The organism is Microbacterium sp. LMI1x-1-1.1, assembly GCF_040676205.1.
In the GTDB taxonomy this organism is placed as follows: Bacteria; Actinomycetota; Actinomycetes; order Actinomycetales; family Microbacteriaceae; genus Microbacterium; species Microbacterium aquilitoris.
Genome location: NZ_JBEGHM010000003.1, coordinates 1 through 112933, shown reverse-complemented (window position 1 = coordinate 112933; position 112933 = coordinate 1). Strand labels below are relative to the sequence as shown.

The window sequence follows — 112933 nt, the reverse complement described above, 5'->3', positions numbered from 1 at the left end:
CGCATTCGCGAATGTCGTCTTCGGACGCTCGCTGAGCTTCGTCGTCACCCGCAAGGACGGTCGCGCCGCCGGTGGCCCGCCGTGGCGGCAGATCTGGCCCCAACTCACGGCGATGGCGCTGCTCGCGGTATCCGTCGTTGTCGGGATCGTGCGCGTGATCGCCGGGACCGCCGACGGTACGGGCACCCTCGTGAACACCGTATGGGTCGGCTACGACCTGGTCGTCCTCAGCGTCCTGATCCAGGCTGCGCGGTACCGGGGGTACCGGCCCGCCGAGCCCGCTGCATCCTCCCCAGCCCTCGAACAGAAGGAGCCCCCGTGGACATCTCCGTGACGCCCGCAGACGGCTACGCCGTCGTCGCCGTCGTCGGACGGCTCACCGCACCAGGGGTGAGCCGCTTCCGCTCCGCCGTCGACGATGCCATCTCCCGTGTCGGCGCGCGCGTCGTCGTCGATCTCGCACGCACCGAGTTCATCGACTCGTCGGGGATCGGGGCTCTGATCGGCGGGCTGAAGTCGGCCCGTCTCGCCGACGGCGACCTTCGCATCGCCGCGGTGCCGGAACCTGTCGCCCGCGTCCTGAAGCTCACCAATCTCGACCGCGTGCTGCGCGCGTACCCGGACGCGGAAGCCGCGTTCGATGGGCGTTGACGCGGAGCGCCGCATCCACGCCCCTGCAGACCTGGCGCTCGTCGATGCCGTCCACGACGCACTCGAGGAACTCTGGCGCGAGGTCCCCGACGTCTCCGACGATGACCGGTTGCTGTTCGGCCTCGCCGTGAGCGAGGTCGTGACCAACGTCGTCGAGCACGCCCCCGGGGACGAGCCTGCGACCGTCGTCGTGGAACTGTCGGTCGACCATGACAGGCTGCTCGCCGTTCTATCCGATGACGCCGAGCCCGCCCTCATCCGTCTCGACGAGGTGCACATGCCCGCAGAAGACGCCGAATCGGGGCGCGGGCTCGCGTTGGCGCTCGCCGCCCTCGACGAACTCCGCCACGAGACGGGCGAGGGGAACACGTGGGTGCTGCGCCGCGATCGCCGCGGCCCGGCGTGAGTCCGGGAGTCGATGTCGGCAGTCGAACGTAGACTCGTGGGGACATGAGCGACTCCATCAAGCCCGTCATCGTCGGCGCCGGAGCGCCCCGTCCCGCGGGCGATTCCCGCCCCGACGAGGACCTCCTCGCCGGCCTCAACCCGCCGCAGCGCGAAGCGGTCACGCATCGCGGTCCGGCCCTGCTGATCGTCGCGGGTGCGGGGTCGGGCAAGACGAGCGTGCTCACCCGGCGCATCGCGTCGCTGATGCGCACGCGCGAGGCCTACCCGAGCCAGATCCTCGCGATCACCTTCACCAACAAGGCCGCGGGCGAGATGCGCGAACGCGTGCGTCAGCTCGTCGGCGACAACGCCCAGGGCATGTGGATCTCGACGTTCCACTCCGCGTGCGTGCGCATCCTTCGCCGCGAGGCCGACCAGTTCGGGTTCACGAAGAGCTTCACGATCTACGACTCCGGCGACTCGCGCGCGCTCATCAAGCGTCTCGTCAAGGAGCACGAGGGCGACTCGTTCGGGTTCACCCCCGCCGCCGTGCAGGGGCGTATCTCCAAACTCAAGAACGAGTTGGCGGATGCCGAGTCATACGCCCGGCAGGCGAACATGAGCGATCCCGCCGAGCGGGTCTTCGTCGACATCTTCGCGGACTACCAGCGCTCGCTCCAGAAGGCGAACGCCTTCGACTTCGACGACCTCATCGCGCAGACCGTCTACCTCTTCCGCGCCTTCCCGCACGTCGCCGACGTGTACCGCAAGCGGTTCCGCCACGTCCTCGTCGACGAGTACCAGGACACCAACCACGCCCAGTACGCGCTCATCCACGAGCTGACCCGACCCGTCGTCGGCAAGGCGGGCGACGCGTTCTCCAGCGGCGGGATGATGATCTTCGAGCCCGACGAGGCCCCCGAGATCGAGGGCGCGTCGCTCACCGTGGTCGGCGACTCCGACCAGTCGATCTACGCGTTCCGCGGCGCCGACATCCGCAACATCAGCGAGTTCGAGCGGGACTTCCCGGGCGCGAAGGTCGTGCTCCTCGAGCAGAACTACCGCTCGACCCAGAACATCCTGTCGGCGGCCAACGCCGTCATCGGCCACAACTTCGACCGCAAGGACAAGAAGCTCTGGACCGACGTCGGCGACGGCGACCCGATCATCGGGTTCACCGGGTACTCGCAGCACGACGAGGCGCAGTTCGTGGCCGACGAGATCGAGGCTCTGCACCGCAAGGGCGTCGACTACTCGCAAGTGGCGGTGTTCTATCGGACGAACTCTCAGTCCCGCGCGTTGGAGGAGATCTTCATCCGCTCGGCCGTGCCCTACAAGATCATGGGCGGCACGAAGTTCTACGACCGTGCCGAGATCAAGGACGCCATGGCGTACCTCATCGCGGTGGCGAACCCCGCCGACGAGATGGCGGTGCGCCGCATCCTGAACCGGCCCCGTCGCGGCATCGGCGACGTCACCGAGACCGCGATCGCCCGGTACGCGGCATCCGAGGGCATCACCTTCCGCGACGCCCTCGCGAACGCATCGGCGCTCGGTGTCGGAGCGAAGGTGCAGAAGGCCATCGCCGAACTGGATGCCGTCCTCGTCGAGGCATCCGAGATCATGCTGCCGAGCTCGGGTGAGATCGCGCCGTCGACGTCCGTGACCGACGGGCTCCGCGTCCTGCTCAACAAGTCCGGTTACTACGACGCGCTGCGGATCTCGAAGGACCCGCAGGACGAGGCGCGCGTCGAGAACCTCGACGAGCTGGTCGCCGTGACGCGCGAGTTCGCCCGCAACAACCCCGACGGCACGCTGCTGGACTTCCTCACCGAAGTGACGCTGGTGTCGGATGCCGACGACCTCGACGACGCCAGCGGTTCGGTCTCGCTCATGACGATGCACACGGCCAAGGGCCTCGAGTTCGACGCCGTCTTCGTGACCGGCGTCGAAGAGGACCTCATCCCGCACCGCATCTCGGCGGGGGAGCCGGGCGGACCACAAGAGGAGCGGCGTCTGTTCTACGTGGCGCTCACCCGGGCGCGCAAGCGTCTGCACCTCTCGCTCGCGATGACCCGTGCGCAGTTCGGCGAGGTCTCGGCCGCGATGCCGAGCCGCTTCCTGCAGGAGATCCCGCACGAGCTGATCGACTGGCGCCAGTCGCCCGGCGACGTGAACTCGCGCGGCGGGATGCCGTCGCGCGCGCTGAACGGCCGGCCCGGAGGCGGCTCCCGGTTCGGCGGATCCGGATCGAATCGGTACGGCGACGACCTCGTCCCGCTGCCGAAGCGCGAGAAGTCCGATGCCCTCGCGAAGTTCGCCAACCGCATCCCGGCGAAGATCCGCGACAACGGTGACATGGAGCTCGTGGCGGGCGACCGCATCCGTCACGACGACTTCGGCGAGGGCAAGGTCGACATGGTGACCGGTGAGGGCGCGAAGCGCGTCGCCCACGTCCGCTTCGACACCGCAGGCCCGAAAAAGCTGCTCATCAAGGTCGCCCCGATCACGAAGCTCTGACCGGACCAGCCGTCTGGTATGAAGGTGGCAGCTGCGATGTTCGTGGCGCGGGGGGACAGATCGGGGCTCCGTTGTACGGTGCAGACAATGATGTCGTTCGACGTGGGCGGAAACGTGGTCGCGGCCAGGTAGCGCTCGTGGCGATCGTTGCCGGAGTACTTCTCGCCGGCGGGCTGCCGGCCGCCGCAGATGAGCCCTCTACGGGGTCGTTGACGGGTTCCGTGTCGAGCCCGTCTGGTGACGTGCATCGGACCGGCACCGTCACGGCCTATGAGGTCAACGCTGCGGGTGAGTCGTTCGATGGCGGTCGGACGACCGAGATCGGGTCCGATGGTCGCTTCTCCTTCCCGACGCTGCCGGCTGGCGAATACAAGCTGTGGATACGCGCGGACGCGCGTGGCGTGTTGGACGAGTATTGGGGCGATGCCAGCAGCGAAGCTGAGGCAGCGACCCTCACGGTTCCGGCAGGAGGCGCCGCCCAGTCCCCGTCCATTCAGCTGGACTCTGCAGGAATCGTCTCGGGGACCGTGACGCACTACGACCGAACGCCGTACCCCGGCGGTCGGGCGTTCCTCACCTTGCTGCCCGGCGGCTATTCCTCCCCGGGCTGGCCGTTCAGCCGTGAGGCGGTGGCGGACGATGAGGGCCGCTTCTCGTTCGATTCCCTCGTCGAAGGCAGCTACCGGATTCGGTACGCGCCTCCCCTCGACACCTCGCGCCGGCCGGAGCCCAGCGAGACCGACGTCGTCTTCCGCGTCGGACGGAGTCAGATCGTTTCCGGTGTGACCGCCCGGGTCTGGAACGCGACCGATGTGCGGGGTACGGTGACCGACGCGCGAGGAGAGCTCGCCGGCGATGCTGATGTCGTCCTTCACTACCGTGACGGCCAGTCGCTGTCGACAACGACCGACATCAGGGGGCGCTACGCGTTCAGTTACGTGCACCCGGGGGAGGCGACGCTGGCTTTCCGGGACGATGACAAGTCGTCGTGGACATGGCTCGGCGGCGGTTCCTCGAAGGCATCGACGCGGTGGCTCGCGCTCGTCGATGACGTGGTCGAGTCGTCCCAACAGTTACGCCCGCGGGCCTTCTCGGGATTGCAGGTCGGCGTGAGTGGCGACGCGTACGTCGGGAACACCTTGTTCGGAGCTGGCCACGGCGGAAACTACGAGACGACGCGAGCCATCCAGTGGCTCGCGAATGGATTGCCTATAGCGGGGGCCACTCGAGACGAGCTGCTGCTCACCGCGGCGCAGCGCGGTGCCCGCATCGCGGTGCGCGTCACGTGGTCGCAGCCCGGTTACGCCACCGTCGTGAAGACGAGCGCAGCGACCTCGCCGGTGGTGGCAGGAACCCTCACGGCCCCGCGCCCGACGGTAAGAGGCACTCCGGCTGCCGGCGCGACCATCGCGGCGCAGCCTGGCAACTGGACCAGGGGTACCCAGCTCTCATACCAGTGGTACGCCTCGGGGAAGAAGATCAACGGCGCTACGAAGTCGACGTACAAGGTCGCTTCCGCGCTCGTCGGCAAGAACATCACGGTGACGGTGACCGGGAAGAAGGCCGGCTACACCACGAATTCGAAGGGCTCGAAGGCGACGGCCAAGGTCGCCCTGTCGGCGACGCCCACGATCTCGGGGAGCGCGAAGGTCGGTCAGAAGCTGACGGCGAAGCCCGGTCGATGGACCTCGGGTACGCGGCTGTCATACCAGTGGTACGCGAACGGCAGGGCGATCTCGAAGGCGACGAAGTCGACGTTCACCGTGCCCTCGAACCTCAAGGGCAAGAAGATCACCGTCAAGGTCACCGGCACGAAGTCCGGCTACGCGACGGTGACCACCACGTCGCGGGCCACGGCCGCAGTGGCTGCCAGGCGATGACGGGACGCGGGTCGCGCAGGGCGTGAACTCTGCGCGACCCGTGTCGTATCGCGCGTACGCTGAGGGCATGGCTCTGTTCTCCCGCCGTCCGAAGAAGAACTCCGACGGGTCCGATGAGGTTCCCGTCGACGCGCAGGCGGATCTCGCCGAAGTCCAGCAGGACGTGAGCGCGGCGGTCGCCGCCGAGCAGGCGGATGCCGAGGACGTGCCGTTCGTGCCGATCTCGATGTCGACCTACGGGCAGCCCGCCCCGCGGCCCGAGCAGCCCCGCCTGCCGCAGGTCGAGGAGACCGCCCCCGAGCGGACCGAGGGTCGACCCGGGATGCCGGACAACACGCTTCTGCTCGCGGCGCTCGTGGAGGCGCCCGAAGAGCCCGATAATGCCGCGATCCTGGGCGTGACGCGCCAGGCGCTGCAGGGCACGCTGTACCTGCGCATCATGGGCGACGCGCAGGCGCAGGTCGCTGCGGGCGAGCCGCTGCGCCTGGCGATCTCGATCATGAACGACAAGAAGTTCCTGCTCGCGTACACGGGTGCTGCGGCGATCCAAGCGGGTCTCAGCGATGACCCCGAGGCGGCGAACACGTCGGTCCTCGGCCAGCCCGCTCAGAACGTGCTCCGCAACGTCGTCGACGCGGGCTACGACGGCATCGTCTTCGACCACGCCGGCCCCGGCCGGCGCATCGTCCTGCCGACGGGTCTCATCTCGCGCGCGATGGATCAGGCCGACCCCGAGTTCACCATCAAGAACCTCCTCGCCGGCCCGCGGACCGATGAGACCGCTCGCGCCGTCGTCGATGCGCTCGTCACCCGCGGCGCGTGGATCGCAGCCGGCACCCGACCGGACGGCAGCATGGGCGTCGCCGAGGCACGGTCCGCCGAGGGGACCCGCTACCTCCAGGTCTTCTCGCACCCGCTCGAGATCCTCACGCTCCGCCGGGAGGATCAGCCGATGCCGCTGACGGCGGCGCAGCTGGGGGAGGCGCTCAGGAGCGAGCCCGAGCTCAGCGGCTTCCTCGTCGACGCCGCAGGCCCGTGGATCCGGCTCGAACGCGAACAGCTCGAGCCGCTCGTCACGATCGCCGATGCCGCGGAGACCGTCGACGCCGCGGCGGCCGCCGACGAGGACTGAGCCCGCGCGGGGCAAGCCCCTGGCCGTGCCGGTGGCCCGCCCCTAGGGTGGGCGCATGGCGTCGGAGCGGATCACCCTGCAACTTCCGGGAGGCAGAGAGCTGTCGCTCTCGAGCCCCAACCGCGTCGTGTTCCCCGAGCCCGGGATCACCAAGCACGAGCTCGCCGAGTACGTCCTCGCCGTCGCCGACCCGTTCCTGCGCGCCAACGGTCACCGGCCCGTCTCGCTCGAGCGGTTCCCCGCGACAGTCGACGGCGAGAGCTTCTTCTCGAAGAACCCGCCCAAGGGCACGCCCGACTACGTCGACGAGGTCGTCTGCACGTACAACAGCGGCCGGCGGCATCCCCAGGTCGTCCTGAACGAGGCCGCCGCGATCGTGTGGGCAGTGCAGATGAACACGGTCGTCTTCCATCCGTGGGCGTCTCTCGCCGCCGACACCGACAACCCCGTCGAGCTGCGCATCGACCTCGACCCTCAGCCCGGCACGGACTTCACGGATGCCGCCGCGGTCGCGCCCGCGCTGCGAGAGGTCCTCCGCGAGGCGGGGCTGGAGTCGTGGCTCAAAACGAGCGGCAATCGCGGCATCCATGTCTTCTGCCCGATCGAGCCGTCGCACGAGTTCCTCGACGTGCGGCACGCGGTGATCGCCGCGGGACGCGAGCTCGAGCGACGGATGCCGGACAAGGTCACCACGAACTGGTGGAAGGAAGAGCGCGGTGAGCGCATCTTCATCGATTTCAACCAGGCGAACCGGGACCGCACGATGGCCGGCGCCTACAGTCCGCGGGCACTTCCGGGTGCAACGGTCGCCACCCCGATCACGTGGGACGAACTCGCCGACGGCGTCGACCCCGCCGCGTTCACGGTGCGGACGGTGCCGGATCGACTCGCGACGATCGGCGACCCCTGGGAGCAGCTGCAAGCCGTCCCGGGACGCATCGACACCCTGCTGGAGTGGTGGCAGCGCGACCTCGACGCAGGCCTCGGCGAACTGCCGTTCCCGCCGGAGTTCCCCAAGATGCCGGGGGAGCCACCGCGTGTGCAGCCGTCGAGGGCGAAGAAGGACTGAGCGCCGTCAGCCGGCCGTGACGGTGTCGACCTTCTCCTCAACGGGGGGACGACGTCGAGCCCAGCGGGCGGGCGTCTTCGGTCCGTCCCACACCTGGATGATGCCCCAGGCCGCCGCCGTGAGGGGAACCGCGAGGATCGCGCCGACGATGCCGCCGAGGACGGTGCCGATCGTCAGGGCGATCAGCACCGCGAACGCGTGCAGCTTCATCGACCGACCCATGAGGAACGGCTGCAGGAAGTTGCCTTCGAGCTGATTGACCGCCACGACGATCACGACCACCCAGATCGCCGCGACCAGACCGTTCGTCACGAGGGCGACCAACGCAGCCAGGATGCCCGCGACGGTCGCGCCCACGATGGGGATGAACGCCAGCACGAATACGAGGGCGCCGAGCGGGAGGGCGAGCGGGATCTGCAGGATGAGCAGACCGATCGTGATGCCGATCGCGTCCACGGCCGCCACGGCCGCGGTGCCACGGAGGTAGGCCCCGAAGGTCTGGACGGCTTTGTGGCCGACGCGCACGGCGCGGTCGTAGTTCGATCCGCGGAACGGGCGGATGAGGAACTCCCACAGATTCGGGCCGTCCTTCAGGAAGAAGAACAGCGTCACGATCATGAGGACGAGCCCCGTCAGGAAGTTTGCGACCGCGCTCACGCCGGCCAGGGCGCCGGAACCGAACTGTGCGCTGGTGAGGAAGTCGGTCGCTGTGCCGACCCACTCGTCGATCTGCTTCTGGTCGATGTCGAACGGCAGGGATTCCGCCCACGTGAGCACGCTCTGGAACCCGTCCTGCGCCTTCGTGGAGAGGTCGTCGAACTGATCGCGGACGGCGTTGACCACGAGCCAGCCGATTCCGCCCAGCACGACGACGAACGCCAGCAGCGTCAGGATGGTCGCGAACACCGACGGGATGCCATGGCGTCGCTGCCATGCCATGAGAGGAGCGGCGGCCGAGGCGATGATGAGCGCGAGCAGGACCGGGATCACGACGACGGTGAGTTGCAGCATCCCGAGGATGAGGGCCGTCACGATGACGGCGACGATGATCACCTGCAACGACCGGGTCGCGAGGGTGCCGAAGCCGTCGGACCACATGCTCGCGGGCTTGCCCGTCGCGGCCATGCGGACGGGCCGTCCGTCGTCGAGACGCACCGAGCGGGGAGATGACGAGAAGAGGCCCATGGTGCGACCCTACCGATCCGTCTTTCCGGGCGAGGCCCCTTGACTCAATCGAGCACGTCGGCCAGGTCGTAGGCCGACACGGTCTCGAGCTGGTCGAAGGTGCAGGACGCGGCATCCCGGTCCGGACGCCATCGCTGGAACTGCACCGTGTGCCGGAACCGGTCGCCCTCGAGCTGGTCGTAGGCGACCTCGAGGACCCGCTCGGGGCGGAGGCGCACGAACGAGGTGTCCTTTGAGGCGGTGAACCGGGAGCGGTCCGACTGCCCCGTGACCGCGTCGCCGTCGTCGCCCCGGACGACCAGCGGCGCGAGCTCGTCGATCAGTTCGAGTCGCCGCGCGTTGCTCCACGCGGCGACCCCGCCGACCTGGCGGAGGTTCCCGTCGTCGTCGTGGAGGCCGACCAGGAGCGACCCGACGCCCTGGCCGCTCTTGTGGACGCGGTAGCCCACCGCCACGACGTCGGCGGTCCGCGCGTGCTTGATCTTGAACATCGTGCGCTTCCCCGGGGCGTAGGGGAGGGCGAGCGGTTTGGCGACGACGCCGTCGAGCCCGGCCCCCTCGAACTCGGCGAGCCACTGCTCGGCGAGGGCGGCATCGGTCGTCGTCCGGGTCAGATGGATCGGATGCGGCACATCGCGCAGCAGGTCCTCGAGCTGTGCGCGCCGCTTCGAGAAGGGCTCCTCGCGCAGGTCGCGGTCGCCGCGGGCGAGCAGGTCGAACGCCACGAACATGGCCGGGGTGGTCTCGCTCAGGAGGGCGACGCGAGATGCCGCGGGGTGGATGCGCTGCGACAGCTGCTCCCACTGCAGTCGCTGCGACCCGGGCTCGCCGTCGGCGACGACGATCTCACCGTCGAGCAGGCACGGTTCGGGCACGAGACGCGAGATCGCGTCGACCAGCTCGGGGAAGTACCGGGTGAGGGGCTTCGACCCGCGGGACCCGATCTCGACCTCGGAGCCGTCCCACCCGATCAGCGCACGGAACCCGTCCCACTTCGGTTCGTACAGCAGCCCGCCGGCCGTCTTGGCCGGATCGGGGACGGCGGGGACGGATTTCGCGAGCATCGGCGCGGGGATCTCGTACATGCGCCCATCCTGCCCGGCGGTCAGACGCTGCGGAACGGGCTTGCGGGTCAGGCGAAGGCGCTCACGCCGGTGATGTCCCGCCCGAGCAGGAGGGCCTGCACCGACTCGGTCCCCTCGTACGTGTGGATCGCCTCGATGTCGGACATATGCTGCATGACGCCGTTCTCGAGCAGGATGCCGTTGCCGCCCAGCATGTCGCGCGCGGTCGCCGCGACGCGGCGCGCGGCGCGGGTGTTGTGGAACTTCGCCAGCGACGCCTGCGTCGGGCGCAATCCGCCGGATGCCTCGAGGTCGGCCAGGCGACGGCAGTACAGCTGCATCGCGGTCAGGTCCTCGAGCATGTGCGCGAGGCGCTCCTGCACCATCTGGAAGCGGGCGAGCGGTTTGCCGAACTGCACGCGCTGCTGCGCGTACTGCAGCGCCGCCTCGTAGCAGGCGGTCGCGTGGCCGAGCGCCGACCACGCGACACCGGAACGGGTCGCGTAGAGGACGGTCGAGGCATCCTTGAAGGTCCGCGTCCCCGGCAGGACCGCGTCGGTGGGAACCCGCACGTCGTCGAGGGCGATGTGGGCCTGGTGGATGCCGCGCAACGACGCCTTGCCGCCGATGACGGTGCCGGTGTAGCCGGGGCGGTCCTGCTCGACGAGGAAGCAGCGGACGTTGCCGTGGTGCTCGTCGCCCTCGTCGTCGACGCGGGCCCAGACGAAGGTGATGCCGCCGGAGGCGCCGTTGCCGATCCACTTCTTGGCCCCGCGCAGCACCCACTCGTCGCCGTCGCGGCGCGCGACGGTCTCGAGCGAGACCGAGTCCGAGCCGTGGTCCGGCTCGGTGAGGGCGAACGCGGCCGGGACCTCGAAACGGGCGACCGGGGTCAGCCAGCGCTCCTGCTGGGCGTCGCCGCCGAAGAGGGCGAGGGTGCGCAGTGCCAGCCCGCCCTGGACGGCGAGGACTGTGCCCAGCGACCCGTCGCCGCGCGAGATCTCCATGTTCACGAGGCCTGCGGCCAGGGGGGAGAAGCGCGTGAGTCGCGGGTGGTCGATGCCGTCGTTCAGCAGGTCGAGCTCTCCGAAGCGTCGGGCGATGTCGAGCGGGTACTCCGCGGCGTCCCACGCCTCCCGCATCCGGTCGCCGACCTCGTCGACGAAGCCCTGCGTCCGCTGCCACACGTCGCGGTCGGCGTCGGGGATGTCGGAGAAGACGGCGTAGTAGTCGGTGTCGAGCCGGCCGAGCACGTCGTAGCGGCCGGACGCGCCGCCGGGCAGGTCAGAGGTCATCGCGCCAGGATACGCCCGGTTGGAATTCGGTTCCACTCGAGGTGAAACGCCGTTCCAGGCTAGTCGCGCAGGGCGCCGAGCCGACGGGCGACCTCGGCGGGCGGCATCCGCCGGGGGAAGGTCGCCACGACGATGTCGTCGTCGGCGGCGGGTTCCGGGTCGGGGTGCACGCCGAAACGGCGCAGCAGTTCGTCGTAGGCGGTCTCGAGGACGGCGGCGGGGACCCGCGTGGAACCGCGCAGCAGGCGGCGCAGCACGTGGTTGTGCACCGCGGTCACGGCGGCGGCGAACGCCACCGCGTCGACGGGGTCGAGCCCCGGGACCGAGCGGCGCAGGTACTCGTCGAAGGCGCGCTCGTAGCGGAAGACCGTCACGATCTCGCGGTCGCGCAGCGACGGCACCTGGCGTACGACGGCGTATCGACGGCGAGCGACCTCGGGATCGGATGCGAAGTGGCGGTAGATCTGCACCGATGCCTCGCACACCGCCGACCACGGGTTCTCGTGCGCCTCGGAGAGGTAGGCCCGCAGGCGATCGAGGAGCAGCTCATGGTCGGCGAAGACGACGTCGTCCTTCCCGCCGAACTGCCGGAAGAACGTCGACCTGGACACCCCCGCGGACTGGGCGATCTGCTCGACCGAGGTCTGCTCGTAGCCGTGCTCCGCGAACAGCGCGAGCGCGGCGGCCACCACTGTGCTGCCCGTGGGACGGAGGTCGTCGGCCATGGAGGGAAGCCTAATGCGAAGGCCGTCCTGTCAAGGCCTGTGCCTGATCTCGTCGGCGCGCCTTGACTCACCCCATGTCCTCCCTGTGGAAGCAGCACCCGACCGAGTCCGCCGACACCCCGTTCGAGCCCGGGGCACGTCACGACGTCGTCGTGATCGGCGCGGGGCTCACCGGCCTCGCCACGGCCTACGAACTGGCGCGGACCGGGGTCGACGTCGCCCTCCTCGAACGCGGCGGCATCGGCGAGCTCGCCTCGGGATCGAACACCGGCAAGGTGTCGCTCCTGCAGGGGACGACGCTTTCGACGCTGCGGTCGGGGCACCCGGCATCCCTCGTCCGCGCCTACGTCGACGCCAACCGCGACGGTTTCGCGTGGATGACGGACACCGCAGAGCACCTCGGCGTGCCGCTCACCTCGCGCACCGCTTACACCTATGCCCAGGCCGGCGAGGGGCGGCGTTCCGTCGCGCAGGAGTACGAGGCGGCCCGCGAAGCCGGGCTCGCCGTACGCCTCGTCGGCGAGGACGAGCTGCGCGCCGCAGCCGTGCCCATGGCGGCAGCCGTCGCGCTCGACGACCAGCGCGCGGTCGACCCGATGCGGATGCTCGCAGCGCTCGCCGACGCGTTCGTCGCCGCCGGCGGCACGCTGCATCTGGGCGTCGAAGTCAGCGGCGTCAAGGTCTTCCCCGAGCCGCGCGTCGAGACCGCTCGGGGGCCGATCTTCGCGTCGCGGGTCGTGGTGGCCACCGGCATCCCGATCCTCGACCGCGGCCTCTACTGGGCGAAGGTGAGCGGGATGCGGTCGGCCTGCGTCTCGTTCACCCTCACCGCGCCGCTGCCTGATGGCATGTACCTCTCAGCCGACGAGCCCACGCGCTCGGTGCGCACGGTCCTGCCCGAGGACGGTCCGGCCGATGTCGCCCAGATCGTCGTCGGAGGCGCGGGGCACCCCGTCGGGCGGGCCGAGTCGGAGCGCGCGATGCTCGACGAGCTGTCGCGCTGGGCGCAGCAGACGCTAACGGTGGGAGAGGAGACCCACCGCTGGTCGGCACAGGACTACACGTCGCACAACCGCATCCCCTTCATCGGCACGATGCCCCGGACGCTCGGGCGCGTGCGTTTCGCGACGGGCTATGCGAAGTGGGGACTCACGAACGCGCCGGCGGCGGCGCTGCGCATCGTCAGCGAGCTGCGCGGCGAGAAGATGAGCGAACGTCCGCGGTGGATGACGCAGATCGGCACACGTCTCACGATGCCCGCCGACATCGCGCAGGGAGCGGCGGAGAACGCGAAGGTCGGCCTCGCCGCCGCAACGGGTTGGGCGGGCGCCGAGGCGCAGGCCGTGCCCGTGCCGCAGCCCGCCGAGGGGGAGGGCGTCGTCGCGCAGCGCGCGGGCCGGCCCGTCGCCATCTCGACCACCAACGGCGAGACGCGCGCCGTGAGCGCCGTCTGCCCGCACCTCGGCGGGATCCTCGAGTGGAACGACCTCGAGTGCACGTGGGACTGTCCGCTGCACGCGTCGCGCTTCACGGCATCCGGAGAACGCATCGAAGGCCCCGCGACCAGAGGCCTCCGGCCGGTCGACTGAGTCAGGATGCCGCGGCGATGACGCCCGTGATGATGAGCGTCACGACGGTCGTCCACAGCACGATCGCCGTGCCCTGCCAGAACAGCACGGTCCGGGTCGGCACGCCCGTCCCCTTGAGCGCCGCCGCCGTGAACTGCGTCGGCAGGATGAGGGGACCGAGGAGGCTGACGCCGGGCGTTCCGTAGCGGTGGTACGCCTTCTGGAACTTCTCGGAGCGCGCCGACGGCGCCTTCTCGGATGCCCCCGCGCGGGAGGTCACAGCCGTGCGGACGCGGGCGGTCGCGAGGACGACGATCGCGACGCAGAGGAAGTTGCCCGCGGCGCCGGCGACGGCGGCGACGACGGGATGGATGCCGCCGACGATCCCGATCGCCGCGGCGCCCTCGCCCTCGATGAAGGGGACCGCACCGGCGAGGGCCACGACGAGCGGCTGCACGAGGTCGGGCATCTGCGCCACCAGGTCCTGGAAGCCGGCGACGAGGTCGGAGACGGGGTTCGACATGGTGTCCTCTCGGAGTCGGCGACCGGATCTCGTATCGCCGTGACCCCAGTCCACCGTCCCGGGCCGGGGTGCGGCAGTGCCGCCCCGTCACCTTCCTGCGGGAGGTTCGACGGGCCGAGGGGTGACATTCGTCATGGTCGTACTGTGGCCGTGTGACCACGCCCGACCCGACCCCGACGCGGACCGCCGCATCGCTCGCGCGAGGCGTGACGGCGACCGGGTGGTACATCGCCACGTCGATGGTCTTCTTCCTCCTCGGCACCGTCGTCGTGTGGGGGCTCGTCGTCCTCGTCGCCCGCGAGGGATGGCGGAGCCCCGTCGCCCTCGTCGCCTACGTCGGTGCGGCGACGATCGTCGTGACCTGCACGGTCCGGCTCCTCACCCGCTATCGCAGGGACGGCGACCTCGACGACGGCGACCGCCCGTCCTGGCGGCGCCGGTTCCTCTCGCTCCCGGTCGTCGCGGCGGTCCTCGCCTCGGTCGTCCTCGGCGTCGTGGCCGGCTCGCCGCTCCTCGGCGCCGCGCTGGTCGGCGCCACTCTCTGCCTCGTCCGCTGGGGCCCCGGCATCCGGTGGCGCGGTGTCGTGCTGCTCGAGGTCGCCCTTGTCGTGCTCTGGCTGCTCGAGCAGGCCGCGCCGATGCCCCGGAGCGACGCGTTCGTGCTCGTGTTCTTCGCCGTCGCGCTCCCGATGACGCAGGCGCTGTCGCTCTGGTCGTGGGACGTCGTCCTCGAGCTCGACAGCGCACGCCGCACCGAAGCCCGCCTCGCCGCCGTGCAGGAGCGTCTGCGGCTCGCCGGCGAACTCCACGATCTGCAGGGGCACCACCTGCAGGTCATCGCACTGCAGCTCGAACTCGCCGAGCGGATGATCCACCGCGATCCGGATGCCGCCGCCCGCCAGATCGCGCTGGCGCGGACATCCGTCGACGAGGCCCGCGACGGCACGCGCGCGCTCGCCGGACGCTTTCGTGGCGTGCCACTGCCCGACGAGCTCGCGAACGCGGCCGACCTGTTGCGCGCCGCCGGGCTGACGGTCACGCTCGACGTCGCGGCAGACGCGGCATCCGCTCCCGCCGATCTGTTGGGACCCGTGATCCGAGAGTGCACGACGAACGTGCTCAAGCACGGCGGTGGGACCTGGGCGTGGCTCGGGCTCGAGCGGGTCGGCGACGTTTGGCGTCTGACGATGGCGAACGACCCCGGGGCGGGGTCGACGATCGGGTCGGGCGCGGGGCTCGACGGCATCGCGCACCGGGTGGGCGTGGCCGGCGGTGACGTCGCATCGCGTCGGGGCGACGATCGGTTCGACGTCGTCGTCACGGTTCCGGCCGAGGTGGCATCGATGAGGGAGGGGACAGGATGATCCGGGTGCTCATCGCCGACGACGAGGACATGATCCGGACGGCTCTGGCGACGCTCCTCGCGCTCGAGGAGGACCTCGAGGTCGTCGCCGAGTGCGCCGACGGCGAGACGGCCGTCTCCCGTGCGCTCGAACTGCGCCCGGACGTCTGCCTGCTCGACCTCGAGATGCCCGGGATCGACGGGGTCGAGGCGGCCGCCCGCATCCGCCAGCGGATCCCTGCCCGTTGCGTCGTCGTCACCCGGCACGCACGCCCCGGAGTCCTGCGGCGCGCCCTCAGCGCCGGCGTCGACGGCTTCGTGCCGAAGTCCCGTCCCGCCGGCGACGTCGCCGCCGTGATCCGCGAGGTCGCCGCCGGGCGCCGCTACGTCGACCCCGAGATCGCCGCGGATGCGCTCAGCGACGAGCGGTCGCCGCTGACCGACCGCGAGCTCGACGTCCTGCGCGCCGGAGCCCGCGGCGAGACGATCGCCGACATCGCGGCATCCCTCCATCTGTCCTCTGGGACGGTCCGCAACCACGTGTCGTCGATCCTCGGCAAGCTCGGGCTCGCGACACGGCAGCAGGCGGCGATCACGGCGCGCGAACGCGGCTGGATCTGACGGATGCCGCACGAGGACGCACCGCACGAGGAAGCACCGCACGAAGAAGCACTGTCCGGCGGCAACGCGAGCGGTGCCGTCGTCCGGATCGGCGACACCGTCCGCAAGCCCTGGACGGCGTCGACGGCGAGCGTCACGGCATACGTCCGCGCACTCCGCGACGCCGGGATCGATGCGCCCGAGCCGCGGGGACGCGACGAGGGGGGACGCCAGGTGATCGAGTTCGTCCCCGGCGAGCTCGCGATCGAGCGGGGGCCGATGCCGCCGGACGACCTCCACCGCGTGGGGATGATGGTGCGCGCGATCCACGATGCGAGCGCCGCCTACGTCCTCCCCGCGGGGAGCGTGTGGCAGAGCGCGATCGCTGCCCCGGGGGCCGAGCTCGTCTGCCACAACGACCTCGCACCGTGGAATCTCGTGCAGGGGGAGCGGTGGGTGTTCATCGACTGGGATGCCGCAGCCCCCAGCACCCGGCTGTGGGACCTCGCGTACGCCGCGCAGTCCTTCGCGCTCAACGACACCTCGGTGCCGCCGGACGACGCCGCCCGGGGATTGGCTGCCCTCGTGGACGGGTACGGCGCCGGTACCGCGCTGCGTCACGGGCTGCCGGAGGCGATGGTCGAGCGCACGGCGGCCATGCACGAGCTCCTCCGCCGTTCCCACGGGACCGGAACGGAGCCGTGGTCGTCGATGTTCGTGCAGGGGCACGGGGACCACTGGCGGAGGGTCACCGCGTACGTCGAGCGCCATCGCGAGATCTGGGCGAGGGTGCTGCGGGAGTGAGCCCGACCCTGCCGAACGAGGGGATCGGAGCGCGGGGCACTCAGGCGCGGGTAGTAGGCTTTTCGACCGGGCGATCTCTCGACATCGAGATAATTCCGCGCCCGTAACCCCGCCGTCGCCCAGCGAAGGATTGCAGTGGACCTTTACGAGTACCAGGCACGAGACCTGTTCGAGAAGTACGAGGTGCCGGTGCTCGCCGGCATCATCGCCGACACCCCTGAGGAGGCGAAGGCGGCTGCCGAGAAGATCGGCGGCGTGGTCGTCGTCAAGGCTCAGGTCAAGACCGGAGGTCGCGGCAAGGCCGGCGGCGTCAAGGTCGCCAAGACCCCCGACGAGGCCTACGCGGCAGCCGAGGCCATCCTCGGCCTCGACATCAAGGGCCACGTCGTCCAGCGCGTCATGGTCGCCCAGGGCGCCGACATCGCCGAGGAGTTCTACTTCTCGGTGCTGCTCGACCGCTCGAACCGCTCCTACCTGAGCCTCTGCTCAGTCGAGGGCGGCATGGAGATCGAGGAGCTCGCCGTCGAGCGCCCCGAGGCGCTCGCGCGCGTCGAGGTCGACCCGCTGCAGGGCATCGACAAGGCCAAGGCCGTCGAGATCGCGAAGGCGGCGAACTTCCCCGAGGACCTCGTCGAAAAGGTCTCGGACGTCTTCGTCAAGCTCTACGACGTCTACAAGGGCGAGGGTGCGACCCTCGTCGAGGTCAACCCGCTCGTCCGCACGGGCGCCGGCGACATCGTCGCCCTCGACGGCAAGGTCTCGCTCGACGAGAACGCCAGCGAGGTGCGCCACCCCGAGCACGAAGAGCTCGAGGACAAGAGCGCCGCGGACCCGCTCGAGGCCAAGGCCAAGGCATCCGGCCTCAACTACGTCAAGCTCGACGGCCAGGTCGGCATCATCGGAAACGGCGCCGGCCTCGTCATGTCGACCCTCGACGTCGTCGCCTACGCCGGTGAGAACCACGGCGGCGTCACTCCCGCCAACTTCCTCGACATCGGTGGCGGCGCGAACGCGCAGGTCATGGCGTCGGGTCTCGACGTCATCCTCGGCGACGAGCAGGTCAAGAGCGTCTTCGTCAACGTCTTCGGCGGCATCACGTCGTGCGTCGCGGTCGCCGAGGGCATCGTGAAGGCCCTCGAGATCCTCGGCGACGCGGCGACCAAGCCGCTCGTCGTCCGCCTCGACGGCAACCAGGTCGAGGAGGGTCGCGCGATCCTCGCCGAGGCCAACCACCCGCTCGTCACGCTCGCCGCCGGTATGGACGAGGGCGCCGACAAGGCCGCCGAGCTGGCGAACGCCTGAGCCGCGCCGAGACTACCGAGACACAGGGACAACAGACATGTCTATCTACCTCAACAAGGACTCCAAGGTCATCGTCCAGGGCATCACCGGCGGTGAGGGCACCAAGCACACCGCCCTCATGCTGAAGGCCGGGACGAACGTCGTCGGCGGCGTGAACGCCCGCAAGGCCGGCACGACCGTCACGCACGAGAAGCCGCACGAGGGCGAGGTTGCTCTCCCCGTCTTCGGATCGGTCGCCGAGGCGATCGAGAAGACCGGGGCGGACGTCTCCATCGCGTTCGTGCCGCCCGCCTTCACGAAGGACGCGATGATCGAGGCGATCGACGCCGAGATCCCGCTGCTCGTCGTCATCACCGAGGGCGTCCCCGTCGGCGACACCGCCGAGGCGTGGGCCTACGCCAAGAGCAAGGGCAACAAGACCCGCATCATCGGTCCGAACTGCCCCGGCATCATCACCCCCGGTGAGGCGCTCGTCGGCATCACGCCCGCGAACATCACCGGCAAGGGACCGATCGGCCTCGTGTCGAAGTCGGGTACCCTGACGTACCAGATGATGTTCGAGCTCCGTGACCTCGGCTTCTCGACCGCCATCGGCATCGGCGGCGACCCGGTCATCGGCACGACGCACATCGACGCCCTCGAGGCGTTCGAGGCCGACCCCGAGACCAAGGCCATCGTCATGATCGGCGAGATCGGCGGCGACGCCGAAGAGCGCGCGGCCGACTACATCAAGGCGCACGTGACGAAGCCGGTCGTCGGCTACGTCGCCGGCTTCACCGCTCCCGAGGGCAAGACCATGGGCCACGCCGGCGCCATCGTCTCGGGCTCGGCGGGCACCGCGCAGGCCAAGAAGGAGGCCCTCGAGGCCGCCGGCGTCAAGGTCGGGAAGACCCCGTCCGAGACCGCCGACCTGATGCGCGCCATCATCGAGGCGCTCTAAGCCAGACAGAGCGAAGGGGCGGATGCTGCGGCATCCGCCCCTTCGTCGTCCCCGGAACTCCATCGCAACGACCGAGGTCCCGATCCGGCCGGGAATGCGCGAGGCATAACCGGCCCGATCGGGACCTCGGGGCAGCGAACGCGGTCAGGCGCCGATGAGCGCTTCGATCGGGCCGCGCGCGAAGTAGATCACGAAGCCGGCTGCGACGATCCACAGCAGCCAGTGGACCTGCTTGGCCTTGCGGGCGAAGACGTTCACGACGACCCAGCTGATGAAGCCCGCCCCGATGCCGTTGGCGATCGAGTAGGTCAGCGGCATGACGGTCGCGGTGAGGAACACCGGCAGCAGGACGCTGAAGTCCGACAGGTCGATGTTCTTGATCTGCGCGAGCATGAGCGCACCGACGAGCACGAGCGCCGCCGCGGCGACGTAGCCGGGGACGATCGAGGTGAGCGGCGTGAAGAACATCGCCAGCAGGAACAGCACACCCGTCACGACGTTCGCGAGTCCGGTGCGCGCTCCCTCGCCGATGCCCGAGCCGGATTCGACGAACACGGTCGCCGACGACGACGAGGTCGCACCACCGGCGATCGCGCCGACGCCCTCGACGATCAGCGCCGACTTGATGCGCGGGAAGTCGCCCTTGTCGTTCGCGAGGCCGGACTCCTTCGCGAGGCCCGTCATGGTCCCCATCGCGTCGAAGAAGTTCGAGAACACGAGCGTGAAGACGATCATGACGACCGACACGATCCCGATCTTCGCCCAGTCGAAGCCGAAGTCGATCTTGCCGACGAGCTCGAAGTTGGGCAGGGCGACGATCTTCAGCCCGTCGAGCTTGAGGCCCAGCGCCGTCGGCCAGATCGCGTTGACGATGTAGCTGATGACCGTGCCGCCGACGAGGCCGATCAGCAGCGCACCCTTGACGCGGAGGGCCATCAGGATGCCGGAGAGGAAGAGCGTGACGACGAACATGACGGTGCTGATCGTCGTGATCGAGCCGCCCACGCCGAGGTCGAGAGGGGGAGAGGCGTTGCCCGTGGCGGTGACGAACCCGGCGTTGACGAAGCCGATGAAGGCGATGAACAGGCCGATGCCGACCGTGATCGCGAGCTTCAGCTGGACGGGGACGGCGTCGAAGATCATCTTCCGCAGGCCCGTCGCGGCCAGCAGCACGATGATCAGACCGTTGATGACGACGAGCGCCATGGCCTCGCCCCACGTGACCTGGCCGACGACCGAGAAGGCGAGGAAGGCGTTGATGCCCAGCCCCGCCGCGAACGCGAACGGCAGGCGCGTGACGAGACCGAAGAGGATCGTCATGACACCGGCGGTCAGGGCGGTCGAGGTCGCGACGGCGGTGCCGTCGAGGACCGTGCCGGCGACGTCGGGAGTCGACAGGATGATCGGGTTGAGGATGACGATGTAGGCCATCGTCACGAAGGTGACGATGCCGCCGCGGACCTCCGTGCCGACGGTCGAGCCGCGGCCGGTGATGTCGAAGTAGCGGTCGAGGAACGAGGGGGATGCCGGGGCTGCGGCACCGCGGGACGCGCGGGATGTCGTGCTGTTCACCCTCCGAGGGTAGTGGGTCGCCGGGGCACCCGCTGAGGGTGGCCGATCGCTCGTGCCTCCGGTGCGGGAGCCGGGCGCCCGGGCGGACCGCGGGTAAGGTCGGTTCGTTGTGAATCGCCTCCTCGTCTCCCTCCTCGCCGCCGTCGACGCCCTCGTGACCGTCGCGGTCGGTGTCGGCGTCGTCCTCGCGCCGGTGACCCTCGTCTGGGTGTTCGGAGTGAGTGGGGATGCCGACTGGGCGGCGCTCTGGCCGGCGGCCGCCACGATCTGGCAGCTCGGCCACTTCGCGCCCGTCGCGGTATCGCTTCCGGCGGAGCTCGTCGCCCTCGGCGGCCTGCCCTCGGGCGCTGCCGCCTTCACCGTGTCGCTCGCCCCGACGCTGCTCGCCGTCTTCACAGCGATCTCGGCGTGGCGCTCCGGCAGTCGTGCCGCGCGGTCCGGGGCATGGCTGACGGGCGTCGCCGCAGGAACGGTCGCCGTCGCGGTGCTCTCGACGGTCATCGCGCTCACCGGGCGGACCGGTGTCGCCGCGGTCGATCTCGGCGCAGCGGTCGCCGGGCCCACGCTCGTCTTCGCCGTCCCCGCTCTGCTCGGCGCGCTGGTCCGGGCATGGAGCGAGGGCGACGACGGCATCGTCGACGCCGTCAGCGAGCGCCTTCCCGACGACGTCCAGAACGCGGTGGATGCCGGTGCCCGCGGCATCGTGATGGCGGCGGCCGGCATCGTGGGGCTCGGCGCCCTCGTGCTCGCCGTCCTCTTCTTCGTCCGCGGCGGCGAGGTGATCTCGCTCACCCAGGCGGCCCAGGTCGATCTGCCCGGTGTGATCGTCCTCGCCCTCGGGAGCCTCTTCTACCTGCCCACCCTCGTCGTGTGGTTCGCCGGGTTCGCCGTCGGTCCCGGATTCGCGATCGGCAGCGGCACGGCGGTGTCACCGGCCGCCACCAGCCTGGGAGTCGTGCCGGGCATCCCCGTGCTCGGCGTCATCCCCGACTCGACCTCGCCCTGGCTCCTGCTCCTGGCGCTGGCGGTCGTCGGACTGGGCGTCGTCGCCGGGTCCGTCGCACGCGCCTCGCTGCTGGTCGGATCGACGGCGGATGCCGAGCCCCTCCGCCCGCGCCTGGTCGCCCTCGGTGTCACGGTCGTCGGGACCGGGCTCGTCGTCGGGGTGTTCGCCGGAGCCGCGCGCGGCTCGATCGGCCCCGGCCGGCTCGCCGAGGTCGGACCCGAACCGTGGCTCGTCGCCCTCGTCGCCGCGGTCGAGGTCGGAGTGGGTGCTGCCGTCATGCTGCTCTCGCCGCGCGGTGCGGATTCCGATCGGCCGGCTGCGGCATCGGTCCCGCGCGACGCGCCCGCGGTGTCCACGCCCGCGACGCCGACGTCGACGGCGCAGACGCGTCGTGAGCCCGCCGGGGCGGTCTCGCCCGACGAGTTCCCCACCGCCCCGCTAGACTGACCCGGTGCTCACGGTCGCCGTTCTCATCTCGGGCACGGGATCCAATCTGCGTGCTCTCCTGGACGCCGCGAGCGAGCCCGACTTCCCCGCCCGCGTGATCGTCGTCGGAGCCGACCGGCAGGCCGATGGCTTCGCCCACGCCGAGGCCTACGGCATACCGACGTTCATGGTCCCGTTCCAGGAGTTCGACAGTCGCGAGGCGTGGGGCGACGAACTGCTCGCACACCTCGGCGTGTGGAAGCCCGACCTCGTCGTGCTGAGCGGCCTCATGCGACTGTTGCCGGCCGCCGTCGTCGCCGCGTGGGCTCCTCGGCTCATCAACACCCACCCCGCGTACCTGCCGGAGTTCCCCGGCGCCCACGGCGTCCGCGATGCGCTCGCCGCGGGAGCATCGCAGACCGGTGCAAGCGTCATCGTCGTGGACGACGGCGTCGACACAGGTCCGATCCTCGCGCAGGAGCGGGTCCCGGTGCTCCCGGACGACACCGAGCACACTCTGCACGAGCGCATCAAGCCGGTGGAGCGGCGCCTGCTCATCGACGTCGTCCGTCGCATCGCGACCGGCGAACTCGCCCTTACCTCCTGACCCGCACCACCCCCTGAACCGACACCCGAACGCCCCCGACTCGAGGAGTTCCCGCATGGCCGGCCCGCAGATCGACCCGTCCCTCTACCGCGCACGCGACGTCGTACCCGTCCGTCGCGCGCTCGTCTCGGTGAGCGACAAGACCGGGCTGCTCGAGCTCGGTCAGGCTCTCGCAGCCGCCGATGTCGAGATCGTCTCGACGGGCGGATCGGCAGCGCTCCTGCGCGACGCCGGCATCGCCGTCAAGGACGTGTCCGAGGTCACCGGCTTCCCCGAGTCGCTCGATGGACGCGTCAAGACGCTGCACCCCAGCGTGCACGCGGGGCTCTTGGCCGACCTCCGCCTGGAGGACCACGAGAGCCAGCTGGGCGAGCTCGGCATCCTGCCCTTCGAGCTCGTCGTCGTGAACCTGTACCCCTTCGTCGAGACGGTCGCCTCGGGCGCCCAGGGCGATGCCGTCGTCGAGCAGATCGACATCGGCGGCCCCGCGATGGTGCGCGCCTCGGCGAAGAACTACGCCAACGTCGCGATCGCCGTCTCGCCCGAGTCGTACCCCGCGATCGTCGATGCCCTCGGGCAGGGCGGCACGACCCTCGCGCAGCGCCGCGAGCTCGCCGCCCGCGCGTTCGCGCACACGGCAGCGTACGATCGCGCGGTCGCGACCTGGTTCGCCGAGGAGACGCTCGACGCCGAGGGCGACCTGCCGCAGCACCTGACGATCAAGGCCGAGCGCCTGGCGACCCTCCGTTACGGCGAGAACTCGCACCAGCGCGCCGCGATCTACTCGCGCGTCGGCGGTCACGGCATCGCGCAGGCGACGCAGCTGCAGGGCAAGGAGATGTCCTACAACAACTACGTCGACGCGGATGCCGCGCTCCGTGCCGCGTTCGACCTCGTCAAGCCGGCGGTCGCCATCATCAAGCACGCGAACCCGTGCGGCATCGCGATCGGCGCGCCCCAGGCGCTCGACCCGATCGCCTCCGCGCACCTGCGCGCGCACGAGTGCGACCCCGTGTCGGCTTTCGGTGGCGTCATCGCCGCCAACCGCACCGTCACGCTCAAGATGGCCGAGAACCTCCGCGACATCTTCACCGAGGTCATCGTCGCGCCCGACTTCGAGCCCGAGGCGCTCGAGGTGTTCCGGCTGAAGAAGAACCTCCGGGTCCTGCAGCTCCCCGCCGACTGGCGTCAGGAGCCCATGGACGTCCGCCTCGTCTCGGGCGGCCTCCTGCTGCAGGATGCCGACCGCTTCCCGAACGAGATCGAATCGCTCGTGGACTCGTGGCAGCTCGTCTCGGGGGAGCGCCCCGCGGACAGCGAGCTGGAGAACCTCTCGTTCGCGTGGAAGAGCTGCCGCGCCGTGAAATCCAACGCGATCGTGCTCGCCAAGAACTCGGCGACGGTCGGGATCGGCATGGGGCAGGTCAACCGCGTCGACTCGTGCCGCCTGGCCGTGGAGCGTGCGGGCGAGCGTGCCGCCGGGTCGGTCGCGGCATCCGATGCGTTCTTCCCGTTCGCCGACGGACCGCAGGTTCTGCTGGATGCCGGCATCACGACGATCATCCAGCCGGGCGGATCCGTGCGCGACCAGGAGGTCATCGACGCCGCGCAGGCCGCCGGCGTGACGATGTACTTCACGGGCGAGCGGCACTTCTTCCACTGAGCGGGTCGGTTGGCCACGAATCATAGCGGGTGAGGGGGAGGGCAGTTCTCCCCATCGAAATCGATCGCTCTGATCACCTACTCTCTTGGCGGGAGGTTCCGCTATGGGAATGATGTTGCCGAACGAGCTGATCTGGGTGATGGAGAAGCTCGGGTTCGATTGGCCCGACATCGACGAGGACGAACTGCGCCGCGGCGGCCAGATCATCTCGACGTTCCGGGACGAGCTCGAGAACAAGATCCAGGTGATGGACCGCAAGGTCAACACCGACATCGCCGGCGCTATGCGCGGTCAGGCGGGCCCGGCCTACGTCAGCGCCTGGAACACGAACCGTTCCCAGAACCTCCAGAAGCTCATGGACATCCTCGGGCCCGTCCCGCCGGGTGTCGAGATCGCGGCCGGCGGCGTCACCGCGCTCAAGATCAAGGTCATAGCCGACGTGACCTCCACGATGATCACCCTCGTCGCCATGCTGACGAACCCCGTGACCGCCGTCGGCGCCGGCCCCATGCTCCTCATCAAGAAGAAGCTGCTGAACGCGGCCGTCGACATCGCGGTGGAGCAGGTGCTCAACCAGGTCCTGCCGATGGTCATCGAGCCGCTGGCGAACGAACTCCCGGGCGTCATCATGGCGGCGCTCGACTCGCCGATCGTCGAAGCGGTCGCCGGCGACCCCGACGAGTTCTACGCCGACCTTCAGGCGCTCGAATCCGCTCAGGGCGAGATGGAGCAGCACGCGGCCGACGTCGAGGGTCTCACCGACCGGCTCATGTCCGACCTCGCGAGCCTGAACATCGGAGGCGATTGACAGTGCCGGATCCGGTGACCTCGCATTCCGAGCCGGATGCCGCCGTACACAGACGACTGGCGATGAACGATTCGACGGGATTGAACAGATCATGAAGATGGGCGAAGTCATCCGTCCGCTGAAGGACTCGCTGGACGGTGTGCCGGTGCACGTCCGGCAGCTGTCGGATATGTTCCGCAAGCACGGGCAGAAGCAGAACCGCAACACCAGTCGGGTCGACGACCTCGACGCGACGAACGTTCCCGAACCGCTGCGCGACGGCTGGAAGAAGGATTCCTGGCACACCCCGGACCGCGTGGTCGGTTCGGGTAAGCCGAACCGCCCCTATCCGGCGGAGTACCTCGACGCGGACTACATCCAGCAGCACCTGCAGCGCTTCGAGGGCGGTGCGACCCGGTTCTACCGGACCGAGAGCCTGAACAATTACGGCCCCGGCAACCAGGGCACGACGTTCGTCTTCCCGACCTCCGAGATCGACAACATCATCACGCAGGCGGACGGCGACCCGAAGAAGCTCGGCGTCATGCTCGGCCTCGGCGAGAACTTCTTCGTCGACGCCGACGGTAAAGCGGTCGACATCACCCGCGCGGACTTCAACTACGAGGAGATCGTCAACGGCAACCTCCGGATGCCGCGCGGAAACGAGGCGGGCGCGAACGAGGCGTGGATCCCGGGTGGTTATCTGCCTGAAGGCATCCCCGAGGCGGTGCTGAGCACCCACCCCGACGCCGTCAAGGGCGACCCGTCCGCCGGCGGGACGTGGGGTACGTACACGCCGTTCGGGCTGTGAGCGTTACGGCCGCCTCCGGCGACGTCCGCTACCCCCGTCGGTTCGAGATCTTCCGGTTGGAAGCGCTGGGCGACGCCCCGTTCTTCACCGATGAGGACGCACGGGAGGAGTACGACCAGGGCCGTCGGCTCGCCGTGACGGATGCCGGCTCCCCGCCGACCTGGTACCTCGACATCCTGCCGGGGCAGCAGCGGTTCACGGTCACCTTCTACTCGTCCTACAAGACCCCCATCCGCGAGGTCGTGTGGGAGGCCACGGCCGGCCGCCTTCTCCGGCGACGCGCGCTCGACCTCTTCTACCCCGAAGGGGACCCGAAGCGTCGAGTCCCGTACTCGCAGCTCCTGACGGTCGATCAGCACGGGTACGCCGACGGGGTCGCGCGCATCGAGCGGTCATCGCCGATCGACGCGGATGTGTTCGCGGAGATCACCGTGAGTGAGCAGGAGCGTATCGACGTCCCCGAGTTCGGTGCGTGGTCGGCGCTGATCGCGGCATCCGCTCCGTCCGATGTGAGCCGCTTCGATCTGGACGCGATCGATGCCGCGGAGGAGTACGTGCGGGCCGCGATCGCCGCCGGTGAACCTCTCGCCGTTCCCGGCCGGTGGAGTCTCCCCGCGTCCGCGTCGACGGTCCTGGGCACCGTGACCGCTCTCACCGCCTTCGAGCCGACGCCGTCGCTCGTGCCGGTCATCGAGCGCGACGCGGCGAAGGTCCTCCCGGTGTTCGTGCAGGGGGCATCCCCTCGGCAGTCGGGCCTTGACGCCCGCGAGGAGCAGCGGCGCGTCGACGACCTGGCGTCCGACCTTGCCGGCGCGCTCGAGTATGCGGCGGGACGGCCGATCGCCTTCCCGCTCGACCAGCGGGGCGACGGCCCGGTCGCGGAGTACGCGGCATCCCTTCGTGACGCGAATGCGCGAACCGCCCAGTGGTGGACGCTGAACGAGACAGGTGTCGTGGTCGTGCGTTCGGGCGACGAGGATGCCGGTGACCTGGCGCTCGCCGTCCACCTGGTCCCGGCGAGGTGGGTCTCGGGGCGGAGCGGGACGCCGACAGGGCGCGCGCCGGCCGATCTTCGCTGGTCGCGGGCGGAGATCGCCGGGTGACCGCCGCCCCGTCGGGAGGAAGCGGGTGGATCACCGGACACCCGCGCGTGGCCGCCGGCGTGGCGGTTGACGGTGACGGCGTCCTGATGACGGGCGAGCGCATCGTCGGCGCCGCCGAGGAGCTTCTCGTTCGTCCTGGAGCGGAGCTCGAGGAGGGGGAACTGCTCCCGGGAGTGCCCGTGATCCGTCGAGGGGAAGCATGGATCATCCCGCTGTCGTGGCAGCCGCCCGCGGCCAGTGCCCCTGGCAGCGCCCTGCGACGCCGCTCCGAGGACCTGCGTTCGAGCATCCGATCGGCATGCGAGTTCCGCTACGGTTTCGGGATCGTCGCGGACCTCGAGAAAGCTCCTCCCGCCAACCCCTACCTCCGAGAGCTCCGACGTCAGGGAGCGCGGTTCGCCGGGTGGTGGGCGACGGAGGGCAAGGCTCTCGTCCTCGTCGTGCACGGTGCCCCCGTTCCCGAGCCCGTGTCGGCTGCCGCCCTGCACGTCGTTCCGCTGGGCTGGGTCTCCGACGCGCGGCCCGCACGGCGGGTGCCGGAGGTCGATGTCGGATGGAGCGGGCCCTTCTAGACGGGCAGCCGGTTGATACGCAAGACCTATGTGCTCTCCAACGGGCGTGGTTAGCATCTTCAGCAGGGGGGATACATGGGAATCGGAGAAGTCATCCGGCCGCTCAAGAACTCGCTGGACGGGGTTCCCGTTCACGTTCGGCAGCTCGCCGAGATGTTCCGCAAGCACGGTCAGAGGCAGGGGGACAACACCGCTCGCGTGACCGATCTCGATGCCACCGATGTCCCGGAGGCCCTCCGGAACGGGTGGAAGGGCGACTGGACGCCGAGCGACGTCGTCAAAGTGCCTCAGGGGCAGCGACCGCATCCGTCCGAGTACCTCGACGCGGAGTACATCCGTCAGCATCTCGATCAGTTCTCCGACGGTGCGACCCGCATCTACAAGAAGCCCAGCCTCGACGGCTATGGGCCGGGTAACAACTCCGGGCCGGACGGCAGGAACACGACCTACGTGTTCCCGACCGACAAGCTGGGCGACGTCATCCGCGCGGCCGATGGCGACCCCGTCAAGCTGAGCGACGCGCTGGGATTGCCGAAGGACTTCTTCGTCGGTGCGGAAGTGGAGCTTCGCGACTTCGCGCCGCACGAACTCGACGGACTAACGGTCCCCACGGGCAACGAGGGTGGAACGGATCTCGAAAAGTGGATTCCTGGGGGCTACCTGCCCAGCGGTATCCCCGAAGCCGTGATCGATATCCCGGAGACGGCCACCGGCCTCAACAACGGCGGGTTCGACCCGTCCTATTGGCCGGGTACCCCGCGTCATTTCGAGCTGTAGGCGGACACCCTCATGCGTGATGACACCGACCTCTGGCGGGGCCGGTCCGAAGCTTTCGGGCCGGCGTCCGCCGTCGGCGGCGCGGTTCTCCCTTACGAGGGGAGAACCGCACTGCAGGCGCCCGACGGGCTTCCGGCCGCGGTCTTCCGCGCGGATGTCGACGGGTGGGCGACCCCGTCCACGCCGGTCCTCGTCCGCGGACGAGCGAAGATCCTGCCGCTCGCGTGGTCCGGCGACCCGACGGCATCCGTCCGTACCGTCGACACGGCCGAGATCGATGCCCTCGCCGAGCAGATGCTCGCCGCCGGCATGCACTGGGCCGGCAACTGGCGCCTGCTCGAGCTCGTGGAGCGGCGAAGCGACAGCATCGGCTCATACGCCGACGCCCTCCGCACGGCGGGGGCGACCCGGGTGGATTGCTGGACGTACTCGCATGAGGTGGGGCTCTCGCTCGTCTGGGCGGGGAGAGCGGATGCCGGCACGGCATCGCTCGCGCTCCACGTCGTCCCGGCGTCGTGGGTGTCCGAGCCGCGTGCAGGCAAACCGGTGAAGAACATCGACGTGCGATGGTCGTGGCACGACGTCGTCGGACTTTTCGAGCACGACCGAGGATTTAGTCTGTGAGCAAGCTGATGAGAGGGCTGGACCAATGAGTGCTGTCGACGGAATCGCCACCGATGTGACCCTTCGGATCTACGGTGCGAGCGAGCTCGGCGTGCTGTCGCAGACCGCTCCCGGCGCCGCCCACCCCCGCGTGGAGTACGTCGGCGGCGAGGTGTTCGTCGGGCTCGATCACCGCGACGGCAACGCCCCCGTCACCCAGGGTGAGACCGACGGGGCGGATGCGGACTTCCGCGATGCCGTGCGTTCGGCGATCTCCGCTGCGGGCGACAGCCCCGTCGAGGGAGCGAGCTCACTCGTCATCACCGAGGAGGCGCTCGCCGCCGCCATGCTTCTCGACCCCTCGCGACTCGCGGGTGCGGGTCTGTCCGGGGCGCCGGTGGCGTTCCCCTATGCGCGGGATCGCGTCATCATCGTGGGCGCGGACGACGACACCGCGATCGGGCGCGTTCTCGACGTCGCCGAGCAGCTGTACGAAGCGGAGCAGCCGCTCGTCAGCGCGCACCCCATCGTCCTGACCGACGACGGTTGGGCGCCGTTCCCGTGGCGCGAGCGTCTGCCCGAGCTGGAGATGCGTTTCGAGCGGGTGCTGCGCCTGTTCTCGGTGCGCGCATACGACGTGCAGACGGCCGCGTTGCAGCGACCCGACGTTCACATCGCTCCCGCGAAGATCCAGGTCCTCGAGTCCGGCGTGACGACGACCTTCGCGGCATGGCCGCAGGGCACCGCGACACTGCTCCCCGTGGTCGACAACGTCATCATCGCCGACCCCGCCGGCACCCTCAGCGTCGCGACGATGACCGAGTTCCTCGACGCCGCCGGCGATGCGGTGATCCGGACCGGACTGTCACCCGCTCGCTACTTCGTGCCGGGTGACGAACCGGACTCCTCGCAGGCATGATCTGGGAGATCGATCAGCCCGAGGACCGACCCGACGGCGTTGACGCCCTCGGACGGCCCGATCCGGCGTACGCCGCGGCCCTGGGGCTCATCCGTGCCCCGTTCGGCCGTCGGTCGATGGCGTACGTCATCGACATGCTCGTCTGGGTCGTGCTGCAGCTTCCCCTGTGGCTGGGGGCGCTGCCCCTGCTGATGAAGCTCGCGACCGGCTCGATCTCGCCCTATGGCCTCGTCAACCATCCCGACTTCGTGCTGGCCGCTGTCATGGCGGCCGTCTCGGTCGCTCTCTCGCTCGCGCTCACGATCGTCCAGTGGATCCTGCAGGCGCGCCGCGGACTGACGATCGGCAAGGGGTTCATGGGACTTCGCAGCGTCAACGTCCGCACCCTGGAGCGACCCGGCGCGGGTCCTGTCCTCCTCCGTGCTCTCATCGTCGGGGCGGCCGGCATCATCCCGGTCATCGGCACGGCCGTCATCCTCGCCTCGTCGACCTTCGATTCGACGGAGCGCGGGCGGGGCTTCCACGACCGCGCTGCACGGATGTGGCTCGTCGACGTCAAGCTCGGGCTGAACCCGTACGACGAGAAGCGGATGCGGATCGCCCGGAAGGCGGTGAAGGCGGAACCCGTGCGCGAGCGCGCCGAGCGCCCCTCGTTGGCCACCTCGACGCGTCCCGGCACCACTCCCGAGTACCGGCCGGGCAACCGCATCAGCGCCGGTGTCCTCGGCGTCGTTCGGTCGAAGGACGGCACCCCCGATGCGGGGAAGGATGCCGCGCCTGCGCCTGCGGCAGGATCGGCCCCGGTCATCGACGCCGCCCCCGGTGTCGACGAATCGCGACGCACCCCGTTGCCGGATCGCGGGACCTTCGTACCCGCGGAACCGGTCGGTGGTCCCGAGGCGGCTGTCGCCGTGCCGACGTCCGCCCCCGCCGAAGCCCCGGCTCCGGCTGTCGCGCCTGCGTCCGTATCGCCGTCGCAGCCGGAACCTGCGCCTGCGCCCGCGTCCCGGATCGGCCTTCGCTTCGACACGGGGGAGACCGTCGTCCTGTCGGCGGCGCTCCTCGTCGGACGCGATCCCGACCCCGCGTCCACCCCCGGGGCCGAACCGACCCGGCTGACCGACGAGAGCCGGTCGCTGTCGAAGACCCACGCACTGCTCGTCCCGACGCGAGGCGGCCTCGAGCTCATCGACCGCGGGTCGACCAACGGCAGCGCCGTCATCCATGCGGGTGCGGAGACGCCGGCGGTCCCCGGTGTCGCCCTGCCTGCCGCTGTCGGAGACACCGTCCGTCTCGGCGACCGCCTCGCTGAGATCGTCGTGTTGTGATCGTCTTGCCCGCCCCCGTCGAACGAACGCGACCCCATCCCTTCGGAGAAGACTCATGCGGCTGAAGCTCACCCTGCACCGGCAGGGCAACGACCCCGTCGACATCGTCGTGACGGCGGACTCGACCGCGACGGTCGGCGACGTCGCCCGCTACATCGCGGCGTCCGATCCGATGCGGACCACGACCTTCGCAGAGGACGACGTCCTCACTCTGTCGGTCGCGCCGCCCACGGCCTCGCGCGCCGTGGAGCTGCCGCACGACCTGCCGATCGGTGAAGCGCCCATCGGGTCGGGATTCGCGGCATCCATCGTCAACTACGGGGCCGGGTACATCAAGGCCGGTCGCGGCGAGACGGTCGGCATCCTCAGAGCTCTCGCGGGGCCGCTCGCCGGGCAGGAGTTCGCGCTGTCAGCGGGTCACGTGTCCATCGGCCGCGACCCGAGCAATGACGTCGTACTGGCCGACCCGCTGGTCTCCAAGCGGCATGCCCGCCTCGAGGTCGGGACGTACGCCGAGGTCGTCGACCTGAACTCCGCCAACGGCGTGCTCGTCGAAGGCGTCGAGGTGCAGCGCGTCCGCGTCGAGGACGGTCGTCCGTTCGTCATCGGCAACACGACCCTCGCGGTGTACCTGACCCGTTCGTGGGACGGGGCGGCGACCGAGGATCCGGTCATCGAGCGCGGCGGAGGCCTGCTCTTCAACCGCAGCCCTCGCGTCGAGGTGCGGTACCCGGGGACCCGTTTCAAGCCCCCGCGCCTGCCCACCGAGAAGATCGGCAAGATCTTCCCGTGGCCGATCATGGTCGCGCCGATCCTCATGGGTGCTGCCCTCTTCGCGCTCAACGGCAACCCCCGCTCCCTGCTGTTGATCGTCATGACCCCGCTCATGGCGTTCGGCAACCTGATCAACCAGTCGGTGCAGAGCCGCAAGAGCGAGGACCACGAGCGGCTGCTGTTCGAGCGTCAATTCGAGCAGCTCGAAGAGGATCTCTTCCGCGGCAAGCCTGAGGAGGAAGCAGCGCGCGACGCGGAGGTGCCGGCCGTGGCCGACGTCTTCGAAGAGGCCATGCGCCTCGGTCCGCTCCTGTGGACCAGGCGTCCCGAGCACTGGAACTTCCTCGCGCTGCGTCTCGGCACCTGCTCGCTTCCGGCTCGCAACGGGATCGACGACGCCGAGACCCCCGACGGACTCCCCGAGTACATCGACCGTGTCGATCGGCTGCGGCTGCGCTACGCGACGGTCGACAACGTCCCCGTCTTCGAGACCTTCCCCACTGCCGGATCCATCGGCATCGCCGGCCCGCGCGCCCTCGTCGCCGACGTCATGCGCGGCGTCGCCGTGCAGGTCTTCGGGCTGCACGCCCCGAACGACGTCGTCACGGTGGCGTTCTCGGATTCCTCCTGGACCCCCGAGCTCGAATGGCTCAAGTGGCTGCCGCACACATCCGCCGAGCGGAGCCCGTTCCGCGGTGCGGCGCTCGCCGATTCCGCCCCGAGCGGCGCGGCCCTTCTCAACTCGCTCGAGGAGTACGTGCGGCGCGCCGCAGGCGGTGGCACCGGTGCGCCCCGCGGACCTTTCAAGGACGACTGGAACCCGCTCCTCTACGGCACCGATGTGGCTCGCGCCGCTGAGGATCGAACCAAGACACCTCCCGTGTCCGTCATCGTGTTCGTCACCGGGGATGCACCGGTCGACCGCGGTCGGTTGACGGATGTGCTCGAGAGGGGCGCCGACCACGGGGTCCACGCCATCTTCATCTCGGAGACCGTGGAATCCCTTCCCGCCGTCTGCCGCAGTTTCATCGAACTGACGTCGGATCTCGGTGACGCTCGGGTCGGTCTCGTGCGCAACGGCGAGAGCTTCGAGCACGTCGCCGTCGAAGGCGTCTCCAACGCGTACATGGAGATGTTCGCGCGGCGGCTGGCTCCGGTCGTCGATGCGAGCACCGTGGTGCACGACGCATCCGACATCCCGAACGCGGTCATGTTCCTCCAGCTCATCGACCCGGCCATCGCCGAGAACCCGAACGCGGCCATCGAGCGCTGGCGGCAGAACAACACGATCCTCGACCGCACGCCCACGCCGCGGCCACGGCTCAAGAAGGCGGGCACGCTCCGCGCCATCATCGGCCAGGGCCCGAGCGACGCGATGGCGCTCGACCTCCGGACGCAGGGCCCGCACGCCCTCGTCGGTGGGACGACCGGTTCGGGCAAGTCCGAGTTCCTGCAGGCGTGGGTGCTCGGTATGGCGGCGGCGCACAGCCCCGACCGCGTCACGTTCCTCTTCGTCGACTACAAGGGCGGGTCCGCATTCGCGGACTGCGTCGACCTGCCGCACTGCGTCGGCCTCGTGACCGACCTCAACCCTCACCTCGTGCGACGCGCGCTCACCAGCCTCCGGGCCGAACTGCAGCACCGCGAGCACCTGCTGAACCGCAAGAAGGCCAAGGACCTCCTCGAACTCGAGAAGCGCCAGGACCCCGAATGCCCGCCCTCGCTCGTCCTGGTGATCGACGAGTTCGCCGCGCTCGCATCGGAGATGCCGGAGTTCGTGGACGGCGTGGTCGACATCGCCCAGCGCGGCCGCTCCCTCGGCATCCACCTCATCATGGCGACCCAGCGTCCCGCCGGAGTCATCAAGGACAACCTCCGCGCCAACACGAACCTGCGCATCGCGCTCCGAATGGCGGATGAGGCCGACTCGCGCGACGTGGTCGACGACGACGTCGCGGCGAGCTTCCCGGCATCCGTCCCCGGTCGTGCGATCGCGAAGACCGGTCCCGGCCGGCTCGTCCCCTTCCAGTCCGCGTACACCGGCGGGTGGACCAGCCAGGAGGAGACGACGGTCGCCGAGGTGCGCGTGGCCGAGCTGCGTTTCGGTGCTGCCCCCGAGTGGGAGCCGGATCGCCCCGCCGAGTCGGACTCCCACGAGGAGGACCTCGGCCCCAACGACCAGAAGCGCATCGTCTCGACGCTCGTCGCCGCGCGGGAGCTCGCCGAGCTGCCGCTCCCGCGACGTCCGTGGCTCGACGACCTCTCTCCGCTCGTCGACCTGGCCGATCTCGAGAACGACGGCGACACCCGCATCCCGATCGCCCTCATGGACGTCCCCGAGAAGCAGATGCAGGAGTCGGCGGCCTTCGTCCCCGATCGCGACGGCTCCCTCGTCGTCTACGGCACGTCGGGGTCCGGCAAGTCGACCGTCCTCAAGACGATCGGCACCGCCGCGGGCATGCGTCCCGACCGCGGCCGCGTGAACGTGTACTGCCTCGACTTCGCCACCGGTGCCCTCGGCGCGCTGTCGGCGCTGCCGCACGTCGGATCGGTCGTCGACGGGTCCGACGTGGAGCGTATCCAGCGTCTGTTCCGCACCCTCGACAGCGAGATGGACCGGCGGGCGACGGCGTTCTCGGCCGCGAGCGCGGCGACGCTGCAGGAATACCGCGAGATCGCGGATCCGAACCTCCCGCGCATCATCCTCCTCATCGACAACTTCCCCGAGTTCAAGAAGGACTGGGAGGTCGCCCCCGGGCGCGGGCCGTTCTACCGCACCTTCATGCGGATCCTCGGCGAAGGCCGCACGCTCGGCGTCCACACGGTGCTGACGGCGGACCGCGGCAACGCGGTACCGAGCGCGGTCGCCTCGAACATCCCGCGCAAGGTCGTGCTGCGCATGGGCGACCCCTCGCAGTACATGCTGCTGGGCACGCCGCGTGACGTGCTGGACGAGCAGTCCGCCCCCGGTCGCGCGGTGATCGACGGCCACGAAGCGCAGATCGCCGTCCTCGGCGGCACCTCGAACGCGGTGGAGCAGACGAAGGCGCTCGGTTTGCTGGGCGAGAAGCTCCGCGCCGAGGGCGTGCGGGATCTGCCCGAGATCGGCGCGCTGCCGACGGCGGTGCCGGCGTCCGACATGCCGGCACGGGTCGACGGGATGCCGGTGTTCGGCGTCGCGGACGACACGCTGTCGGCGCACGGTTTCGAGCCGATCGGTTCGTTCGTGATCTCCGGGCCCCCGGCATCCGGTCGCACCAACGGCCTCAAGTCGCTCGTCATGGCGATGGAGCGCTTCGACCCGGGCGTGCAGATGTACCACTTCGGCAGCCGCAGGTCCGAGCTCAAGGACTTCCGTCCATGGGTGAAGAGCGCCACGCGCCCCGACGACGAGAAGGAGCTCGCGACCGAGCTGACGGAACTCGTCACGCGGGAGCTGTCGGAGGGTCGCATCCTGATCGTCATCGAGGACATGCCTCACCTGTCGGACGGACCGGCGGACCGCCCCATGCGAGCGCTCCTGCAGGCCATGAACGACAGCGAGAACATGCTGATCGGCGAGGCCGAGATCTCCCGCGCGAGCGGCAGCATCGGCGTCCTCGGCGAGTGGAAGGCCGGCAGGCAAGGCATCGTGCTCAAGCCCGACACGTACGACGGCGAGGCGATCTTCAAGACGCCGTTCGGTCGTGTCAAGCGGTCGGACTTCCCCGTCGGCCGCGGCATCTTCGTGCAGGCGGGTCGCGCCGTCACCGTGCAGATGCCGCTCGTCGCCGACGTCGCGCCTGCCGCGGAACCGGTCGTCAGCGTGCCGACGACGCGTGCCGCGGCTCGCGAAGCGGTGACAGCGGATGCCGCGGGCGCGACGCTGGGGGCATAACCCTCGATCGAAACGGGGACTTCTCCCCATGTACGTGGCGACGAGTCTTTTCTACTCTCGAGAGGGAGGTGATGCGCTGTGGGCATGATGCTGCCGAACGAACTGATCTGGGTGATGGAGAAGCTCGGATTCGAATGGCCCGACGTCGACGAGGACGAACTGCGACGCGGTGCGCAGATCGTCTCCCACTTCCGGGACGACCTCGAGGACTCCCTGCAGGCCATCGACCGGAAGGTGAACGGCGATCTGGCAGCGGCGATGCGGGGCCAGGCAGGGCCTGCGTTCGTGTCGGCGTGGAACACCAACCGGTCGCAGAATCTGCAGAAACTCGTCGACCTGCTGGGGCCTGTCCCGCCCGGGATGGACATCGCCGCCGGCGTCGTGCTGGGACTCAAGATCAAGGTCATCGCCGACGTCACGACGACGATGATCGCGTTGGTCGGCATGCTCACGAACCCGGTCACCGCGGTCGGTGCCGGCCCCATGCTCATCATCAAGAAGAAGCTCTTGAACGCCGCGGTCGACATCGCGATCGAGCAGGCGCTGAACCAGATCCTGCCGACCGTCATCGAGCCGCTCGCCGATGAATTGCCCGCCGTCGTCATGGCCGCGCTGAACGCTCCGGTCGTCGAGGCCGTGGCCGGCAACCCGGACGAGTTCTACGCCGACCTGCAGGCGCTCGAGCAATCCGAGGAGGAGCTCGATCTGCGCGCGGCCGACATCGAATCGCTGATGGACCGGCTCATGGCCGACCTCGCCGGACTGAACATCACGGGGGACTGACACATGGCTCGAGTCGGAGACGAACTCATCAAGCCGATGCTGCGGGCGCTGGACGACATCCCGGTCCACGGCCGGCAGCTCGGCGACATGGTGCGAGGCTTGCGTGGCAAGCAGCGACGCAACCGCGACGGGATCGAGGACATCGACACGTTCGATGTCACGCTGCGGCCCTTCAAGCGGAACAAGAAGCACGACCCGGTCGAGTACGACCGCCAGTACAACGAGCAGATGGACGCCCTTCAGCAGATGCCGCTGTCCGACTGGCTGCGCAATCGTACGGAATACGTGCAGAACGGCCGCACGCCCGATTCGCTCCGGGCGCAGGAGTATGCGCGGGGGATCGCTGAGAAGAAGAAGTTCGCTGAGCTGATCCGCTCCGGGCAAAGCCCCGACGCGGCGCGCACGAACGCCGCGGAATGGATGCGCACGCAGGCTGCCACCCATCGCCTCGACGGGATCGCGGGCGGGGACGTCACCGATATCTCCGGTGTTGGCGACTCGAGGATCAACTCGTCGCTCGGCTCACAGTGGCGCACGCGGGTGGGCGACATCGACGCCGCTGTCGTCCGCTACATACAGGCGAATCCGGGCGCCGACCTATCGAGCGTCTACATGAACGTTGTCTTCCGTTAGGTTGAAGCACATGGTCGAGATTGCTGATTTTGTTCCGCACGCGTCGGTCGAACCCGAGGTCATCGCGGCCTACCGGGAGCGGGTGCCCGCAGAGATCGTCGAGATCTGGGACACGTACGGGTACGGCACTTTCGCTCACGGTTTTCTTCGAGTGATCAATCCCGCGGTCTACGAGGCCGAAGTCGGCGACCGAATCGGCAAGACCCAGGGTGACGGTGTGGCGATCCCCGTCATGGTCACTGGGCTGGGAGATCTCATCACCTGGGAGCCCAGTCTCGGCGGACTGGTGGGGCTCATCTTCCGTGAGAACAGAGGCGTCGGCCTGGGGGACGTGGATTCATTCCTTCTTCTCACCGAGGCGGTGGGTGTCGACCATTTGGCCTCGGAATTCAACTGGGGCGTCTTCCCCGAAGCGGTCGCGGCGCAGGGAGCGCCGGACTTCGATGAGTCGTTCATCTTCGTTCCGCTGCCATCCTTGGGCGGTCCGGGCACGGCCGGCACTCTTCAGAAGCGCCAGACGCTCTCGGCTATCCAGGTGATGGTCGACCTGCAGGGCCCCATCGGCCACTGAAGCCGACGGCGGGAACCCGGTGTCGAGACTGTCCGATGGCTTCAATCGGAGACGTAATCACCATCGTCGCCGTCGATAGGTTGTGGGAATGATCGAGATTGCTGACTTCGTCGAGCACGCGCCTGTCGACCCGACGTCATCGCCGCGTATCGCGATCGGGTACCCCCGGAACTGGTCGAGATCTGGGAACAGTACGGATACGGCACGTTCGGTGAGGGTTTCATCCGCGTCATCAATCCCGCCGTCTACGAGGCGGAGCTGGGGGACCGGCTCGGCAAGACCCAGGGCGACGGTATCGCAATCCCCGTCATGGTCACCGGTCTTGGCGATGTGATCACCTGGGAACCCAGTATGGGCGGCCTGATCGCGCTGATGTTCCGTAGCAATCGAGGCGCGGGTTTGGGCAAGGTGTCCAGCTTCCTGACCTTGACGCGTGCAGGCGGCGCGCGTCACCTTGCCCGTGTTCTGGACTGGGGTGTATTCCCACAAGCGGTTGCGACGCAGGGCGTACCGGACTTCGACGAATCGTTCATCTTCGTGCCGCTGCCTTCCATGGGTGGTCCGGGCACAGTCGACACTTTGCAGAAGCGGCCGACGATCTCCGCCATCCAGGTCATGGTCGATCTCCAAGGGCCCATCGGTCACTGATCGACCACACCTGGGTTCTTCCCTAGGTTGGAAACCATGGTAGAGATCGCAGATTACGTCCCGCATGCTCTGGTGGAGCCGGAAGTGATCGCTGCGTACCGTGACCGGGTTCCCGCAGAGATCGTCGAGATCTGGGAGCAGTACGGTTACGGCACGTTCGGGGAAGGCTTCATCCGCGTCATCAACCCTGGCGTGTACGAGGCGGAGCTCGGCGACCGCATCGGTAAGACACAGGGTGACGGGATAGCGATCCCCGTCATGGTGACCGGGCTAGGGGACCTCGTCACCTGGGAACCTAGCCTCGGGGGCCTGGTGGCGCTTCTCTTGCGGAGCAACGCGGTACTGGTCTGGGGAAGCCGGGATCGTTCCTGACGCTTCTGGGATTCGACGGTGCGGATCACCTCGAGGCCGACGAGTCGTTCATCTTCACCCCGCTGCCGTCGTTGGGCGGACCGGGCACGGTCGACACTTTGCGGAAACGCCCCACGCTCTCGGCGATCGAGATGATGGTCGACCTGCAAGGCCCCATCGGGCACTGAGCGCACGCTCGGAATTGCGCGGTCGATCAGCCCTTCGCGTCGGCGAGCAACTGGTCCGACGAAGGATTGTCAAGAGGGGACTTCTCCCCATGGGGTCGGAGAGACCTCTTCGCTAGCATCGTTCACGCGGGGGAGGAAACGGGTTCTCCGCACCACGACGAAACGCTGGGAGGCGGGTTCATGGCTCACGATTTTGGTGCAACATACAGCGAGATGGAGAGCGCGGCGCAGCGCCTGCGCGACGGTCGTCAGACCGTCACCGACACGCTGAAGGAACTCCAGGGCATCATCGATGACCTGGTGCAGGACGGCTTCAAGACCGAGAACGCGTCCGAGGCCTACTCGACCGCATACTCGGAGCTCACGACGTCGCTCGACGATGCCGCTGAGGCCGTCAACGACATGGCTCAGGCGCTCGACCGCATGGCGGACCGCATCCGCGACACGGACGCCGAGCTCGCCGGCGGTTGATCCCTCGACACGCTCACGGGCCGCGATGCGATCTCATGATCCGCATCGCGGCCCGTCGCCTGTGTTCACGATGATTAGGATCAGGATGACGAACGGAGTGTCGCGACGATGACCACCTCGCAGACCTACTGGTACAACCTCTCAACCCAGTCCGTGGTGCGCGATGATCAGCGCCCCTCCGAGGACTGCCTGGGCCCGTTCGCCACCGCGGCAGAGGCAGAGGATTCGCCCGCCGTGCTCATCGAGTATGCGAAGAGCTGGCTCGAGAGCGAAGAGAGCGAGCCGTATCGTCAGATGGCGGCGGAACTCGACGACGACATCGATCGCGCCTGACGCGCGCATGCGTGCCTCCCGCCGCGGAGCGGTCGCTGTTCTCGCTGCTGCCGCCCTCGCCCTGAGCGCCTGCGCGCCTGCATTGCCGCCGTCGGTGGTCGCCGACAGCAGCGTCACCGTCGGATGGGGCGGTCGGCTCACCTCGTTCAACGCCGCGACCGATCCCACGGCAGCCAACCGAGACATCGCCGCGGCGACGCGCTCAGCCTTCGGTCACATGGTCGACGGGGAAGTCGTCCCCGACGAGTCGTTCGGCACGGCGAAGATCGTGGGCAAGGACTCCTTCACTGTCCGGTACGACCTGAAGGAGCCGCTCTGGTCCGACGGCATCCCGCTGGACGCCGCCGACCTCGTGCTGGGATGGGCGGCATCCGTCGGTCTTCTCACGAAGGACGGCCCCACGGATGCGGCGCTGAAAGCCGCGCGGCCGAAGGTCGACGAGTTCGCTCGCGCAATCGACGTCACCTACCCCGCCCCCACCATCTCGTGGCAGACCGCGATCGCCGCTGACGTGCCGGCGCACACCGTGGGGATGCGCGCCTTCGATCTCGACGACCCGATGGAGGCGAAGCAGGCCGTCATCCGGGCGGTGCTCGACCGGGACACAACGGCTCTCGCCGCCATCTCGGACGTATGGAACACGGATTTCGCTCTCACGGACGGCGAGCTCTCGCCGACGATGGCGCTCTCGAGCGGCCCGTACGTCGTCTCGAAGGTCTCCGACGAAGGGGCGAGTGTCACGCTGACGCCGAACCCCCAGTACCGCGGAGCGGCGGTGCCGCAGGTCGCCGACGTCGCGCTCGTCCCTCGCGGGGACGACCCTCTCGCTGCCGTCGGGAAATCCCTCGACATCCTCTCGTTCACGCCGACTCCCGCTGACCGCACGCCGGTGAAGCAACTCGAGCGGCGAGACTTCGGGGCGCAGACGACGAACGACGGCACGATCTGGACCGTCCTCCTCAGCACCGACGCGGTCTTCTCCTCGCGCAACGCCCGCGCGGCCTTCTTGCGCGCCATCCCCGCGGACGACATGGTCGCCGCCGGCGCGGGTGAGTGGTCGCAGTCGTATCCGAAGACGACGTCGATGGTCACGGCCCCGGGTTCGCGGGCGTTCGAGATCGTCACTGAGGATTCCGGTTTCGCGAAGACGATCGGCACTCCCGCGGACGACGCCGCCGTCGATCGTGCCGCCGCCGGTGTCCGCGGCGGTGCCCGGGTGTGCGTGCTCTACGACCGAAAGAGCGGATTCGCGAAGGGCGCCTTCACAGCCCTGAAAGCCGGCATCGCCGAGGCCGGCTGGAACGCCGTCGACTGCGCGACGGATGACCTGGATGCCGCGCAGAAGGCGTCGGGATGGGATGCCGTCATCCGGCGCGTCCGCGTTCCCCAGACACCCCAGCAGATCGCGAGCCAGTGGAGCACCACGGGCTCCTCGAGCCTCGTCGGTCGGGTCGATCCGAAGCGCGACGAGCTGATCGCCACACTCCAGCAGACGGTGGACGTCTACGACGCGCGCGACCTGCTGGCGAAGATCGAGTCGACGATCGTGTCCGACGCCGTCGCCCGACCGCTGGCCGCGGTCCCGCGTCTGACGATCTCCGCGCCCCGCGTGACCGGCGTCACGGTGCGCGACGGCGACGACGCTCCGGTCCTCTCCGGGATCTCGGGGTGGACGCCCTCGGGGTGAGCCGCCGCATCCCGCCGTCGTGTCCGATTTCCGCGAGTCGATGTCGGGCGGTCGTGTCAGGCTGAGGTCATGACGATCGCAGCGATGACCTTCGACGAGCGGTATCGCGCGATCGACGCGCGCGACGCCCGCTTCGACGGGCAATTCGTCACCGCGGTGCACACGACCGGGATCTACTGTCGTCCCAGCTGTCCGGCGCGGACCCCGAAGGCGGCGAACGTCAGCTTCTTCGCCACGAGCGCCGCCGCGCACGAGGCCGGGTTCCGGGCGTGCAAGCGCTGCCTGCCCGAGGCGACCCCCGGCTCACCGCAGTGGAATCTGCGGGGCGATGTCGCCGGGCGGGCGATGCGTCTCATCGCCGACGGGGTCGTCGACCGGGACGGGGTCTCCGGGCTCGCCGCGCGGCTCGGGTACTCCGATCGTCACCTGACGCGGCTCCTCACGACCGAGCTCGGCGCCGGCCCCCTCGCCCTGGCGCGTGCGCATCGCGCTCATACGGCGCGCACCCTGCTCGTCGACACCGATCTGTCGATGGCCGACGTCGCGTTCGCCGCCGGATTCGGCAGCATCCGTCAGTTCAACGAAACGATGACCGAGGTGTTCTCCCTGTCGCCGTCCGACCTCCGGGCCCGTCGGCGCGGGACGACCGCGGCTCCCGGGCGGATCGACCTCGTCCTCCCGGTGCGCGGGCCGTTCGACGCGGTCGGGCTGTTCGGATGGATGCGGGCGCACGCCATCCCCGGGGTCGAGACCGGTGACGCCGCGACGTTCGCGCGCACGATCCGTCTCAGCGGCGGCCCGGCCTGGTTCGAGGTGCGAGAGGATGCCGCGGGTCGCCTACGGCTGCGCGCCGAGCTCGCCTCGCTGCGAGACCTCGCACCGCTGATCGCGCGGGTGCGTCGGCTGTTCGACCTCGACGCCGACCCGACCGCCATCGATGCCGCCCTGTCGCGGCATCCCGAACTGCGTCCTCTCGTCGAGCGCATTCCCGGAGTTCGGCTGCCGGCAGCCATGGATGCCGACGAGATGCTCATCCGCGCCATGATCGGGCAGCAGATCAGCGTCGCGTCCGCGCGCACCGTGATGGGGCGGCTCGCCGCCGCACTCGGCGAACCGATCGACTCGCCCGCAGGGCCGTCCTTCCTCTTCCCCACACCCGCCGTCATCGCCGAGCGCGGGGGAGAGGTGCTGCGCGGGCCCGGCGCCCGGATCCGCGCCATCGTGGGCGCAGCGACCGCGCTCGCCGACGGGTCGCTCCGCCTGAGCCCCGGCGACGACACCCTCGAGCAGCGCGAGCGGCTGCTGGCTCTTCCGGGGATCGGTCCCTGGACGGCCGACTACGTCCGCATGCGCGTCCTCGGCGACCCGGACGTCCTGCTCCCCGGCGACGTCGCCGCCCGGGCGGGAGCCGCAGCGGCCGGCATCCCCGCGGATGCCACCGGCCTCACGACCTGGTCGACCAGGGTCGCGCCGTGGCGCAGCTACCTGATGGCGCACCTCTGGTACGCCGCCCCCGTCACGCAGGCGTGGCGCGCGGAAACCCCCGACACCCCATCCCGAAAGGACGACCGATGAGCACGGTCCTGCAGACCCTCGACACTCCCGACGGCGCATTCACGATCCTCGAAGAGGACGGTCGCGTGCTGGCGTCGGGATGGACCTCGGATGCCGACGCGATCCTCGGCAGGCTACGGGCCGACCGCGTGCCCGCCGACGTGACGACGGGTCGAGTCCGGTCCGCGGACGCCGTCGCCGCCTATTACGAGGGCGACCTCGCGGCGATCGACGACGTGCCGGTCAGCCAGCACGGCACAGCGATGCAGCTCACGGGGTGGAGCGCGCTGCGAGACATCCCGGCGGGGAAGCCCCTCACCTACGCCGAGTTCGCCGCCCACCTCGGCTCACCGACCGCGGTCCGGGCCGCGGCATCCATCTGCGCGCGGAACGCGCCGGCCCTGTTCGTCCCCTGCCACCGGGTGCTGCGGACCGGGGGAGCCCTCGGCGGATTCGCCTGGGGTCTCGACGTCAAGATGCGGCTGCTGGAGCGCGAAGCGGCGATCTGACTCGATTTTTTCGAGTAAGCGCTTGCTTGCGGCGAAATCACAGGGATATCCTGGAGGGCTCCCGCGCGATGCGGGCGCCTCGTCCGGCCCCATCAAGGAGGAAGCCATGTCCACGGAGATCGTCTACACGAAGTCCGCCGCCTTCCTCGTCGCCGGACGCCCCGTCCGTCAGGGATGACACCGAGGATCTGATCCCGCGCGGAAGCTTCCCGCGCACCTCTTCGTTCTCCCTCGACGGGTCACCGCGACCCTGATCGTCCGCGCCACGCCGCGCTCCTCGCCGCCTCGGCATCCGCTCCTCACCTGTGCAGGATCATGACCTCCTCGACGCATCCCCGTCTGTCCACCGCCCGCTCCCTCGCCCGCCTGATCCCGTTCGCGAAGCCCGTGCTCCCGCGTCTCGGGCTCGGTGCCCTCAGCGCGCTCATCGCGAGCCTGCTGGGCCTGTCCATCCCGCTCGTCCTCGAGCAGATCGTCGGCACGAACGGTCCCATCGCCTCGGGCAACCCGTGGCTGATCGCCCTCGGCGGCGGCGCCGTGCTGCTGCTCGGCCTGCTCGAAGCGCTCATGGTCTGGGCGCGCCGCTGGTTCGTGCTCTCTCCCGCCACCGCCGTCGAGTACGAGCTGCGCACCGACTTCTACGGCCGGCTGCAGCGCCTGCCCGTCGCCTTCCACGACCGGTGGCAGTCCGGTCAGCTGCTCAGCCGCATGATGCAGGACATCGGCCTCATCCGCCGGTGGATGGCGTTCGGCGTCGTCCTGCTGGTCGTGAACATGATCACGATCGTCGTCGGCTCGGCAATCCTGTTCAGCTGGCACTGGCTGCTCGGCACGATCTTCGTCATCGTCTCCGCACCGCTGTGGATCGCGGGCTTCGTGTTCGAGAACCGTTACGGCATGCTGTCACGGCAGAGCCAGGACCAGGCCGGCGACCTGGCGACCGCCGTCGAGGAGTCGGTGCACGGCATCCGCGTCCTCAAGGCCTTCGGGCGCGGCAGCCATGCCCTGCGCAAGTTCACCCGCCAGGCCGAGACGCTGCGCGAGACCGAGATCAGCAAGGCCAAGGCCGTCGGCTGGATCTGGTTCTGGCTCGTGCTGCTGCCCGACATCGCCTTCGCGCTGTGCCTCGGCGCGGGAATCTACCTCGTCTCGGTCGGCGAGATCGACACCGCCGCGCTCATCGCCTTCTTCGCGATGGCGACGATCCTGCGCTGGCCGGTCGAGTCGATCGGGTTCCTGTTCTCGTTCCTCGTCGACGCACGCACTGCGACGGACCGCATCTTCGAGGTGTTCGACGAGCAGAACACGATCGTCGACCCCGAGAACCCGGTCTCGATCGCGGAGCCCCGCGGCGAGCTGGTCTTCGAGGGGGCGCGGTTCCGGTATCAGGATGCCGCGGCCACCGAGCGCGACCTGCTCGACGGCATCGACCTGTCGCTGCGACCCGGCGAGACCATGGCTCTCGTCGGTCTGACGGGGTCGGGAAAGACGACGCTCACGACCCTGCCCGGGCGCCTTTACGACGTCACCGGCGGTCGCGTGCTGATCGACGGCGTCGACGTCCGCGACCTGCCGTTGACCGAGCTGCGCCGTCACGTCGGCATGGCTTTCGAGGACGCGACGCTGTTCTCGCAGACCGTGCGTGAGAACGTCCTGCTCGGGCGCGAGGACCTCGACCCGCAGAGCGCCGAGGGGGAGCGCGTCATGCGCGAGGCCCTTCAGGTCGCGCAGGCCGCGTTCGTCGACGACCTGCCCGACGGCGTCGACACCGTCATCGGCGAAGAGGGGCTCAGCCTCTCGGGCGGTCAGCGTCAGCGCCTCGCGCTCGCGCGCGCCGTCGCGGCGCGTCCGGCCGTCCTCGTCCTCGACGACCCGCTGTCGGCGCTCGACGTCGACACCGAGGCGCTCGTCGAGGACGCCCTCCGTGTGGTCCTGGCCGAGACGACGGCGCTCGTCGTCGCGCACCGGCCCTCCACCGTCACGCTCGCCGACCGCGTCGCGCTCCTCGAAGAGGGACGCATCACCGCCGTCGGCACGCACTCCGAGCTCCTGCGCACCAGCGAGCACTACCGGCACGTCATCTCGAGTCTCGAGGACGAGCAGGAACGTCAGCACAAGAGGGAGGTGTCCCTGTGAGCACCGTCACGGGCACCAGCGGCGAAGACCGCTCCGATTACACCCGCGAAGAGAGCCGGCAGATCCGGCGTCGCTCGCTGCGACTCCTCGGGTCGCTCGTCACGCCGCTGAAGATGCAGCTCGTCCTCGCGGGGATCGTGCTGGTCATCTCGACCGTCCTCCGCGTCGCCGGTCCCGCCCTCGTCGGCTGGGGCATCGCGAACGCGCTCCCGGCCGTCCAGAAGGAAGCCGACTGGATGCCGACGATCGTCGTCGTCATCATCTTCCTGATCTCCGCGATCGGCGGCGCCGCGCTCATCGGCTGGTACGCCGTCGTCGTGGCGCGCCTGACCCAGGCGGTCATGCTGGACCTCCGCAAGCGGATCTTCCTGCACACGCAGAAGCTCAGCCTCGAGTTCCACGAGTCGTACACGTCGGGCCGCATCATCTCGCGTCAGACGAGCGACCTCGACACGATCCGCGAGCTGCTCGACGGCGGTCTGAACGAGCTCGTCTCGGGCCTGCTGTACGGCGGGTTCACTCTCGTCGCGCTGATTCTGCTCGACTGGCAGTCCGGTCTCGTCCTCGCAGCCATGGGCGTCCCGCTGTTCTTCCTCATGCGCTGGTTCTACCTGCGCTCGCAGGTCGTCTACCGCGAGTCCCGCGTCGTGAGCGCCAAGGTGATCGTCAAGTTCGTCGAGACGATGACCGGTGTCCGCGCCGTCAAGGCGTTCCGCAAGGAGCCGGCGAACGACCGCGAGTTCGGCGGTCTGGCGAGCGACTACCGCGACATCAACATGCGCTCGATCCGCCTGTTCGGCACGTTCGAGCCCGCGATGATGGCCCTGGCATCCTTCGCCCTCGCGGCAGTGCTGCTCTGGGGTGGTCTGCGCGTGGTGAGCGGGGCTCTCGAGCTCGGTTTCCTGCTGTCGGCCGTCCTGTACGTCCGGAACTTCTTCGCGCCGATGCAGGAGGTGGCGTTCTTCCTGAACTCCTACCAGTCCGCCACGGCGGCGCTCGAGAAGGTGTCGGGCGTCCTCGAGGAGTCGCCGACCGTCCCGGATCCGGCGAAGCCGGTCGACCTCCGCGAGGCCAGCGGCCACCTGAGCTTCGACGACGTGACCTTCGGGTACTCCGAGACGAAGATCATCCTGCCGGACTTCCGCCTCGACATACCCGCCGGGCAGACGATCGCCCTCGTCGGGACGACGGGTGCCGGCAAATCGACGCTCGCCAAGCTCGTCGCACGGTTCTACGACCCGACGAAGGGTGCGGTGACGCTCGACGGCGTCGACCTGCGGGAGCTGCACCCGAAGGATCTGCGCCGCGCGATCGTCATGGTCACGCAGGAGGCCTACCTGTTCAGCGGGACCGTCGCCGACAACATCGCCCTCGGCAAGCCCGACGCGACGATGGACGAGATCCGTGCGGCGGCGCGCGCCGTGGGGGCGGACGGCTTCATCCAGAAGCTGCCCGACGGCTACGACACCGACGTGAACAAGCGCGGCGGCCGCGTATCGGCGGGGCAGCGTCAGCTGATCTCGTTCGCGCGCGCCTTCCTCGCCGACCCGGCCGTGCTGATCCTCGACGAGGCGACGGCGTCGCTCGACATCCCGAGCGAACGGCAGATCCAGGAGGCTCTCGGCACCCTGCTCGCCGACCGCACGGCGATCATCATCGCGCACCGCCTGTCGACGGTCGCGATCGCCGACCGCGTGCTCGTCATGGAGCACGGCCGCATCATCGAGGACGACACCCCCGACGCCCTCATCGCGGGCACGGGCAAGTTCGCCCAGCTGCACCGGGCCTGGCGCGAGTCGCTCGTCTGAGTCGATCCTGATCCGCTGACGGATGCCGGGGCCCGATGTCGGGGCCCCGGCATCCGTCGTTCGCGGCGGCCGAGTGTGCCGGATGCAGGTTCAGGGGGTGTTCACCGCGCTCAGGGCACCATCGGAGCCGTCTGAACCTGCACTCGGCACGGTCACCGCGCGTCGCGTGCGGGTCAGATCGCGCCGGCGCGGTGGACGGCGGCGCCGAGCGGATGCGCGGGGGTGATCTCCGCCAGGGCGAGGGCGCCGTCGATCCCGACGCCGCGGGGCGAGACGAGGCGGAGGTCCTCGCCGAGTTCGGACTCGAAGGCGTCGTGCAGCGTTCGCGAGGCGAAGACCCCGCCGATGGCGCAGACGTCGAACGCCGGCTCGTCGGTGCGCACGCGTCGGACCGCGGTCCGGGCGGATGAGGCGAGCTCGTGCGCCGCGCGACGCGAGATGTCCTGCGCCACCGCGTCGCCGGCATCCGCGGCTGCAGCGACCTCGCGAGCGAGCGAGGCGACGACGCGCACGCGGTCGTGGTCGGCCTGCAGCGCCATGTAGGCCTGCGTCAGGTCCGGCCAGCGCGACAGCGCGGCCTCGGTCAGAACCGTCGCGGGGCCGCGTCCGTCGTAGGCGCGCATCACGGCATCGAGGGCCGCGCGCCCGATCCAGTAGCCGCTGCCGGCGTCGCCCATGATCCAGCCCCAGCCGTCGACCCGCGCCGTCTCGGTCTCGCCGACGGCCAGAGTGACGACTCCGGTGCCGGCTGCGACGACGGCGCCGTGCCGATCGCCCAGCGCACCGAGGAACGACGTCGTCGAATCATGCGCGAGCATCGTCGCCTGCACGCCGTCGGCGTGGACCAGCGCGAGGAGCGCATCCGCATCGGCGTCGCGGTCGGTGAGTCCCGAGATCCCCGCCGTCACGACGTCGAGGTTGGTGCCGGTCCGCGCGAGGGTCTCGCGCACGACGTCGGCGAGCTGCGGCAGGAGGGGGATGCCGGTGTGGATGCCGCGGAACGTCAGGTCCTCGCGGCGGGTGCCGTCGTCGACTCGCACCTTGATGTCGCTCTGTCCCGCATCGATGGCGAGCACTCGGCGCGCGTTCATCGTCCTCCTCCGGTGGTGGCGCCTGCCAGCGCCCGGTACCGCTCGCGCAGGAACTCTCCCGCCGGCTTGCCATATGGACAGTAGTCGTCGTTGCGGGCGGCGACGTCCGGGTCGTAGAGCTCGGCCGGCCAGTCCCAGAGGAAGAACCCCGACATCCACTCGCGTTCCGCGCACGCGTCGAACATGACGCGGTAGTAGTCGAGCTGCGCCTGTCCCGACGGCGCGCCCTCGAGAGCCCAGTCGTTCGGTCGCATCGGGGAGTTCTCGCGCGAGGGGCATCCCGCTTCGAGGAAGACGAACGGTTTGCCGGATGCCGCGACGACCGCCTCGATCCGGTCGAGGTTCTCCTGCCACGCGTCGATCGGGTAGTAGCCGCTCGAGGAGATCACGTCGACCGCGTCCCACCAGCCGACCCGGTCCTCCTGGTACTTGTCGCAGTTGTACGTCACGAGTCCGGAGTACACCTCTCGCACCGCCCGCACCAGGTCACGCCAGTGCGCCTCCTGCCCGTCGGCGCGCACCATCTCGCACCCGATGCAGAGCATCGCGCAGCCCTCGGCCTGGGCGATGCGTGCGGCGTCGAGGATGAATTCCCGGTACGAGGCGAACCACTCCGTCCAGCTCGGCTCGCCGGGCACGTCCCAGTCGAAGAAGCCGATGAACGCGCGCCAGGTCCCGTCGGCGACGTTGACGACCGGCTTCAGACAGACCTTCAGGCCGCGGTCGTGTGCCGCGCGGATGGCGTGGACGATCTCGTCCTCGGTGACCGTCGGCTCGTCGCGGAACGGGATCTCGGTCGAGAACGCGGTCGTCTGCAGCGCGGCGTACGAGAGCGCCGTCCACGTGACGCCGTGGTCGACCATCGCGTCGAGGGATGCCGCGGCCGCAGGTGTCGTCCACGTTCCGCGGACGCCCGTCCACCCCCACGTCATCCCGCAGACGAATCCATCCGGCAGGCTCATCCGGTCACCAGCTGGTTGGCGGAGCGGAGCACGCGGGGGTCCGCGAGCGCGTCCGCGTCGAGCGCGACGCCGGCGTCGTGGCGCACGACGATGCGTCCGGTCTCGCCGGGGAGCAGCGTGAGCAGGCCGTCGGCGGGCTGCGCGGAGGCATGCACCTTGTCGGCGAGCAGCGAGACCTCGCGGGCGAAGCGCGCAGCCGTGATGCTGACCTCGGTGCCTCCCTCGACGGCGCGCGTCGAGACCGTCAGACCGGGATCGCCGAGCGTCGAGTCGCGCGGCTCGGCGAAGTACCAGATTCCGCGCGCGCCGTCGGCATCGACCACGAGCGCCTCGGACGCGGCATCCGCCGCCGTGGCGAGCTCGGCATCGATCGACATGACGAGTGTTCCCCGGGCCTCGACGGTGACGTCCACCGCCGTGTCGGCGAGCACGTCACCGCCGAACGAGACGCGTCGCGTGCGCACCGGAACGCTCCACGCCTCATCGGTGTCGTTTCCGAGGACCGCGACGAGCCGGCCGTCGCGCGGCTGCACCGTCGCGACGCGGGGCGCGAAAGCGTTCTTCAGTGCGTGGAACAGCGGCTTGACCCGCTCGGCCCCGTCGATCGCGGCCCACGAGGTGACCGGCCAGCAGTCGTTGAGCTGCCAGACGACGGCGCCCATCGTGTGCGGCGCCCACGAGCGGAAGTGGTCGAGCGCAGCGCCGACGGCGAGGGCCTGGTTCAGCTGCATCGCCCAGTGCCAGGTCTCCATATCGGCCGGCACCCGGAAGTGGGGGAGCAGACCGTTCGTGAGCTTGACGTTGCCGTCGATGGCCTTCTGGTGGACGATCATGCCCGGCGACTCGGGCGTCAGCGGCGCATCGTCGACGGACTCGACGAGAGTCGTCCACGCCGACGGCGCCTGCCAGCCGAACTCGGCGACGAAGCGCGGCGTGTGGTCGCGATACGTGGTCCAGTCGCGCCGGTTCCACTGCTCCCACAGGTGCATGCTGCCGTGCTGCTCGTCGTTCGGGTGCGGCCCTGTCTGACGACCGGATGCCGCGTCCCAGCCCGTCTCCGGACTGAAGGGGCTCCCGGGGGCGTACGGGACGTGCGGGGCGAGTTCGGCGACGAGGGCGGGGAAGAGTTCGTAGTAGTACGTCGCACCCCAGCTCTTGCCGTCGAGGCTCAGCTTCCAGCCCCAGTCCTCGAAGCCCCAGAGGTTCTCGTTGTTGCCGACGAGCTGCGCGAGCGAGGCGTGCGAGGCGAGTCGGACGATGTTCTCGCGCGCCTCGGCCTCGATCTCGGAGCGCAGGGGCTCCTCCTCGGGGTAGGCGGCGCACGCGAAGAGGAAGTCCTGCCAGACGAGCAGGCCGAGTTCGTCCGCGAGGTCGTAGAAGTCGTCGGACTCGTAGAGGCCGCCGCCCCAGACGCGGATGAGGTTCACGTTCGCGTCGATCGCCTGGCGGAAGCGGCGCTCGTAACGGTCGCGGTCGACGCGCACGGGGAGCGCGTCGTCGGGGATCCAGTTGACCCCCTTCACGAAGATCGGCCGGTCGTTGACGATGAGCGTGTACGGCGTGCCCGCGGCATCCGGCTCGGTGTCCCAGTGGAGGGTCCGGAACCCGACCCGTCGAGTGGTCGCGTCGACCGTCCCGCCCTCGGCGTGGAGGGAGACCTCGACGGTGTAGAGCGACTGGTCGCCGTGACCGACGGGCCACCAGCGGTGGGCCACGGGGAGGTCGACCTCGACGTGCCCGTTCTCCCCGACGGCGGTGGCGACCGCGGTCGCGTCGCCATCCAGGCCCGGACCCCGCACCACCGCACGCAGCTCGAGCGGGGTGCCGGCGGCATCCGTCCGGTCGATGCGGACGTCCACCGACACGCGTCCGCCGTCGCCGTCCGGCGTCGCGACGACGCGGGTCTCGGCCAGTCGCGCGGCCGACCACGACTCGAGGCGCGCCGGCTTCCAGATGCCGCTCGTGTACGTCGCGATGCCCCAGTCCCAGCCGAAGCTGCAGGCGGACTTGCGGATCGCCTCGTAGGGCAGCGGGTACGGACGCGGCCGGGCGCCGAGCTCGATGCTCGCCTGGTTCGCGTACGGCACCGGCGCGCGGAAGGCGACCTCGAGGTCGTTGTCGCCGTCGCGCAGGAGCGCGGCCACGTCGTAGCGGTAGGAGCGGTGCTGATTGGCGACCTCGCCGATCACCGTGCCGTTGAGGCGGATCGCGGCGACCGTGTCGAGACCGTCGAACACGAGGTCGTGGCGCTCGCTGCCGTCGGGCGTCCAGGCGAACGTCGTCCGATACGTCCAGTCGACGAGGCCGATCCACGCCAGCAGCGACTCGTTGTCGCCGTGGAACGGGTCGGGGATCAGGCCCTCGGCGAGCAGATCGACATGGATGCTGCCGGGCACCGTCGCCGGCACGGTGAGACCACCGACGACGTCGGGTACGGGACCCGCGGTGGCGCGGACGGTCCATCCGTCGTGGAGGGGACGGCGGGAGAGGTGGGTCACTTGACGGCTCCTGAGGTGAGGCCCTGGTAGATCCATCGTTGCAGGACGAGGAAGGCGACCAGCGTCGGGATGATCACGACGAGCGTGCCGGCCGCGATCACCTCCCACTGCGCGCCGAAGGGCCCCTTGAATCGGAAGAGGGACGTGGAGATCATGCCCTCGGAGGGCAGGTAGAGGAAGGGGGCGTAGAACTCGTTGTAGACCGCGATGCCCTTGATGATGACGACGGTGGCGATCGCGGGGCGCAGCAGCGGGAGGATCACACGCCAGTAGATCGTCCACCGGTTGGCGCCGTCGATCATCGCGGCTTCGTCGAGCGAGATCGGGATCGACTGCATGAACTGGATGAAGAGGTAGATCGCGATGATGTCGGTGCCCATGAAGAGCAGGATCAGCGCGGCCTTGGTGTCGTAGAGGCCGAGACCGTTGACGAGCTGGAACGTCGCGACCTGACTCGTCACGCCCGGGATGAGGGTGGCCAGCAGGAACAGGCCCATGACGAGCTTCTTGCCCCGGAAGGCGAACCGGTCGAGGGCGTACGCGGCCATCGTGCCGAGTGCGATCGTGCCGACGAGCGAGACGGCCAGCACGATCGTCGTGTTGACGAAGCCCTCGAGCATCTTGCCGCTCGTGAACGCCGTCACGAAGTTGTCGAAGTTCAGCCAGTTCGACGGCGGATCGAACGGCCCCGTCGCCGCGTATTCGCTCGAGCTCTTCATCGAGGCGAACAGCAGCACCGACAGCGGCAGCAGGGTGACGATCGCGGCGATCACGAGGCTCGTGTACTTCGCCGCGGTGGCGCTCATGCTGCCGAGACGCTGGAGCGGCGTCCGCCCCGACCGGCGCCGGGGGAGGGGCGTGGGCTTCGTGGGAGGCATCAGGGTGGCGGTCATGTCAGGTCCACCTTCTCGTCGGGGAACACGCGGCGCTGGATCCACGTCACGACCAGCACGATGGCCAGCAGGACGACGGCCATGGCCGAGGCCAGTCCGACCTGGCGGAAGGAGAACGCGGTCTGCAGGGTCTGGATGACGAAGGTCGCCGACCCGTTGGCGCCGCCGGTCATGATGAACGGCACCTCGAACACCGACAGGCTGCCGGCGATGGCGAGGATGAACGACAGTCCGATGATGCGACGGATGCCGGGGGCGATGATCGACCAGAACTGCTGCCACTTGTTGGCGCCGTCCAGCTCCGCGGCTTCGTAGAGCTCGCGGGGGATCGACTGGATCGCGCCGAGGAAGAGCACGAAGTTCAGCCCCGTGTAGCGCCAGACGGATGTGCCGGCGAGCGACCAGTTGACGACGTCGGGGTCGCCCAGCCACTTCGGCGGGTCGGCGAGGCCGACCCATCCGAGCACGGTGTCGAGGGTGCCTCCGGGCTGGAACAGGTAGAGGAAGACGAACCCGATCGCGACGCCGTTGATCAGGTACGGGAAGAAGAGGATGCCGCGGAACAGGTTCGAGAACCGGGTCGAGAAGCTGAGGATCACCGCGAAGTAGAGCGCGATGGCCATCTGCAGGAAGGAGGCGGCGAAGTAGTAGAGGCTCACCCAGAAGACGCTGAAGATGCGCGGATCGGTGAAGACCTGCACGTAGTTGTCGATGCCGACGAGGTTCTTCTCGAGGTCGATGCCGTCCCAGTCGGTGACCGAGTAGTAGAAGAGGTTCAGCGCCGGCCAGTAGGTGAACAGGAGGAGGAGGCCGACCGCCCCGGAGAGGAAAAGCCAGGGGGTCAGCCGTTGCACGATCCCGCGTCCCGCCCGGCGCGACCCGCTGCCGGGGGCGCCGGATGCGCGGCGTGTGCCGCGCATCCGACGTCCTCGGGCGGGTGCGGACAGGACCGCAGGGGCATCCGCGGGTGCGGAGCCGGAAGCTGCGATCGCCATCGTGGATGCCTCTCTCAGCCGAGCTTCTTCGCCGATGCGCCCCAGCGCTCGTTGAGTTCGGCGAAGTAGCTGTCCTTGTCGCCGTCGGCGGCGCCGCGGGCGATGTCGACGAGCTTCTGGCGGTAGAGCGGGCCGTAGAGGTCGATCTGCGAGTCGTCGGCGATGGCGTTGATCAGACCCTCCTTGCCGGCGGGGGCGGGGTTGATCTCCATGAGCTCGACTCCCGAGTCCTCGAACCCGGCGAGGTTGGCGGGGAGCGGCTTGTCGATGACGGGGGACAGCATGCCCTGCGCCTCCGTGTAGCCGGAGTCGGCGGCGACCCACTGGATCCACGCCCACGCGGCGGCCTTCGCCTTCGAGTGCTTGCTCACGGCGAGGTTGTAGTCGCCGCCGATGACGGCGTACTGGGTGCCGTCGACGTTGGCCGGGAAGGCCATGTAACCGATGTCGTCGGCCGAGCCGCCGTTCGCCTCGGCGGCCGCCTGCATCTGCGAGATGGCCCACGAGCCGAGCGGCATCGTGGCGATCTTGCCGGTGCCGAGGTCGACCTTGGACTGCTCCCAGTTGGTGGTGAGCGGGTCCTCCTCCGTGAGTCCGGCGGCGACCGTGTCGTAGAGGAAGGAGTCGACCGCGTAGGTGTCGGTGCCCTCGGTCCACGGCGCGGGGTTCTCCGCCATCGTGATGGGGGCGTCGGGGTCGTGCGTGATCGAGCCGAGGTTCCCGAAGGCCTGCGTGAGCGGCCAGCCGTCCTTGTAGTTGGTGTACATCGGGATCGCGTCGGTGTTGTCCTTCACCTTCTGCAGCGTCTCGAGCCAGCCGGCCTCGTCGGTGGGCAGGTCGGTGATCCCCGCCGCGTCGAAGACCTTCTTGTTGTAGACGATGCCGTTGGCGTTGCCGCCGAAGGCGAGGCCGTACTGCGTGCCGTCGAAGCTCGCGGCGGGCAGGAAGCGGTACGTGTCCTCGAACGACGAGGTCTTGCCGAGCGGCTCGAGGAACTGCTCGTACTGGTCGGGCTTGATCGCCGGGATGCCGATGACGTCGCCGTAGTTCGTGGTCGACATGCGGGTGAGCATCTCGCCGGCGTAGTCGGTGATGCCCTCGAAGGTGACGTTCACGTCGGGGTACTTCTTGGTGAACTCCTTCGCGTACTTCTCAAAGGTGCCGTCCTCGACCAGGTCGGTGCGCCAGGTGACGACCTTGATGTCGCCGGCCACCTTTCCGTCGATCGTGTTGTCGCCGGCGGGCTGTGTGCCACCGCCGGCGCAACCGGCGAGGGCGATGCCGGCGAGCGTGAGCGTCGCGGCAGCAACGCCGATCCGTGTGCGTGCCATGTGTGCGTCTCCTGTCAGGTTCGTCTTCGAAACCACTCGGGTGCGGGTCGGCAACGGCGCCGACGCGGCTCACGTTAGACCCCCGACCGACCTCTCACAAGGCTTCGATGACAGCGCTGTCTGGACTTGTCCGGATGACGATGCACATCCGCGAAATAGCCCTGGACTGGGGTTTATCATCTCGGATGCGTCTTTGTGAGGCATCCGATGTCAGAAAAATGTCCATCGTCGTCATTTCCGCTCGGACTGCTATCGTGGGCGGCGGGAGGCACGATGACGGTGCAGCAACGGGCCACGCTCGACGACGTCGCGCGGCTGGCCGGAGTCAGCTCCAAGACGGTCTCGCGGGTCTTCGCGCAGCGGGAGCTCGTCGCACCGCAGACGGTCGAGCGGGTCCTCGCCTCGGCGAAGCGGCTGCGCTTCCGGCCCAACAGCCTCGCGCAGGGGCTGCGCCGTGGGGGCAGCCGCACGGTCGGCTTCATCATCGGCGAGCTGAGCAACCCGTTCTACTACAAGGTCGCCGCCGGTATCGAGAAGGAGCTCTCGGCGCACGGGTTCAGCCTCGTCGTCGCCACCACCGACGACACCGAAGAGGGCGAGGGGCGCGTCGCCGATGCGCTCCTGGCGCAGCGCGTCGGAGCGCTGCTGCTGATCCCCGTCGGCGAAGACCAGTCCTACCTCGAGGGGGAGCGTCAGCTCGGGACCCCCGTCATCGCCATCGACCGCCCGGCCCGCAACCTCGCGGCCGACTCGATCGTCCTCGACAACCGCGCGGCCGTCCTCGAGGCGACCCGTCGGCTGACGGCGCTCGGTCACCGGCGCATCGCCTACGTCTGCAACCCGGCATCCGTCTGGACGCAGTCCGAGCGTCTCGCCGGCTACCGCCAGGCGATGGCCGAGGCGGGCATCGAGGCAGGGCGGTGGGAGATGCTGGGCGACGATCTGTCGATTCCGCCGCGGGACCTCGTGCAGCGCCTCTGGCAGCAGGATGCCGCGCCGACGGCCATCATCGCCGGCAACAACCGGGTGACGGTCGGCGCACTGCGCGCGCTGAAGGCGCGCGACGATCAACGGACGGCGCTCATCGGCTTCGACGACTTCGACACCGCGGACGTGCTCGGTGTCTCGGTCATCTCATACGACCCGCTCGAACTGGGGCGACGCGCGGCCACCCTCGCGATGGAGCGCATCGGCGACCCCTCCGGCTTCGTGCGTCAGATCACCCTGCCGACGTGGATCATCGAGCGGGGCACCGGCGAGCGTCCGCCGGTCGACTGAGCGGACTCAGACCCGCGCCGCGAGGAACTCGGTCTGCCGCATCCACTGGTACGCCTGGCCGCCCTCGTGCTCGTTGAAGGGGAAGACCTCGATCTCCTTGTCCGCCCCGGCCCATGCGTTGAAGGCCGCGAACACGGTCGACGGCGGGCAGATCGGGTCGAGCAGGGCGACCGAGAAGAGGGATGCCGCCTGTGCCCGCGCGGCGAAGCTCACCCCGTCGAAGTACGAGAGGGTCTCGAAGACGCGCTCCTCCGCTCCGCGGTGGACGGCCAGGTACCGCGCGACCTCCTCGTACGGGTCGCGGCCCGTCATCCCGACGGCGCGCTCGAAGTGGCAGAGGAAGGGCACGTCGGGCATCGCCGCGACGAGATCGTCGCTGAGGGCTGCCGCCGCGATGGCGATGCCGCCGCCCTGGCTGCCGCCGCACACGGCCACACGGGCGGCATCCACCTCGGGGAGGGAACGCACCGCGTCGATCGCCCGCACCGCGTCGGTGAACACGCGGCGGTAGTAGTAGGTCTCGGGGTCGTCGATGCCCTGAGTCATGTATCCCGGGAAGGCGGGGCCGGAGCCGTGCGGGTCGGGGGTCGCCCCGCCCGATCCCCAGGCGCTGCCTTGGCCGCGGGTGTCCATGAAGAAGTGCGCGTAGCCGGATGCCGCCCACCCGAGCCGCTCCACCGGCAGACCCCGGCCCCCGCCGTACCCGTTGAACTCGACGACGGCCGGCAGCGCGCCGTCGCGCGCGGTCGGCAGGAGCAGCCAGCCCTTCACGGGGTCGCCCGCGAAGCCGGGGAACGTCACGTCGAACGCCTCGATGCCCCGCAGGGGCGTCTCGACCGGGGTGACCACCGGCGACCCGCCGGCCTCCCGCGCGCCGGCGATCGTGCTCGACCAGAAGTCGTCGAAGTCGGCGGGGATGCGGATCTGGGGACGGTAGTCGCGGAGGTCGGGCAGAGGCAGATCGAAGCGCGGCACGGCCTCACCCTAGCGCCCGGGCGAGCCCCGGCGGAGATATCTCGACATCGAGAGAAACCGGGGTCGTGCGATACGCTGAGGAGCATCCGCGACGCCCTTTTCTTGGAGACGACACGTGCCTGATTCCACCATCATCTACACCTACACCGACGAGGCTCCCGCGCTGGCGACGGCGTCCTTCCTGCCGATCGTCGAAGCGTTCGCCGGAAAGGCCGGAGTCCACATCGACACCCGCGACATCTCGCTCGCGGGCCGCATCCTCGCGGCGTTCCCCCAGAACCTCACCCCCGAGCAGCAGGTGGGCGACGCGCTCGCCGAACTCGGCGGTCTCGCCACCCTCCCCGAGGCCAACATCATCAAGCTGCCGAACATCTCGGCATCCATTCCGCAGCTCAAGGCGGCCGTCGCCGAGCTGAAGGCCGCCGGCTACGACATCCCGGACTACCCGGACGAGCCGAAGGACGTGGCAGAGAAGGACATCCGCGCCCGGTACGACCGCATCAAGGGTTCCGCCGTGAACCCCGTCCTGCGCGAAGGCAACAGCGACCGTCGTGCCCCGCTCTCGGTCAAGAACTACGCGCGCAAGCACCCGCACCGCAACAAGCCCTTCGCCGACGGCAGCAAGACCCGCGTCGCGACGCTCGGCCACGACGACTTCAAGTCCAACGAGACCTCGACGGTCATCGAAGGTGACGACGTCCTGACGATCCGCTTCACGGCCGAGGACGGCGCCGTCACCGAGCTGAAGTCGGGACTCAAGGTCCTCCCCGGCGAGGTGGTCGACGCGACCTTCCTCTCCGCGGCGGCTCTCGACGCCTTCCTGACCGACACGATCGCTCAGGCTGCGGCCGAGGACGTGCTCTACTCCGTGCACCTCAAGGCCACCATGATGAAGGTCAGCGACCCGATCATCTTCGGTCACGTCGTCCGCGCCTTCTTCGCCGACGTCTTCTCGCGCTTCGGTGACAAGCTCGCCGCGGCCGGCCTCACCCCGAACGACGGTCTCGGCGCGATCCTCGCCGGTCTCGGCCACGTCGAGGGCGGCGACGAGATCCGCTCGGCGTTCGATGCGGCCATCGCGAACGGTCCCCGACTCTCGTACGTCAACTCCGACAAGGGCATCACCAACCTGCACGTCCCCTCCGACGTGATCGTGGATGCCTCGATGCCGGCCCTCATCCGCAACGGCGGCAAGCTGTGGGGTGCCGACGGCGGTGAGGACGACACGATCGCCGTCATCCCCGACTCCTCCTACGCGGGCGTCTACCAGGCGACCATCGACGACGTGATCGCGAACGGTCCGCTGAACCCGGCGACCATCGGCTCCGTGCCGAACGTCGGACTCATGGCGCAGGCGGCCGAGGAGTACGGCTCGCACGACAAGACGTTCGAGATCCCCGCGGCCGGCACGGTCGAGGTCGTGAACGCGGCGGGCGAGGTCCTCCTCTCGCACGCGGTGCAGTCGGGTGACATCTGGCGTGCGACGCAAACCAAGGACGTCGCCATCCGCGACTGGGTGAAGCTCGCCGTCACGCGTGCCCGTGCGACCGGGGTCCCCGCCGTGTTCTGGCTCGACGAGAGCCGCGCGCACGACGCGAACCTCATCGCGAAGGTGAAGACCTACCTCGCCGACCACGACACCGAGGGGCTCACGATCGAGATCCTCGCGCCGGCCGACGCGACCCGGTACTCGCTCGAGCGAATCCGCCGCGGTGAGGACACCATCTCGGTCACCGGCAACGTCCTCCGCGACTACCTCACCGACCTGTTCCCGATCCTCGAGGTCGGCACGAGCGCCAAGATGCTCTCGATCGTCCCGCTGCTCGCCGGCGGCGGACTGTTCGAGACCGGTGCGGGCGGCTCGGCCCCCAAGCACGTGCAGCAGCTCGTCGGTGAGAACTACCTGCGCTGGGACTCGCTGGGCGAGTTCTTCGCACTGGCTGCCTCGTTCGAGCACCTCGCCGACTACACCGGCAACGCGCACGCGAAGGTCCTCGCCGACACCCTCGACGCGGCCACCGGCACCTTCCTCGAAGAGGACAAGTCGCCCGGACGCGCCCTCGGCACGATCGACAACCGCGGCAGCCACTTCTACCTCGCGACCTACTGGGCGCAGGAGCTGGCTCGTCAGACCGTCGACGCCGAGCTCGCGGCGGCCTTCGCCCCCGTCGCCGAGGCGCTGAGCTCGAACGAGGAGACGATCGTCGCCGAGCTCGTCGCCGTGCAGGGTGCGCCCGCCGAGATCGGCGGCTATTACCGTCCCGACCCTGCGCTGGTCGAGAAGGTCATGCGCCCCTCGTCGACGCTGAACGGCATCATCGACGGGCTCTGATCCGAACGAACGGATGCCCCGGCCGCGTCAGCGGGCCGGGGCATCCGTTCGTTCGGGGGAGTGTCAGAGCTTGATCTGCGCGACGACCTCGCCGTACTCGGTCTCGTCGACGGGAGTGAAACCGACGCGCTGGAAGAACGCGTCCGGCCCGCCCTCGCCCGCTTCGTAGATGACGTTGACGTGGTCGAAACCGCGCGCACGGGCTTCGTCGATGAGCTGGTCGACGGCGTAACGGCCGACGCCGCGGCCCTGGTCGTCGGCATCCACATTGATGCGCCAGAGCACCGAACGGAAGTGCTCGTGGGGGGCGTCCGCATCGAACCCGGCACTCACGAAGCCCACGACCTCGTCGCCGTCGAGGATGACGCGCTGCCACGAGGTGGCGGGATCGACCACGGTCGCCGCGATCGCGTAGCTCTCGGGCGTGACGAACCGTTCCTGGCCCGGCTTGAGGGAGAGCGTGTTCACACCGACGATCGTCGACGCCGACAGTTCTTCTACGCGGAGGTCAGCCATGAGCACAGGCTAACCGGGATCGCCACGGACTGCATCCGAACGATCGATGCGCTTCGCGTCAGGAATGGATCCAGACGTCGCCGCCGTCGGGCATCCAGTCGTAGAGCTTCTTGGCCAGGGCCGGAGGCATGTTGACGCAGCCGGCGCTCATCTGGTTGCCGAAGTTGTTGTGCCAGTACGCGCCGTGGAAGGCCTGGTTGCCGTTGAAGTACATGACCCACGGGACGTCGGGCTGCGTGTACTTGTTGCCGGTGTCGCGCGACGTGCCCTTCATGTCCTGCAGGGGGGTGCGCCAGCCGATCGAGTAGTGACCGGTGTACGTCACCGCGCCGTCGCGGCCGCTGGAGATCAGCCAGGTGTCGACGACCTTGCCGTTCTCCTTCAGGTAGAGCCGCTGCTCGCCGAGGTCGACCTCGGCGAGTCGGACGGTGCTCACCGTGTCGCGCGGCGTCACATCGACGGGCAGGTCGTAGGACGCATCGCCGGTGGCGAGCTGGTCGGCGAAGTCGCGGGCGATGCCCGAGGTCTCACCGAGGACGCGGCCGTCCTGGCCCGCGACGACGGTCGACAGCACGGTGCCCGCCTCGCTCGTGAGGACGTTGGCGCTCTCGGGGTCCTGGTTGACCTTCGTCGGCAGCGCGTCGACGGCCGCCTGGATCGCCGCGGCGTCGGCCGTGTAGCCGAACGTGCCGGACTCGTCGGCCGAGACCTGCAGCCAGGACGCGAGGGTCTCGGGTGCGACAGGCACGGCACGGTCGTCGCCGACGTAGAAGCCGGCCTCGGCGATCATGTCGTTGAGGGTGGTCGCGGTCGCCTCGGCCTCCGCCGTCGTGACGGCCGACGCGACCGGCTCGGGCGTCGGGTCGACGCTGGCGGTGCTGGCGCCGTCGGCGAGGGCGGTCTCGAGGGCGGCGCGGACGGCGTCGATCGACACCCCGGTGCCGTCGACCGCCGGTGTCACCGTGTACGCGCCGTCCTGGAACGAGACGGCCGCAGGCGTCGGATCGGTGTACGCGTCGGGCAGTGCCGCGCGCAGAGCGGATGCTGCCCGGTCGGCGTCGAGGGTGACCTCAGGCGTCCCGTACTCGGCGAACCACGCGGTCACGTTCCACATGGGGCTGCCCGCGAAAGCGGCGTCGGCGACGGCGGAGGCATCGACCGAGGCGCCGAGATCGGCAGCCGACACGGTCGGGCCGCCGTCACCCAGCGAAACCTCGATGGACGCGAGGCGCGACGAGATCGAGTCGGCAGCGGCTCCCGCGGTCTGTCCGCCCACCGGCACTCCGGCGGCGGTCGTCCCCGGGGCGATCAGCACGAGCGAGCACACCGTGGCGGCGGCGACGACAGCGGCGACGGGCAGCCCGATCTTCAGCCACAGACGGCGAGGCTTGGGCGCCGGCTCGGCCGGTGCCCAGCGGACGTCGACGTGCCCACCCGATGCGGGCGTGCCGTCGGCGTCCTGGCGTGTGATGGTCTCGGACATCGATCTCCCCCGAGCTGCGGCCCGGCGTTCCCGACTCCACGGGGATCCGGGGTCTCGTCGCCAGGGCGAATGTCGCTTCCGAAAAGGGTACGCGACGTGGGCTGAATCCGGTTCACCGACCGCACAGATCGTGATAATCGGACACCGCCGTGCGGATGCGGTCGGTGGCGTCGGCGAGGCCCGTGGCGCCGTCGAGGTCGCCCGCCGCGGCATCCGCGGAGGCGTCCGCCAGAACGTCGAATCCGGCGCGGAGGTCGGCGACGATCGCCTCGACGCGTGCATTGTCGATCGATCCGGAGACCTGGCGCAGCGTCGTGCGGACGGCGGCGGTGGCCGTCGCGGCGGCGGCCGGGTCGGCGGCATCCGCCTCGGCGAAGTCGGTCATCGCACCGTCGACGGCGCCCGAGAGGGTCGCGCACGCGGCGGCGACGGTCTGCGTGTCGTGCCGCGGGGCCGCCGGCGTGCACGCGACGGCGATCGCGGCGATCGCGGCGGCGACGAGGAGGGTGCCCGCGGCGCGGGCGGGGCGGGATGCGGACACGTCGGGCCTCCTCGGGTCGGGACCGTTCGAGCCTGTCACGTCTCCGCTGGAGGAACGGTGGAACCCGGGCTCCGGCCGGGCGGGTGACAGCCCCGCACCGCGGGCCGTAGGGTGTGGCCATGCAGCGCACAACGGTGTGGTCGTGGCTCATCGGCGGTCTCCTGCTCGTCGGGCAGAGCGTGCTCGGCGTGCTCCCCGCCCTCGCCGCCCGCGCGGGAGACGCCGCCTCGGTACCGCTCGAACTCGGCGCCGCCGTGCTGGTCGCCGCCGCCTGCGTCGTCTATGCGTTCGGGTTGCGGCCCGAGGAGAGCGTCGTCGCCCGTCGGCCGGCGGGTGTGGTCATGCTGCTCTCGCTGGGCGGGTTCGTCCTGGTGCGCGCCGCGTGGTGGGCCGGCCCCACCGGGTACGCCGTCGGTGCGGAGCCGACCGCGGCGCTGAGTGTCATCGTCGCTTTCCTCCTGGCCATCGGGGGCGCGATCGCGATCCTCCGCATCGGGGTGATCCCGCGGCCGTGGAGTTGGATCCCGATTGCCGCCATCGGTCTGGGGCTCGGCCTCGCCACCATGTTCGCCGTGGCGACACTCGTGGCGCCGGGTGCCGGCGGTCCCGTCGGGGTGCTCCCCGCGTCGATCCCGGGTGTCGTCGGGATCATCTCGATCGTCCTGGCGGTCACGACGCAGCCGTCGCCGGCGCGGCCGTCGGCTTCACCGGCCGGCGCCGCCGTCCGTCACGGCTGAGGAGAGAAGACCTTGCCCGGGTTGAGGATCCCGGCCGGGTCGAAGACGGACTTGATCCCGCGCTGCAGCGACCACTGATCCTCGCCGAGCTCGTCCGCGAGCCAGCGGCTCTTCAGGACGCCGATGCCGTGTTCGCCGGTCAGGGTGCCGCCGAGGGCGATCGCCGCGCGGAACAGGTCGTCGGCCGCGCGCCAGACCTCGGCGGGCACCTCGTCGCCCTCGAAGATGAAGTTGGGGTGCAGGTTGCCGTCGCCGGCGTGACAGACCGTGGGGATCGTCAGCCCGTAGGCGGCTTCGATGCGGGCGATCTCGTCGAACATCGCCGGCAGCGCGCTCCGCGGCACGGACACGTCCTCGATCAACGCCGTTCCCAGCGTCTCCATCGCGGGGTGCATCGCCCGCCGCACCGCCCACAGCTGCGCGGCTTCCGCGTCGTCCGCGGCGAGCCGCACGGCTCCGCCGCTCGCGGCGAGGATGTCCGCGATCTCGGTCTGCTCGTGTGCCGCGGCGGCTCCGTCGGTCTGCACGGTCAGCTGCGTCGCGCCGGGCGTCGGCGGGGCGAGACCGAGGAGCGCATGCGCGGCCGTCAGGCTCACGGCATCCATCAGCTCCATGATCGACGGCTGGATGCCGGCCGCGGTCACGGCGGCGGCTCCGGCGGCGGCGGTGCGGACATCGGGGAAGAGGGCGGTGAGGGTCCGCGTCTCGCCGGGCACGAGCCGACGGAGCTTCAGGGTCGCGCCGACCACGACGCCCAGGGTGCCCTCCGAGCCGATCATGAGTGCCGTCAGGTCGTAGCCCGTGACGCCTTTGACGCTGCGATGACCCGTCGAGATAAGCCGCCCGTCGGCGAGGACGACATCGAGTGCGAGGACGGCGTCGCGGACGACTCCGTACTTCGCGCACAGCAACCCGCCCGCGCCCGTCGCGATGTTGCCGCCGACGGTCGAGATCTCGCGGCTGGCGGGGTCAGGTGCCCACCAGAGACCATAGGGGGCGAGGGTGCGCCCGAGGTCGGCGTTGACGATGCCGGGTTCCACGACGGCGAGGAGGTCGTCCGGGCGGACCTCGAGGACACGGTCCATGCCGCGCACCGACAGGGCGATCTCGCCGGCGCCGGTGTTCGCTCCTCCGGCGAGGCCCGTACCGGCGCCGCGGGTCACGACCGGCGTGCCCGTCGCGGTGGCGATCCGCATCGTGGTCTGGACGTCTGCGACGGATGCCGCGTGCACGACGGCGAGCGGTCGCCCGGCGGCGCGGTGCCCCGACTTGTCGGCGCGGGCCGCGTCGACGGCCGGATCGGAGGTGTCGACGCGCTCCCCGAGCGCCTCGCGCAGCAGAGCGACGACGTCGGTCACGACAGGCGGCGGCGCCCCGCGAGGACGCCGACCACGACGGCGACGACGGCGAAGCCGAGACCGATCCAGGCCTGTCCCGCGCTCCACCAGGCGATCGTCGCGGACAGGTAGATGAGCAGCTCGACGAGTCCGCGCACGAACGGGTGGACGCGGATCACGGCGCGCGGCGAGGCGAACAGGCCCCACACGATGAGCGTCGCGAGGGGCGCGGCGATTCCGAAGACGATGTTCCAGGGGAGGTCCCACGCCGTGAAGCCCCAGATCGCGAGTGATGCCACCGCGAAGAGGGTGCACAGGAAGCTGAGGAGGTCGAGGGCCGAGAGCCGCTCTGCGGTCGCGGTGGTCCCGGTGGCGGCGGGTGCCGTGGCGGCGGGTGCGGGCTCCGCGGGTCGTTCGGGGCGGACGTGGGGGAGCTCGGACATGCCTCGATTCTACGGGGGCCGTCGTGACGGCCGGAGTGTAACGAGTTTGTTAAGACTGCTTGCAAAAGCGGGTCGCTCTCTTGCGGCATCCGTATTCGTAAGGCTTACTAACAAACATGCCGAGCCCGACCCGATCCGCAGCCGTGACCCGCTCCCGACGTGCCGCGGGCAAGATCCTCCCCGAGCACGCCCGTGCCCACAATCGCGCACTCGTGCTGCAGTCGCTCTTCTCCGCAGGGGCGATGAGCCGCGCCGATCTCGCGCGCGAGACCGGACTCACCCGGGTCACCATCTCGGATCTCGTGGGGTCGCTCATGGAGGACGGGTACGTCGTCGAGCAGGGTGTGCGGGAGGCATCCGGTCCCGGCAAGCCCGCCATGCTCGTCGACATCGCGCGCGACGGTCACCGCATCGTCGGACTCGACCTGTCGGGCAGCGAGAGCCTCGTCGGCGCGGTGCTCACCCTCGACGGCGAGATCGTCGCACGCCACAGCGTCCCGGTCCCCGCCCGGCAGAGCGAGGTCCTCGACGCGATCGTCGCCCTCGCCCGCACGGTCGTCGCCGACGCCCATGCCCCGGTCCTGGGTCTCGGCGTCGGGACACCGGGCGTCGTCGACGACCGCGGCGTCGTCCTCGCGGCGCCCGGCTTCGGGTGGGCGGATCTCGACCTCGCCGGGGCCCTCGAGCGCGACCTCGGACTCCCCGTGCTCGTCGCCAACGACGCGAACGCCGCGGTCCTCGCCGAGCACACGTTCGGCGGCGCCGGCGACGACGTGATCCTCGTCCGCGTCGGCCGCGGTGTCGGCGCGGGCCTCCTCACCGGGGGAGAGCCGCTCGCCGGTGCCCGCTTCGCCGCCGGCGAGATCGGCCACGTCACCGTCGGCACCGACGGCGGACCCGCCTGCGCCTGCGGCAAGATCGGATGCCTCGAAGCCTGGCTCGCCGTCCCCGCACTCACCGAGCGCATCGCCGCCACCGGCGACCCCGACAGCGTCCTGCGCGACGCCGGCGAGCGGCTCGGCATCGCCCTCGCGCCCATCGTCGGAGCGCTCGACCTGTCGGAGATCGCGCTCTCCGGCCCCGCCGACCTGCTCGGCGGGGCGCTCGCCGAGGCCGCGGCCGAGACGGTCCGCACCCGCACCCTCGCCACGTTCCACGACGGGCTCCAGGTGCGGATGTCGACCCACAGCGAGGACATCGTCCTGCGCGGTGCGGCCGTCATGGTCCTCTCCGGTCGCCTCGGAGTGTCCTGACCCGCACCACCCGCATCCGCGACGACCCGTCCGGGCCGCCGCATCCCCACACAGTGAAGGAATAGCTATGAAGAAGACCCTCGGAGCACTGTCGCTCCTCGGCGCGTCAGCCCTCCTCCTCTCCGGCTGCGCCGGTGGCGGGACGCCCACCGGCGGGAGCGCCGAGACCGGCGACCTGACCGTCTGGCTGGTCGGCACCGACACGCCCCAGGACGCGCGCGACTATCTGAAGAAGACGTTCGAAGACCAGAACGACGGCTGGACCCTCACGATCGAGGAGAAGACGTGGGCCGACACCGGTGAGGCGTACGTCGCCGCGCTCTCGTCCAACGACGCGCCCGACATCGTCGAGGTCGGCAACACGCAGGCGCCGGGATTCATCTCGCAGGGCCTGTTCGCCGACCTCTCCGGCATCCAGGACGACCTCGGGGGCGACGACATGCTGACGAGCTTCGTCGACCTCGGGTCGGAGGACGGCACGCTCTACGCAGCGCCGTACTACGCCGGATCGCGCGTCGTGTTCTACTCGCCCGCCAGCTACTCCGGAGAGGTCCCGACGACGCTCGCCGACTACGTGAAGGCCGGCATCGACGGGACCACTGCAACGAAATCGGGCATCTACGCCCCCGGCAAGGACTGGTACAACGCCCTGCCCTACATCTGGGCCAACGGCGGCGAGATCGCCACCCTCGACGGCGAGAAGTGGGTCGGCGGATTCTCGAGCGAAGGCGGGATCGCGGGCCTCACGATGCTGCAGGACGTCTACACGAACGCGACCATCGCCCCCGCCGACTCCGACGAGACCGACCCGCAGGTGCCGTTCTGCGCCGGCGAGGTCGGGTTCCTCTCGGCGCCGGCGTGGGTGAAGTGGTCGATCCTCGCGGCCGCCGACGCCGAAGCGCCCGGATGCCCCGACGAGGCCGGTAAGGACCTGGCGGCGTTCGCCCTGCCCGGCATGAGCGCCGGCGAGGTCGCCCCGGTCTTCGCAGGCGGCTCGAACATCGCGGTCGCCGCGAAGTCGGACGCGCAGGACAAGGCGCAGGCGGCGCTGGAGATCATCCTGTCGGAGGGGTACCAGAAGATCCTCGCCGAGAACGGGCTGATCCCCGCGCGAACCTCGTTCGCGCAGTACCTGCCCGACGACGCCATCACCGCCGAGGCGGCCAAGGCCGCGGCATCCTCCAAGGCGGTCCCGGCGAGCCCCAAGTGGGCCGAGGTCGAGTCGGCCGGCGTCATCAAGGACGCGCTCGTGAAGATCGCGCAGGGAGGCGACGTCACCGAGATCGCCACCGCCCTCGACGGTCAGATCGAAGCGATCCTCAACTCCTGACCGACCTGTGCAGGGGGCGGTCGTCCCCCGGCTGCCCCCTCACCCTGCACGGAGACGATGATGTCCGGAACCCTCACACGCCCCGCCCCGCCGGCGCCGCCACGCGATCGCCTCGCCACCGCGGCCCGCGAGCGCGGCCGCCGTCGCAAGGACGGCGCGGCGGCGCTCACCCTGCTCGGCCCCTCCCTCGTCATCCTCGGGGTGATGGTCGGATACCCCGCGGTCCTCATGGTCGTCCAGTCGTTCACCGACTACTCGATCCGCGACAAGGTGCAGGGGACTCTTCCCGACGTGGTCGGCCTGGACAACTACCTCGAGGTGTTCACCGCGTCCGACTTCCCGGCGGTGCTCGTGCGCAGCCTCGGGCTCATGCTCGTCATGACCGTGCTGATCGTCGGGCTCGGCGCACTCGTCGCGGTGCTCATGACACGACTCACCCGCGGCTGGCGCCTGCTGGTGTCGATCGGGCTGCTCCTCGCGTGGGCGATGCCGCCGCTGGCGGCGACCACCGTCTGGGGGTGGATCTTCGACGCGCAGTACGGCCTCGTGAACTGGCTGCTCAACTCCGTCACCGGGTCCGCGGACTTCACGAACCACTCCTGGCTCCTCGACCCCTGGTCGTTCTTCGCCGTCCTCACGATCATCGTCGTGTGGCAGGGGGTCCCCTTCGCCGCCTTCACCCTCTATGCCGCGCTCGGGCAGGTTCCGGGCGAGGTCCTCGAGGCGGCGTCGCTCGACGGCGCGACCGGGCTGCAGCGGTTCCGCCTCGTGGTCTACCCGTACCTGCGGAACGTGGTGACCGTCGTCGTCGTCCTGCAGGTGATCTGGAACCTCCGGATCTTCACGCAGGTGTACACGCTGCAGCAGCGCGGTGGGCTCGTCTCGGAGACGAACGTCCTCGGCACCTACATCTTCCGTCAGGGGGTGGGCGAGTTCGGGGTGACCAGCGCGATCGGCGTGCTCACCGTCATCCTCCTGCTCGCCCTGTCCTGGGGCTACGTCCGGACGACCCTCAAGGAGGAGGAGCTGTGAGCACGCAGATCACGCCTGCCGCGCAGCTGGCGACCGTCGGCGTCGACGAGGTCGCCGGCCGGGTCGGCGACGCGCGGACGCCCGTCGCGGGATCGCTCGCCGCACGGCGGCGTCACCGCTCACCGCTCGGCCGCGTGGTGCTCAACGTCGCAGCGCTCGTCGTCTTCGCGTGCTCGGTGTTCCCCGTCTACTGGATGCTGAACATGTCGTTCACGAGCGGCGAATCGATCATCAGCCGTACGCCGAGCTTCCTGCCGCTGGACTTCACGCTCCGCAACTACGAGACGGCGTGGACGCGACCCGCAGCGCCCGGGCAGACCGATTTCGTGCACGGACTGATCAGCTCGGGTCTCGTCACGGTCGGCGTCCTCGTCATCACCCTCCTCGTCGCGTTCCTCGCCTCGATCGCGGTCGCCCGCATCCGCTTCCGGGGACGCCGCTCGTTCATCGTCTCGGTCCTCATCGTGCAGATGATCCCGGGTGAGGCGATGATGTTCACGATCTACGGGATGATCGACGACTGGCGGCTCATGAACACGCTCGTGGGGCTCGGCATCGTCTACATCGCCGCGGTCGTCCCGTTCACGATCTGGACGCTGCGCGGGTTCGTCGCGGGGGTCCCGGTCGACCTCGAGGAGGCGGCCATGATCGACGGGTGCACGCGGTCGCAGGCGTTCTGGAAGGTCACCTTCCCGCTCCTCGCTCCGGGTCTCGTCGCCACCGGCGTCTTCGCGTTCATCCAGTCGTGGAACGAGTTCACGATGGCGCTCCTGCTGCTGCGGGGCCAGAACCTGACGCTGCCGCCGTGGCTCCTGTCGTTCCAGTCCGCGACCGAAGCGACCAACTGGGGCGCGGTGATGGCGGCATCCACCCTCATCTCCATCCCCGTCGTCGTCTTCTTCCTCATCGTGCAGGGGCGGATGTCGGGCGGGCTCGTCTCGGGCGCCGTGAAGGGCTGACATGCGCGTCGGAATCGACGTCGGCGGCACGAAAACGTTCGCCGTCGCGGTGGATGACGGCGGTCGCGTCGTCGCGACCGACCGCCGCGCGACCGGGCGGGGAGCCGAGGCCGTCGTCGACGGGATCTGCGCGGCCGTGCACGCCGTGCTCGGCGACGCGCCGCCGGGCCCCGTCGGAGTCGGCATGCCGGGGCAGGTCTCGCCCGGCGGCGTCGTCCGGCACGCGCTGAACCTCGGGATCGGGAGCGTCGACCTGGCCGAGGCCGTCGCCGCCCGGATCGGTGTGCGGCCCGTCGTCGAGAACGACGTGCGCGCCGCCGCCGTGGGCGCGGCCGCCCTCCTGCCGGCAACGGACTCGCTCGCCTACCTGAACCTCGGGACGGGCGTCGCCGCGGGGATTGTCCGGGCCGGGATGCCATGGCGCGGCGCGCGTGGCGCCGCCGGCGAGATCGGGCACCTCAGCGTCGACCCCGCGGGGCCGGTCTGCCCCTGCGGGCAACGCGGATGCATCGAGGCGCTCGCCGGCGGCGCCGGGGTCGCCGCGCGGTGGGGGGAGCCGTCGCCGCTCCCCGTCGCCGAGGTGTTCGACTGCGCGGATGCGGGCGACCCGCTCGCCCGGTCGCTGCGGGCGGATCTGGTTCGTGGCGTGGCCGCCGCGGTGCAGGTGCTCGTGCTCACGGCCGACGTCGAGCTCGTCGTCCTCGGCGGCGGGGTGTCGCGCCTGGGTGAGCGGGTGTTCGCGCCGGTGCGCACGGCGCTTCGGGCCGCGGCATCCGGGTCGGCCTTCCTCGCCTCGCTCGATCTGGCGGAGCGGCTCGCCCCGGTGCCCGCGGGCGAGCCCGTCGGCGCGGTCGGTGCCGCATTGCTGGCGGGCTCGCCCGTCGGGGTCGCGCCGGGACTCTGATCGATGTGCTGGTCGGTATTCAGTCTCGACGCGAGTCCGCTGGGCGTGCGGGGGCGGATCCCCGGGCGTCAGCTCAGCGGCCGCACCGATCGGGACTGAATACCGAATGCGGCGTCTGACCGGCGATCGGAGGGAGCCGCGGCTCAGACCGTCCCGGAGAAGACCCGCCGCACGTGCAGATCGCTGCTCAGGAGCACCGCGTCGGCGACGGCGCCGACGGCGAGGGAGCCGAGCTCCGGCCGACCGATGGTGCGCGCCGGTGTCGCGGTGAGCGCGGCGACGGCGTCAGGCAGTGCCACACCCGCCGCGACGGCGGTGCGGAGCGCGGCATCCTGCGTCAGGGTGGAACCTGCGATTGTCCCGTCGGCCAAGCGCGCGACACCCGCGTCGACCGTGACCGACAGCGACCCGAGAAGGTAGGTCCCGTCCGCGGCGCCGGCGGCGGCCATCGCGTCGGTCACGAGCGCGATCCGGCCCGGGGCAGCGGCGAACAGCATCCGGATCACGTCGGGGTGCAGGTGAACACCGTCGGCGATGACCTCGAGGGTCACGCGGGGGTCGCCGGTCGCGGCGCCCACCGGTCCCGGGGCGCGGTGGTGGAGTCCCGGCATCGCGTTGAAGGCGTGGGTGAGGAGGGTGGCGCCTGCGTCGAACGCGCGGCGCGTGGCCTCGACGTCGGCATCGGTGTGACCGACCGCGACGACGACGCCGGCCGCGGCGAACTGGGCGATCGCGTCGTGCCCGCCGGGCAGTTCGGGCGCGAGCGTCACCTGCACGAGCGAGCCGTGCGCCGCCTCGATCAGCGCGGCGACGGCCTCGGGCGTGGGGGTGAGGAGAAGGGCAGGATCGTGGGCACCGTGGTGCGCCGGGTCGAGGAACGGGCCCTCCAGGTGCGCGCCGAGGACCGAGGCATCCGCTTCCGCGAGCTCGGCGATCGCACCGAGACGGGTCGCGAGGTCGGCGGGGGAACCGGCGACCAGCGAGATGACGGCGCGCGTCGTGCCGTGCGCGAGGTGCGTCGCCCGGGCGACGCGGATCGCCTCGATGCCGTCCTCGTGCGCGCGACCGCCTCCGCCGTGCCCGTGCAGGTCGACGAAACCGGGCGTGAGCACCGCGCCCGACGCATCGACGACCTCGTCGGCGCCGAGCGAGCGCCACGACTCCCCGGTGCCGGATGCCGCGACCCGACCGGCCTCGACGCGGATCCACGCGTCCGGGGTCTCCGCGCCGGCGTCGATCAGCCGGGCGGAGTGGATGATGCGGGTCACGTCGTCCACGGGACCTCCGCGAGGGCGGGGAAGCGGATGCCGAGCGAAGTCCAGAGCGGCCCGAGCCCGCCGACCCGCGCGCGGAACGAGTCCCACGTGCGCTCGGGGCCGGTGGCGGCGGACCACGCGATCTCGGCCGCGGCCGCGATGCGGGGGAAGGCGAGTGCGTCGATGTCGGCGAGGCTCGCGACGGTCTCGGTCCACAGCGGAGCCTCGACGCCGAGGATGGCGTCCTCGACGAGACCGTCGACGACCGCGGTCGGCTCCCACGAGTACGAGCGCTCGAGGCTCGTCGCGCCGTTCGCCCAGGTGAGACCCAGGGGTGCGTCGTCGGTCGGCTTCATGTCGAGGTAGATCGCGTCGGCAGGCGAGAGGATGACGCGGCCGCCGCGCTCGGCGAAGGCGCGGGCGTGCTGGGGCGCGGCATCCGTCGGCGTCGCGAAGCCCCAGTACTGGCCGATCGTGCCGGGAGCCAGGCCCGCGACGGCGCCGGCCTCATGCCAGGCGATCGGCGTCTTGCCGAGGTCGGCGATGACGGCGCTCGCACGCGTGACGAAGTTCGCGAAGTCCTCGGGCGTCGTCCCGTGGGACTCGTCGCCGCCGAAGTGCAGCCAGGGTCCCGGGGTGAGCCCGGCGAGTTCGGCGAAGACGTCGCGCACGAAGGCATACGTCGCCTCGTCGTGGACGCGGAGCGACGAGAAGCCGACCGCGGTGCCGGTGTACGGCTCGCCCTCGACGGGGATCGCGCCCTCGGTGATCACGTCCGTGACCGGCGCCTCGGCGATCTCCGGGTAGGCGAGGGCGACGGCGTGCGTGTGTCCCGGCATGTCGAACTCGGGGACGACGGTCATGTGACGGGATGCCGCGTACGCGACGATCTCGCGGTACTCGTCCTGCGTGTAGAAGCCTCCGGGAGCCCCGTCGACCGCGGTCGTCGAAGCCCTCTCGGTGAGCTCGGGACGCGAGCGCAGCTCGAGCCGCCAGCCCTGGTCGTCCGAGAGGTGCAGGTGCAGGACGTTGAGCTTCAGCGATGCGGCGCGGTCGATGTACGCCCGCACCGTGTCGACTCCGTGGAAGTGGCGCGCGACGTCGAGCATGACCCCGCGGTACGCGAACCGCGGGGCGTCCGCGATGCGGACGGCCGGCACCACCCAGCGCTCGCCGTCACGACGGACGAGCTGACCGAGCGTCTGCACGCCGGAGAAGAGGCCGGCGGCATCCGCTCCCGTGATCCGGATGCCGGTGGCCGCCGCCTCGAGGACGTACGACTCCGCGGGGCCGCCGTCCCGCACGTCGAGCACGATGCCGTCGCCGTCCGGCAGATCGAGGCCCGTGCGCGCGGCGACGAGGGAGCGGAGGGCGGTCGCGGCATCCGTCTCGCCCATCAGGCCGGCCCCGGCGAGGTCGAAGGCGGGCCCCTTCTGGACGGCGACGTCCGCGGGGAAGGGCACGAGGGGGAGGGGCACCGGAGCCACCGCCGTTCTGTAAGGTGTCCTAACAAAACCGATCGGGCCAGCCTATCAGCGGCCCCATCCGTTATGCTCGCAGTGTCGCGACTGGCGTTGAGGTGGGCTACCACCGGGGAGCGATTGACACGGCATTCGACCGCGCGCCTGGGCCGATGCGAGATTCCTCATCCCGAAAGCCGTCGTCAGGAGATCGTCATGACCGATTCGCTGTTCAACGCCCCCCTCTCCGAGGTCGATCCCGAGATCGCCGATGTGCTCGAGCGGGAGCTCGACCGTCAGCGCGGGTTCCTCGAGATGATCGCCTCCGAGAACTTCGTTCCCGTCTCGGTGCTGCAGTCGCAGGGCTCCGTCCTTACCAACAAGTACGCCGAGGGATACCCCGGCCGCCGCTACTACGGCGGCTGCGAGGTCGTCGACGTCGCCGAGGAGCTCGCGATCGAGCGCGCCAAGGCCCTCTTCGGCGCCGGGTTCGCCAACGTGCAGCCCCACTCGGGTGCGTCGGCCAACGCCGCGGTCCTGCACGCGATCGCCCGCCCCGGCGACACGCTGCTCGGCCTCTCGCTCGACCACGGCGGCCACCTCACGCACGGCATGAAGATCAACTTCTCGGGCCGCCTGTACGACATCGTCGCGTACGGCGTCGACGCCGAGACCTCGCTCGTCGACATGGATGAGGTCCGCCGTCTCGCGATCGAGCACAAGCCGAAGGTCATCATCGCCGGCTGGTCGGCCTACCCCCGTCAGCTCGACTTCGCCGCCTTCCGCGCGATCGCCGACGAGGTGGGCGCCCTCCTCTGGGTCGACATGGCGCATTTCGCCGGCCTCGTCGCCGCGGGCCTGCACCCGTCGCCCATCCCGCACGCGCACGTCGTCTCGACCACCGTGCACAAGACGATCGGCGGCCCCCGCTCGGGCCTCATCCTCTCGAACGACGCCGACATCGCCAAGAAGATCAACACCGCCGTCTTCCCCGGTCAGCAGGGCGGGCCCCTCATGCACGTGATCGCCGCGAAGGCGACCGCGTTCAAGCTCGCGATGACGCCGGAGTTCAAGGAGCGCCAGGAGCGCACGCTCCGGGGAGCGGCGATCCTCGCCGATCGCCTCACCCAGGACGACGTGAAGAACGCCGGCATCGCCGTGCGCTCGGGCGGCACCGACGTGCACCTCGTGCTCGTCGACCTGCGCGACGCCGCGATCGACGGCAAGCAGGCCGAAGACCTGCTGCACGACATCCGGATCACGGTGAACCGCAACGCGGTCCCGAACGACCCGCGTCCGCCGATGGTCACCTCGGGTCTGCGGATCGGCACGCCGGCGCTCGCGACCCGCGGCTTCGGCGACGCCGAGTTCACCGAGGTCGCCGACGTCATCGCGCTCGCGCTGCTGCCGGGTGCTGACCACGAGGCGCTCCGCGCGCGCGTCGCGAAGCTCGCCGACGCGTTCCCGCTCTACCCCGGCCTGCACCAGTGACCGCCGGCATCCGGCCCCTCCTCCGACCGCGAGACTGCACGCACGCCTCGAGACAGCGGTTCTTGACCGCAGTCTCGAGCTCCCCGCGCAGTCTCGCGGGCGAGGGGCGACGACAGGAGGCATCATGACCGCGGCGGTCCTCGACGGCAAGGCCGCCTCGGCGGCGATCAAGACGGAGCTCGCAGAGCGCGTCGCGGTGCTGAAGGAGCACGGCGTGACGCCCGGCATCGCCACCGTCCTCGTGGGCGCGGACCCGGCATCCCAGCTCTACGTCGGGATGAAGCACCGGCAGTCCGAGGCGATCGGGATGAACTCGATCCAGCGCGAGCTTCCCGCCGACGCGACGCAGGAGCAGGTCGAAGTGCTGATCGACGAGCTCAACGCCGACCCCACCTGCCACGGGTACATCGTGCAGCTGCCGCTGCCGAAGCACCTCGACACCGACCGCATCCTCGAGCGGATCGATCCCGAGAAGGATGCCGACGGCCTCCACCCGACGAACCTCGGTCGCCTGGTGCTGAACGTCAACACCCCGATCACGTCGCCGCTGCCGTGCACGCCGCGCGGGGTCATCGAGCTGCTGGTGCGGAACGGCTACGACCTGGCCGGAAAGCACGTCGTCGTCGTCGGTCGCGGAGTGACGATCGGCCGATCGATCGGCCTGCTGCTCACGCGCCGCGAGTACAACGCGACCGTCACGCTCACCCACACCGGCACGACCGACCTCGGCGCGCACCTGCGCGAAGCCGATGTCATCGTCGCCGCGGCGGGCGTGAAGCACATGGTCACGGCCGAGCACGTGAAGCCCGGCGCGGCGGTGCTCGACGTCGGCGTCACCCGCGAGGACGACCCCGAGACCGGCAAGAGCCGCGTCTACGGCGACGTCCACCCGGACGTCGCGGAGGTCGCCGGCTGGGTATCGCCGAACCCCGGCGGCGTCGGCCCGATGACGGTCGCGCTGCTCATGACGAACGTCGTCGAGGTCGCCGAGCGCGCTGCGGGCCTGCGCGTCTGACGTGTGCTTGTGAACGAGGGATGCCGGGTGCCGCCCGGCATCCCTCGCCGTCGTTGACGGGCACCGCTCGCCTGTCGCGATGTGCGGTGGCGTGCGGCGTGTTGTGACGGGGGAAGCCCGCGGGGGCGCTGCCGTGATGCTCGCCTGTCGCGATGTGCGGTGGCGTGCGGCGTGTTGTGACAGGGGAAGCCCGCGGGGGCCCTGCGCCGGGGAAGCCCGCGGGGGCGCTGCGCCGCCGCTCGCCTGTCGCGATGTGCGGTGGCGCGCGGCGAGTTGTGACAGGGGAAGCCGGCCCGGCGCCTCAGGCGGTGAAGCGGGCGAGGAAGGCGCGGGTGCGGGCTTCCTGCGGATGCCGCAGCACGGACGACGGCGGGCCCTGCTCGACGATCGTGCCGGCGTCGAGGAACACGACGCGATCGGCGACGTCGCGCGCGAACGCCATCTCGTGCGTCGCCATCAGGATCGTCGCGCCCTCCGACGCCAGGTCGCGGACGAGCTCGAGGACCTCGCCGACGAGCTCCGGGTCGAGCGCCGAGGTGATCTCGTCGAGGAGCAGCACCTCGGGGTCGGTCGCGATCGCGCGGGCGATGGCGACGCGCTGCTGCTGACCGCCCGACAGCCGGTCGGGGTGATCCTTCGCCTTGTCGGCGAGCCCGACGCGGGCCAGCAGGTCGGCTGCCCGGGCTTCGGCGTCGCGGCGCGGCATCCGGTGCACCACGCGCGAGGCGAGCGTGACGTTGTCGAGCACGGACAGATGCGGGAAGAGGTTGAAGCTCTGGAACACGGCGCCCAGGCGCGCTCGCACGCGGTTGCCGTCGACCCGCGGGTCGGAGATGTCCTCGTCGCCGAGGAAGATCTGCCCGTCGTCGATGGGCTCCAGCAATCCCAGGCACCGCAGCAGCGTCGACTTGCCCGATCCGCTCGCGCCGATGAGCGCGACGACCTCGTGCGCACCGAGCGTCACATCGACGCCCTTCAGCACGTCCCGGTCACCGAAGGATTTGCGGATGCCGGTCGCCGTCAAGATCCCGCTCACAGCACCGATCCTGACTGCTCGCGCTCGCGGAGCCTCGCCGTGTACCAGTCCGTCAGGCGGATCGTGGGGATCGCCAGGAGGATGAAGAGGATGCCTGCCACGACGTACGGCGTGAAGTTGTAGGTCGTCGCGACGACGCCCTTCGCCCGCGCGATCGCGTCGAGGCCCGCGATGATCGAGATGAGCCCGACGTCCTTCTGCATCGAGATGAAGTCGTTCATGAGCGCGGGTGTCATCTTGCGGAGGGCCTGCGGCAGGACGACGCGGCGGAGCGTCTGCACATGGTTCAGGCCGAGCGCACGGGCGGCGAGGCGCTGAGAGGGGTGCACCGAGTCGATGCCGGCGCGGATCACCTCGGCGACGTAGGCCGAGTAGGTGAGCGTGACGGCGAGGATGCCGAGGAGCAGCTCGTCGATGCGCTCCCCGACGATCGTCGGCAGCCCGAACCCGACGAGGTAGAGCACGATGATGAACGGCAGCCCGCGGAACAGATCGGTGTAGCCCGCCGCCAGGGTCCGCACGGGAAAGAAGACCGGGCCCCGGAGAGTGCGCAGGAGAGCGATCACGAGCGCGACGCCACCGACCGTGAAGATCGAGATGCCGAGCACCGTCAGGTTGAGGAGGAAGCCCTCCCACACCTTCGGCAGCGCCTCGATGGCGACAGCGGGGTCGAAGAAGGCCCGCTGGACCTTCGCCCAGCCCTCCGTGTTGATGACGAACGCCCACACGATCACCGCGAACGCGGCCGTCGAGAGGATCGCGATGAGCACGGACCGTCGCTCCCGCCCGCGCCGATAGGCGCGACGGTCGAGCTCGAGTGCGCTCGGGATGCTGGTACTCACGGATCGACGCTAGCGCGTCCTCACGGGCGCTTCGTCACTGGAGCTTCGTCACGCCTTCGGTGAGACCCGACAGCCATTCCTTCTCGAGCTCCGCGAGAGTGCCGTCCTCGCGGAGGGCGTCGACGGCCGCGCTCACCGCGGGGGTCAACGGCGAGTCCTTGGCGAGCAGCAGGCCCCACTGGTCCTCGACGCCGACCTTCGGGAGCTCGCCGACGATGAAGGAGTCGGTGATGTACGCGGTGACCGCGACGTAGGCGGTCGGGGTGTCGAGGACGACGGCATCCACCTGTCCGGCGCTGAGGGCCGCGGTGGCGTCCTCGTTCGAGTTGTAGAGCTTCGGGGTCAGCCCGAGGTCGAGCGCGTCGAGCGTAAGAGCGCTCGTCGAGTTCGCCATGGCGCCGATCGTGATGTCCTTGAGCCCGGCGAGGTCGGTCACGCCGTCGGCCTTGCCGCCCTTGAGGGCGATGATCGACTGGCTCGCGGAGTAGTACGGCGACGAGAAGTCGACGCCCTTCTTGCGGTCGTCGGTGATCGTGTACTGCTGCAGGTTCACGTCGAAGCTCTTGGGGCCGGGCGCGATCGCCGCCTCGAAGCTCGTGCGGACCCACTCGACGTCGTCCTTCGCGAAGCCGAGCTTGTCGGCGACGGCGTAGGCGACGGCGGCCTCGAAGCCCTTGCCCGATTCGGGCTTGTCGTCGTAGACGTAGGGCTCGTAGGCGGTCTCGCCGGTGGCGACGGTGAACTTGCCGGGGGTGACGTAATCGTCGGCCGACGGCGTGGCGCCCGGAGACGATCCGGTGCCCGGGGCCGCGTTCGACGCGCAGCCTCCGAGGAGGAGGGCGAGGGCCGCGGCGGACGCGACGAGTGCGGTGCGCAGAGCGGGACGACGGGACATGAGGGCCTCCGGGGGCGCCGAGGGTGCTCGGACGAGGGGGTCGGGTGGGCGTCGCCGCGTGATCGCGGAGAGCCGCTGATCATTCTCGCGCGCAGACGGATGCCGCGGGTCCTGCGGCGACGCTTTGTTACACGCCCGTCACCCCCGGCTGATTGAGAGGATGGGGGGATGATCCCTGCGCGCACGCTCCTCGTCGGTTCCGGTCGCATCGGGACGCGGGTGGCGGAGGAGCTCCGGCGCGCGGGCGGCGAGGTCGTCACGGTGCGGCGGTCAGCGGCATCCGATTCGGACGGCTGGCGACACATCGCCGCGGACCTGTCCCGGCCGCTCACCGAGTCGTTGCCGGCGGTCGACGCGGTCGTCGTGACGCTGCCGCCGGGCGAGGAGCAGGGTTTCCTCGCCGGCGCGATCGGCCGCGTCGCAGAAGCGTTGCCCGAGCCGCCGGCACGCACGATCTGGGTGTCGTCGACGCGGGTGTTCGAGGGGTACGGCGACGAGCGGCCGCTGGACGAGGACGACGAGCCGCGGCCGCGCAGCGATCGAGCCCAGCAGCTCGTCGATGGGGAGGAGCGCGCGGTCGAGCTGTTCGGCGCGACCATCCTGCGACCCGCGGGCATCTACGGACCGGGACGTGACCGGCTCATCCGCCAGGTGCTCGCCGGCACCCCGGTCGATCACGACCGTCGGACCAACCGCATCCACGAGACCGACGTCGTCCGCACGATCCTCACGCTGCTGCAGGCAGACGAGGTGCCCGCCGTCCTCCACGCCGTCGACCGTCGACCGGCGACGCTCGGCGAGGTGGTCGCCTTCCTCGCCGAGCGCCTCGGCGTGCCGGTGCCGCCTCGCGGCGAACCCGCCGAGCGGCGCGGGACGATCCTCGACGGGACCCGCCTCACCGAGGTCGTCGACGGCCTCGCCTACCCGACGTTCGAGGACGGCTACGGCGAGATGCTCGCGCAGCGCGGCTGAGCCCTGGCGGATGTCGGCGGCCCGCGCGAAGATGCCGACATGACGCGCACGCAGGAGATCCTCGACTGGCTGCGGGACTCGGACCCGTCACTGCGGTGGCAGGTCGAGCGGGATCTCCTCGGCGCGCCGCCCGAGCAGTGGAAGGCCACGCGGGCACGCGTGACGACCGAGGGGAACGGAGCCACGCTCCTCGCGCAGCAGGGGGAGGACGGGCAGTGGGAGGGCGGCGCGTACTTCCCGGCCGGGTTCTTCGGCAGCCCCGAGTCCGAGATGCCCGGCCAGCCGTGGACGGCCACGACCTGGACGCTCAAGGATCTGCGCGAGTGGGGAGTGCCGGCATCCGCTCTCGGGGACACCGCGGCGAAGCTCGACCGCAACAGCCGCTGGGAGTACGACGACCTGCCGTACTGGGGTGGGGAGGTGGACGTCTGCATCAACGCGTTCACGCTCGGGACGGGAGCGTGGCTCGGCGCCGACGTCTCGGCGCTCGCCGCATGGTTCCCCGAGCATCAGCTCGCCGACGGCGGCTGGAACTGCGAGGCCGTGGAGGGTGACTCGGTGCGCGGGTCGTTCCACTCGACGCTCAATGCCGTCCGCGGCATGCTCGCCTACGAGCATTTCACCGGCGACACGGCGCTGCGCGACAGCCGGCACCGCGGCGAGGAGTACCTCCTCGAACGGCGCCTGGCGTACCGGCTGTCGACGGGAGAGGTCGTCGGCAGCTTCGTCACCGACTTCGTCTACCCCAACCGGCACCGCTACAGCGCGCTCGCGGCGCTCGATCATTTCCGGGATGCCGCTCTCCAGGCCGGCACCCCACCGGACCCGCGGCTCGCCGAGGCGATCGAGATGGTCCGCGCGGCGCGGCACGCCGACGGCACGTGGCACCAGGGACGCACGCTCGAGGGCAGGCGCTGGTTCGACATCGACGCACCCGAGGGTCAGCCGTCGCGGTGGCTCACCTTCCTCGCGCTCCGGGTCCTCCAGTGGTGGGATGCCGCCCGCTGACGACCGCGCGGTGGCTCAGCCGCCGGCGCGACCCCATCGGGCCGCGAGCGCCTCGGACCCGCGGGCGAGGAGGGTGACGTCGGCGCCGACCAGCACGAAGGACGCGCCCTCGTCGAGGTAGCGTTGCGCGGCATCCGGATCGAAGGCGTTGACGCCCACGGGCTTTCCCGACGCACGGACGGCGGCGAACGCGTCGAGGACGGCTGCGACCACATCGGGATGCGTCTGCGCACCCAACAGGCCCATCGAGGCGGCGAGGTCGCTCGGGCCGACGAAGACCCCGTCGATCCCGTCGACCGCGGCGATCTCGGCGGCGTTCCGGACACCCTCGACCGTCTCGACCTGCACGAACAGGGAGACGTGGCGGTCGGCGTCGGCGAGGTAGTCCTCGACGCGATTCCACCGGGCGGAGCGGGCGAGCGCCGAACCGACGCCGCGGCGTCCGCGCGGGGGGTATCGCACCGCCGCGACGAGCTCGGCCGCCTGTGCCGCCGTGTCGACCATCGGCACGAGGATGTTCTGCGCGCCGAGGTCGAGCACCTGCTTGATCGTCACGACGTCGCCGATCGGAACGCGCACCACCGCCGTCACGGGGGCGGCGGCGACGGCCCGCAGCTGCGCGAGCACCGACTCGAGCCCGTTGGGGGAGTGCTCCATGTCGATCAGCAGCCAGTCGAGGCCCGCGCCTGCGCAGATCTCGGCGACGAGCGGCGACCCGGAGCACACCCATATGCCGGCGAGGGGACGGTCGGCATCCGTCAGCACTTCGCGGAACGTCGGGTTCAGATGAAACGGCATTCGATCACTCCCATCGGCCCATAGTCGCAGCGCACCTCGTCGCCCCGCGACACCCACACCGGCCGCGTGAACGAGCCGGCGAGGATGATCTCGCCCGCCTCGAGACGTGCGCCGTGCTGGTGGATCTTGTTCGCGAGCCACGCGACGCCCGTCGCGGGGTGGCCGAGGACCCCCTGCGCGACACCGGTCTCCTCGATCTCGCCGTTGCGTGAGAGCACCCCCGGCACCCAGCGCAGGTCGATCTCGTCGGGGCGGCGGTGTTCGATGCCGAGAACCATTGCACCGTAGGCGGCGTTGTCGCTGATCGTGTCGACGATCGTGCGGCCCTCGAGTTCGATGTGCGAGTTCAGCACCTCGAGCGCGGGTACGGCGTAGTCGATCGCCGCGAGGGCGTCCTCGAGCGTGCAGTCGGGGCCTTCGAGCGGGCTCGCGAGGACGAAGGCGAGTTCGACCTCGATCCGGACGTTCGAGAAGTGGTCGACCGGGATGCTGTCGCCCGAGCGGTAGACGGTGTCGTCGAACATGACCCCGTAGTCGGGCTCGGTGATCCCCGTCGCCTGCTGCATCGCCTTGGAGGTCAGCCCGATCTTGCGACCGACGAGGCGCCGGCCCGACGCGACCATCCGGTCGCGCCAGACGCCTTGGATCGCGTAGGAGTCCTCGACCGTGGCCTCGGGGTGGCGTGCGGTGATCCGTGGGATGACGCCGTGCGTACGATCGGCCTCGGCGAGCTCGTCCGCGATGCGCGAGACGTCCTCGGTGGACAGCATCAGAGCTGGTTCCCGAGCTTGTACTCGCCCTGCTTCCACGAGGGCATCGCCTCGTCGTCGCCCTCGCGGGTGTACGAGAAGCCGTCGGCGCCGATCGTGACCGCCATCTCGCTGCGGTCCTCCCGGGTGCGGACGGGCTGCGGGTTGCCGTCGAGGTCGAGCACGAGGGATGCCTCGGTGTACCAGGACGGGACGACGGGGTTGCCCCAGAAGTCGCGTCGCTGGTTGTCGTGCACGTCCCACGTGATGACCGGGTTGTCGGGGTCACCGGTGTAGTAGTCCTGCGTGTAGATCTCCACGCGGTGCCCGTCGGGGTCGCGGAGGTAGAGGTAGAAGGCGTTCGAGACGCCGTGTCGGCCGGGTCCGCGCTCGATCGCGTCGGAGCGGCGGAGGGCGCCGAGCTTGTCGCAGATCGCGAGGATGTTGTGCTTCTCGTGCGTCGCGAAGGCGACATGGTGCATGCGCGGACCGTCGCCGCCGGTCGCGGCGGTGTCGTGCACGGTGGGCTTGCGCCGCATCCACGCCGCGTACACGGTGCCGTCCTCGTCCTGGATGTCCTCCGTCACCCGGAATCCGAGGTCCTGGTAGTGGCGCACCGCGCGCGGGACGTCGGGCGTCACCTGGTTGAAGTGGTCGAGGCGCACGAGCTCGCCGGGGATCTGCAGGTCGTATCGCCACGACAGCCGCTCGACGTGCTCGCTCTGGTGGAAGAACTCGTACGGGAAGCCGAGGGGGTCCTCGACGCGCACCGAGTCGCCGATGCCCTTCGTGAACCCCTCGGGACGGCGCTCGACGCGGCATCCGATCTCGCCGTAGAAGGCGACGGCCCGATCGAGGTCCTCGGGCGTGCGGACGCGGTACGAGAACGCGGCGACGGCGGCGACGGGCCCCTTCCGCAGCACGAGGTTGTGGTGGATGAACTCCTCCGTCGAACGGAGGTAGATCACGTCGTCGTCCTCCTCGGTGACGTGGAGCCCCAGGATGTCGACGTAGAACTGGCGGGATGCCGCGAGGTCGGTGACCACGAGGTCCATGTACGCGCAGCGCAGGATGTCGGGGGCGGGGGAGGTGGGCGTCTGCACCGGGTCGTCGGTGCGGATGGGGGCTTCTTGCGAGACGAAGAACCCGGAGGAGGTCTTGGTCATGCCGTCGCGGTGGCTCATGTCAGCGTCCTTGCTGGTCGTGGGCGGAGTCAGTTCTTGCCAAAGGTGGGGTTGTGGACCGCGCCGAGCGTGATGTGCACGGCCTGCTGGTCGGTGTAGAAGTCAATCGAGCGGTAACCGCCCTCGTGGCCGAGTCCGGAGGCTTTCACGCCGCCGAAGGGCGTACGCAGGTCGCGGACGTTGTTCGAGTTCAGCCACACCATGCCGGCCTCGACGGCCTGCGAGAAGTTGTGGGCTCGCTTCAGGTCGTTCGTCCACACGTAGGCGGCGAGACCGTATCTGGTGTCGTTGGCGAGGGCGAGGGCGTCGTCGTCGGTGTCGAACGGGGTGATCGCGACGACGGGACCGAAGATCTCCTCCTGGAAGATCCGCGCGGTCGGGGGCACATCGGCGAACACCGTCGGGGCGACGAAGTTGCCGTCGGCGAACCCCTCGGGGCGACCGCCGCCGGCGACGAGGCGACCCTCCCCCTTGCCGATCTCGACGTACGACATGACCTTGTCGTAGTGCTCGGGGTGCACGAGGGCACCGACCTCGGTGGCGGGATCGTGCGGAAAACCGACCTTCACGCGCTGCGCCTGGGCGGCGTAGCGCGCGACGAACTCGTCGTACACGTCGCGCTGTACGAGGATGCGGCTGCCTGCTGTGCAGCGCTCGCCGTTGAGGGAGAAGACCCCGAAGATCGTCGCGTCGATGGCCGCGTCGAGGTCAGCGTCGGCGAAGACGATCGCGGGGCTCTTGCCGCCGAGCTCCATCGACAGGCCCTTCAACCAGGGAGCCGCGTTGGCGAAGATGAGCTTGCCGGTCGAGCTCTCACCGGTGAAGGAGATGAGCGGCACGTCGGGGTGCTTCACCAGCGCGTCGCCGGCGTCCTCGCCGAGGCCGTTGACGAGGTTGAAGACGCCCTGCGGGAGGCCGGCCTCTTCGAAGATCCCGGCCCAGAGCGATGCCGAGAGGGGAGTGAACTCGGCGGGCTTCAGCACGACCGTGTTGCCCGTGGCGAGGGCGGGGCCGAGCTTCCAGGACTCGAGCATGAACGGCGTGTTCCACGGGGTGATGAGACCCGCGACGCCGATCGGCTTGCGGTTGACGTAGTTGATCTGGCGAGCGGGCACCTTGAACGTGTCGTCTGACTGGGCGACGATGAGGTCGGCGAAGAAGCGGAAGTTCTCGGCGGCGCGCCGCGCCTGGCCGAGCGCCTGCGTGATCGGCAGCCCCGAGTCGAACGACTCGAGCTCCGCGAGCCGGGCGTCGCGGGACTCGACGATGTCGGCGATGCGGTGCAGCACGCGCGAGCGCTCGCGCGGCAGCATCCGCGGCCACGGGCCGTCGGTGAACGCGCGGCGCGCGGCGGCGACGGCGGCATCCACATCGGCCTTCTTGCCGGCCGCGGCCTGCAGGTAGACGCGGTTCGTCACGGGATCGAGGACGTCGAACGTGTCACCGTCCGCCGAGTCGACGAAGGCACCGTCGATGTAGTGCTGGATGCGGGTGGGAAGGTCGGCGGGCGTGTGCGGCGCCGCCAGCGTGGGATCCGTCATGTCGTGCGTCCTTGTTCGAGGGGTCAGAAGTTCGGCAGGCCGAGGGCCTGGTCGGGGTGCTCGTGGGTCATGTAGGCGTCGAGGGTCGCCGAGCGGTGTCGACGCGCGGCGTGCTCGATCTCGCTGAGGGGAGCGCTCCGCTCGATGAGCACGAGGATCTGCTCGTGCTCGCGGACCGACTCCTGCGCGCGCCCCGGCACGAAGCTGAACGTGGAATCGCGGAGGTGCCCGAGCCGTGCCCACTCGACCTGGACGAGCTCCAGCATCCGCGGGTTCGCGCAGCGCTCGAAGAGGGTCGCGTGGAACTCCTGGTTCAACCGGGTGAAGGCGCGTGGGTCGAAGTGGTCGAGCGTCTCGATCATGAGCTCGTTGATGTCGCGCGCTCGCCGGACGTCGGACTCGGTGAGGGCGCGGGCGGACAGTGCCGTGGCGGTGCCTTCGAGGATCGACAGCGCCTGCATGCTGAAGCGGTACTGCGAGTCGTCGACCATCGCGACGCGCGCGCCGACGTTGCGCTCGAAGGTGACGAGCCCCTCGGCCTCGAGCTGGCGGATCGCCTCGCGCACCGGGACGACGCTCATGTCGAGCTCGCCCGCGATGCTGCCGAGCACCAGGCGGTAGCCGGGGGTGAACGCCTCGCTGACGATGCGCTCCTTGATCCACGCGTACGCCTGCTGCGACTTGCTCGGGGCCGCGACGTCGCTCATCGGGAGCCCCGTTCGGCTTCGTAGCGCGCCCGCCACGCGGCGTTCATCGGGAAGAGCCCGTCGACTGGCTCGCCTTCCGCGACGCGGGCGGCGATCCAGGCGTCCTCGTCCTCCTGCGCGAGGGCCGCGTCGGCCATCTCCTCGGCGAGCGCGGGCGGCAGCACGATGACGCCGTCGCGGTCGCCCACGATGATGTCGCCCGGCTGCACGGTCGTGCCGCCGCAGGCGATCGTGCCCCCGGCATCCCACGGCACGTGCTTGCGACCGAGGACCGCAGGGTGCGCGCCCGCGGTGTAGACCGGGATGCCGACCGCGGCCACCGCGGCGATGTCGCGCACGCCGCCGTCGCTCACGATGCCGGCCGCGCCCTGCGCGTGCGCACGGATGGCGAGGATGTCGCCGAGCGTGCCGGAACCGGCCTCGCCACGCGCCTCGATCACGATGACCTCGCCTTCGCGGACCGTGTCGAACGCGCGCTTCTGCGCGTTGTAGCCGCCGCCGTGGCTCTGGAACAGGTCCTCGCGGTTCGGCACGAAGCGGAGCGTCGCGGCGACGCCGACGAGCTTCGCATCGGGGTGGAGCGGGACGACGCCGTCGATGGTGACGTTGTCGAGACCGCGCTTGCGCAGCTGCTGCGACAGCCCCGCGACCGGGACGCGCTCGAGCTTCGCGCGGAGATCGGGCGAGAGAGCGGATGCCGCGGCGAGCCCGGCGGCCTCGCGGGAGCCCCAGGCCTCTTCACGCTGCGTGTCGTCGACCTGGGGGAGCGAGCCGAGTGCAGGGTCGAACGCGATGTCGGGGCCGTCGACGACGGTCGTCGTGAGCCGGCCGGTGGACGCCCCGGTGTCGGGGGCGTCGACCTCGACCTCGACCACGTCGCCGGGAACGATGACGGACGACCCCGCGGGCGTGCCGGTGAGGATGACGTCGCCGGGTTCGAGTGTGAAGTGCTGCGACAGATCGGCGACGATCTGCGGGAGGGGGAAGAGGAGGTCGTCGGTGCTGCCGTCCTGGACGAGCTCCCCGTTCACCCAGGTGCGCACGCGCAGCCGGGTGGGATCGAGCCGGCGGGCGTCGAGCACGGCAGGGCCGAGGGGAGTGAAGCCGTCGCCGCTCTTGGAGCGGACGTTCGACCCCTTGTCGTTCGCCCGCAGGTCGTAGAGGCCGAGGTCGTTCGCTGCGGTCACGCCCGCGACGTGCTCCCAGGCTCGGTCGACTCCCACGCGTCGGGCCGCGGCACCGATGATCAGGGCGATCTCTCCCTCGAAGGCGAGCAGCTCGGTGCCGACGGGGCGTTCCACGGTGCTGCCAGAGGCGGCGACGGAACTCGACGCCTTGAAGAAGTAGGAGGGGGCAGCGGGCGTGCGTCCGCGCTGGGCGGCGCGCGACCGGTAGTTCAGGTGGACGGCGACGATCGTGCCGGGGCGGCCCGGGAGGGCGGCGAAGCGCGGGTCGCGGGATGCGGCATCCGTCACCGTGTCGTCGTTCTGCATCTCGTGAGCTCCCTCGCTCTTGCGTCGTATCTCAAATCGTATATGATCGGGCTGCACCGGACAACCGGGAATCGACGAAGACGTCGGATGACACAGGAGTCAGCATGAGCACTTCCCCCACCCCTCGAGGGTTCACCCCCACCGGGACCATCGCGACCGCCGCGGACCGCCGCCGCGTCGTGTTCGCCACCGTCGTCGGCACCACCGTGGAGTGGTACGACTTCTTCATCTACGCGACCGCCGTCGGGCTCGTGTTCGGACAGCTCTTCTTCGCCCCGCTGGGCAAGGACAGCGTCCTCATCGGATTCGCGACGGTCGGTGTGAGCTTCCTCTTCCGGCCCCTCGGCGCGTTCCTCGCCGGCCACCTCGGTGACAAGTACGGCCGCAAGGTCGTGCTCATGTGGACGCTCATCCTGATGGGCCTGGCGACGGCGCTCATCGGCGTCCTGCCGAGCTACGAGTCCATCGGCCTCGCCGCGCCCATCCTCCTCGTGCTCCTGCGCATCCTGCAGGGCATCTCCGCCGGCGGCGAGTGGGGCGGCGCGGTGCTCATGGCCGTCGAGCACGCCCCCAAGACGCGCCGCGGCGCGTTCGGCGCCTCGCCGCAGATCGGCGTGCCGCTGGGCCTGCTGCTCGCATCGGGCGTCATGGCGCTCATGTCGGCGATCGCGCCGGGGGAGCAGTTCCTGCAGTGGGGCTGGCGCGTACCGTTCCTCCTCAGCGTCGTCCTCATCCTCGTCGGCTGGTACGTTCGCCGCCGCGTGGAGGAGAGCCCCGTCTTCCTCGAGCTCGCCGAGCGCAAAGAGCACAGCCGGATGCCGATCGTCGAGCTCTTCCGCAAGCACGCGGTGCTCGTGATCGTCGCCGCCTTCGTCTTCGCCGGGAACAACGCCGTCGGCTACATGACCACCGGCGGGTACATCCAGGGCTACGCCACGAACCCCGAAGGCCCCCTCGGTCTCGACCGCGGCCCGGTGCTGTGGGCGGTGACCGGGTCGGCCGTCACGTGGCTGCTCTCCACCCTCGTGGCCGGTTTCGCCTCGGACCGGTTCGGGCGCCGCACGACGTACATCGCGGGCTGGATCATGCAGCTCGTGGGTGTGTTCGCGCTCTTCCCGCTGGTCAACACGGGGAACGTCTTCGTCCTCTTCCTCGGGCTCGCGATCCTCACGATCGGTCTCGGTTTCACCTACGGCCCCCAGGCCGCGCTCTACGCCGAGCTGTTCCCCGCCTCGATCCGCTTCTCGGGCGTCTCGATCTCGTACGCGATCGGTGCGATCCTCGGCGGCGCGTTCGCCCCGACGATCGCGACCGCTCTCGTCGCCGCGTTCGGGTCGACGACCCCGGTCACGTGGTACCTCGCCGGCATGACGGTGCTGGGCCTCGTGGCGACGCTGCTGCTGCGCGATCGCAGCGGCATCCCGCTCGACCCCGATCACGAGGCGGAGCAGGCGGTCAGCCCGGTCCGCGGCCTCACCCGCGCCTGACCGTTCGAGGAGAACCATGCAGTTCCACCACCACGGCTACGTCTCGGGCGATCCGCGGGTGCTGCCCGCCGCCGGCACCGGCGTCGACCGCCCCGAGGAGCTCCCCGACGAGACCGACGTGCTCATCGTCGGCTCGGGTCCGGCGGGGATGCTGTTGGCCGCCCAGATGTCGCAGTTCCCGCAGGTCTCGACACGTCTCATCGAGCGGCGCACCGGTCGGCTCGAACTGGGTCAGGCCGACGGCATCCAGCCGCGATCGGTGGAGACGTTCCAGGCGTTCGGGTTCGCCGAGCGGATCATCGCCGAGGCGTACAACATCGGCTACATGAACTTCTGGGGCCCCGACCCGGCCGACCCGAGCCGCATCCGCCGCACATCGCGGACCGATGACTACGGGCTGAAGATCAGCGAGTTCCCGCACCTGATCGTCAACCAGGCGCGCGTGCTCGACTACTTCGCCGAGGCCGCCGCCCACGGCCCCGGACGGATCGTGCCCGATTACGGCATCGAGTTCGTCGGCCTCGAGGTGCCCGAGGATGCCGCGGCCCCCGTCGCGGTCACGGTCCGCCACGTCGGCGGCCCCCGCGCGGGGGAGGCGCGCGTCATCCGGGCGCGGTACGTCGTCGGATGCGACGGTGCCCGGAGCGGTGTGCGACAGGCGATCGGGCGCGTGCACGTCGGCGATGCGTCGAAGCACGCCTGGGGCGTCATGGACGTGCTGGTCGACACCGATTTCCCCGACTGGCGCATCAAGTGCGCCATCAACAGCTCGGCGGGGAACATCCTCCACATCCCTCGCGAGGGCGGGTACCTCAGCCGCATGTACATCGACCTCGGCGCGGTCGCCGCGGACGACAACCACCGCGTCCGCGAGACCCCCATCGAAGAGGTCATCCGCCGCGCGAACGAGATCCTCCACCCCTACACGATCGATGTGAAACAGGTCGCCTGGCACAGCGTGTACGAGGTCGGACACCGTGTCACCGACGGATTCGACGACGTTCCCGAGGGCGTCGACCGCGATCCGCGGGTCTTCCTCACCGGCGACGCATGCCACACCCACAGCGCCAAGGCCGGGCAGGGCATGAACGTCTCGATGCAGGACGGGTTCAACCTGGGGTGGAAGCTCGGGCACGTGCTGACCGGGCTGGCCCCGGCATCCCTCCTCGCCACCTACGGCGCCGAGCGACGACCCGTCGCGCAGCAGCTGATCGACTTCGACAAGGAGTGGTCGTCGCTGATGGCGCGCAAGCCCGAGGAGATCACCGACCCTGAAGACCTCGCGACGTACTACCTCGCGACCGCCGAGTTCCCGTCGGGGTTCATGACGCACTACGGCGCCTCGGCGATCGTCGCAGGCGCCGAGCATCAGGACCTCGCGACGGGGTTCCCCGTCGGCAAGCGGCTGAAGTCCGCGGAGGTCGTCCGGGTCGCGGACGGCAACGTCGTGCACCTCGGTCACCATGCCAAGGCCGACGGGCGGTGGCGCGTGTACGCCTTCGCCGATGCGTCGGGCGAAGACCTCTCGGCCTGGGCGGAGTGGTTCGCCTCGGCATCCGGCCCGATCGCCCGGCACACGCCGGCCGGGGCCGATCCCGACGCCGTCTTCGACACGAAGGTGATCTACCCGCGGCGGTACGAGGACGTCGAGATGGCGGCGGTGCCCGCCGTGTTCCGACCCCACTCGGGGCCGCTCGGGCTCATGGACTGGGAGAAGGTGTACGCGACCGGACCGTCGACCTGGACGGATGTCGACGTCTTCTCCGAGCGCGGGATCTCGCCGCGTGGCGCCGTCGTCGTCGTCCGCCCCGACCAGTACGTCGCCGCCGTCCTGCCGTTGACCGCCACCGCCGAGCTGGGGGAGTTCCTCGCCGGAGCCTTCCGCCCCGCCGGCTGACGCGTCGAGGTGCCGAGGCGTCGCAGATGGTCGCCTGCGCGGCATCCCGCCGACCATCTGCGACGTCTCGGCGCTCCCACCGTCGGCTCGAGCACCGCTAGGGTCGGGGTGTGAGCGCCCTGAACCCGCTGGTCCCGTCCGGATACGACATCGTCTGGTCCGTCATCGCGCTGATCGCGGCCGTGCTCATGGTCGTCGCCCTGGTCTCGCTCGCCCGGTCGACGCGGCGGTTGACCTCGAGGCAGGCGCTGGCGTGGGTCCTCGTGGTGCTGCTGGTCCCGGTGGCGGGTCCCGCCGCGTGGCTCGCGATCGGTCGACGAGCAGGGATGCCGCGCCGCGAGGCGTGAGCCGCGCTTCCCGAGCGCGATAATCGAGCGAGCGGTCTCGCCCCGGCATCGCCTGTACCACCTACCCGAGGACGACCCATGGTGTTCCACAGCAAGGCCACGCTCGAGCACTGGGTGGCCGAGTTCATCGAAGCCCGAAGCGCCGGGGAGGAGATCCGCGTCGTCGTGCAGGACGGGTCGGGCGGAGAGGACACCGGATTGGTTCTGATCCCGCTGGAGAACGCACCGAACCAGGTCTGGATCGAACCTCGCGACGAGGGCGACGATCTCAGTTGGCACGTGTTCATCCAACCCGCCGAGCGGACCCTGGAGCTGACCAGCTTCGAGCTCAACGCCCTCACGCACGAACTTCAGATCGCAGCCGAGCTGTGCGCCTTCCTCCAGGAGAAGTCCCTCGGACACTCCGAGCCGGAACCCGCCGCGGAGACCGAGTCATCCTCGGCGGAGTGATCACCGCACCGCGGAGCGCCTGCGAGGAACGAAGTCAGGCCGCGATGCTTCCCTCGACGGCATCCGTCACCACTTCGAGGAATGCTTCGATGTGGTTGATCTCGGACGGGCTGAGACGCTCCACGGCGGCCTCCATGAGCTCGTCCAACTCCTCGAACGTGGTGCGCATCTCCCGTTTGGCGAGCGGCGTCGCCGTGACCGAGACGGCACGCCGGTCGCCGGCGACCTCGTGCCGCACGATCCGGCCGGTGCGTTCGAGCTTGTCGATCATGGCGGTCACCGATGCGGACGAGATCCCCAGATGCTGGATGAGCGCGTGGGGCCTCGCGGCGTGATCGCGCTGCTGCATCAGGAAACGGAGTGCCGCGAACTCGTTCTCGCTCATACCGAGTGAGCGCCGGGCGCGGGTCAGCATGTCGGACTCGGCCACGCGGTAGCGCCGCAACATGGCGAGGACTCTTCGGGCGTCGTGCCGCGCGACCCGAGGGGTCACATCGTTACCGTTCATCGCGCTCCACTCACGCCGCTTGGCTGAGGGCAACAGTAGTGCGCGCACCGCGCTTCTCCCCTCCCGTAGCGCGGGGCGATGCCACGTGGTAGCCCTCCCCGGGCAGGCCGCAGTCGAGGGCTCGATCGATTCAGGAAGGTATCGGAGCGGGTTCGGCGATCGATGTGAGCCCGCGAAGGTAGTGCGTTCCCACGAGCACCAGAGTGATGGTGCGAAGACGGTATCCCAGGGGCTCGTCGTGCCACGTTGCGTCCGGTCGCACTTCACGCATGTAAAGCCAGGGTGGGATGACTCCCTCGAGGACGCCGATCCACATCGCGTCGTACTTCTTGTTCCGTTCTACTCCGAACAGTTGCCCTGGACTCGCCAACGATGCGAGCAGGCCAGCCGTTGTGCCGAGCTCCACATCTCGGTCGCTTCGGGGTTGCGCAGGTGGCCACTCGGGCTGTGTGCGTGCGAATGCGGACTCGAAGGTCACATCGCCACGCACACGGTGAACCTCGCTGATCCGGATCGCAACGTGTCCGTCGAAAAAGCCGCCATCCATGGTCTGATGAACGAGCACCCAACGCCTGCCGACGCTGACGATGAAGCCCTTGACCGTCTGCGACGGGCGGGACACGCGGTCGATGGCGACGAGATCGGACCCGCCGATAGCTTCGCGGAGCTTGCGACGGATGGTCTTCTTGCGCACCTCGCCATCCTCGCCGAAGTCAGGACCTGCCGGAACCTCGTTCCGTCGTTGAGGAGCGCCCAGGCTTCATCCCGCCGCCACCGTTGCCGAGCCGACGCGAAGTGTCGTCTCATCGCCACGACGGGGACAGTTCGCGTCGGCTCGACGCTGCCCGGCTAGCCCTCGCCGGGCGAACGTCACCGCCGCAGGTTCACCTGCAGGATCTCCTCCTGGTAGGGGGCGCGGACGGCGCCCGAGACCCGCAGGTCGAGCAGCAGGAACGGGCGCTCGTCGGCGGGGAGATCGCGCCAGCGCGCGAGTGCCTGCAGGTCGTCGAGCGTCCGCACGATGACCCCCTCCGCGCCGACGGCCCGCGCGAGCCCGGCGAAGTCGACCTCGGGGATCTCCATCGGCCCGCGCGCGAGACCCATGACCCCGTACAGGTGCACCTCGGCTCCGTACGCACCGTCGTTCCAGACGACGGCGAGGCCGCGCCCGCGCGCCACCCGGACAGCCGACTCGAGGTCGGCGATCGCCATCAGGCCGCCGCCGTCTCCCGTCGTGAGGACGATCGTCGACTCGGGCCGCGCCCGCGCCGCGCCCGGTACCGACGGGAACCCGAGGCCGATCGACTGGTACGCCGTGCCGATCATCATCATCCGGTCGGGCGAGGCCACCGGCCAGAACATGTTGGCCCAGCCGATGAAGTGCCCGCCGTCCGAGACGACGACGCGATCCTCGGGCAGCAGTCCCGCGATCGCCGCGGCCGCGCTCCGCGGGTCGAGTCGCCCGTCGGGCGCGAGAGCGTCGCCGACGTCGTAGGTCCGGAGCCCGGCGACATCGACCGCCTCCCGCCAGCCCGACGGTGTCACCTCGAGCTGCTCGAGCTCGTCGGCGATCGCGCGCGCCGCGAGGGCGGCATCCGCTCGCAGGTACCGGCCGACCTGCGGATGCGTCGCCGCGGCCGCCACGTCGACCTGCGCGATCGTGGCGCCCGGCGAGAAGAGCTCGCCGAAGCGCATCGTGAACTGGTTGAGCGACGCCCCGAACACGACGACGACGTCGGCCTCGCGGATCGCGGCCATCGCGCCTCCCGCCCCGAAACCGCCGGTGACCCCCAGATCGTACTCGCCGCGCGGGAAGACGCCGCGGCCGAGCGCGGTGGATGCCGTCAGTGCCCCGACCGCGTCGGCGAGGCGTCCGAGCTGCCCACCGGCGCCCGCCGTCCACGCGCCGCGGCCGGCGAGGAGGAGGGGGCGTTCGGCTGACGCGAGCGCGCGGGCGACGGCGGACACCGTCGCGAGGGCGTGCGGGCCGGTCGGGGCGAGCGGGGCGGGGAGGACGGGATCGGGCGTCGCCGGGATCTCGCCCGCGTCGCGCCCGCCCACGTCGTAGGGGATCGCGAGCACGACGGGGATGCGGAACGACAGGGCGTGCTCGATCGCGATGACCGTCGTGGCCGCGGCATCCGTCCGTCCCACCGTGTAGGTGCGGACCCCCACGGCCGACGCGAGCGAGAGCTGGTCGACGTCCCACGGCCGCGGGCCCGAGGTCGGCTCGTCACCGACGACGAGCACGAGCGGCACGCGCGCCTGCGCGGCCTCGGCGAGCGCGGTGAGGGTGTTCGTGAAGCCCGCACCGTAGGTCGAGGTCGCCGCGGCGAGGCCGCCCCCGGCGCGGTGGTGCGCATCGGCGGCGACGACACCGCCGGCTTCGTGACGGACGGCGGTGAAGGTGACGTCATCGCGTCGTTCGAGGGCGTCGAGGACGAGCGCGTTGCCGTTGCCCATGACGCCGAAGACGTGATCAACGTGGGCGGCGAGGGCGGAGGCGACGTGGGCGGCGACGGTGGGCATGAGAGCTCCTGGAGACGATGACGACGGATGCCGTATATGTCTCGCGCTCCGCGACGATGCGGGTGGCTGCGTGCCCCTTTTCCGAGCACCAGGACCTTCGCGGTCCCGGACGGGATCAGTATAGGCGCGCGGACGGGGACGTCCGTGGCACACTGCGGTCATGCTGCAGACGATGGAGATCAGCCTCTCGCCGTTCGACGCCGCCCGGATCGTGCTCGACCACGTGCAGTCGTCGGGAATGACGGTGGAGTGCGTGGGTCAGCACGCGACCGCGACGGAGGCCGGGCATCAGACCGCGCTCCTGATCTTCGAGAAGTACTACATGCGCACCAGCAGCCGGGCGTCGCTGACGGTCCTGCTCGAGAACCTCGCCGGTCGCACGAAGGCCGTCTTCCGGGGATCCGGGGGAGGGGAGGGCGCCCTGTTCCGGTTCGACTGGGGGGCGAGCGCCGACTTCGCCGCGAGCGTCGTCGATGCGCTCCAGCCCTACGCGACCGACTGAACCGCAGATGGATGCCGCGCAGATCCGACGCCGTCGACTCCGCTCGCACCTGCTCGTCGAGCCCGCCGCGACCGTCCCCGACGTCGCGCGCCGGCTGTTCGCCGTGCAGGCGCAGGACTTCGCGGCCGGTCGCTGGGCGCTCGGCATCCGCACCTCCGGCGGCCCCGCCGTCGGCGACATCGACCGCGCGTTCGACGCGGGGCTCCTGGTGCGCGCGTGGACGCAGCGCGGCACCCTCCACATCGTGGAGCCCGGTTCGGTGGGGGCGATCCTCGACGTGACGGGGGAGCGGCAGACGCGGGCGTACGGCATCGACCCGGGAGTGCTCGATCGTGGCGAACGCGTCTTCCGGTCCGCCCTCGCCGCAGAGGCACCCCTGACCAGGGCCGCGTTCGTCGACGCCCTGCAGCGGGACGGCGTCGCGGGGTCCGTCGCTGCGGGCACGCGCATCCTCACCGCCCTGTCGATCCGCGGGGTGCTCGCGCTCGGCCCTGTCGTCCCGCGCGACGAGAGTGTCGCCCGTGAGCAGTACCTCGTCGCCCTCCCACCCCGAGGCCCGGCCGGCGACGACCCGGCCGTCGATCTCCTCGTGGCCTACCTGCGCGGACACGGGCCCGCGACCGGTGCGGACTTCGCCTGGTGGGCGGGGCTTCCGGCGGGGCAGGCCCGGGGAGCCGCCGAGCGTGCGGGCGACCGCGTCGTGGCCCTCGGCGGGGAGCTCCTCGACGTGCCCGACGAGCCGACCACCGCGGTGCCCGCCCCGGCCCTCCCGGGCACGATCGCGCTCCCGGCCTTCGACGAATACGTCCTCTCGTACGCCGACCGCTCGATCGGGATGGGTGCCGGTGATCGCATGAGCGTCGGCCCCACCGCCAACGGGATGGTGCGTCCGGTCATCCTCCGCGGTGGTGTCGCGGTCGGCACCTGGAGCCTCTCGCTCGCGGTGGGAAGCTCGGGCATCCCCGCAGCGACCCTGTTCGACGGGGAGTCGGATGCCGGGGTGGGTGACGCGCTCGCACGCGTGGGTGGCTTCTTCGGGCGCCAATAGCGAGTGCGGAGTCATGGCGCAAGCGGTTCTTCATGCCGTTCCGCCCGGTTAGCGTCCTCTCGAGCCCGCTGATCCTGGCGGCCGTGTCGGAGGGAGTGCATCATCGACTCCCCGCTGCGCGATTCTCCCCGGCGCGACACCTCGTCGCTTCGCGATGCACCCGACCGGATCCTCGTCCAGCGTGCCGTCGACGGCGACACGGCAGCTTTCGGAGAGATCCTCCGGCGTCACTCCTCTCTCGTGCGCGCCTACGTCTACCGCATCGTCGGGTCGGTCGCCGACACCGACGACGTCGTGCAGGACGCGTTCGTGACGGCATGGAAACAGCTCCCGACGCTCCGCGATCCGTCGGCCGTGAAATCGTGGCTGATGCGAATCGCCGGCCGGGAGGCACTCGCCCTCGCGACCCGGAGATCGCGAGAGGATGCTCTCGATGAGGCCGTCCTGCCGCCGTCCTCGCATGCGCAGCCCGAGCGCGCGGCGATCCAGAACGACCGCCTCGCGGCCCTCTCGCGGGCGCTCGACCGACTGAAGGAGGATCAACGCCGATGCTGGCTGCTGCGTGAAGTCGCAGAGCTCAGCTACGCCGAGATCGCAGAAGAGATGAACATGACCGACAGCACCGTCCGGGGACTGCTCGCACGGGCCCGGGCGAGCATCGCGATCGAGATGGAGGGGTGGCGATGAACGACGACGACACTCTCGAGTGCGGCCGCTCCGTCGACGAGCTCAGCAGCTACGTCGAGTCCGGTCGCACGCCCCGCGACCCCCACATCGAGTCGTGCCCCGACTGCCTGAACGTCATCGAGGCCCTGGAGCGGGTCGGCCAGCTCTCCCGGGACCTGGTCGCCGACGATGCCGAGCGGATGCCGCGACCCCCCGAGAGCTGGTTCGAGGGGATCCTCTCGGTCATCCACTCCGAGTTGCGCGCGGGTCGCAGCTTCCCCATCCACCACCCCGACCCCCGCGTGACGATCACGGTCACCGAGGGGGCCGTCCGCTCGCTCGTGCGCTCGAGTGCCGACGAGCTCGACGGGATCTACCTCGGGCGCACCGAGATCGTGGGCGATGCCGAGACCCCGGGCGCCCCGGTGCGCATCGAGCTCACCGCCTCCGTCGCCTGGGGCAAGTCGATCCCCGAGCTCACGGCGAGCCTTCGCGAGCTCGTCTACCGCGTCCTCGCCGAGCACACCGAGCTCAACGTCACCGCTGTCAACGTCGCCGTCGAGGAGCTCCACGGCACAGAAGGGAAGGAGTGACGCCATGACCCGGGTCCCCTCCATCGGTCAGCCCCCCATCGGGCAACCCTCCGACGAGCCGATCGACGCGTCCGCCGGCCAGCCCGATCTCGTCGCCCGCATCCGCGCCGTCGACGGCGTCACCGACGTCTACTCGCCCCGCTCCACCGTCGCTCGCATCCCCGGTCTCATCGCCGCCGCCGCCGGCGCGGACGGGGATCGCATGGCGGAGGTCGCCGTGACCGTCCGCGACGGGATGCCGCTGGTCGCCGCGCGGATCGCGACCGCGTCGCACGACAACACCCCGAACGCGGCCCGCCGCGTGGCCGACGCGCTGATCGCGAACACCCCGGACGACGCGCGGATCAGCATCCAGATCGCCCGGATCCACTGACGCCGAGAGCGGTCGCAGAACTCCTCCGAACTTTTTTGTGACGAATCGGGACGCCCGGCCCTCTTATGTACGAGGCCGAAAGCAACGGCCCGCGACGCACCCACGGTGCGTCGGAAGATCGTTCGAGAAAGAGGAGAACCATGGCTACCGAGACCCCCGCGACCACCACCCCCGCCGTGCCCGGCGCACGCGTCGACCGTTCGCTGCCGAAGGCCGACGAGACCTCGTCGTCCACCGCCGGCACGACCGTCATCTCCGACGGCGTCGTGGCCAAGGTCGCCGGCATCGCCGCTCGTGAGATCCCCGGCGTCCACGCTCTCGGTGGCGGCGGAGCCCGTGCCCTCGGCGCGATCCGCAACGCCATCAACGCCCAGGACCTCGGTCAGGGCGTCAAGGTCGAGGTCGGCGAGACCCAGGCCGCCGTCGACCTGACGATCGTCGTCGAGTACCCGACCCCCGTTCACCAGGTCGCCTCGCAGGTCCGTGACGCCGTCGCCGGCGCCATCACGCGCCTCGTCGGACTCGAGGTCGTCGAGGTCAACGTCACCGTCGACGACGTCCACATCCCGGGCGACGAGGACGAGCAGCACGAGGAGTCGCGCGTCTCATGAGCACCACGCTGATCGGCGCCCTGACCGGCGCCATCCTCGCCGTCGTGGGCCTCGCGTTCGGGTTCTGGGGATTCCTCCTCACCGCCCTGTTCATGGCGATCGGCGCCGTCGTGGGCCGCATCGCCTCGGGCAAGCTCGACGTGCGGGCCGTGACCGACGCCTTCACGGGACGGCGCACCTCCTGATGCGTACCGACACCGACGGAACGGCGGGCGGCGGGTCCTCGCGACCCGCCGCCGCGGCCCCCGGCGTCGCCGGCCGTACCGAGGTCGCCGAGCGTGTGCTCGTCGGCATCGCACGGGCGGTGTCCGCCGATGTCATCGGCGTCCCGCGGGGCGAGATCTCCGTGGGTGTCGCCGACCGACGGGACGGCATGGCTCTGAAGGTATCGAGCCCTCTCCCCGTCCCCGACCTCGATGATCTGGATGCGGTGCGGAGCACCGTCCCCGTCCTCGAGCGCGCCTCGCAGATGCAGGAGCAGCTGCGCGAGCGACTGACCCACCTCCTCGGGCGCGACATCGCCCGAATCGACGTCACCGTGACCGGTGCCCGGACCCCGGAAAGGAAGCGTGTGCGATGACCACCCCTGTGCTGCGTCGCGTCGTGCGCCGCGAGACCCACTCGCCGCGCAGCGTCGCCTTCGCCCTCGTCGTCCTGGTCGCGATCATCCTGGCCCTGTACGTCGCCGTCGAGCTCGTGCTGGCCCTCGCGGCCCAGCCCGCACTTCTGGTGCGCCCTGTGGCGGCGCTGGAGTGGCTGGCCGGACTCCCCGGCAACGCCCCGGTGGCGGCCGGTGTCGCCGGGGGGCTCGTCGTGGCCGCGATCGGGCTGTGGCTCGTGGTCCTGGCCGTCGCGCCGGGCCGTCTGTCCAAGCACGAAGTGGATGCCGGTGGCCGCGTCGCCGTCATCGACAACGGCGTCCTCGCCGCGGCGCTCGCCCAGCGGGTGAGCGACGAGATCGGCGTCGCCCGCGACCGTGTGACGGTCGGGGTCGCCCACCGGAGCGTCGACGTCACCGTCCGTCCCGGAGCCGGCATCCCGGTCGACAAGACCCAGGTCACCTCGCTGGCCGATGCGGAGATCGCCGCGCTGAAGCTGGCGCGCCCTGTTCGCACCCGCGTGCGGATCGCGCGCCCCGACGATGAGGAGAAGGCGGCATGAACGACACCAACCGTGCACTCAACCGCACCGTCCTGATGATCGTCGGCGTGATCCTGCTGATCGGCGGGGGCGCGGCGGCCACGGCGGCGGCCCTCCCGGCCGTCGGCGACGTGTGGACCTCCTCCGGGAAGGCCGCCGTCGACGCACTCCGCGCCGCGGGCGACGCCACCGCGATCCCCGGCACCGCGCTCAGCTGGGCGGCCATCGGTGCGGCGGTCATCGCGATCGTGATCGCGGTCGTCCTCTTCGCCAGTCTCACGACTCTCGTGAGCCGGCGTTCCCGCACCGTCCTCCGCTCGAGCGGCTCGCAGACGCCGCTCGGCCGGGTCACGATCACCGAGGGCTTCGCGGCGGACGCCGTGAAGAATTCCCTCGCCCGTGAGGGCGACGTGGTCGCGGCATCCGTCACTGCGCACACGGTCCGCGACGAGCCCGTGCTCCACGTGAGCATCACGGCCCGTCAGGGAGCCGACCCCCGTCGCGTCGTCGATCACGTCGATCGGCTGATGGACGGCCTGGCAGCCGTGACCGGCGCAGACACCGCCGCCTACATCTCGATCCACGGCGGCCTGCGCAGCAGGTTCGCCTCGGACGCCGCGCGGGTCAGCTGATCCACCGATCGAACCACCGGTCCAGGCACCGGTTTCCCCCCCACCACCGATAGAGAAAGGAGACCCTCATGGGACTCGACGACAAGATCAAGAACGCCGCTCAGGACATCGCCGGCAAGGCGAAGGAAGCGATCGGCAAGGCCACCGACAACGACAAGCTCGTTGCTGAAGGCAAGGCCGACCAGACGAAGGCCGACGCCAAGAAGGCCGGCGAGAACGTGAAGGACGCCTTCAAGAAGGACTGACCTTCACCACTCGCGCTGTTCGGGCGCGCGAGTCGAGCGGGGAGCACACGGGGACTGTGCTCCCCGCTTTCGTGTGCCCGGGTCAGGCGAACAGTTCCGCGCCCACGTACGAGCCGTCCCCCGCGCCGCGGGGCACCGCCCAGATGCCCGACGCGATGTGACGCACGTACTCGTTCATGAGGTCGGTCGACAGGGCGCGTTGGAGCGTCACGAACTGGTCCGGGCTCCGTTGGTACGAGAGGAAGAACAGTCCCGCGTCGAGGCGGCCGAGGTCGGTGTTGCCGTCGACGTAGTTGTAGCCGCGCCGCAGGATGCGGATGCCGTTGTTCAGGTCGGGATGGGCGAGGCGCACGTGCGAGGCCCGGTCGATCGCGGGGGCACCGGCGGCATCCGTGGTGCCGAAGTCGGGCGCGGTCGTCTCGACGCCGCCCGAGAGCGGAGCGCCATGCGCCTTGTCGCGTCCGATGATCCGCTGCTGCTCCGACAGCCGCACGCGGTCCCACGTCTCGATGAGCATCGCGACCTTGCGGGCCACGAGGTACGAGCCGCCGGCCAGCCACGCCGGAGCGTCGTCCTCGGCGACCCACACGTGGTCGGCGAGGGCTTTCGTGTCGTCCGCGAGGATGTTCGCCGTACCGTCCTTGAAGCCGAAGAGGTTCCGCGGCGTCGCCTGCGCGGCGGTCGTCTTCGAGGTCTTTCCGAAGCCGAGCTGCGACCAGCGCAGCCGCGCACGCCCGAAGGCGATCCGGCTGAGGTTGCGGATCGCGTGCACGGCGACCTGCGGATCGTCGGCGCACGCCTGGATGCAGAGGTCGCCCCCCGAGACGGACGGGTCGAGGTCGTCGCCGAGGAACGCCGGCAGTTTCGCGAGGCCCGCCGGGCGCAGCCGGGCGAGCCCGTACCGGTCCTCGCCGCTCTCGGTCGAGAACAGGGTCGGGCCCAGGCCGAAGGTGATCGTCAGGCCGGATGCCGGCAGCCCCAGCGCCTCACCGGTGTCGTCCGGCGGCGCCTCGGGCGACCCTCCGACGGCGCCGCTAGCGCTCACGTCGAGACCCTGCGTCATCCGCGCCGCCGCGTAGCTCCAGTCCTTCAGGAGCGACTGCAGGTCGTCTCGGCTCGAGCCCGCCATCATGTCGAAGGCGGCGAAGTGCAGGTGGTCCTGCATCGGGGTCGTGATGCCCGCCTGGTGCGTCCCGAAGAAGGGATGGACGGATGCCGCCCCCTCCTGTTCCGCACGTTCGCGCCCGACCGCGACGCCGATCGCGGAGCCCGCGCCGGCGCCGAGCGCGAGGCCCGCGGCGCCGACCCCGGCGGCGAGACCGAACAGGCCGCGCCTGCTGAGCGACGGGCGGGCGGTCTCTTCTGAGGGCGAGTCCTCGGTGGTCATTGCAGGACGGTGGAGGTCAGGCGGGACAGCGGCTCGGCCAGCGCGTTGATCAGGTCGGTGAGCTCGCGCTTGTCGTCCTCGGTGAGGGTCTTGTAGGCGACGAAGCCCTTCTCGAGCGAGCCGTGGGCGGCGAGGGCGGCGTTCAGGTCGTCGTAGCGCCGCGCGATCTCCGTCGAGAGCGTCTTCCCGTCTGATCCGGCGGCCGACGCGAAGTCGCGAACGAGCGAGAACGCCATCTTCGAGCCCTCGACGTTCGCGGCGAAGTCCGACAGGTCCGTGCCCGACCACCAGTCCTCCTCGCCGCTGATCTTCCCGGTCGCCACCTCGTCGAGCAGGGCGATCGCGCCGTTGGAGATCCCGGCGACGCCCTGGGCGTCGAGCGCCTTCTGGAACGCGTCGGAGTGGGCGTAGTCGTTGAGTTCGCCGACGTCCGCGACCAGCTTGTCGCCGTACGTCGCGCGTTCCTCCGTGGTCGACGGAGCCCAGTCCTGCCACGCCGGCGTCTCGCCGTCGGCGTTCAGCGCGTCCTTCTCCGGGACCCACAGGTCCTTCTCGATGCGGTGGAAGCCGGTCCATTCGAGGCCTTCGGCCACGGCATCCACTTCGCGGTAGTCGATGCGAGGGTCGAGGTCGCCGAGGGATTCGGCGACCGGCTCGATGCGCTCGTAGAACGCGCGCACCGTCGGGAACTGCGCGCGCGCCTCGTCGTCCCGCCCCGACTCGTAGGCGGTCGTGAAGGCGTCGACGGCGGGGACGAGCTGCTCGACCTGGTCCTTGACGAACGCGGCGTAGAGGTCGACGGCCTTCTGCTTCTGCTCGGCGTCGTCGCCGGTGGCGGCGACCGCCCCGCCGGTGACGCTGAAATCAGCGCGCCCGACGCCCTCGCCGACCATGCCCGGCTTGCAGAGCGTCTTGTACTTCCCCGGCTGCGCGACGACGGTCAGGGTCCGCTCGGCGCCGGGTGAGATGTTCTCGACTTCGCCGATGATGCGCAGCCCGTCCTCGGCGAGCAGGTAGAACTCGCTCACCTGGGAGCTCTTGTTCGACACCGCGAAGGTCAGCGTTCCGCTCTTCGCCGTCGCCGTCGAGACGTCGCAGGAGGAATCCGTCGAGGTCACGGTGAGGGCGTCCGTGCTCGTCGCGTCGGTCTTCGCGACGCAGCCCGAGAGGGCGACGGTGCTGACGGCCACGAGGGCGAGGGCGGCATGCGCCGTGGTGAGGCGGGGGCGGGTCATGATGCTCCTTGGGATGCGTGACGGGATGCGGAGGTGCCGGCGGATGCCGCAGGCGCAGGACGCGGGCGCGGGAACAGGCCTCGGACGAAGAACGTGCCGACGACGGCGAGGTAGAGCCCCCAGGCGATCACCTGCAGCCAGGTCATCTCGGGCATGAAGCCGACGGTCGCCTGGAGGAGCGCGGCGATCGCGCTGCCGGGAGGGAGCTGCGCGCTCAGGTCGAAGGCCCAGCCGAACGGGAACCCGGCGACGCCGACGCCGACGCCACCGGTGGCGGGGTCGATGGTCGCGGCCTCCGAGAAGGGGCCGGGGAGGGCGCCCGACTCCTGCAGGTCGTGGAAGGCGTAGGCGAGCACACCCGCGGCGACGACGACGAGGAAGCCGCCCGTCCACGCGAAGAAGCGGCGGAGGTCGAGACGTACGGCGCCGCGGGCGAGCAGCCATCCGAGGAGGACGGCGACGGCGAGGCCGAGCACGGCGCCGAGCCAGCCCGGGCCTTCCTGGTCGGCGGTCTGCACCATGGACCAGAGGAAGAGCGTCGTCTCGATGCCTTCGCGAGCCACCGACACGAACCCGATCAGGACGATCCCCCAGAAGCCGCCCATCGCGAGTGCGCGATCGATGCCGCTCTCGAGATGGGAGCGCATGGTGCGCGCGGTCCGCTGCATCCAGAAGATCATCCAGGTCACCATGCCGACGGCGAGGAGGGAGAGGAGGCCGCCGAGGAGCTCCTGGGCCTGGAAGGTGAGGGCGTAGGCGCCGAAGGTGAGGACGGCGCCGATGACGAGGACGAGCGCTGCCGCGAGTCCCACTCCGGCCCAGAGCTTCGGGAGGACGTCGCGGCGGTCGATCCGGACGAGGTAGGCGACGAGGATGCCGACGACGAGCGCGGCCTCCAGGCCTTCGCGGAGGCCGATGAGGAAGGGAGGGAGGAGCGAGGCGAGCACGGGATCTCTTCGGGTGTTCGGGAGTGAGGCCGGTGCCCGCTGCCCCGTCGCAGCCCGTCCGCGGGACCCGCTGCACGTCGTCGCAGATTAGGTTAGGCGAACCTCACTCGCGAGAGCGTACACCCGCCGCCCGGCGGCGCTCAACACGGCGTTCAGGCGTGTCGGTCCAGGAACGCGTAGACCTCGCCGTCGTCGACGCCGGGGAACATCCCCTGCGGAAGGGGCGAGAACATCTGCATGTGCACGCGGGCGCTCGGCCATGCCTTGCCCTTCCACCGTTCGGTGAGATCGGCGTCGGGTCGCCGGCAGCAGGCTTCGTCGGGGCACGTCGAGGCCGCCCGCTTCGGCGTTTCGCGCCCGCGGAACCAGCGTGCGTCGTCGAAGGGCACCCCGACCGTGATCGAGAACTCGCCCTCCGTAGTCGAGCCGGTCTGGCTCGAGCACCAGAACGTCCCGCCGGGGGTGTCGGTGTACTGGTAGTGCTCGGTCGTCCGGTTCTGCTCCGCGAACGCGGACCGCGCCGCGAATCTGCGGCAGACCACCTGCCCCTCGACCGATCCCGTCACGTCCATCGGCAGCGGCAGCCCGTCGTTCTCGTAGACGCGGTTGATCGCGCCCGCCCCGTCGACGCGCAGGAAGTGGAGCGGGATGCCGAGGTGCTGCGTCAGGAGGTTGGTCATCCGCATCGCGGCCGCCTCGTGGGTCACGCCGAATGCGTCGCGGAAGTCCTCGACGGCGAGGTTCCGGTCCTTCTTGGCCTGGGTCAGGAAGGCGACCGACGCGGTCTCGGGCATGAGGCAGCACGCCGCGTAGTAGTTGATCTCCAGGCGCTGCTGCAGGAAGTCGGCGTAGTCGGTCGGCGGGGTGTGCCCGAGCAGACGGTGAGCCATCGCCTGGAGCGCCATCGACCGCAGGCCGTGGCCGCCGGGGATGGATGCCGGGGGCAGGTAGATCCGCCCGTTCTCGAGGTCGGTGACCGATCGTGCGGAGTGGGGGAGGTCGCTCGCGTAGATGAGTTCGAACCCGAGCTGTTCCGCCATGATGCTGACCGTGCGGTGCGTCAAGGCGCCGGTGGAGTGCCCGGCGGCTTTGAGCTTCTTCTCGGCGAGCTTCTCGATGTCGGGCAGGTAGTTGTTCTGCTCCCGCATCCGCAGGCGCAGTTCGGTGTTGGCGCGGCGGGCTTCTTCGGGCGTCGCGATCGATTCGCGTTCGCGCCGCTCGAGTTCGCGGTGGAGCGCGAGGATGCCCTCGATCGTCTCGTCCGACATCGTCTTCGTGACCTTCACCGGGGCGACGCCGAGGCGGCGGAACACGGGGCTCCGCTGCGCGCGCTCCAGGTCGAGTTCGAGGGCGGCGCGGCGGTTCGGGGGCTCCGTGGAGAGCAGGTCGGTCACGTCCGTGCCCGTCGCCGTCGCGATCGCCTGCAGGACCGACAGCTTCGGCTCGCGCTTGCCGTTCTCGATGAGGCTGAGCTGGCTCCCGGCGATGCCGACGAGCGCCCCCAGTTCGTCGAGCGTGAAGCCGTGGGCGGTCCGCTGATGCCGGATGCGGTGGCCGAGGGTCGAGAGCTGGAGGGGCGTCGCCATGAACTTGATGCTATCGAAAGAATCGCATTTCTTGACGCAGAGAATTGCGAAAAGAGTGGGTTGTTGGGGCGCACAGTGGAGATACCCCACCCCGACCGAGGAGCGCCGAATGGCCATCGCAGACCTGTTCACCCGCCCCACCCGTACCGGCTCGACGCCGATCGTCGCCCGCTCGACGCCGGCGCCCACCGGCATCCGTCCCGCCGTCACCGGAGAGGGCATGGCGGCCCTCCATGCGTGGGTCGACGAGATCGCGGCGCTCACGCAGCCCGCCCGCATCCACTGGGTCGACGGCTCGGCCGCCGAGAACGACGCGCTGCTGCGCCAGCAGGTCGATGAGGGCAAGCTCATCAAGCTCAACCCCGAGTGGCGCCCCGGGTCCTACCTCGCCCGCTCGCACCCGAGCGACGTCGCCCGCACCGAGGGTCGCACCTTCATCGCCTCGGAGCGTGAAGAGGATGCCGGGCCCACGAACAACTGGATCGCGCCCGACGAGATCCGCGCGACCATCGCGCCCCTGTTCGAGGGCAGCATGCGCGGCCGGACGATGTACGTCGTGCCCTTCTCGATGGGCGCCGTGGGCGGCCCGCTCTCGCACATCGGCGTTCAGGTGACCGACAGCGCCTACGCGGTCACGTCCATCGGCATCATGACGCGCGTGGGCGCCGAGGTGCTGCAGCAGATCGCCGACGGCAAGCCCTGGGTCAAGACCGTGCACTCGGTGGGCGCGCCGCTCGCTCCCGGACAGCAGGACGAGGCGTGGCCCTGCAACGACGAGAAGTACATCGCCCACTTCCCCGAGACGCTCGAGGTCTGGTCGTTCGGCTCCGGCTACGGCGGTAACGCGATCCTCGCCAAGAAGTGCTTCGCGTTGCGGATCGCGTCGGTGATCGGCCGCGACGAGGGCTGGCTGGCCGAGCACATGCTGCTCATCCGCGTCATCGACCCCGCGGGCAAGGCCTACCACGTCGCCGCAGCGTTCCCTTCGGCCTGCGGCAAGACGAACCTCGCCATGCTCCGCCCGACCATCCCCGGGTGGCGGGTCGAGACGCTCGGCGACGACATCGCCTGGCTGCGTCCGGGTGAGGACGGCCGCCTCTGGGCCATCAACCCCGAAGCCGGCTTCTTCGGCGTCGCGCCGGGGACGGGCGAATCGACGAACGTGACGGCGGTCGACACTCTCTGGGGCAACACGATCTTCACGAACGTCGCGCTCCGTCCCGACGGCGACGTGTGGTGGGAGGGCCTGACCGACGAGGCGCCGGCCGAGCTCACCGACTGGGAGGGCAAGCCCTGGACCCCGGCATCCGGTCGTCCCGCCGCCCACCCGAACTCGCGCTTCACCGTGAGTGCGGGGCAGTGCCCGCAGATCGCCGCGGACTGGGATGCCCCCGAGGGCGTCCCGCTCGACGCGATCCTGTTCGGCGGACGCCGTGCCACCAACGTCCCGCTGGTGGTCGAGGCCACCGACTGGACCCACGGCGTCTTCATGGGCTCGAACATCTCGTCCGAGCGCACCGCCGCCGCCGAGGGGCTCGTCGGCGAACTCCGCCGCGACCCCTTCGCGATGCTGCCCTTCTGCGGCTACAACATGGCGGACTACTTCGGCCACTGGCTGAAGGTCGGTCAGAAGCTGCGCTTCGACCGGGCTCCGCGCATCTTCCAGGTCAACTGGTTCCGCAAGGGCTCGGACGGGCGCTTCCTGTGGCCCGGCTTCGGCGACAACGCCCGCGTCATCGACTGGATCATCCGCCGCATCGACGGGTCGGTCGGCGCCGTGGACAGCCCCGTCGGGCGCCTGCCGAAGACCGACGACCTGAACCTCGCGGGGATCGAGGTGCCGCAGGCCGATCTCGACGAGCTGTTCGCGGTGGACCCGGCATCCTGGCTCGCCGAGGCCGACCTCACCGAGGAGTTCTACCGGACGTTCGACGGCAAGGTCCCGCCGGCCCTCTACGCCGAGCTCGCCGCCCTGCGCTACCGCCTGCAGCGCACGCAGCAGGAGGCCTGAGCCTCCCGCACCAGGCGTCGACCCGACGAGAACTGCTGTTCCCGGATGCCGGGAGTCGCAGTTCGCGTCGGGTCGCGGTGCGTTCGGGGGAGCCTTCAGACCAGCAGTTGGCGGGCGGCGAGGTCGCGGTAGAGCGGCACGTCGCGCACGAGCTCGTCGTGCGTGCCCTGACCCACAACGCGGCCGTGATCGAGGACGACGATGAGGTCGCTGTCGACGACCGTCGAGAGCCGATGTGCGATGACGACGAGCGTGCGACCCGCGGCGACCGCGTCGATCGCGTCGCGCATCCGCTGCTCGTTGAGGCCGTCGAGGGACGATGTGGATTCGTCGAGCAGCAGGATCGGCGGAGCGGCCAGCAAGGCCCGCGCGATCGCGAGGCGCTGACGCTCGCCACCGGAGAGCATCACGCCCGCCTCTCCCACCGGCGCTTGCAAGCGCAGAGGCGAGCGCTCGAGCACCTCGGTGAGGTTCACGGCGTCGAGCACGCGTTCGCAGTCCGCGTCGGTCGCGTTCGGGGACGCGAGGCGCAGGTTGTCGGCGATCGTGCCGGCGAGGGTCGGGGCGTCCTGTTCCACGTACCCGAGTCGGGCGCGCAGCGACAGGCGGTCGAGCGCGCGGGCATCGATGCCGTCGATGAGGATCGCGCCGGCGGTCGGGTCGTAGAACCGCTCGATGAGCGAGAGGGTCGTCGACTTGCCGGCGCCCGACGGGCCCACGAGTGCAACGCGGGCTCCACGCGGCACCTCGAACGAGACGCCACGGAGCACGGTGGCCTCGGGCTCCGGCTCGGACTCCTCGGGGATCGGCGCGCGGGCGTCGGCGAGGGTCTTGAGCGCCTCGTCCTGTGCGCTCCGGCGCGCGCGGACGACTGCCTCGGGGTAGGAGAAGTGCACGTCGCGGAACTCGATCGCGGCCGTCGAGTCGGCGGCGGGTGAGGCAGCGGATGCGGCGAGGGCGGCATCCTCCGCGGTCTCGTCCGGCAGATCGAGGACCTCCTGGATGCGGCCGAGCGCGCCGAGTGCCTGGTTGACCGACGTGATCGCACCGAAGAACGAGGCGAGCGGCTGCACGAGGAAGAAGAGGAACATCACGAAGACCACGAGCTGCGCGATCTCGATGGCGCCCGATGCCACGCGGAATCCGCCCACGCCAAGCACCACCAGCAGTGACACCTGCAGCGCGATTCCCGCGACCGGGACGACGATCGCCGACGCCTTCGCGACCTTCACACCCGCGTCGTAGGCCTCGCCGGCGGTGGTCGAGATGGTCTCCTGTTCGCGGGACTCCGCACCCGACGCGCGGATCGTGCGGATCGAGCCGATCGCCCGTTCGACGCCCGAGGCGAGGGCGCCCACCTTCTCCTGCTGTTCGAGCGTGGCCCGACGGATGCGGCCGCTCAACACGACGACGACGGTCGCCGAGGCGCCGATGACGACGACGATCAGCAGCAGCAGGATCGGGTCGATGATGAGCATCGCGATGATCGCGCCGACGAAGATGAGGGCGTTGCCGATCGAGTCCGCGAACCCCTGCGTGAGGACGGCGTAGAGGAGGGTGGTGTCCGTGCCGACCCGCGACACCAGGTCGCCGGTGCGCCGAGCGTCGTACTCCTGCACCGGCAGGTGCAGGAGCTTGGCGATCAGTCGGCGACGGCTGGAGTAGACGACCGCGGTGCCGGTGCGCTGCAGCAGGTAGTGCTGGAATCCGCCGATGAGCGAGGACACGACGACGAGGCCGACGAGGACCCAGACGAGGATGCCGAGGGCCTGGCCCGCCTGCACCCGGCCGATGACGTTCCCGACGAGGAGCGGCTGGATGAGGGTGGCGACCGCTTCGAGCACGCTGAGGACGCCGACCACCACGAGAACACGCTTGTGTTCGAGGAGGAAGGGGACGAGCTGACGGAGGCTGGCGCGGGGGCCGTCGTCCTTCGAGGGGCGGCGCAGACCGCGGCGAGGCGTGGACATCCCTCTATCTTCCTCCGTCCTGACGGTGTCCCCGCCCGTCGATAGTGTGGTCCGGTGCCAGAACCCGTGATCCGCGCCGAGAAGCTCGTGAAGGCCTACAAGAGCAAGGGCAAGCCCGACTTCGTCGCCGTCGACGGGCTGTCGTTCGAGGTCGCACCGGGGGAGTCCTTCGGTCTGCTCGGCCCGAACGGAGCCGGCAAATCGACGACGATGAAGATGATCGGCGCCGTGTCGACCCGGACGAGCGGGAACCTGTCGATCCTGGGGCTGGACCCCGACCGACACGGCCCCGAGATTCGTTCGCGCCTGGGCGTCGTCCCGCAGCAGGACAACCTCGACGGCGAGCTCAACGCGCGCGAGAACCTCTACATCTACGGGCGGTACTTCGGGCTCCCGGGCAAGGTGTGCGCCGAGAAGGCCGATGAGCTGCTGGCGTTCGCCCAGCTCGAGGACAAGGCGAAGAACAAGGTCGACCAGCTCTCCGGCGGGATGAAGCGCCGCCTGACGATCGCTCGCGGGCTCATCAACGACCCGCGCATCCTGCTCCTGGACGAGCCCACGACGGGCCTCGATCCGCAGGCGCGTCACGTGCTCTGGGACCGCCTGTTCCGCCTCAAGGAGCGGGGCACGACGCTCGTCCTCACGACCCACTACATGGACGAGGCCGAACAGCTCTGCGACCGGCTCGTCGTCGTCGACAAGGGGCGCATCATGGCCGAGGGGAGCCCAGCCTCCCTCATCCGCGAATATTCCAGCCGCGAGGTGCTCGAGGTGCGCTTCGGTTCCGACCGCAACGAGCAGGTCGCCGCCCAGCTGCAGGGTATCGGCGACCGCGTCGAGGTGCTGCCGGACCGCATCCTCGTCTATGCCCACGACGGTGAGGCCGCCCTCGAACGGGTCACCTCGTCGGGCCTGCAGCCGATGACGAGCCTCGTCCGTCGGTCCAGCCTGGAGGACGTGTTCCTCCGCCTCACGGGACGGTCGCTCATCGAATGAGCGAGACGACACAGGCAGCGCAGCCGACGCTCGACGAGCTGCGGGCAGAAGCGATGGAGTGGGGGCGCAAGCCCCGTCGATTCGGCAGCTGGTACGTCACGGAGCACATGGTCCGGGCGATGCGCGCCTACGGCTGGACCATCGTGGTCGGAGCGCTCGGGCAGCCGGTTCTGTATCTGCTCGGCTTGGCCGCCGGCCTCGCCGCGCTCATCCGGACGCCGATCGACGACCGCGGCGTGCAGGTCGACTACCTCGTCTTCGTCGCACCCGCGCTCCTCGTCACGGCGGCGATCTCCGTCGCCTCCGAGGAGATGACGTACCCCGTCATGGCCGGGTTCAAGTGGCGACGGTACTTCTTCGGGTTCAACGCGTCCGCCCTGTCGAGCCCGCAGATCGCCAACGGCGTCATCATCGGCGCGGCCGCCCGCATGACGTTCGCGGTCGCGGCGTACTACCTCTTCATCTGGCTCCTCGGTGCCCTCGGCATCGGGTGGACGACGGTGCCGAACCCCGAGACCGGGTGGATCGCGATCCCGGCGGGCATCCTCGCGGGCCTCGCGTTCGGCATCCCGCTCATGGCGTACGCCGGCTCGATCGAAGACGACAGGGGGCAGTTCGCGCTCGTCCAGCGCTTCATCTTCATGCCGATGTTCCTGTTCTCGGGCACGTTCTACCCTCTCGAGACCCTGCCCGTCTGGCTCCAATGGATCGGGTGGGTCTCGCCGCTGTGGCACGGCGCCGAGCTGGGGCGCCTCGCGACCTACGGCGCCGCAGTGCCGCCGTTCATGATCGTCGTCCACTTCGCTTATCTCGTCGTGCTCGCTGGAGTGGGGTACCTGTGGGGCCGGAAAGTCTTCATCGAAAGGCTCGCCAAGTGAGCGCCGTCGCCGTCGACACCGCCGCCCGCCGCGGGGGAGTGCGTGCCCTGTGGGCGGGCAACCCCGGCGCCGTCGTGCAGCGCGGATTCCTCGCCGCCCGATCCTCGAGCTGGGCCGTCGTCCTGTCCGGTTTCTTCGAGCCGGTCTTCTACCTCGCGTCGATGGGTCTCGGGCTCGGCAAGCTCATCGGCGACGTCCAGACCTCGCAGGGGATCGACGTCAGCTACGCCGCGTTCATCGCGCCCGCCCTCCTGGCCGTGTCCGCGATGAACGGCGCGATCTACGACTCCACCTGGAACGTCTTCTTCAAGCTGAACTACGGCAAGCTCTACGAGGGGATGCTGGCCACGTCCCTCGGGCCCCTCGATGTCGCCCTCGGCGAGATCCTCTACGCGCTCCTGCGCGGCCTGCTCTACGCGACCGGTTTCATGATCGTCATGCAGGTGCTCGGGCTGAACCTCGCCTGGACCGCGATCCTCGCGATTCCGGCGGTGCTCCTGATCGCGTTCGGCTTCGCGAGCTTGGGAATGGCGATCACGAGCTACATGAAGACGTTCCAGCACATGGACTGGATCAACTTCGTGCTGCTGCCCATGTTCCTCTTCTCGGCGACGTTCTACCCGATCACCGTCTACCCCGAGTGGGTGCAGTCGATCGTCATGGCACTGCCCCTCTGGCACGGCGTGGAACTCCTCCGCGGGCTGACCCTCGGCATCCTGTCGGTCGACATGCTCTGGCACGTCCTGTACTACGTCGTGATGATCGCCGTCGGGCTCGTCTTCACGACGAAGCGCCTGCGTGCCCTGTTCCTCGGCTGAGGATCAGCGGCCGGACTCCATGACCTCGCGCGCCTTGCGGATGCGACGCGGATTCACGGGATGCGTCGCGAGGACGACCTTGCCTCGGGAGTGCAGCTTCAGCAGGTCGTCGTACGCCTCGGCGACGTCGGCCAGCGGATAGAAGCCCGAGACGAGCACGTTCACGGCGCGCTTCTCGGCGAGATCCACGACTTTCCGAAGCTGATCCGTCCCGTGCGCGACCGCATCGGGCTCGTCCGAGAGCAGGGCGACCTCGCGGTCACGCCGGTCGGCGCTCGAGCGGAACTTGCCTGCCGGGACGCCCAGCGCCTCGGCGATGTCCTGTCCGTCCTGGCCGAAGTTGTCGATGTAGGCGCTCACGCCGTCGGGGGCGAGCGCACGGATGCGGTCGACGATCCCATCGCCGTACTGCACCGGCTTCACGCCGAGCTGTCGCAGATAGTCGAAATTGCGGGCGCCGCACGTTCCGATCACGCGGGCGCCGCGATGCATCGCGATCTGCGCCTCGACGCTGCCGACGCCGCCGGCGGCCGCCGAGATGACGACGGTGTCCCCGGCGCCGACCTTGAGTTCGTCGAGGATGTCGAGGGCCGTCGTCCCGGCCAGGTACAGCCCGCCCGCCGTCTCGAAGGTCACGTTCTTGGGCTTGCGGACCAGGCGGTCGACCGAGATCGTGAGGTGGCTGGCCTGGGCGCCCGAGCGGAGGTGGCCGACGACGTCACTGCCCACGGGGAAGCCGGACGTCTCGGGCCCGACTGCGATGACGGTGCCTGCGAAGCAACTGCCCGAATGGCGCGGGAACTCGTCGTTCCATTCCTTCTCGGCGCCCGAGCGGACGAAACCGTCGATGTGATTGAGGCCCATCGTCATGACCTCGACGGTCACCTCGCCCTGGCGGGGCTCGGCGAGGGGGCGGTCGACGAGATGCAGCACCTCCGGCCCGCCGGTCTGGTCGTACTCGACGACCGATGCCTGGGTGACCTTCTTGATAGCCATGGTCCACTCCCTCGTGTGCCTGTGAGGCCGACGATAGACCCGCCTCGTGCCCGAGGGGAACTCTTGACAGAACGGATGCCGCGGCCCTCCCGATGGGGTGGGCCGCGGCATCCGTCGATTCAGCGGAGGTCAGCGGATGCCGAGGTCCGCGTGTCCGATGTTCGTCTCGTACTCGACGTCCTTCGTCTCCTTCGACAGCCACAGGGCGATGAAGGTGAGGACGGCGGAGCCCGACAGGTAGATGCCGACCAGCCACGGCG

The 112933-nt window shown here is 70.1% G+C and carries 106 protein-coding genes, 1 pseudogene and 1 riboswitch (1 of these 108 cut by a window edge); of the genes and pseudogenes, 69 read left to right on the top strand and 38 right to left on the bottom strand.

Going from position 1 to position 112933, the window contains the following annotated elements; translation table 11 throughout:
* The 7 genes from MRBLMI1x_RS14400 to ligD all read left to right on the top strand — a co-directional run.
* A protein-coding gene (locus tag MRBLMI1x_RS14400; protein WP_363459559.1) for a glycosyltransferase crosses the window boundary here: on the top strand, window positions 1-334 show its final stretch. 1658 nt of this gene lie to the left of the window's left edge; 334 of the gene's 1992 nt are visible here — the last part of the coding sequence; its start codon lies beyond the left edge, outside the window; its stop codon occupies window positions 332-334.
* A complete protein-coding gene (locus MRBLMI1x_RS14395; protein ID WP_363459557.1) occupies window positions 319-651 on the top strand; it encodes an STAS domain-containing protein in 333 nt (110 codons plus the stop codon). The genes MRBLMI1x_RS14400 and MRBLMI1x_RS14395 overlap by 16 nt, the downstream gene beginning before the upstream one ends.
* Complete coding sequence (locus MRBLMI1x_RS14390) at window positions 641-1057, top strand: ATP-binding protein (RefSeq protein WP_116228501.1); 417 nt, start codon at window positions 641-643, stop codon at window positions 1055-1057. Before MRBLMI1x_RS14395 ends, MRBLMI1x_RS14390 begins: the two co-directional genes overlap by 11 nt.
* Window positions 1058-1101: 44 nt before the next feature.
* Window positions 1102-3558 carry an ATP-dependent helicase gene (locus MRBLMI1x_RS14385; protein ID WP_363459555.1) on the top strand — a complete coding sequence of 819 codons (2457 nt, stop codon included), beginning with the start codon at window positions 1102-1104 and terminating at the stop codon, window positions 3556-3558.
* 527 nt (window positions 3559-4085) lie between these two features.
* Window positions 4086-5438, top strand: a complete 1353-nt coding sequence (locus tag MRBLMI1x_RS14380; protein WP_363459553.1) for a carboxypeptidase regulatory-like domain-containing protein — start codon at window positions 4086-4088, stop codon at window positions 5436-5438.
* Between the two features lie 67 nt (window positions 5439-5505).
* Entirely contained in the window at window positions 5506-6570 is a 1065-nt protein-coding gene (locus MRBLMI1x_RS14375) for a hypothetical protein (protein WP_363459551.1), read from the top strand.
* Between the two features lie 55 nt (window positions 6571-6625).
* Window positions 6626-7639 (top strand): non-homologous end-joining DNA ligase, encoded by a 1014-nt coding sequence (gene ligD, locus MRBLMI1x_RS14370; protein WP_336124597.1) that lies wholly within the window; start codon window positions 6626-6628, stop codon window positions 7637-7639.
* Between the two features lie 6 nt (window positions 7640-7645).
* Here the strand turns inward: ligD and MRBLMI1x_RS14365 are convergent, their stop codons facing one another.
* Genes MRBLMI1x_RS14365 through MRBLMI1x_RS14350 form a run of 4 tightly spaced genes read right to left on the bottom strand, consistent with a single transcriptional unit; the run spans window position 7646 to window position 11908 of the window.
* Window positions 7646-8824: an AI-2E family transporter gene (locus MRBLMI1x_RS14365; RefSeq protein WP_363459549.1), complete on the bottom strand. Its 1179-nt coding sequence runs from the start codon at window positions 8822-8824 to the stop codon at window positions 7646-7648.
* A gap of 44 nt (window positions 8825-8868) precedes the next feature.
* Entirely contained in the window at window positions 8869-9909 is a 1041-nt protein-coding gene (locus tag MRBLMI1x_RS14360) for an ATP-dependent DNA ligase (RefSeq protein ID WP_363459547.1), read from the bottom strand.
* A gap of 47 nt (window positions 9910-9956) precedes the next feature.
* On the bottom strand, window positions 9957-11183 hold the full coding sequence (locus MRBLMI1x_RS14355; RefSeq protein ID WP_363459545.1) for an acyl-CoA dehydrogenase family protein: 1227 nt from the start codon (window positions 11181-11183) through the stop codon (window positions 9957-9959).
* Between the two features lie 59 nt (window positions 11184-11242).
* On the bottom strand, window positions 11243-11908 hold the full coding sequence (locus MRBLMI1x_RS14350; RefSeq protein ID WP_363459543.1) for a TetR/AcrR family transcriptional regulator: 666 nt from the start codon (window positions 11906-11908) through the stop codon (window positions 11243-11245).
* 74 nt (window positions 11909-11982) lie between these two features.
* Here MRBLMI1x_RS14350 and MRBLMI1x_RS14345 point away from each other — a divergent pair, with 74 nt between their 5' ends.
* On the top strand, window positions 11983-13497 hold the full coding sequence (locus MRBLMI1x_RS14345) for an FAD-dependent oxidoreductase (protein WP_363459541.1): 1515 nt from the start codon (window positions 11983-11985) through the stop codon (window positions 13495-13497).
* Between the two features lies 1 nt (window position 13498).
* On the opposite strand, the gene MRBLMI1x_RS14340 is transcribed toward MRBLMI1x_RS14345, so the two are convergent.
* Entirely contained in the window at window positions 13499-13999 is a 501-nt protein-coding gene (locus MRBLMI1x_RS14340; protein ID WP_020096633.1) for a hypothetical protein, read from the bottom strand.
* A gap of 152 nt (window positions 14000-14151) precedes the next feature.
* Between MRBLMI1x_RS14340 and MRBLMI1x_RS14335 the strand changes: the two genes are divergently transcribed.
* From MRBLMI1x_RS14335 to sucD, 5 genes are all read left to right on the top strand, one after another.
* Window positions 14152-15363, top strand: coding sequence for a sensor histidine kinase (locus MRBLMI1x_RS14335; RefSeq protein ID WP_363459539.1), 1212 nt, complete (start codon window positions 14152-14154; stop codon window positions 15361-15363).
* Window positions 15360-15962 (top strand): response regulator transcription factor, encoded by a 603-nt coding sequence (locus tag MRBLMI1x_RS14330; protein WP_018188894.1) that lies wholly within the window; start codon window positions 15360-15362, stop codon window positions 15960-15962. The genes MRBLMI1x_RS14335 and MRBLMI1x_RS14330 overlap by 4 nt, the downstream gene beginning before the upstream one ends.
* Window positions 15963-15965: 3 nt before the next feature.
* Entirely contained in the window at window positions 15966-16745 is a 780-nt protein-coding gene (locus tag MRBLMI1x_RS14325; RefSeq protein ID WP_363459537.1) for a phosphotransferase, read from the top strand.
* A gap of 135 nt (window positions 16746-16880) precedes the next feature.
* On the top strand, window positions 16881-18047 hold the full coding sequence (gene sucC / locus MRBLMI1x_RS14320) for an ADP-forming succinate--CoA ligase subunit beta (protein ID WP_363459535.1): 1167 nt from the start codon (window positions 16881-16883) through the stop codon (window positions 18045-18047).
* A 37-nt stretch (window positions 18048-18084) separates the two neighbouring features.
* Complete coding sequence (gene sucD / locus MRBLMI1x_RS14315; RefSeq protein ID WP_349308968.1) at window positions 18085-18987, top strand: succinate--CoA ligase subunit alpha; 903 nt, start codon at window positions 18085-18087, stop codon at window positions 18985-18987.
* A gap of 144 nt (window positions 18988-19131) precedes the next feature.
* On the opposite strand, the gene MRBLMI1x_RS14310 is transcribed toward sucD, so the two are convergent.
* Entirely contained in the window at window positions 19132-20559 is a 1428-nt protein-coding gene (locus MRBLMI1x_RS14310) for an NCS2 family permease (protein ID WP_020096639.1), read from the bottom strand.
* A gap of 109 nt (window positions 20560-20668) precedes the next feature.
* Between MRBLMI1x_RS14310 and MRBLMI1x_RS14305 the strand changes: the two genes are divergently transcribed.
* The 25 genes and pseudogenes from MRBLMI1x_RS14305 (at window position 20669) to MRBLMI1x_RS14185 (ending at window position 47484) form a co-directional block, all read left to right on the top strand.
* Entirely contained in the window at window positions 20669-22012 is a 1344-nt protein-coding gene (locus tag MRBLMI1x_RS14305) for a DUF6350 family protein (RefSeq protein WP_363459533.1), read from the top strand.
* 4 nt (window positions 22013-22016) lie between these two features.
* Window positions 22017-22598 (top strand): phosphoribosylglycinamide formyltransferase, encoded by a 582-nt coding sequence (purN, locus tag MRBLMI1x_RS14300; RefSeq protein WP_020096641.1) that lies wholly within the window; start codon window positions 22017-22019, stop codon window positions 22596-22598.
* A 55-nt stretch (window positions 22599-22653) separates the two neighbouring features.
* The gene (purH, locus tag MRBLMI1x_RS14295) at window positions 22654-24261 is read left to right on the top strand and encodes a bifunctional phosphoribosylaminoimidazolecarboxamide formyltransferase/IMP cyclohydrolase (protein WP_018188887.1); all 1608 of its coding nucleotides are present in this window, start codon (window positions 22654-22656) and stop codon (window positions 24259-24261) included.
* Between the two features lie 109 nt (window positions 24262-24370).
* Window positions 24371-25069 (top strand): hypothetical protein, encoded by a 699-nt coding sequence (locus tag MRBLMI1x_RS14290; protein WP_020096643.1) that lies wholly within the window; start codon window positions 24371-24373, stop codon window positions 25067-25069.
* 91 nt (window positions 25070-25160) lie between these two features.
* A complete protein-coding gene (locus MRBLMI1x_RS14285) occupies window positions 25161-25859 on the top strand; it encodes a hypothetical protein (RefSeq protein WP_018188885.1) in 699 nt (232 codons plus the stop codon).
* Window positions 25856-26962 (top strand): hypothetical protein, encoded by a 1107-nt coding sequence (locus MRBLMI1x_RS14280; RefSeq protein ID WP_363459530.1) that lies wholly within the window; start codon window positions 25856-25858, stop codon window positions 26960-26962. Before MRBLMI1x_RS14285 ends, MRBLMI1x_RS14280 begins: the two co-directional genes overlap by 4 nt.
* The gene (locus tag MRBLMI1x_RS14275) at window positions 26959-27534 is read left to right on the top strand and encodes a hypothetical protein (RefSeq protein ID WP_155900274.1); all 576 of its coding nucleotides are present in this window, start codon (window positions 26959-26961) and stop codon (window positions 27532-27534) included. The genes MRBLMI1x_RS14280 and MRBLMI1x_RS14275 overlap by 4 nt, the downstream gene beginning before the upstream one ends.
* 75 nt (window positions 27535-27609) lie before the next feature.
* Complete coding sequence (locus MRBLMI1x_RS14270) at window positions 27610-28311, top strand: hypothetical protein (RefSeq protein ID WP_018188882.1); 702 nt, start codon at window positions 27610-27612, stop codon at window positions 28309-28311.
* A gap of 12 nt (window positions 28312-28323) precedes the next feature.
* Entirely contained in the window at window positions 28324-28935 is a 612-nt protein-coding gene (locus tag MRBLMI1x_RS14265) for a hypothetical protein (protein WP_018188881.1), read from the top strand.
* A 25-nt stretch (window positions 28936-28960) separates the two neighbouring features.
* Window positions 28961-29833: a hypothetical protein gene (locus tag MRBLMI1x_RS14260; RefSeq protein WP_018188880.1), complete on the top strand. Its 873-nt coding sequence runs from the start codon at window positions 28961-28963 to the stop codon at window positions 29831-29833.
* Entirely contained in the window at window positions 29830-31161 is a 1332-nt protein-coding gene (locus tag MRBLMI1x_RS14255; RefSeq protein WP_363459527.1) for an RDD family protein, read from the top strand. The genes MRBLMI1x_RS14260 and MRBLMI1x_RS14255 overlap by 4 nt, the downstream gene beginning before the upstream one ends.
* A gap of 55 nt (window positions 31162-31216) precedes the next feature.
* Window positions 31217-35812 (top strand): FtsK/SpoIIIE domain-containing protein, encoded by a 4596-nt coding sequence (locus tag MRBLMI1x_RS14250; RefSeq protein WP_363459525.1) that lies wholly within the window; start codon window positions 31217-31219, stop codon window positions 35810-35812.
* 84 nt (window positions 35813-35896) lie between these two features.
* A complete protein-coding gene (locus MRBLMI1x_RS14245) occupies window positions 35897-36595 on the top strand; it encodes a WXG100 family type VII secretion target (protein ID WP_018188878.1) in 699 nt (232 codons plus the stop codon).
* 36 nt (window positions 36596-36631) lie between these two features.
* Window positions 36632-37228, top strand: a complete 597-nt coding sequence (locus tag MRBLMI1x_RS14240; RefSeq protein WP_336124568.1) for a polymorphic toxin type 15 domain-containing protein — start codon at window positions 36632-36634, stop codon at window positions 37226-37228.
* A gap of 10 nt (window positions 37229-37238) precedes the next feature.
* The gene (locus MRBLMI1x_RS14235) at window positions 37239-37799 is read left to right on the top strand and encodes a GAD-like domain-containing protein (RefSeq protein ID WP_363459585.1); all 561 of its coding nucleotides are present in this window, start codon (window positions 37239-37241) and stop codon (window positions 37797-37799) included.
* 138 nt (window positions 37800-37937) lie between these two features.
* Window positions 37938-38108: pseudogene (locus MRBLMI1x_RS14230) on the top strand (GAD-like domain-containing protein); the annotation flags it as partial.
* Entirely contained in the window at window positions 38109-38447 is a 339-nt protein-coding gene (locus MRBLMI1x_RS14225) for a T6SS immunity protein Tdi1 domain-containing protein (protein WP_363459522.1), read from the top strand.
* A gap of 36 nt (window positions 38448-38483) precedes the next feature.
* Window positions 38484-38819 (top strand): GAD-like domain-containing protein, encoded by a 336-nt coding sequence (locus tag MRBLMI1x_RS14220; protein ID WP_363459520.1) that lies wholly within the window; start codon window positions 38484-38486, stop codon window positions 38817-38819.
* A 347-nt stretch (window positions 38820-39166) separates the two neighbouring features.
* Window positions 39167-39457, top strand: coding sequence for a WXG100 family type VII secretion target (locus MRBLMI1x_RS14215; RefSeq protein ID WP_231370862.1), 291 nt, complete (start codon window positions 39167-39169; stop codon window positions 39455-39457).
* A gap of 108 nt (window positions 39458-39565) precedes the next feature.
* Entirely contained in the window at window positions 39566-39790 is a 225-nt protein-coding gene (locus MRBLMI1x_RS14210; RefSeq protein ID WP_018188871.1) for a hypothetical protein, read from the top strand.
* A 7-nt stretch (window positions 39791-39797) separates the two neighbouring features.
* The gene (locus tag MRBLMI1x_RS14205; RefSeq protein WP_363459518.1) at window positions 39798-41477 is read left to right on the top strand and encodes an ABC transporter substrate-binding protein; all 1680 of its coding nucleotides are present in this window, start codon (window positions 39798-39800) and stop codon (window positions 41475-41477) included.
* 69 nt (window positions 41478-41546) lie between these two features.
* Complete coding sequence (locus MRBLMI1x_RS14200) at window positions 41547-43052, top strand: DNA-3-methyladenine glycosylase 2 family protein (protein WP_363459516.1); 1506 nt, start codon at window positions 41547-41549, stop codon at window positions 43050-43052.
* On the top strand, window positions 43049-43540 hold the full coding sequence (locus tag MRBLMI1x_RS14195) for a methylated-DNA--[protein]-cysteine S-methyltransferase (protein ID WP_363459514.1): 492 nt from the start codon (window positions 43049-43051) through the stop codon (window positions 43538-43540). Before MRBLMI1x_RS14200 ends, MRBLMI1x_RS14195 begins: the two co-directional genes overlap by 4 nt.
* 315 nt (window positions 43541-43855) lie before the next feature.
* Window positions 43856-45676, top strand: a complete 1821-nt coding sequence (locus tag MRBLMI1x_RS14190; RefSeq protein ID WP_018188867.1) for an ABC transporter ATP-binding protein — start codon at window positions 43856-43858, stop codon at window positions 45674-45676.
* Window positions 45673-47484, top strand: a complete 1812-nt coding sequence (locus tag MRBLMI1x_RS14185; protein WP_018188866.1) for an ABC transporter ATP-binding protein — start codon at window positions 45673-45675, stop codon at window positions 47482-47484. The genes MRBLMI1x_RS14190 and MRBLMI1x_RS14185 overlap by 4 nt, the downstream gene beginning before the upstream one ends.
* Window positions 47485-47657: 173 nt before the next feature.
* Here the strand turns inward: MRBLMI1x_RS14185 and MRBLMI1x_RS14180 are convergent, their stop codons facing one another.
* The 6 genes from MRBLMI1x_RS14180 to MRBLMI1x_RS14155 are packed head-to-tail and all read right to left on the bottom strand — an operon-like array spanning window position 47658 to window position 55254.
* Window positions 47658-48575 carry an N-acetylglucosamine kinase gene (locus tag MRBLMI1x_RS14180; protein ID WP_363459512.1) on the bottom strand — a complete coding sequence of 306 codons (918 nt, stop codon included), beginning with the start codon at window positions 48573-48575 and terminating at the stop codon, window positions 47658-47660.
* Window positions 48572-49537, bottom strand: coding sequence for a glycoside hydrolase family 113 (locus MRBLMI1x_RS14175; protein WP_414685644.1), 966 nt, complete (start codon window positions 49535-49537; stop codon window positions 48572-48574). Before MRBLMI1x_RS14175 ends, MRBLMI1x_RS14180 begins: the two co-directional genes overlap by 4 nt.
* Window positions 49534-52035, bottom strand: a complete 2502-nt coding sequence (locus MRBLMI1x_RS14170; RefSeq protein WP_363459510.1) for a glycoside hydrolase family 2 protein — start codon at window positions 52033-52035, stop codon at window positions 49534-49536. Before MRBLMI1x_RS14170 ends, MRBLMI1x_RS14175 begins: the two co-directional genes overlap by 4 nt.
* Window positions 52032-52928 carry a carbohydrate ABC transporter permease gene (locus tag MRBLMI1x_RS14165; protein ID WP_363459508.1) on the bottom strand — a complete coding sequence of 299 codons (897 nt, stop codon included), beginning with the start codon at window positions 52926-52928 and terminating at the stop codon, window positions 52032-52034. Before MRBLMI1x_RS14165 ends, MRBLMI1x_RS14170 begins: the two co-directional genes overlap by 4 nt.
* Entirely contained in the window at window positions 52925-53923 is a 999-nt protein-coding gene (locus tag MRBLMI1x_RS14160; RefSeq protein WP_028497332.1) for a carbohydrate ABC transporter permease, read from the bottom strand. The genes MRBLMI1x_RS14165 and MRBLMI1x_RS14160 overlap by 4 nt, the downstream gene beginning before the upstream one ends.
* A 14-nt stretch (window positions 53924-53937) precedes the next feature.
* Window positions 53938-55254: an ABC transporter substrate-binding protein gene (locus tag MRBLMI1x_RS14155; protein WP_363459506.1), complete on the bottom strand. Its 1317-nt coding sequence runs from the start codon at window positions 55252-55254 to the stop codon at window positions 53938-53940.
* A 273-nt stretch (window positions 55255-55527) separates the two neighbouring features.
* Between MRBLMI1x_RS14155 and MRBLMI1x_RS14150 the strand changes: the two genes are divergently transcribed.
* Complete coding sequence (locus tag MRBLMI1x_RS14150; protein WP_363459504.1) at window positions 55528-56532, top strand: LacI family DNA-binding transcriptional regulator; 1005 nt, start codon at window positions 55528-55530, stop codon at window positions 56530-56532.
* Window positions 56533-56538: 6 nt separating this feature from the next.
* On the opposite strand, the gene MRBLMI1x_RS14145 is transcribed toward MRBLMI1x_RS14150, so the two are convergent.
* Window positions 56539-57507, bottom strand: coding sequence for an acetylxylan esterase (locus tag MRBLMI1x_RS14145; RefSeq protein ID WP_363459502.1), 969 nt, complete (start codon window positions 57505-57507; stop codon window positions 56539-56541).
* A gap of 115 nt (window positions 57508-57622) precedes the next feature.
* Between MRBLMI1x_RS14145 and MRBLMI1x_RS14140 the strand changes: the two genes are divergently transcribed.
* The gene (locus tag MRBLMI1x_RS14140) at window positions 57623-59839 is read left to right on the top strand and encodes an NADP-dependent isocitrate dehydrogenase (protein WP_363459500.1); all 2217 of its coding nucleotides are present in this window, start codon (window positions 57623-57625) and stop codon (window positions 59837-59839) included.
* Window positions 59840-59902: 63 nt separating this feature from the next.
* On the opposite strand, the gene MRBLMI1x_RS14135 is transcribed toward MRBLMI1x_RS14140, so the two are convergent.
* The 3 genes from MRBLMI1x_RS14135 to MRBLMI1x_RS14125 all read right to left on the bottom strand — a co-directional run bounded on the left by MRBLMI1x_RS14135 (window position 59903) and on the right by MRBLMI1x_RS14125 (window position 62379).
* The gene (locus tag MRBLMI1x_RS14135; RefSeq protein ID WP_116228534.1) at window positions 59903-60355 is read right to left on the bottom strand and encodes a GNAT family N-acetyltransferase; all 453 of its coding nucleotides are present in this window, start codon (window positions 60353-60355) and stop codon (window positions 59903-59905) included.
* Between the two features lie 58 nt (window positions 60356-60413).
* A complete protein-coding gene (locus MRBLMI1x_RS14130; RefSeq protein ID WP_363459497.1) occupies window positions 60414-61838 on the bottom strand; it encodes a L,D-transpeptidase family protein in 1425 nt (474 codons plus the stop codon).
* 112 nt (window positions 61839-61950) lie between these two features.
* Window positions 61951-62379, bottom strand: coding sequence for a hypothetical protein (locus MRBLMI1x_RS14125; protein WP_020096666.1), 429 nt, complete (start codon window positions 62377-62379; stop codon window positions 61951-61953).
* A 119-nt stretch (window positions 62380-62498) separates the two neighbouring features.
* On the opposite strand from MRBLMI1x_RS14125, the gene MRBLMI1x_RS14120 reads away from it, so the two are divergent.
* Complete coding sequence (locus MRBLMI1x_RS14120) at window positions 62499-63116, top strand: hypothetical protein (protein WP_363459495.1); 618 nt, start codon at window positions 62499-62501, stop codon at window positions 63114-63116.
* On the opposite strand, the gene MRBLMI1x_RS14115 is transcribed toward MRBLMI1x_RS14120, so the two are convergent.
* On the bottom strand, window positions 63107-64474 hold the full coding sequence (locus MRBLMI1x_RS14115) for an FAD-binding oxidoreductase (RefSeq protein ID WP_363459493.1): 1368 nt from the start codon (window positions 64472-64474) through the stop codon (window positions 63107-63109). The genes MRBLMI1x_RS14120 and MRBLMI1x_RS14115 overlap by 10 nt on opposite strands.
* Window positions 64471-64896, bottom strand: a complete 426-nt coding sequence (locus tag MRBLMI1x_RS14110) for a YrdB family protein (RefSeq protein WP_020096669.1) — start codon at window positions 64894-64896, stop codon at window positions 64471-64473. The genes MRBLMI1x_RS14115 and MRBLMI1x_RS14110 overlap by 4 nt, the downstream gene beginning before the upstream one ends.
* A gap of 116 nt (window positions 64897-65012) precedes the next feature.
* Here MRBLMI1x_RS14110 and MRBLMI1x_RS14105 point away from each other — a divergent pair, with 116 nt between their 5' ends.
* From MRBLMI1x_RS14105 to MRBLMI1x_RS14085, 5 genes are all read left to right on the top strand, one after another.
* Window positions 65013-66149, top strand: a complete 1137-nt coding sequence (locus MRBLMI1x_RS14105) for an ROK family transcriptional regulator (RefSeq protein WP_336124533.1) — start codon at window positions 65013-65015, stop codon at window positions 66147-66149.
* A gap of 67 nt (window positions 66150-66216) precedes the next feature.
* A complete protein-coding gene (locus MRBLMI1x_RS14100; protein ID WP_020096671.1) occupies window positions 66217-67479 on the top strand; it encodes an extracellular solute-binding protein in 1263 nt (420 codons plus the stop codon).
* 60 nt (window positions 67480-67539) lie between these two features.
* Window positions 67540-68511 (top strand): carbohydrate ABC transporter permease, encoded by a 972-nt coding sequence (locus tag MRBLMI1x_RS14095; protein ID WP_363459490.1) that lies wholly within the window; start codon window positions 67540-67542, stop codon window positions 68509-68511.
* Complete coding sequence (locus MRBLMI1x_RS14090) at window positions 68508-69470, top strand: carbohydrate ABC transporter permease (RefSeq protein ID WP_363459488.1); 963 nt, start codon at window positions 68508-68510, stop codon at window positions 69468-69470. The genes MRBLMI1x_RS14095 and MRBLMI1x_RS14090 overlap by 4 nt, the downstream gene beginning before the upstream one ends.
* A gap of 1 nt (window position 69471) precedes the next feature.
* Window positions 69472-70374 (top strand): ROK family protein, encoded by a 903-nt coding sequence (locus MRBLMI1x_RS14085; protein ID WP_363459486.1) that lies wholly within the window; start codon window positions 69472-69474, stop codon window positions 70372-70374.
* A gap of 143 nt (window positions 70375-70517) precedes the next feature.
* Here the strand turns inward: MRBLMI1x_RS14085 and nagA are convergent, their stop codons facing one another.
* Window positions 70518-71651: an N-acetylglucosamine-6-phosphate deacetylase gene (nagA, locus tag MRBLMI1x_RS14080; protein WP_363459484.1), complete on the bottom strand. Its 1134-nt coding sequence runs from the start codon at window positions 71649-71651 to the stop codon at window positions 70518-70520.
* Complete coding sequence (locus tag MRBLMI1x_RS14075) at window positions 71639-73117, bottom strand: family 20 glycosylhydrolase (RefSeq protein WP_363459482.1); 1479 nt, start codon at window positions 73115-73117, stop codon at window positions 71639-71641. The genes nagA and MRBLMI1x_RS14075 overlap by 13 nt, the downstream gene beginning before the upstream one ends.
* A 67-nt stretch (window positions 73118-73184) precedes the next feature.
* Window positions 73185-73268: riboswitch (ZMP/ZTP riboswitch) on the top strand.
* A 38-nt stretch (window positions 73269-73306) separates the two neighbouring features.
* On the opposite strand from MRBLMI1x_RS14075, the gene glyA reads away from it, so the two are divergent.
* Together glyA and MRBLMI1x_RS14065 are read left to right on the top strand one after the other, a co-directional pair.
* A complete protein-coding gene (gene glyA, locus MRBLMI1x_RS14070) occupies window positions 73307-74581 on the top strand; it encodes a serine hydroxymethyltransferase (protein WP_363459480.1) in 1275 nt (424 codons plus the stop codon).
* A 124-nt stretch (window positions 74582-74705) separates the two neighbouring features.
* Window positions 74706-75596, top strand: coding sequence for a bifunctional methylenetetrahydrofolate dehydrogenase/methenyltetrahydrofolate cyclohydrolase (locus tag MRBLMI1x_RS14065; protein WP_363459478.1), 891 nt, complete (start codon window positions 74706-74708; stop codon window positions 75594-75596).
* A 301-nt stretch (window positions 75597-75897) separates the two neighbouring features.
* On the opposite strand, the gene MRBLMI1x_RS14060 is transcribed toward MRBLMI1x_RS14065, so the two are convergent.
* The 3 genes from MRBLMI1x_RS14060 to MRBLMI1x_RS14050 are packed head-to-tail and all read right to left on the bottom strand — an operon-like array spanning window position 75898 to window position 78369.
* Complete coding sequence (locus tag MRBLMI1x_RS14060; protein WP_363459476.1) at window positions 75898-76632, bottom strand: amino acid ABC transporter ATP-binding protein; 735 nt, start codon at window positions 76630-76632, stop codon at window positions 75898-75900.
* On the bottom strand, window positions 76629-77474 hold the full coding sequence (locus MRBLMI1x_RS14055; protein ID WP_363459474.1) for an amino acid ABC transporter permease: 846 nt from the start codon (window positions 77472-77474) through the stop codon (window positions 76629-76631). Before MRBLMI1x_RS14055 ends, MRBLMI1x_RS14060 begins: the two co-directional genes overlap by 4 nt.
* A gap of 34 nt (window positions 77475-77508) precedes the next feature.
* Window positions 77509-78369, bottom strand: a complete 861-nt coding sequence (locus tag MRBLMI1x_RS14050) for an ABC transporter substrate-binding protein (protein ID WP_018188839.1) — start codon at window positions 78367-78369, stop codon at window positions 77509-77511.
* A gap of 168 nt (window positions 78370-78537) precedes the next feature.
* On the opposite strand from MRBLMI1x_RS14050, the gene MRBLMI1x_RS14045 reads away from it, so the two are divergent.
* Window positions 78538-79341, top strand: coding sequence for a sugar nucleotide-binding protein (locus MRBLMI1x_RS14045; protein WP_363459472.1), 804 nt, complete (start codon window positions 78538-78540; stop codon window positions 79339-79341).
* Window positions 79342-79380: 39 nt separating this feature from the next.
* Window positions 79381-80349, top strand: coding sequence for a squalene cyclase (locus MRBLMI1x_RS14040; RefSeq protein WP_363459470.1), 969 nt, complete (start codon window positions 79381-79383; stop codon window positions 80347-80349).
* Between the two features lie 15 nt (window positions 80350-80364).
* On the opposite strand, the gene MRBLMI1x_RS14035 is transcribed toward MRBLMI1x_RS14040, so the two are convergent.
* From MRBLMI1x_RS14035 to MRBLMI1x_RS14010, 6 genes are read right to left on the bottom strand one after another with little or no spacing between them, the layout of a single operon-like run.
* Complete coding sequence (locus MRBLMI1x_RS14035) at window positions 80365-81147, bottom strand: HpcH/HpaI aldolase family protein (RefSeq protein WP_363459468.1); 783 nt, start codon at window positions 81145-81147, stop codon at window positions 80365-80367.
* The gene (locus MRBLMI1x_RS14030) at window positions 81132-81917 is read right to left on the bottom strand and encodes a 2-keto-4-pentenoate hydratase (protein ID WP_020096684.1); all 786 of its coding nucleotides are present in this window, start codon (window positions 81915-81917) and stop codon (window positions 81132-81134) included. Before MRBLMI1x_RS14030 ends, MRBLMI1x_RS14035 begins: the two co-directional genes overlap by 16 nt.
* Window positions 81917-83080 carry a 3,4-dihydroxyphenylacetate 2,3-dioxygenase gene (gene hpaD / locus MRBLMI1x_RS14025; RefSeq protein WP_363459466.1) on the bottom strand — a complete coding sequence of 388 codons (1164 nt, stop codon included), beginning with the start codon at window positions 83078-83080 and terminating at the stop codon, window positions 81917-81919. Before hpaD ends, MRBLMI1x_RS14030 begins: the two co-directional genes overlap by 1 nt.
* Before the next feature lie 29 nt (window positions 83081-83109).
* Window positions 83110-84621, bottom strand: a complete 1512-nt coding sequence (hpaE, locus tag MRBLMI1x_RS14020) for a 5-carboxymethyl-2-hydroxymuconate semialdehyde dehydrogenase (RefSeq protein WP_363459464.1) — start codon at window positions 84619-84621, stop codon at window positions 83110-83112.
* Between the two features lie 23 nt (window positions 84622-84644).
* Entirely contained in the window at window positions 84645-85328 is a 684-nt protein-coding gene (locus tag MRBLMI1x_RS14015; protein WP_018188832.1) for a GntR family transcriptional regulator, read from the bottom strand.
* Complete coding sequence (locus MRBLMI1x_RS14010) at window positions 85325-86821, bottom strand: fumarylacetoacetate hydrolase family protein (RefSeq protein WP_363459462.1); 1497 nt, start codon at window positions 86819-86821, stop codon at window positions 85325-85327. The genes MRBLMI1x_RS14015 and MRBLMI1x_RS14010 overlap by 4 nt, the downstream gene beginning before the upstream one ends.
* Window positions 86822-86925: 104 nt before the next feature.
* Between MRBLMI1x_RS14010 and MRBLMI1x_RS14005 the strand changes: the two genes are divergently transcribed.
* The 4 genes from MRBLMI1x_RS14005 (at window position 86926) to MRBLMI1x_RS13990 (ending at window position 91002) form a co-directional block, all read left to right on the top strand.
* Window positions 86926-88308: an MFS transporter gene (locus MRBLMI1x_RS14005; protein WP_018188830.1), complete on the top strand. Its 1383-nt coding sequence runs from the start codon at window positions 86926-86928 to the stop codon at window positions 88306-88308.
* Between the two features lie 16 nt (window positions 88309-88324).
* The gene (locus tag MRBLMI1x_RS14000) at window positions 88325-90205 is read left to right on the top strand and encodes an FAD-dependent monooxygenase (RefSeq protein WP_363459460.1); all 1881 of its coding nucleotides are present in this window, start codon (window positions 88325-88327) and stop codon (window positions 90203-90205) included.
* A gap of 110 nt (window positions 90206-90315) precedes the next feature.
* Window positions 90316-90552 carry a PLDc N-terminal domain-containing protein gene (locus MRBLMI1x_RS13995; RefSeq protein WP_336124504.1) on the top strand — a complete coding sequence of 79 codons (237 nt, stop codon included), beginning with the start codon at window positions 90316-90318 and terminating at the stop codon, window positions 90550-90552.
* 78 nt (window positions 90553-90630) lie between these two features.
* A complete protein-coding gene (locus MRBLMI1x_RS13990; protein ID WP_018188827.1) occupies window positions 90631-91002 on the top strand; it encodes a hypothetical protein in 372 nt (123 codons plus the stop codon).
* A gap of 34 nt (window positions 91003-91036) precedes the next feature.
* Here the strand turns inward: MRBLMI1x_RS13990 and MRBLMI1x_RS13985 are convergent, their stop codons facing one another.
* The 3 genes from MRBLMI1x_RS13985 to MRBLMI1x_RS13975 form a co-directional block, all read right to left on the bottom strand.
* Window positions 91037-91450, bottom strand: a complete 414-nt coding sequence (locus tag MRBLMI1x_RS13985) for a MarR family winged helix-turn-helix transcriptional regulator (RefSeq protein WP_018188826.1) — start codon at window positions 91448-91450, stop codon at window positions 91037-91039.
* A 190-nt stretch (window positions 91451-91640) separates the two neighbouring features.
* The gene (locus MRBLMI1x_RS13980; protein WP_363459457.1) at window positions 91641-92204 is read right to left on the bottom strand and encodes a hypothetical protein; all 564 of its coding nucleotides are present in this window, start codon (window positions 92202-92204) and stop codon (window positions 91641-91643) included.
* A gap of 176 nt (window positions 92205-92380) precedes the next feature.
* Window positions 92381-94039 carry a thiamine pyrophosphate-binding protein gene (locus MRBLMI1x_RS13975; protein ID WP_363459455.1) on the bottom strand — a complete coding sequence of 553 codons (1659 nt, stop codon included), beginning with the start codon at window positions 94037-94039 and terminating at the stop codon, window positions 92381-92383.
* Between the two features lie 160 nt (window positions 94040-94199).
* Between MRBLMI1x_RS13975 and MRBLMI1x_RS13970 the strand changes: the two genes are divergently transcribed.
* The 11 genes from MRBLMI1x_RS13970 to MRBLMI1x_RS13920 all read left to right on the top strand — a co-directional run bounded on the left by MRBLMI1x_RS13970 (window position 94200) and on the right by MRBLMI1x_RS13920 (window position 99849).
* The gene (locus MRBLMI1x_RS13970; RefSeq protein WP_020096694.1) at window positions 94200-94541 is read left to right on the top strand and encodes a DUF6054 family protein; all 342 of its coding nucleotides are present in this window, start codon (window positions 94200-94202) and stop codon (window positions 94539-94541) included.
* Window positions 94513-95589, top strand: a complete 1077-nt coding sequence (locus MRBLMI1x_RS13965; RefSeq protein WP_363459453.1) for a winged helix DNA-binding domain-containing protein — start codon at window positions 94513-94515, stop codon at window positions 95587-95589. Before MRBLMI1x_RS13970 ends, MRBLMI1x_RS13965 begins: the two co-directional genes overlap by 29 nt.
* A gap of 99 nt (window positions 95590-95688) precedes the next feature.
* Window positions 95689-96276, top strand: a complete 588-nt coding sequence (locus MRBLMI1x_RS13960; RefSeq protein ID WP_336126414.1) for an RNA polymerase sigma factor — start codon at window positions 95689-95691, stop codon at window positions 96274-96276.
* Window positions 96273-96848, top strand: a complete 576-nt coding sequence (locus MRBLMI1x_RS13955) for an Asp23/Gls24 family envelope stress response protein (RefSeq protein ID WP_256335309.1) — start codon at window positions 96273-96275, stop codon at window positions 96846-96848. The genes MRBLMI1x_RS13960 and MRBLMI1x_RS13955 overlap by 4 nt, the downstream gene beginning before the upstream one ends.
* A gap of 4 nt (window positions 96849-96852) precedes the next feature.
* Window positions 96853-97221: a hypothetical protein gene (locus MRBLMI1x_RS13950; protein WP_020096697.1), complete on the top strand. Its 369-nt coding sequence runs from the start codon at window positions 96853-96855 to the stop codon at window positions 97219-97221.
* A gap of 140 nt (window positions 97222-97361) precedes the next feature.
* Window positions 97362-97832 carry an Asp23/Gls24 family envelope stress response protein gene (locus MRBLMI1x_RS13945; RefSeq protein ID WP_311857711.1) on the top strand — a complete coding sequence of 157 codons (471 nt, stop codon included), beginning with the start codon at window positions 97362-97364 and terminating at the stop codon, window positions 97830-97832.
* Window positions 97829-98017 carry a DUF2273 domain-containing protein gene (locus MRBLMI1x_RS13940; RefSeq protein ID WP_018188818.1) on the top strand — a complete coding sequence of 63 codons (189 nt, stop codon included), beginning with the start codon at window positions 97829-97831 and terminating at the stop codon, window positions 98015-98017. The genes MRBLMI1x_RS13945 and MRBLMI1x_RS13940 overlap by 4 nt, the downstream gene beginning before the upstream one ends.
* Window positions 98017-98412 carry a hypothetical protein gene (locus MRBLMI1x_RS13935; RefSeq protein ID WP_018188817.1) on the top strand — a complete coding sequence of 132 codons (396 nt, stop codon included), beginning with the start codon at window positions 98017-98019 and terminating at the stop codon, window positions 98410-98412. Before MRBLMI1x_RS13940 ends, MRBLMI1x_RS13935 begins: the two co-directional genes overlap by 1 nt.
* A complete protein-coding gene (locus tag MRBLMI1x_RS13930; RefSeq protein WP_018188816.1) occupies window positions 98409-98993 on the top strand; it encodes a DUF6286 domain-containing protein in 585 nt (194 codons plus the stop codon). Before MRBLMI1x_RS13935 ends, MRBLMI1x_RS13930 begins: the two co-directional genes overlap by 4 nt.
* Window positions 98990-99604, top strand: coding sequence for a hypothetical protein (locus MRBLMI1x_RS13925; RefSeq protein ID WP_363459449.1), 615 nt, complete (start codon window positions 98990-98992; stop codon window positions 99602-99604). Before MRBLMI1x_RS13930 ends, MRBLMI1x_RS13925 begins: the two co-directional genes overlap by 4 nt.
* A gap of 68 nt (window positions 99605-99672) precedes the next feature.
* Window positions 99673-99849 carry a CsbD family protein gene (locus MRBLMI1x_RS13920; protein ID WP_018188814.1) on the top strand — a complete coding sequence of 59 codons (177 nt, stop codon included), beginning with the start codon at window positions 99673-99675 and terminating at the stop codon, window positions 99847-99849.
* A gap of 82 nt (window positions 99850-99931) precedes the next feature.
* Here MRBLMI1x_RS13920 and efeB read toward each other — a convergent pair whose 3' ends face one another.
* The 4 genes from efeB to MRBLMI1x_RS13900 form a co-directional block, all read right to left on the bottom strand.
* Entirely contained in the window at window positions 99932-101236 is a 1305-nt protein-coding gene (gene efeB / locus MRBLMI1x_RS13915; RefSeq protein WP_363459447.1) for an iron uptake transporter deferrochelatase/peroxidase subunit, read from the bottom strand.
* Window positions 101233-102471 (bottom strand): iron uptake system protein EfeO, encoded by a 1239-nt coding sequence (gene efeO, locus MRBLMI1x_RS13910; protein WP_363459445.1) that lies wholly within the window; start codon window positions 102469-102471, stop codon window positions 101233-101235. Before efeO ends, efeB begins: the two co-directional genes overlap by 4 nt.
* Window positions 102468-103418, bottom strand: coding sequence for an iron uptake transporter permease EfeU (gene efeU, locus MRBLMI1x_RS13905; protein WP_363459443.1), 951 nt, complete (start codon window positions 103416-103418; stop codon window positions 102468-102470). Before efeU ends, efeO begins: the two co-directional genes overlap by 4 nt.
* A 152-nt stretch (window positions 103419-103570) precedes the next feature.
* Window positions 103571-105004, bottom strand: coding sequence for a helix-turn-helix domain-containing protein (locus MRBLMI1x_RS13900; protein WP_363459441.1), 1434 nt, complete (start codon window positions 105002-105004; stop codon window positions 103571-103573).
* A 109-nt stretch (window positions 105005-105113) separates the two neighbouring features.
* Between MRBLMI1x_RS13900 and MRBLMI1x_RS13895 the strand changes: the two genes are divergently transcribed.
* On the top strand, window positions 105114-107015 hold the full coding sequence (locus MRBLMI1x_RS13895; protein WP_363459439.1) for a phosphoenolpyruvate carboxykinase (GTP): 1902 nt from the start codon (window positions 105114-105116) through the stop codon (window positions 107013-107015).
* A 95-nt stretch (window positions 107016-107110) separates the two neighbouring features.
* On the opposite strand, the gene MRBLMI1x_RS13890 is transcribed toward MRBLMI1x_RS13895, so the two are convergent.
* On the bottom strand, window positions 107111-108985 hold the full coding sequence (locus tag MRBLMI1x_RS13890) for an ABC transporter ATP-binding protein (RefSeq protein WP_363459437.1): 1875 nt from the start codon (window positions 108983-108985) through the stop codon (window positions 107111-107113).
* Window positions 108986-109039: 54 nt separating this feature from the next.
* Here MRBLMI1x_RS13890 and MRBLMI1x_RS13885 point away from each other — a divergent pair, with 54 nt between their 5' ends.
* Genes MRBLMI1x_RS13885 through MRBLMI1x_RS13875 form a run of 3 tightly spaced genes read left to right on the top strand, consistent with a single transcriptional unit; the run spans window position 109040 to window position 111677 of the window.
* A complete protein-coding gene (locus tag MRBLMI1x_RS13885) occupies window positions 109040-109981 on the top strand; it encodes an ABC transporter ATP-binding protein (RefSeq protein WP_116228570.1) in 942 nt (313 codons plus the stop codon).
* Window positions 109978-110859 (top strand): ABC transporter permease, encoded by an 882-nt coding sequence (locus tag MRBLMI1x_RS13880; RefSeq protein ID WP_020096706.1) that lies wholly within the window; start codon window positions 109978-109980, stop codon window positions 110857-110859. The genes MRBLMI1x_RS13885 and MRBLMI1x_RS13880 overlap by 4 nt, the downstream gene beginning before the upstream one ends.
* The gene (locus tag MRBLMI1x_RS13875) at window positions 110856-111677 is read left to right on the top strand and encodes an ABC transporter permease (RefSeq protein WP_116228571.1); all 822 of its coding nucleotides are present in this window, start codon (window positions 110856-110858) and stop codon (window positions 111675-111677) included. Before MRBLMI1x_RS13880 ends, MRBLMI1x_RS13875 begins: the two co-directional genes overlap by 4 nt.
* A gap of 3 nt (window positions 111678-111680) precedes the next feature.
* Here the strand turns inward: MRBLMI1x_RS13875 and MRBLMI1x_RS13870 are convergent, their stop codons facing one another.
* Entirely contained in the window at window positions 111681-112673 is a 993-nt protein-coding gene (locus MRBLMI1x_RS13870; RefSeq protein ID WP_363459434.1) for an NADP-dependent oxidoreductase, read from the bottom strand.
* Between the last annotated feature and the right edge of the window lie 260 nt (window positions 112674-112933).

Excerpts from the sequence above, each read along its gene's own strand:
- MRBLMI1x_RS13970 (WP_020096694.1), top strand. The coding sequence starts at position 94,200 with ATGCTGCAGACGATGGAGATCAGCCTCTCGCCGTTCGACGCCGCCCGG.
- MRBLMI1x_RS14330 (WP_018188894.1), top strand. The coding sequence starts at position 15,360 with ATGATCCGGGTGCTCATCGCCGACGACGAGGACATGATCCGGACGGCT.
- MRBLMI1x_RS14130 (WP_363459497.1), bottom strand. The coding sequence starts at position 61,838 with ATGTCCGAGACCATCACACGCCAGGACGCCGACGGCACGCCCGCATCG.
- MRBLMI1x_RS14005 (WP_018188830.1), top strand. The coding sequence starts at position 86,926 with ATGAGCACTTCCCCCACCCCTCGAGGGTTCACCCCCACCGGGACCATC.
- MRBLMI1x_RS14270 (WP_018188882.1), top strand. The coding sequence starts at position 27,610 with ATGGGAATCGGAGAAGTCATCCGGCCGCTCAAGAACTCGCTGGACGGG.
- MRBLMI1x_RS14150 (WP_363459504.1), top strand. The coding sequence starts at position 55,528 with ATGACGGTGCAGCAACGGGCCACGCTCGACGACGTCGCGCGGCTGGCC.
- MRBLMI1x_RS14390 (WP_116228501.1), top strand. The coding sequence starts at position 641 with ATGGGCGTTGACGCGGAGCGCCGCATCCACGCCCCTGCAGACCTGGCG.
- MRBLMI1x_RS14030 (WP_020096684.1), bottom strand. The coding sequence starts at position 81,917 with ATGCTGTCCACCGAGGACGTCTCGCGCATCGCGGACGAGCTCGCCGAG.
- MRBLMI1x_RS14245 (WP_018188878.1), top strand. The coding sequence starts at position 35,897 with ATGATGCTGCCGAACGAACTGATCTGGGTGATGGAGAAGCTCGGATTC.
- MRBLMI1x_RS13965 (WP_363459453.1), top strand. The coding sequence starts at position 94,513 with ATGCGCTCCAGCCCTACGCGACCGACTGAACCGCAGATGGATGCCGCG.
- MRBLMI1x_RS14235 (WP_363459585.1), top strand. The coding sequence starts at position 37,239 with ATGGTCGAGATTGCTGATTTTGTTCCGCACGCGTCGGTCGAACCCGAG.
- MRBLMI1x_RS13945 (WP_311857711.1), top strand. The coding sequence starts at position 97,362 with ATGGCTACCGAGACCCCCGCGACCACCACCCCCGCCGTGCCCGGCGCA.
- efeO (WP_363459445.1), bottom strand. The coding sequence starts at position 102,471 with ATGACCCGCCCCCGCCTCACCACGGCGCATGCCGCCCTCGCCCTCGTG.
- MRBLMI1x_RS14095 (WP_363459490.1), top strand. The coding sequence starts at position 67,540 with ATGTCCGGAACCCTCACACGCCCCGCCCCGCCGGCGCCGCCACGCGAT.
- MRBLMI1x_RS14180 (WP_363459512.1), bottom strand. The coding sequence starts at position 48,575 with ATGAACGCGCGCCGAGTGCTCGCCATCGATGCGGGACAGAGCGACATC.
- MRBLMI1x_RS14160 (WP_028497332.1), bottom strand. The coding sequence starts at position 53,923 with ATGGCGATCGCAGCTTCCGGCTCCGCACCCGCGGATGCCCCTGCGGTC.
- MRBLMI1x_RS13940 (WP_018188818.1), top strand. The coding sequence starts at position 97,829 with ATGAGCACCACGCTGATCGGCGCCCTGACCGGCGCCATCCTCGCCGTC.
- MRBLMI1x_RS14045 (WP_363459472.1), top strand. The coding sequence starts at position 78,538 with ATGATCCCTGCGCGCACGCTCCTCGTCGGTTCCGGTCGCATCGGGACG.
- MRBLMI1x_RS14290 (WP_020096643.1), top strand. The coding sequence starts at position 24,371 with ATGATGTTGCCGAACGAGCTGATCTGGGTGATGGAGAAGCTCGGGTTC.
- MRBLMI1x_RS14190 (WP_018188867.1), top strand. The coding sequence starts at position 43,856 with ATGACCTCCTCGACGCATCCCCGTCTGTCCACCGCCCGCTCCCTCGCC.
- MRBLMI1x_RS14250 (WP_363459525.1), top strand. The coding sequence starts at position 31,217 with ATGCGGCTGAAGCTCACCCTGCACCGGCAGGGCAACGACCCCGTCGAC.
- MRBLMI1x_RS13935 (WP_018188817.1), top strand. The coding sequence starts at position 98,017 with ATGCGTACCGACACCGACGGAACGGCGGGCGGCGGGTCCTCGCGACCC.
- ligD (WP_336124597.1), top strand. The coding sequence starts at position 6,626 with ATGGCGTCGGAGCGGATCACCCTGCAACTTCCGGGAGGCAGAGAGCTG.
- MRBLMI1x_RS14345 (WP_363459541.1), top strand. The coding sequence starts at position 11,983 with ATGTCCTCCCTGTGGAAGCAGCACCCGACCGAGTCCGCCGACACCCCG.
- MRBLMI1x_RS14100 (WP_020096671.1), top strand. The coding sequence starts at position 66,217 with ATGAAGAAGACCCTCGGAGCACTGTCGCTCCTCGGCGCGTCAGCCCTC.
- MRBLMI1x_RS13985 (WP_018188826.1), bottom strand. The coding sequence starts at position 91,450 with ATGTTGCGGCGCTACCGCGTGGCCGAGTCCGACATGCTGACCCGCGCC.
- hpaD (WP_363459466.1), bottom strand. The coding sequence starts at position 83,080 with ATGAGCCACCGCGACGGCATGACCAAGACCTCCTCCGGGTTCTTCGTC.
- MRBLMI1x_RS14265 (WP_018188881.1), top strand. The coding sequence starts at position 28,324 with ATGCGTGATGACACCGACCTCTGGCGGGGCCGGTCCGAAGCTTTCGGG.
- MRBLMI1x_RS14360 (WP_363459547.1), bottom strand. The coding sequence starts at position 9,909 with ATGTACGAGATCCCCGCGCCGATGCTCGCGAAATCCGTCCCCGCCGTC.
- MRBLMI1x_RS13880 (WP_020096706.1), top strand. The coding sequence starts at position 109,978 with ATGAGCGAGACGACACAGGCAGCGCAGCCGACGCTCGACGAGCTGCGG.
- MRBLMI1x_RS14365 (WP_363459549.1), bottom strand. The coding sequence starts at position 8,824 with ATGGGCCTCTTCTCGTCATCTCCCCGCTCGGTGCGTCTCGACGACGGA.
- MRBLMI1x_RS14225 (WP_363459522.1), top strand. The coding sequence starts at position 38,109 with ATGGTCACCGGTCTTGGCGATGTGATCACCTGGGAACCCAGTATGGGC.
- MRBLMI1x_RS13870 (WP_363459434.1), bottom strand. The coding sequence starts at position 112,673 with ATGGCTATCAAGAAGGTCACCCAGGCATCGGTCGTCGAGTACGACCAG.
- MRBLMI1x_RS14050 (WP_018188839.1), bottom strand. The coding sequence starts at position 78,369 with ATGTCCCGTCGTCCCGCTCTGCGCACCGCACTCGTCGCGTCCGCCGCG.
- MRBLMI1x_RS14355 (WP_363459545.1), bottom strand. The coding sequence starts at position 11,183 with ATGACCTCTGACCTGCCCGGCGGCGCGTCCGGCCGCTACGACGTGCTC.
- MRBLMI1x_RS13990 (WP_018188827.1), top strand. The coding sequence starts at position 90,631 with ATGGTGTTCCACAGCAAGGCCACGCTCGAGCACTGGGTGGCCGAGTTC.
- MRBLMI1x_RS14175 (WP_414685644.1), bottom strand. The coding sequence starts at position 49,537 with ATGAGCCTGCCGGATGGATTCGTCTGCGGGATGACGTGGGGGTGGACG.
- MRBLMI1x_RS14010 (WP_363459462.1), bottom strand. The coding sequence starts at position 86,821 with ATGCAGAACGACGACACGGTGACGGATGCCGCATCCCGCGACCCGCGC.
- MRBLMI1x_RS13950 (WP_020096697.1), top strand. The coding sequence starts at position 96,853 with ATGACCCGGGTCCCCTCCATCGGTCAGCCCCCCATCGGGCAACCCTCC.
- MRBLMI1x_RS14110 (WP_020096669.1), bottom strand. The coding sequence starts at position 64,896 with ATGTCCGAGCTCCCCCACGTCCGCCCCGAACGACCCGCGGAGCCCGCA.
- MRBLMI1x_RS14200 (WP_363459516.1), top strand. The coding sequence starts at position 41,547 with ATGACGATCGCAGCGATGACCTTCGACGAGCGGTATCGCGCGATCGAC.
- MRBLMI1x_RS14120 (WP_363459495.1), top strand. The coding sequence starts at position 62,499 with ATGCAGCGCACAACGGTGTGGTCGTGGCTCATCGGCGGTCTCCTGCTC.
- MRBLMI1x_RS14000 (WP_363459460.1), top strand. The coding sequence starts at position 88,325 with ATGCAGTTCCACCACCACGGCTACGTCTCGGGCGATCCGCGGGTGCTG.
- MRBLMI1x_RS14220 (WP_363459520.1), top strand. The coding sequence starts at position 38,484 with ATGGTAGAGATCGCAGATTACGTCCCGCATGCTCTGGTGGAGCCGGAA.
- MRBLMI1x_RS13955 (WP_256335309.1), top strand. The coding sequence starts at position 96,273 with ATGAACGACGACGACACTCTCGAGTGCGGCCGCTCCGTCGACGAGCTC.
- MRBLMI1x_RS14085 (WP_363459486.1), top strand. The coding sequence starts at position 69,472 with ATGCGCGTCGGAATCGACGTCGGCGGCACGAAAACGTTCGCCGTCGCG.
- MRBLMI1x_RS14035 (WP_363459468.1), bottom strand. The coding sequence starts at position 81,147 with ATGCCGTTTCATCTGAACCCGACGTTCCGCGAAGTGCTGACGGATGCC.
- MRBLMI1x_RS13925 (WP_363459449.1), top strand. The coding sequence starts at position 98,990 with ATGAACGACACCAACCGTGCACTCAACCGCACCGTCCTGATGATCGTC.
- MRBLMI1x_RS14065 (WP_363459478.1), top strand. The coding sequence starts at position 74,706 with ATGACCGCGGCGGTCCTCGACGGCAAGGCCGCCTCGGCGGCGATCAAG.
- MRBLMI1x_RS14195 (WP_363459514.1), top strand. The coding sequence starts at position 43,049 with ATGAGCACGGTCCTGCAGACCCTCGACACTCCCGACGGCGCATTCACG.
- MRBLMI1x_RS13900 (WP_363459441.1), bottom strand. The coding sequence starts at position 105,004 with ATGGCGACGCCCCTCCAGCTCTCGACCCTCGGCCACCGCATCCGGCAT.
- MRBLMI1x_RS14285 (WP_018188885.1), top strand. The coding sequence starts at position 25,161 with ATGAAGATGGGCGAAGTCATCCGTCCGCTGAAGGACTCGCTGGACGGT.
- MRBLMI1x_RS14135 (WP_116228534.1), bottom strand. The coding sequence starts at position 60,355 with ATGGCTGACCTCCGCGTAGAAGAACTGTCGGCGTCGACGATCGTCGGT.
- MRBLMI1x_RS13930 (WP_018188816.1), top strand. The coding sequence starts at position 98,409 with ATGACCACCCCTGTGCTGCGTCGCGTCGTGCGCCGCGAGACCCACTCG.
- MRBLMI1x_RS14210 (WP_018188871.1), top strand. The coding sequence starts at position 39,566 with ATGACCACCTCGCAGACCTACTGGTACAACCTCTCAACCCAGTCCGTG.
- MRBLMI1x_RS14040 (WP_363459470.1), top strand. The coding sequence starts at position 79,381 with ATGACGCGCACGCAGGAGATCCTCGACTGGCTGCGGGACTCGGACCCG.
- MRBLMI1x_RS14015 (WP_018188832.1), bottom strand. The coding sequence starts at position 85,328 with ATGAGCGACGTCGCGGCCCCGAGCAAGTCGCAGCAGGCGTACGCGTGG.
- MRBLMI1x_RS14260 (WP_018188880.1), top strand. The coding sequence starts at position 28,961 with ATGAGTGCTGTCGACGGAATCGCCACCGATGTGACCCTTCGGATCTAC.
- hpaE (WP_363459464.1), bottom strand. The coding sequence starts at position 84,621 with ATGACGGATCCCACGCTGGCGGCGCCGCACACGCCCGCCGACCTTCCC.
- MRBLMI1x_RS14325 (WP_363459537.1), top strand. The coding sequence starts at position 15,966 with ATGCCGCACGAGGACGCACCGCACGAGGAAGCACCGCACGAAGAAGCA.
- MRBLMI1x_RS14350 (WP_363459543.1), bottom strand. The coding sequence starts at position 11,908 with ATGGCCGACGACCTCCGTCCCACGGGCAGCACAGTGGTGGCCGCCGCG.
- MRBLMI1x_RS14215 (WP_231370862.1), top strand. The coding sequence starts at position 39,167 with ATGGCTCACGATTTTGGTGCAACATACAGCGAGATGGAGAGCGCGGCG.
- purH (WP_018188887.1), top strand. The coding sequence starts at position 22,654 with ATGGCCGGCCCGCAGATCGACCCGTCCCTCTACCGCGCACGCGACGTC.
- sucD (WP_349308968.1), top strand. The coding sequence starts at position 18,085 with ATGTCTATCTACCTCAACAAGGACTCCAAGGTCATCGTCCAGGGCATC.
- MRBLMI1x_RS14255 (WP_363459527.1), top strand. The coding sequence starts at position 29,830 with ATGATCTGGGAGATCGATCAGCCCGAGGACCGACCCGACGGCGTTGAC.
- MRBLMI1x_RS14375 (WP_363459551.1), top strand. The coding sequence starts at position 5,506 with ATGGCTCTGTTCTCCCGCCGTCCGAAGAAGAACTCCGACGGGTCCGAT.
- MRBLMI1x_RS14155 (WP_363459506.1), bottom strand. The coding sequence starts at position 55,254 with ATGGCACGCACACGGATCGGCGTTGCTGCCGCGACGCTCACGCTCGCC.
- MRBLMI1x_RS14165 (WP_363459508.1), bottom strand. The coding sequence starts at position 52,928 with ATGACCGCCACCCTGATGCCTCCCACGAAGCCCACGCCCCTCCCCCGG.
- MRBLMI1x_RS14240 (WP_336124568.1), top strand. The coding sequence starts at position 36,632 with ATGCTGCGGGCGCTGGACGACATCCCGGTCCACGGCCGGCAGCTCGGC.
- MRBLMI1x_RS13975 (WP_363459455.1), bottom strand. The coding sequence starts at position 94,039 with ATGCCCACCGTCGCCGCCCACGTCGCCTCCGCCCTCGCCGCCCACGTT.
- MRBLMI1x_RS14205 (WP_363459518.1), top strand. The coding sequence starts at position 39,798 with ATGCGTGCCTCCCGCCGCGGAGCGGTCGCTGTTCTCGCTGCTGCCGCC.
- efeB (WP_363459447.1), bottom strand. The coding sequence starts at position 101,236 with ATGACCACCGAGGACTCGCCCTCAGAAGAGACCGCCCGCCCGTCGCTC.
- MRBLMI1x_RS13895 (WP_363459439.1), top strand. The coding sequence starts at position 105,114 with ATGGCCATCGCAGACCTGTTCACCCGCCCCACCCGTACCGGCTCGACG.
- glyA (WP_363459480.1), top strand. The coding sequence starts at position 73,307 with ATGACCGATTCGCTGTTCAACGCCCCCCTCTCCGAGGTCGATCCCGAG.
- MRBLMI1x_RS14340 (WP_020096633.1), bottom strand. The coding sequence starts at position 13,999 with ATGTCGAACCCCGTCTCCGACCTCGTCGCCGGCTTCCAGGACCTGGTG.
- MRBLMI1x_RS13920 (WP_018188814.1), top strand. The coding sequence starts at position 99,673 with ATGGGACTCGACGACAAGATCAAGAACGCCGCTCAGGACATCGCCGGC.
- MRBLMI1x_RS14385 (WP_363459555.1), top strand. The coding sequence starts at position 1,102 with ATGAGCGACTCCATCAAGCCCGTCATCGTCGGCGCCGGAGCGCCCCGT.
- MRBLMI1x_RS13890 (WP_363459437.1), bottom strand. The coding sequence starts at position 108,985 with ATGTCCACGCCTCGCCGCGGTCTGCGCCGCCCCTCGAAGGACGACGGC.
- MRBLMI1x_RS14105 (WP_336124533.1), top strand. The coding sequence starts at position 65,013 with ATGCCGAGCCCGACCCGATCCGCAGCCGTGACCCGCTCCCGACGTGCC.